The following is a 115,343-nucleotide window of genomic DNA, read 5'->3' as shown; positions in this document are numbered from 1 at the left end:
GTCGCGGGCAAATTCACCATGCGCGACGATCTGGGCCGACAGGTGGCAAGGATCAACCGGCTGCATAGTGACTTCTTGCTTGAAGTCGATCCCTTGCTGATTGATGCCAATTTTAACGTGACATCGGCAATTGATCGCAGCTTTGCGACACCGGGACAGGAAATTCAGGCCGATGCAGTCATCAACGAAGTTCGTTTCACCGAGGCACTTGGTCGTTTGCACGCAGCGTGTAATCTGATTGTCGGTTTGATGTTGCGCGCGGTTGGCGAAGATGACTTCGGGGCGATTGAACAACTTCGGCTCCGGCTTCTGGAAAGCATTACAGAGGCCAACGAAAATCTTCCAGCTTTGCAGCAAAACAGCAGTTCCATCACCCTGCTTCAGATTTGGCGTGAAATTGCATCTTATGGGGATAGTCCGCGTGATCTGCTTGAATTGAAGCTGCGTGAAACGGCGTTGCGCCGTCAAAATACCCAGCTTCAGAATGAAAGTGCCATCTTGCTTGAGGCATTGGGCGGGCTTGTTGCCGATACGGTGCGCGAAAGCGGTCAGCGGACAGAAAGTGTATCGCTTCAGATCAAACAGGAAGTGCGAAACGGGCAGTTGTTCGGTGTCCTTGCCGGTGTTGCCACTGTGGTATTGTTGATCCTGTTTTCGGTGTTCTTTATCCGTGGGCAGTTGTTGCAGCGATTGATGCGTGTCTTGTCTTCCATGCAGATCATAGCCGACGGTAATTTTGCGCACCGGGTTCTGGTTGATGGCAAGGATGAGATCGGACAGCTTGCTGATGCGGTGCGATTGTTCCGTCACAAGTCCCAGGAACTTGAAACCCATGCCGAGGTGCTTCAGGAAACCAACAGTGAATTGCGCCACGAAATTGCCTTGCGCCATCAGGCCGAGCAGGATTTGCGCGAAACCCAGGCTGAGCTTTTGCAGGCAGCCAAACTTGCTGCGTTGGGGCAGTTATCTGCAAGTATCGCCCATGAATTCAATCAGCCACTCGCCGCCCTCAGTTCCTATAACCACAATGCCGAACTGTATCTGGAGCGTGGCGAAATCGAAAAATGCCGCGAAAAACTGGAAGATATCGACAGGCTGGTCAAACGTCTTTCAAAGACATCAAACCATCTGAAAAGCTTTGCCCGTCGACCGCAAGAAGCCGTCACACGCCATAGCGCGGTCGAGGTTTTGGAAAACGCATTGTCGTTGTTTGACGAGCGGGTGACACGGGGCAATATCAAACTTGTTCGTGATTATCCCGAAGGCCCGGTTCATGTGCTGACCGATCCGGCAAAGCTTGAACAGGTCTTGGTCAATCTGATCAGTAACGCGATTGATGCGGTGGAAAATCAGGAAACGCCGACCTTGCATCTGGTGATCAGTGAAACCGACCGTCGGGCGATCATTTCGGTGGTGGATAATGGCACCGGATTTGCACAGGAAGTCAGTGATAAACTGTTTGAACCCTTCTTTACGACCAAGCCACCGGGCAAGGGGCTGGGGCTTGGATTGTCGATTTCATTCAACATCATTCGTGACCTCGGTGGCCGCTTGCAGGTCTTGCCGGGGACCGGTGATCAGGGTGGGACGACCGCAACTGTGGAGCTGTTTAAAACGTGACCGATAACAGTGTAAAACCACCTGTCCTGCTGATTGACGACGAAGCTGAAATTCGCCGTGCCTGGGAAGAAACCCTGCATTTGAATGACTTCACTCCGCATTCGTTCGAAGACGGGGCGGCGGCAATTGCGACCCTGGATGCAGGTTGGCCGGGTGTGGTCCTGACAGATCTGCGAATGCCGGGTATGGACGGGTTTGGCGTGCTGGATGCGGTTAAACGCATTGATCCGAAAATCCCGGTTATTATCGTGACCGGGCATGGCGATATTCCAATGGCAACCAAGGCGGTCAAAGCCGGGGCCTATGATTTCATCGAAAAGCCCGCTGACCCTGACACTTTGCTTGCGGTTATGGCGCGTGCAGCCGAACTCCGCCGGCTGGTTCTGGAGAACCGCCGTCTGAGCAATAGCAGTCCGGACGGTTACAAGATCGAAAACCACATCATGGGCAACCACCCGAAAATCGAGCGTCTGCGCGCGCAAATTGCGGTCGTTGCCGGGGCGGATGTCAACACGGTGATCTATGGAGAAACCGGTACCGGTAAGGAGCTGGTTGCCCGCGCATTACATGAATTGGGACCGCGCAAGGATGGGCCGTTCATCGCGATCAATTGTGGTGCCCTGAACGAAAACCTGATTGCCAGCGAGTTGTTTGGTCATGAAACCGGGGCGTTTACCGGTGCTGATCGTCGCCGTATCGGCAAGCTCGAACAGGCCAGCGGCGGAACACTTTTCCTTGATGAAATTGAAAGCATGCCGCTTGGCCAGCAAACCCAGCTTTTGCGTGCCTTGCAAGGGCAGGTGATTGAACGGCTTGGCGGCAAATCCCAGATCAAGATTGATGTACGTGTGGTTGCTGCCGCCAAGGAAGACCTCGAACTGGCATCCGAGGAAACACGGTTCCGTGCTGATCTTTACTATCGGTTGGCGGTTGCATCCCTGACCATTCCGTCCTTGCGAGAACGTGGGGATGATATCGCACTTTTGTTTGTGCACTACGTGACCAAGGCCTGTCGCAAGCACGGTTTGACAATCCCGGAAATCAGCGAGATCAATCTTGACGAGCTACGTGGAAAGTCATGGCCAGGGAATGTGCGTGAACTGGTAAATGCAGCCGAACGCTATGCCTTGCAGCTCGAAAATGCCGGGATGGTATCCGATCCGCTAGATAGCGGGGTCATGTCATTGCCGGATCAGATTGATGCCTTTGAGAAAAAGGTCATTGTATCTGCCTTGCGGCGTTGTGGCGGACGGGTTCAGGAAACCGCTGATTATCTGTCGATCCCGCGCAAGAAACTGTACCTTCGGATGCAGTACCACACGATCGACAAACGCACATTTTCCAGCACCGAATAACGGGTCGTTTGTGACACGTGACTTTTTGAAAATGTGTCAATATTGACCCAAATAGTATTTTGGTATGCTGGGGGTTATTAAAATTTCCCATATTTTTCAGATATTTATAGCAACATGCGGAAAGTGCGTGTTCTGGCATAGGCGTTGCTCTTGTTTGGTTACCGACATTGTCGGTCAATGAACAACCAAATAGGGAGGAACCAGTGTCTAAAATGGTTCACAAGACTCTGCGCCACCTGGGGACAGGTGTTGCGATCGCGGCAATGCTTGCCACAGCGACGGCCCATGCCGCCGACGACAAGCTTGTCATTGTTACGTCGTTTCCGTCTGACCTGACCGACGTTTTCAAAAATGCCTTCATGAAGGAAAACCCGTCGATTTCCGTCGAGGTCGTCAATAAAAGCACCTCGTCAGGCGTGAAGTATCTGATTGAAACGGCACAGAACAACCAGTCCGATATCTTCTGGGCGTCGGCACCGGATGCTTTTGAGGTGCTGAAAGAAAACAGCCTTCTGGCGAAGTATGAATCATCTGTCGGCGGCGTTGCCAGCGAACTGAACGGTTACCCGATCAACGATCCGGATGGCTACTATTCCGGCTTTGCCCTGTCGGGTTATGGCTTCATGTGGAACGAACGTTACATGGACGCCTACAAACTTCCGGAGCCGACCGAATGGGAAGATCTGGCAAAACCGGTCTATAACGGTCATGTCGGTATTTCTGCGCCGTCGCGTTCCGGTACCACGCACCTGACGATTGAAACCATTCTTCAGGGCGAAGGGTGGGAAAAAGGATGGCAGACCATCCGCGATATTTCCGGTAATGCCAAAACCATCACCGAGCGCAGCTTTGGCGTGCCGGACGGCGTGAACAGCGGTTCATTCGGCATCGGTATCGTTATCGACTTCTTCGGTTTCTCGTCGATGGCATCGGGCTTCCCGGTTGATTTCCGTTATCCGAGCGTCACCGCACTTGTTCCGGCCAACATTGGTGTGATCAACAACGCCCCGAATAGCGAACCGGCCAAGAAATTCATCGACTTCCTGATGTCTGAAACCGGTCAGGGCCTGTTGTTCGATCCGAAAATCATGCGTCTTCCGGTCAATAAAAGCGTTTATGCAAACGCACCGAAGGGCCTGCCGAACCCGTTTGACGGCTCGATCAAGTCCGAAGTCAAATTTGACACCGCAGTTTCGCAGGGTCGCTATAACGTTGTGAACTCGCTGTTCGACGTGATGGTGACCTATCGTCTGGAAGACCTGCGTGCAGCAGTTGTTGCCATCCAGGAAGCCGAAGTTGCCCTGGCTGAAAACGGTTCTGCCAATGCCGAGGCAACCAAGCTGATCGCCGAAGCCAAGGCACTTCTTCATACGCTTCCGGTTGACGAAGCAAAGGCAAATGATCCTGAATTTGCTGCGATCTTCAAAACCAAGCGTAAGAAGCAGACAGACAAGGTCGAAGGCCGTCAGGCTGAGATCGAGCAGGAATGGGACAACCAGATTGTTCAGAACTATCAGAAAGCAGCCGAGCTCGCGAATACGGCTCGCTTCATGTTCTAGGCTGTACTGACCTCCCTGGTGTCATGTAGCGCCACCACGCAGCCGCTGGGGGTATGCGCGGGGCCTGCATGATGCTCACCCTCCCTGCCAGAGAATTTCATCACATTGACCTCTCTGGCAGGGGCCTAATTTCCCGACATTGGAGAATACTCATGTCCTCCGCCGCTATTGCGCGACCGGTGCGTTTTTCTTCGCTTGGTCCATACATGGTCGCTGGGATTGTGGTCCTGTTCCTTGGGGCATTCCTTCTGGTGCCGGTCCTGAAAGTTATTCAGGTGGCATTCCAGGACCCGTCCAGCGGTTCGTTCACGATGGTGAACTTCCAGGACTTCTTTAACAGTTCGCTTTTCCGCCAGTCCTTCTTCAACTCGGTCTATGTGTCGGGCATGTCTGTCGTGTTTGCGTCGGCATTTGCGTTGCCACTGGCCTATTTCACGACCCGGTTCAATTTTTCCGGTTCGGTCATTATCCAGACGCTGGCCTTTGTGCCACTCATCATGCCCCCCTTTATTGGTGCTGTGGCCATGCAGTTGCTGTTTGGATCGAATGGCAGTGTAAACCTTTTGATGCGCGACTGGTTCGGGTTCGACATTCCCTTCATGGAAGGTCTGAATGGGGTCATCTTTGTTCAGTCGATCCACTATTTCCCGTTCATCCTGATCAATCTGAGTGCCAGCCTTCAGAACATTGACCGTTCGATGGAAGAAGCAGGCCAGATGCTGGGTTCAAGCGGCTTCCGTCTGTTCCGCCGAATTGTCTTCCCGCTGGCCATGCCAGGCTATATCGCCGGTGCGTCGCTGGTGTTCGTCAAGGTTTTTGACGATCTGGGGACGCCGCTTTTGCTGAACGTCAACACCATGCTGGCCCCGCAGGCTTATCTGCGTATTTCGTCGATCGGTATCTCTGACCCGATGGGATATGTGATTTCCTGTATCCTGATCGTCTTCTCGGTCTTTGCGATGTGGGTGGCGTTCCTTGGCATGCGCGGCAAGGATTATTCGACCACGCAAAAAGGCGGTGGTGGCCTTTCCAAGCGCGATCTGCGCTCACATGAAGCCATCCTTTGCTATGTTGTGATTTTCTCGATCCTGGGGATCGTTCTGGCCCCGCATCTGGGCTTGTTGCTGCTGTCATTCGGCTCTGTCTGGTCCTTTAGTGTCCTGCCCGACAGCTTCACCACCAGCCACTATGGCACGGCATTTACCTCTGCCTGGACCTTTATCAAGAACACACTGATCTATGCCGGTCTTGCCGGGGTTATTGATATCGTTCTTGGAACGGCGATTGCCTATGTGGTGATGCGCACCAATGTGATTGGTCGTAAATGGCTTGATTACCTTGCGGTTTCGGCCCTTGCGGTTCCGGGCGTCGTGCTTGGTATCGGTTATCTGCGTGTGTTCTATGGCGTGAATATGCCATTCACCGATCAGCCAATGGCAACCTGGTGGGGGATTATTGTTATTGCCCTTGCTGTGCGCCGTTTGCCTTATGCGCTTCGTTCTTGCACCGCTGCCTTGCAGCAGGTTTCCCCGTCGCTTGAAGAAGCATCGGAAAACCTTGGTGCATCCAAGTTCCGTACAGTTCGACGCATTGTTGTACCGCTGATGGCAAGCGGCCTTGTCGCCGGTTTTGTCACCAGCTTCTCGACCGCAGCGGTGGAACTTTCCGCAACCATCATGCTTGTTTCGACTGAAAATGACGCACCGCTTGCCTATGGACTTTATCTGTTCATGCAGTCGGCTGCCGGGCGTGGTCCGGGTGCGGCACTGGGTGTCATGGCTGTGATCATTGTTGGTCTGGCGACCTATCTGTCACACCGCATGGTTGACCGTGCGCGTCAACAGCGCAGCAGCATGGAACAAGCCACAGGGGACGTCGCATGACCGTCACAAGCAATCCTTCCAATAATCGTCGCGCGGAGGCCGACACCATGACCACGATGCAAACCTCACCGGTTCAGATCGACATTGAAAATCTTTCCCTGTCATTCGGTAATACCGAAGTTCTCAAAGGGGTCAATCTTGCCATTCGTCCAGGCGAATTCTTTGCTTTTCTCGGGCCGTCGGGTTCGGGTAAATCCACGCTGTTGCGTGCCATTGCCGGATTTGGTCCGACCCCTAAAGGTCAGATCAAACTGGATGGTCAGGATATTGTCGGTTCCGTTCCCTGGCAGCGTAATGTCGGCATGGTGTTCCAAAGCTATGCACTTTGGCCGCATATGACGGTTGCCAAAAACGTTGCCTTTGGCCTTGAAGAACGCAAGGTCCCGGCATCCGAGATTGGCCCGAAAGTCCGTGCTGCGCTGGAACTGGTTGGCATGGGTGATTATGCCGAACGTTTCCCGTCACAGCTTTCGGGCGGGCAGCAGCAGCGCGTTGCACTTGCACGTACCATCGTGGTTGAGCCGCGCGTTCTGCTTCTTGACGAACCACTTTCAAATCTTGATGCCAACCTGCGTGTGCAGATGCGTCAGGATTTGCTCAAACTGCAACGTCGTCTTGGCATTACCACCATCTTCGTGACCCATGATCAGGAAGAAGCCAACACCATCTGTGACCGTATTGCGGTAATGGCAGATGGCGTGGTTCAGCAAATCGGTCGCCCCGATGAAGTTTATGACAATCCGGCCAACAGCTTTGTTGCAAAGTTCCTTGGCACGGCAAACATCCTCGAAGGCGAGGTCGTCCCGTCTGCGGATGGCAGGAGCTTCGATTGCGGTGCCGGCCTTCGCATTCCCGTCAGTGCAGACGAAGCAACCGGCAAGGCACGGTTGGTGGTGCGTCCCGAAAGTATCGAGTTTGGCAGCGACAGTACGAAAGACCCCCTGTCGGGCTCGGTTGTATCGGCCGAGTTCCTCGGCGGAATGGTACGTTATGCCGTTGATGTCAATGGACAGGAACTGTTGGTCGATGAACGCCACACGCGTGGCCAGAAGCGGATGGAAAAGGGGAAACAGGTTATCTTGAAGCTTGATCCTGCTCAGGCGGTTCTGATCCGCGACTGATTTCGAAAAGCCGGGGCACTGAACGTCATGATCGTTCAGTGCCCATTTTTCATGACCCGCTTCACGAAGATTAGAAAATGTCTGAAACCAAACTCCCGACCATTCTGCTTATCCGCCACGGTGAAACCCAGTGGAACATCGAAGGACGCTTGCAAGGTGGGCAGGATACCCCCTTGACCCTGAACGGTTTTCGCCAGATTTGCGCCGTTGCAGAGAACACGCGTGACATTTGGACAAAGTTGTCTGCAACCGGCACCGTCAGTTATATCTCCAGTCCGCTTGGTCGCGCCCGCCAGACAGCCTCGATCCTCGCTGATTCCTGGGGAATCCGGTATTCGGAATTCCAAAGTCATGATGCGATTGCGGAACGTAATTATGGTGCATGGGAAGGCATGACTTTGTCGGAAGTTTCCCGGACCCGTCCAGCAGAGTTTGGCGCCCACCAGCGCGATCTATGGGACTATGAGGTCCCCGGAGGAGAGAGCAAAAGTCAGCTTTGCGCAAGAATTGAGCGCTGGCTTGCCCGGCTCTCTACCGATCAACCACATGTGGTTGTTACCCACAGCGGGTGTTTTCGTTTGATTCGCGGGCTTTATGTTAGGGCTTCGAAGATGGAAATGGATGCATACCGTGAACCGCAAACAACGTCGTATTTGCTCAGTGACTCTAATGCTCGTGAATGCGTGATGCCGATAGAGTTGACCAAAAGATTCGACCTGAATTCCATAGCCCTGACCGTCCAGATTTAAAATCAGTATCTTTTCGGGTGGTTTTCGGATGCCAGAGGTTCGGCGTCTTGAACACCGTATATTCACATCATCGTTTGGGCCAAATAGCATGATTGATCGGTGCAGCAGGGAATATTGAGATGATCAAGTACTTCCAGCACCGACCTTTCCCGCGACCATTCTTTCAATCAGGCTGGTTTGTCTTTGCAGGCATTTGTGCAATTCGAACCGGTTTGTGATTGTCTTGCGCGCATTTTCGCGCAAATACGCAAGCTGTTCCTGATTCTCAAGGCAATCCGCCATTTTTTCGGCAAGGCTGTCGCTGTCCCAGAAATCGGTCAGAAGGCCGTTTTGCTGATCGCTGATAATGTCGTGACAGGGGCCGGTATCCGATGCGATGAGCAATGCCCCGCACGCCATGGCTTCAAGTGCGGACCATGACAGCACAAACGGATATGTCAGATAGATATGTGCGGCGCTGATCTGATAGACCCGTACAAGCTGGTCATGGCTGATCTGGCCCAGAAAATGGATGCGTGACGGATCAAGGCCGGTTTCTGCCATCATGACATCGCGCCATTTCTGCCCGTCGCGGCGCACCTGTCCGTAACTGACGCCATCGCCCCCGGCGACGACGAACTGTACCGACGGATCGCGTTTTGCAAGTCTGGCTGCGGCACGCATAAAGGTCGGGAACCCGCGATAGGGTTCAAGATCGCGCGCGACATAGGTAATCACCCTGTCCTTGGGCGTAAGAACCCGGCCATCTGGCAATGTGAAGCTGGCCTGTGCATTCGGACGGCATCGATGGATATCGATCCCGTCATGGCACACGCCGATCTTGTGGTGATAGGCAGTTGGAAAGGCCGATTTTTGCCAGTGTGTCGGGCTGATCGCCGCATCAAGGTGATCAAGAGAGGCAAGCTGGGCCAGGTTGCGCAGGCGTAATTGCGTGCGCTTTTGCAGGGGAACCTGATCATTCGGGTCAAACCCGACATCCCGGCCCTTGGCATGATAGTAATGTTCGCAATAACCGATCAGCGGTGTCGCCGGCAGCACATCGCGGGCAAACATCATGCTGCCCCATCCGATATGCCCGTAAACGATATCGGGCGGTCCTTCTTCGCGAACAAGCGCATCAAGGGTGGTCGCTGCCCTGAGACCGACTTCCTGATGATATTGTCCAAATGGTGTTGCCGGTGCCGGTGGCGTGACGCGTTGCCGGAGGATGCGGATGCCAGGCAGTCGAACATTCATTGCTTCGCACAGGAAGGAAACCTGCCATCCGGTATTGGCCAGATGGCAGGCAAGATGAACAAACTGTCCCGGTCCATGACGATGGACGAAGACTATTTTCATCGACGGTTTCGAACCTCGTTTACTTCAATCATGCCATTGATGGGCACACCGCCATATCGAAGTGTCTGGGTCCAGAACTCCTCAAGGCGTCGCAAGGTTCGCAGGGCTGTTTCCATTTCCTGCTGGTCTTCAAGATTGTTGGCCAGCGCGTCGTGATATTCTTCGTGAAATTCATGAAGGGCACGGCACAATTCACGACCCTTGGGGGCAAGCCTGATCCGTGCAGAACGTCTGTCACGTGCCATTACCTGCCGTTCAACATAGCCCGACTCAGCAAGCTGTTTGAGGTTATAGGAAGCGTTCGAACCCATGTAATGGCCGCGATCAAGAAGATCGCGAACAGAGAGTTCATCATCGCCAATTGTGAATAACAGCGCCACTTGTGCGGGGCTGATGTCATCTTTACCGAGTCGAATCAGATCAACCCGAAGCAAGTCTGCAAATCGTCGATAAATGCGCTCGACAGTATTTGCCAGTTCAAGATGAGTGACGGTCATGGTGTTCGATCCGTTATCTGGTCCCAAGCGAGATTTGATGCCAAAGCAATATGCCAAGGCACAATTTTCGTTTTGGGGAAGACAACAGGACGTTGTTCTTGAACGATTTTCCGCACGCCCTTACTTCCCACAGTTATGCTCGTATTAAAGAAGTAATTCTAAAGTGTTTTTATTTTTGAATTACTTCTGAGTTATTAGTTTTTACATTGTCCAACCATCAACATGAGATCGACATATTTAAATTTATTGTAGATCATCATGTCATCGCAACTATGTGATTAGATTGCGGAAAAACTATGACTTTTGAGTAATTGGATGAAATTCGATGCATTTTGGTCGGAAAAAGCTGGCAAAACCTTTGGAAAACAAGGATGCCAGACCAGCACTCGACGTGCAGTCGGTAATCCGCGAAGCCCGATATACCTTTGTACGGGGGTTGGGCTGGGCCGGGGTCATGAGCGGCTTTATCAATGTGCTGCAATTGACCGTGCCGCTTTTCATGCTTCAGGTGCATGATCGCGTTATCAACAGTCAAAGTACCGATACCCTGATCCTGCTTCTGGTGATCGCGATTGCCGCAATCATCCTGTTCGGGATTCTCGACTTCTTGCGCGCGCTGGTTTTTCAGGAAATGGCAAAATCCCTGCTGCGCCGTGTCAATCTGCCCGCCATTTCTGCGGCAATGCGCGTCGCCCTTGAAAAGGGATCGCTGCATGGCACGCAGGTTTTGCGGGATTTGTCCGATCTTCGAAACTTCATCAATGGTTCGACAATCGGCGCACCGCTGGAAGCCCTGTGGTCGCCGATCTTCCTGTTGGTGATGTTTGCGCTGCATCCCTATTACGGCATCGCCGGGCTGGTCGCGGTTCTGATCCTGATCGGGTTCAGCTTGCTCGGTGATTTGCTGGTCCGGCAGGTCACCAAGGAGGGAACCGATGCCAATCTGCGCAATATTGGCGATATCGGGGCCACTGTTTCCAATGCCGAGGCGATCGAGGCCATGGGCATGATGCCGGCGCTGGCCATGCGCTGGCGGCGTGAACAGATACATGCAAGCGAGCTTCTTGATGTCGGCAATATGCGCAGCAAGGGCATGTATTCCATGACCCGAACGGTGCGATTCGGCATGCAGATCGTCATTCTGGCGATGGGGGCTTATCTGGTGATTATCGGTGAAACCACGCCCGGCGCCATGATCGGGGGGACGGTGATCATGGGGCGGTTGCTTTTGCCCTTTGACAATGTGACGCGCGACTGGCGGGCATGGGTGGGGGCAATTTCGGCCTGGAAACGCATTCGCTCGATGCTCGAAGAAACCCAGTCAGAACGTGAAATCAAACCAACCCCGCGTTCCGAAGGTCCGCTTCTGGTGGATAATCTGGTCTATGCCGTGCCGGGATCAAATGTGCCGGTGTTGCGCGGGGTCAGTTTTGAACTTTTCCCCGGTGAAATCCTTGGCGTGGTTGGCCCGTCTGCGGCGGGTAAATCAACCCTGTCGCGGTTGCTTGTCGGGGCGGCCAAACCGACATCGGGCGGGGTGTATCTGAATGGGCATAATGCCTATTTGTGGGAACGCGGATCGTTTGGCGACATGGTGGGCTATTTGCCGCAATCGGTGTCGCTTTTGAACGGGACAATTCGCGACAATATCAGCCGGATGCGCGATTCAAATCCGCGCAAGGTGATCAATGCCGCACGCGCCGCCGGTGTGCATGAAATGATCGGGCGTCTGCCGCTGGGCTATGACACACCGATTGGGGCGGGTCGCCATACGCTTTCAGGGGGGCAGCAACAGCGCATTGCACTCGCACGTGCCCTTTATGGCTGGCCGCGTCTGCTTGTCCTTGATGAACCCAACGCAAATCTTGATGCCGAGGGCGAGGCATCCCTGATCCGGGCCGTGCGGCAGGCCGCCGATTCCGGGGCGATGGTGGTGCTGATCGCCCATCGTCAGAGCATCATGCAGTACGCCCATAAATTGCTGGTGATGCAGGACGGTCGGGTCAAACAGTTTGGCGAACGGACAGACATCATCCGCAACATGTCCAATGAGGGCGACGGGATCAAAAACATTCCCGTCATCGCCCACAAGCAGGAAAGCGGAGGTGCAGCATGAGCCGTGTCATTGATGTTGATAATGAAGGCGCGCTGATCCCGGTCGATGATCCGCAGGTGCCATGGCACCAGATCCTGACCGAAGAACGCGAAGCATCCCGCCAGAGTCTGCGCAAACCGATCCTTGCCGGGATTGCGGTCATTGTTCTGGGCTTTGGCGGTTTTCTGACCTGGGGATTTACAGCCGAGCTTGACAGTGCGGCGGTGGCCAACGGATCGGTGATCGTTGATTCCCGCAAAAAGACCGTCAACCACTATGAAGGCGGTATCCTCAAACAGCTTGTGGTCGAGGAGGGGGATCGGGTCACGGTCGGGCAGACCCTTGCGCTGCTTGATGGTACGCGCAGTGAATCAGAACTCGGTCAGTTGCGCGGCGAACGCTACGGTCTTCTGGCAAAGCTGACCCGGCTGCGCGCCGAGCAGCGGGGCGACAGGGAAGTCATTTTCCCGACCGAACTTACGCAGAATGCCGAAAGCTATGTCGCCGATATTCTCCGCGATGAAAAACGCCTGTTTGCCAAGCGTCAGGAAGTCTATGCCGCCAAGCTTGATGCCCAGGCCAAACAGATCGAACAGTTCGAAGCCGAAGCCCAGGCACTTGCTTCCCAGATCAAGGCGCGCACCCGGCAGGAAAAGCTTGTCGCAGAACAGCTTCAGGGCATCCGCCAGCTTGCCGAAAAGGGCTTTGCCACCCGCACCCAGCTGGTTGAAATTGAAAATAACTGGTCGGATCTGGTCGGGGATATGGGCGAATTCAAAGCCCAGAAAGCCGCAGCCCAGCAACAAAAGGCCGAAGCCGAGATCAATCTGGCTTCAATCGAGATGGAATGGCAAAGCGATATCGCAACCGAAATTCAGGAAGCCCAGCTGGCGCTGAATGACGTGACCCAGCGTATCCGTGCCAGCCGCGATGTTCTGGACCGTCTGGAAGTCAAGGCACCGCAATCGGGAACCGTTGCCAATATCCAGATCAGGACACCGGGCGGGGTCATCAGCCCGGCCGAGCCGATCATGGATATCATCCCCGAAGACGAACCATTGGTGATCGAGGCGCGCATCAATCGACAGGATATCGACTCGGTCCATGTCGGCTCAAAGGCGCAAATTCGACTGACCGCCTATAGTCAGCGCAAACTGGCCCCGCTGGCCGGTGAAGTTCGCTATGTCGCGGCCGACCAAACCGTTGATGAGCAACGTGATAGCTCATATTACATCGTGCGTGCGGCCATCAATCCAGATGAGTTGGCAAAGCATGAAGACATCAAATTGCGCCCGGGCATGCCGGCCAGCATTCTTGTGCTGAAGTCACCGCGCAAGGCGATTGATTATCTCATCGACCCGATTGCCCAGAGCATGGAAAAGGCATTCCGCGAGGAATAAGGCAGCCGAAATCAAGCCCTTTGCCATCAAGGCCGTTCCTGAAACTCAACGGGGACGGCCTTTTTACTTAAAGTATTGATCGAAATTTGAAGTAAATAAAAAATAAAATAGAACAAATAATAATCAAATAAGCGAGTTACTTTTGAAGTAAGTCACAATATTGACAAAATAAAAACACGACAATACCCTCCACATACTAAATAAAAAAATATAGGGTTTCTGAGTGGTCGTTCAGGGCGACTTTCAGTTTGCCCTGAGGGAACGGCCATCCTCTCGCGAGGGAAACATCCCCGCGATGTCAATAATGTTGGGACACGAAGGAGGATTACATGGCAACTCTCGAAGGCGGCGCCTTTGATGATGCGCTTCTCGGATCTCGTTTCAGTGACGTCATTTTTGGACGTGGCGGTGACGATACAATCTTCGGTCAAGGCAATGACGACGTTCTGTTTGGCGAAGAAGGCGATGATGCCTTGTTCGGCGGCTCGGGCGATGACATTGCCATTGGCGGCGAAGGAAACGACTTCCTGTTTGGTGGATCGGGAGACGATGCATTGATCGGGGATGCCGGCAGCGACCTTTTGATGGGTGGCTCTGGTGAAGATGTTCTGTCCGGGGGGGCTGATTCCGATGCCCTGCTTGGCGGTTCAGGCAACGACGTGCTCGATGGCGGATCCGGTAGTGATCTGCTGATCGGTGGCGCTGGTGAAGACATCGTACTCGGTGGCGAAGGCGATGATGTCATGCTGGGCGGTTCTGGAGACGATGTTCTTCAGGGCGGTGCCGGTGATGACGTCATTCTTGGTGGTTCGGGTGATGATGTCATCGATGGCGGTGCCGGTGACGACATTCTTTCCGGCGGTTCTGGCGGCGACACATTCGTGTTCTCCGGCGGTGGCGGCAACGATGTTGTTCTCGACTTCCACGCTGGCGACGACATGCTTTCCATTAGCAGCAATATCAACGACACCGGCATTGAAACCGCCGATGACGTTGCTGCCCGTGCAACGCAGGTTGGCGCGAACACTGTCATTGACCTTGGTAACGGGGATTCCATCACCCTTAACAATGTCGATGCGGAAGACGTACAGGACGATCCGGACAGCTTCTTTAGCGTCCAGTAATCCGACGAGTTGCGTCCGCAGCCATTGCTGCGGGCGCTTCGTCCCCGACTTCAAGTAAAGCGAAAGATAGTCATGCTTGAATTTGCCTCGTCCGATGCTGTGCGGACGACCGGCGAAGCGCCGGACGTTTGCCTTTTGAACCCTGATACGCTGCTTTTGATCTGGGATACACCGACCCGATTGTGGGAGGTGCCCAAGCTCGAAACCACCGATCACAAAGCAATTTCGCCCCAGGCGACCTTGCGTCTGCCGCTCAATGGTGGCGGGACCCGGTTGCTGCGCGTTATCCGCCGTCCCAAGGATGAACCGGTGTCGTTTCTGGCTGAATCGGGAACGCTCGGGCGAAAGGACGAAGTCACAATCGAGCCCGATGGCGATTTCGATTTTGTAAATGCCCAGTCCCTGATTGATGACGTCACCCCGTCCGGGCGTCTGTCGCTGGTTGCCGCCCTGTTTGGCATGTGGGCCAGCATGTTCCGGCTGCGCCTGAGCAAAAGCTACAACAGTTTTCTCAACCATCTGGTCGCGGAAATCGTTGAACGTCCGCAGCGCGCCAATGCGCTTGCCAAGCTGACCGATGACAAGATGCTGCTTGCCGCCGGATTGCCCGAAGCCTTTAGCGATCTTGAAGCCGTCTATATCGTGTCCCCGACCGGCTTCCGGCGTCTGGCCCAGACACCCCATGTCAGTGATCGCGGCCAGAACGGCCAGAACCTTGTCTACATGATTGCGGATCGTGCGGGCACCGAAGACGGGGCCTTTGTGGTTGCGACCGGTGTGCGCACCCTTGCCATCCGGAAATTGTCCGGCACCGCAAAGATGCCGTCACTTGCCCGCTGGTGGCAGGCACGCGGCAAGTCCGATGCCGATTTGCGTGAATATATCATCGGGGCACTGGCGCGCTCCGGCCCGACCGCAAGCAAGGCGGCAATTGAATTTCAGATCCGTTGTCCCCTTGCAAGTCAGCGCGTTGCCGGTGGCGGGTCGCTGCCAAGTGGCGAGGTCGACCTTGCCGTTACGACGGCGCGTGGCACGCTGATCGGGGGCTGGTATCGTGATCCGGTCGATATGATTGCCGGCATTGATCTTCTTGATAGCAACGGCATCGCCCATCCGTTCGGCGATGGTTTCTATCGCTATACCGGCAATGTCCAGGACGAGGATCGCACGGTTCCGGCCACCGGATTTGTCGGCTTTTATCAGGATATCCAAAGCCCGGTTCCGATCCTTCAGCCCCGAAGCGTAATGCGCCTGACATCGGGCAATCGCCATCTGATGGTGCCGCCCGCACAGCCGATTGACCCGGCCGAGGCGCGTGCCCGCATCTTGCGCGCTGTTCCGCCGCAACATCTGACCAATGAAATTATCGAAAACTGTCTGGCGCCGGTCATTGGCGATTTGCAGCAAAAGCTTATGAATCTCGCCAAAACTGACCGCGTGATCGAGCTTGGCGCTCAGCATCCAGACCCGCATGCCTCGATCATTGTGCCGCTTTATCGTGTGCTTGGTTTCCTGCGGGCCCAGATCGGGGCTTTTGCCTGTGATCCATGGCTGGTTGCCAATTGCGAGCTGATCTTTGTCCTTGATTCCCCCGAACAGGCCGAAGAATGCGAACATCTGCTGCGCGGGCTTCATATCCTTTACGGCATCCCGATGCGGCTTGTGATCATGTCACGCAATGGCGGTTATGCACGGGCCTGCAATGCCGGTGCGCAGCATGCGCGTGCCCATTTGCTGGCAATGCTGAATTCCGATGTGATCCCGCATATGCCCGGCTGGGTAGAGGGACTGGCATCGAAAATGGGCGGGCCACAGGAAGTCGCCGCCGTCGGGCCAAAGCTTCTGTTTGAAGATGGCTCGATCCAGCATGCCGGGATGTATTTCGCCCCCAATGAAAGCGGCAAGTGGTTGAACTACCACTATCACAAGGGCATGCCCGATCAGTTCCGTGACGCCAATATTGAACGCTCCGTTCCCGGTGTCACCGGTGCCTGCCTGATGATCCATCGGGATGCTTTTGAAGAAGTCGGCGGCTTTACCGAGGATTACGTGATCGGGGATTTCGAGGACAGCGATCTGTGTCTGAAAATCCGCAAGGCCGATTTTGACATCAAATATATCCCCGATGTCAGTCTCTATCACTTCGAACGCAAATCGATCTCGACCCATGTCGATTACATGCGCGGGGTGGCTGCCGAATATAACGGCTGGCTGCATGCGTCACGCTGGCGCGAGATGCTCGAAGACATCCACGCCAATGGCGTTTCGCAAAACAAATCCCCCACCAAAACCAGCCCCGAAACCAGACAAGGAGCCGCGGCATGAGCCAGGTTCTCGCCCTGTCCGAACATCAATATCCGCCCAAAATGCCGGTCGATGAAACCCGTCTGGAATGGCTGTGTCAGCAGGTGATTGCCAATCGGTTCCTGCCGGTCCCGCCCGAGGAAGAAGTCTTTGTCGGCGATGGCGATTACCGCACAATCGGTGCCGAATTCCTTGGTCATTTTGTGCGTCGTGCCGGTTTGTCACCGACCGATGATGTTCTTGATATCGGTTGTGGCATTGGCCGTATTGCCGTGCCCCTGACACAGTTTCTTGATCCCGCGCAGGCGATTTATCGCGGTCTTGATCCGGTGCGTAGCGGCATTGAATGGTGCAAACGCTCCATCACACCGGCTTATCCCAATTTCCGCTTCGAAGCGCTTGATATCCATAACGATCTTTATAACCCCGAAGGGGCGATCAGCGGACGCAGCATGCGGCTGCCTTTTCAGGACGGAACATTCGATTTCACTGCAATGATCTCGGTGGCAACCCATCTGCCGCCACAAGAAATCGAAACCTATTGTTCCGAGGTCTTCCGCGTGCTGCGTCCCGGTGGTCGTCTTTTCATGACGGCCTTCATCATTCGCGATACCGACGATCCGGCAAAACCGGGATGCGATGCCCGCCTGACCAGCTTTGAAAAGGCCGAAGGTCAGCCATCCTGGCATCTGCGCGGGGAAAATCCGATGGCCGCCGTCGGCTTCGACGAGGCCTTTATCGAAGACGTCCTGAACCACACCGGCCTTGAGCTGGCGACCAGAAGTTTCGGCGCATGGCGCGGGGATGGCGGTGATCACTATCAGGACATTCTTGTTGCCCAAAAACCGCGGAGGTCCGCATGAACCCGCGCGTCATGGTGCTTGCGCACAATCACCCCGATCTTCACCCCGGCGGCACAGAGATTTTTGCCCATGATCTGTTCCACGCCTACAAGCGCGCCGAATGCGACGCCCTGTTTGTGGCGGCGACCAACGATGTCCATCGCGAACGTCGGCCGGGCACCAGTTTTCAGGCAATCAATGATGCGGGCGATGAGATGCTGTTCTGGGCGGGTCACTTTGACCGGTTCAACATGTCGCAAACCGATCTTTATGCGGTTGCCCCCGATTTTGCCCGCCTGCTCAAAAGCTGGGATCCCGACATTGTTCACATCCACCATCTGGTGTTGTGGGGGATCGAATTGCCGATGCTGATCCGGCGGGTTTTGCCCCATTGCCGGATCGTCATGACCTTGCATGACTATTATCAGATTTGCCCCAATGACGGGCTGATGGTCCATCGTGACACGCGCAAACGCTATACCAAACCCGATGCCATCGGTCGTCTGTGCGGACTGGACGGATTTACATCCGATCAGCATGTCATGCGCGCGGTCAATATCCGCAATCATCTGCGTGTTGTTGATCAGTTCGTCTCGCCCAGCGCGTTCCTTAAGGATCGCTATGTTGACTGGGGCATTGATCCCGACAGGATTGTTGTGATCAACAACGGTCGGCCACCGGTTGCACCTGCACCAAGACGCAATATCGGAACCGGCATGCCAAATGTGTTTGGCTATTTCGGCAATCTCAATCCCTGGAAAGGGGCCGATGTCCTGCTTGAAGCCAGCCGGAAGCTGGTTGAGGCGGAAACCGATTTCGCGTTGCGCATTCACGGTGATGTGCTGTTTCAGACCGTCGCCTTTACCGAAAAGATGCACGACCTGTTTGCGAAAAGCAGCCATCACGTTCAGCACATGGGTGCCTATGAACGCGATGAAATCGCCGATCTGATGGCGCGTGTTGACTGGGTCATTGTCCCGTCAATCTGGTGGGAAAATGCCCCGCTGGTCATTCAGGAAGCCTTCCAGCATGGCCGCCCGGTGATTACCAGCGGCATCGGTGGCATGGCCGAAATGGTGCGTGATGGTCACGATGGCATTCATGTCCGCCCCGATGACCCGGCCGAACTTGCGCGCGTCATGAAGGACTGCGCAACCAATCCCAAACTCTGGAAAAAACTTTCGGGGCAGGTCCGCGCGCCCGCCCTGATCGACGACGTCGCGCAGGAACATCTCAAGATGTTCCGCAAGATGGTTCGTCCCGATTTCGTCGCGGCCTGATATCCACCAAGGAGATGATTATGGCACTCGCCGAGAAACAGCCAGCCAAGACAAACGCCCCGAAACCGGGCGCCGGTCACGATGCGTCTGCCAATGACGCACAAGATGCGCTGACGCTCGAAGGGCGGGTCGATGCAATTGATCAAAGCCGTCTGTTCGGATGGGTGTGGTGCCCGCAACAACCCGATGCCCGCATCGAAGTCATTATCCGCCTGAACGGTCATTCCCTGTTGCGGGTGACGGCGGAAAATGAACGGGTCGATCTGCGCCGTAACGGGATTGGCGATGGCAAACATGCGTTTGAAATCGAATTGCCCGACGCCGCTCTGGCCAGTCCGGATACCATCAGTGTCTGTGCATTGATGCCCGGCTCACGTGATGAAGTTGATCTGCGCATTCCCTCGCAAAGCGAACAGCAAGCCCACACCGCCCTGAATGCGCCGCTTGGTAAAATTCTTGATCGGCTCGACCGTCTTCTGGCCGCCCAGCACATCTTGCAAAACGGTCAGCGCGAAGCTGCCAAACGGCTGATTGGTGCGACCGAACGCATGGATGAACTGGCCTCTGCCGATGACGGCATCGAAGCCGGGGTGAAACTTGTCCGCACCGGACAGGAAGAACTTTCAAGCCGCGTTGACGAGCTTGAAGTCTTTCTTGTCCGTTTCGACAAATCGCTGGGCGGTTTTGATGAACGTCTGTCGGCTCTGACTGCGCGGCACACCAATGATCTCAAAACACCGCTTCTGATCCTGTCATGCCTGATCGGTGTGACGACCGGATTGGCAATCGGCGCGATTGTCTGGTGATCCCATGAAAATGACAGGTAGCACTTTGTTTTCAAAATATGTTTTCAGAATTCATGAGGCCCGCAAATGACGGAAAATCAAGGCATGCCTCTTGATGGCAGAACGGTTGTCGCCGCCCTGATTGACGAAAGCCTTGCCCTTCTGGTCGGGGTGGGGAATGCGCTTCCGGCAACAATTGCCATTTATCTCAACAGTCAGTCTGACGCCAAGGTACAGGCATCCGTCATCAGCTGGCGACGCAATGAAACCGATCCTGAAAATGCCTATGGTTTCGTGGCCCTTGTCCCGATGAAGGATGTGGCACCGCGCCGGTTGAAAACAGCCCTGTTTCAGGGGGCGGGAAAGCCACGCGAATACCGGATCGAAAACCGTCAACAACGGGTCGAGGCCATCCTGTCATCAATTGCCGATCAGTCAGGACCGGCATTTGCAACCGTGATTGATGGCGTGATCGAAGCATTGCTTGCCGGCGATCCCGACAAGAAGCGCCTGAAAAAGGTCGCCGCCCTTGTGCAGACCGCAGCGCGCAGCAACGGCTTTATCGAGGTGCTTGGCGGCCTTGAAGAAGGCGACATCTATATTCAGGGCTGGTCAAGCGACTTCCCGGTCGGGCGAACCCGTGTGATTGCAATTGAAGACGTTCCGGTTCTGGCTGAACTGACCAGTGCCGATTTTCAGCGCGATGATCTGGGCGACGAGGCATCGGGCGTTACCGGCCTGATGCTGGGCGACAAGCCGATCAATCCCGGCAAACTCAAACGTGTCTATTTCCGGGGCCGCGAAGGCTGGTACGGGATCGAGGTCTATCAACAGCGCGTTCTGGTCGCGCCCTCGGATGTCCCGGCCCATATCCGTTCGGTTCTTGACCGGGTTCGTGCACCGGAAAATATCCTGACCCATCTTCAGATGGCTGCCCATCGTTTTGATGGCCGCGATACGGTTTCCGAACTGGATCGTCCCGTCCGGATCGGCATTGATTTCTCGTTGCTGATCGAAGGCAGCGGTGTGCTGATTTCGGGCTGGATGCTTGATCCTGACCGGGCTGTGGAAAACGTTTTCTTGCGCGTGAATGGCGAGGTGGTCCGCATTGATGATCGCTGGACCAGACAATCGCGCGCCGATGTTACCAGCGCCTTTGCCAATGATCCGATGTTTTCGGGGCTCAATCCGGCGCGCAACAATCACGGTTTTCTGGTGTTCTGTCCGCTTGACGACACGCCGCCCTCCGACCAGCCGGTTTATCTCGAACTGCGGATCAGCGATGCCTTTCCGGCATATTGTCCCCTGAACCCGACCCGTTCATCGGCCCGTCAGGCCCTGTCGCGTGTCTTGCCGTCACTTGATCCGCGTTCGGTGACCGCATCAAACAGTATTGAACGTCAGTTCGGCCCGATGCTTCAGGGCATGACATCGCAAAACCCCTATGCGGTGGATATCCATGATATCGGCGATTTTGACGAAAATGCTCCGGTAACGCTGGTCGTCGGTGTCGATGATACGATCAATGATATTGGTGTCACCATCGCGCTGCTGGGGCTTGATCAGGCAACCCGCAATCTGCCGATTGTCATTGCAGGCCCGGTCGAAAGTTTCGATCAGGTCGGCAGCGACATGTTGCGTCTGGCCGCCTTCTACAAACTCAATACCCGTATCGTCTTTGCCGAAGGCGTCGAGGATTTCTGTGACGCGCTTGAAGTCGGGATTGCCGCAACCAATTCCGAAACGGTTGGGCTGGTATCTGCCCATATCCTGCCGCGCTATAACGGATGGTTCGATCAGCTTTATGCCGCCTATCGCAAGCGCGGTGGCAAGGCGCTGGTGTCGCCCACCATCCTGTTTGAAGACGATTCCGTGCGCTGGGCCGGAACCTGGATCGAAGCCGATGCCAAGGGTGATCAGTATTTGTCGGATCGCTATGTCGGTTATCCCTGTGCTGTTCTGGACGGGGCCGAACCCAGCGAAGTCACCGCAGGCACGATTGAATGCTGCATTCTGCCGCGCAAGGCCATCGTCGATATTGGCGGTTTCACGCGCGGCTATATCGGCCCGGCCGAGAAAAATCTCGATCTGGCGCTCAAGCTGCGCATGGCCGGAACCCCGTCATTCTGGATTCCCGAAATCGAAGTCCTGGGCAGCGAGCAATCCATAAGCAACGCGCCCGCCTGGGAAGAACTGTCCCATCGTCTCGACCGCTGGGCATTTGATCGCCGCTGGTCGCTGGTCGTCTCAAACTTGCGGAGTCATAACAATGCCGTCGAATGATTTGCGTGTTCTGGTTATTTCGCATGGTCACCCCAGCATGTCTTTGGGCGGGGCAGAAGTCGCCTCCTACAACCTGCATAAGGGGCTCAATGCCATTGACGGGGTCGAAAGTTTCTATCTGGCCCGGGTTGGCAATCCCGTTCCGCGCCATGGCGCCTCGGCATTGATGAGCCTGCGTCAAAAGGACAATGAAATCCTTTATCACGCCGAAAACTATGACCACTTCCTGCTGTCAAATGGCAGCACCGATGAAATTGATCGCGATTTCCTGCGCTTCGTAAAGGATTACGAGCCCGATGTGGTGCATTTCCATCACTATCTGGGCCTTGGTCTTGAGACGATCTATGCCATCCGTGAAGCTCTTCCGGAAACAGCGATCTTCTTTACGTTCCACGAATTCCTGACCATCTGCCACAACCATGGCCAGATGCTCAAAAGCGGCGGGACCAAGCTGTGCAACCGGGCAAGCCCGATTGAATGCAATGGCTGTTTCCCCAACATCTCCCCGGCATCCTTCCTGCGTCGTGAACGCTTCATCAAGGCGATGCTTGAACTGGCTGACCACTATGTGTCGCCCAGCGAATTTCTGGCCAATCGTTTTATCGACTGGGGCATGAAGGCCGAAAAAATGTCGGTGATCGAGAACGGTCTTGATATCGACGAACGGGCAAAAGACCGCCCGCTTTCCAAAACCCAGCCACGGCGGTCGCGCTTTGCCTTCTTCGGACAGCTGACGATGTTCAAGGGGGCCGATATCCTGCTCGATGCGGTCGGGCGTGTGCCCGATGACATCTGGGGCGATGATGCCCGTCTGATGATCTTTGGCGGCAATCTGGACCGCCAGCCACAGGACTATCAGGACAAGGTCCATGACCTGATCGAAAAGGCCGGTGACCGCGTGCGCTTCTATGGCGCCTATCAGAATACGGAAATGCCCAAACTGATGGAACTCGCCGACTGGACAATCATTCCGTCCATCTGGTGGGAAAACTCGCCCGTCGTCATTCAGGAGGCATTCTTCCACGGTCGACCGATGATTTGCTCGAATATTGGTGGAATGGCCGAAAAAATTACGGACGGCGTCAATGGTCTGCATTTCCGTGTCGGCAGTGCCGAAGACCTGGCCGACCGGCTGATCGAAGTTCTAAGCGACAACAAACTCTGGGATCGGATGCGCGAAGGGATTCCGCGTGTCACGACCTATCAGGAATGCGCAGAGCAACATCTTGCGCAGTATCGGGAGGTTCTGAAAACGCGCCTGCTGTCTGCAAAGGCCGCCTCTGAACAGAGCGTGGCAAGCACGGCCTGAATTCGGAACAAAAACGTGATCAACCAAGGAGACACAATATGGCGCGCGTTCTCGTAATGATCCCGTCGGGCGAAGTCTACGACCACGACTGCGTCCGGTGGTACAACTATCAGGATGTTCAGCGGAGCATCAACCATTACCACAATATCGGTGATGCCTTCGTTTTCGATTCATCGTTGAAACTGATGAACTATGACAAGCTCGGTGTCCTGCCGATTGCCGAACCAAAGATGGAAGATATCGACCGTCTTCGCGAGGAATATGACTATGTGTTCCTGCGCGGGTCGAATTACATCCATTCGGAAATGGATTGGCGCAATACCATTGATGTTCTCAAACGCTTGAAATTGCCGGTTCTGGGCTTTGGCATTGGTGCGCAGGCACCGGTCAAAGGCAAGCTCGAGCTTTCCGAACAGACCAAAACCGTTCTGCGCATGATGGCGGACTCAACGACCTCTATCGGGGTGCGCGGGGCTTATACCGCACAGGTCCTTTGGGATCTGGGGATTACCAATGTCCGTATCGTTGGCTGTCCGACCGCCTTCCGCCAAAACAATCCCGACATGCGCATCAAACTGCCGTCGCTTGATAGTGTGCGCAATGTCGGCATCACCCTGCGCCGCGAAGTGTCACCGGCCTATGCGCAGGACATCAAGCGTTACCTGACCTTCCATCGTGATCTGGTCAAGGAGCTTGCTGGCAGGTTCGATGACATCACCCTGATGGCTCAGGGTGAACCCGAAGAGAAAAAACTGGTCTTTGGCAGCAACATGCAGCGCGAAGAAGCGATGCAGGCGCTGAAAAACAATGACTGGGTCAGGAACTGGTATCTCGACGACACGATGGAACGTCTCTATCGCGAAAAGCTGTTCTATTCCGACGTGGTTGCCGATTATGAAAACCTTGTCCGTCAAAAGGACTGCGTGCTGGGCTATCGTCTGCACGGCAATCTGATGGCGTTGTCGAACGGTGTTCCGTCGATCTATTTCACCTATGACAGCCGGACGGTCGAATTCGCTGAAACCTATCAGATCCCGTCCTATGACGTGTTCTCGACCAAGGAATTCGTGCTTGAGGATTACTGGAATCAGGATCTTTTCGACAAGTTCAACCGCGCCTGGTTCCAGACCTATCGCGAGATGGCGACGTTCCTGAGCGAAAACAACATCGATCACAAGATGCTCAATGTCATGAGCAGGGACGCGCAGCCCGAACGAAAGGTTGCGTGACGACACCGGGTATTGCCGCCATGGCGACCCCGGCGCGGGAAGGTCATGGCGGCCGTGCTTGTCCAGTATGTCCAGATCAGAATGGGCAACATCAACAAGGAGACACGGCAATGACTGTACTTGTAACAGGTGGCGCTGGTTATATCGGTAGCCACGCGGCACTCGCACTGCTTGATGGCGGACGCAATGTCGTCGTGCTTGACAATCTCTCTCAGGGGCATCGCTGGGCGGTGCCTGCCGGGGCGGCTTTTGTCGAAGGTGACTGTGGTGACTATGATCTGGTGCGTCGGGTGATCGCCGAACATGAGGTCACGGCAATCATGCATTTTGCCGGTTCGATTATTGTGCCGGATTCCGTGATCTATCCGCTGGAATATTACTATAACAACACGGTCAATTCCCGTGCGCTTGCCCAGGCCGCTGTCGATAGCGGGATCAGGCATTTCATCTTTTCCTCGACCGCGGGTGTGTACGGTGAACCCGAAACCACCCCGATCCTCGAAGACTTTGCGCTCAAGCCGATCTCGCCCTATGGCACATCCAAGATGATGACCGAAAAGATGCTGGCTGATGCTGCGATCGCCCATGATCTGCGCTATGTCGCGTTGCGTTACTTCAATGTTGCCGGTGCTGATCCGGCGGGCCGGTCGGGGCAGACTTCGCGCAAGGCGACCCATCTGATCAAGATCGCCAGTCAGGCCGCAACCGGTGTCCGGCCGAAAATGGCCATCTATGGCGAGGATTATGAAACCCCCGATGGCACCTGTATCCGTGACTATATTCACGTCACCGATCTGGCCAATGCCCATGTGCTTGCGCTTGAATATCTTGAAAAGGGCGGCGAAAGCGATGTGATGAATTGCGGGTATGGGCGCGGTTTCTCGGTGCGCGAGGTCATTGATGCCGTCAAACAGGTCTCGGGCGTTGATTTCACCGTCGATCTGGCCGAACGCCGTGCCGGTGATCCGGCGGCCCTGATTGCCGGGGCCGACCGCATTCGTCAGAAACTTGGCTGGAAGCCGGTTCATGATGATCTCACGGCGATTGTCCGGCACGCCCTTGACTGGGAAGAAAGCCTCAAGGGTCGCGAAGTCAGTGCGGCCTGACAAGCCGCATCCTGCATTCGATACATGCGCAAGCGGTTCGCACAAATGCTGGCAAGTGGCCCGGCGCGATCTGACCCGGTGCGGTATGTTCCGGCCCCAACTGGTGCTCACCGACCCGGCAGGAGATGCCAAAATGACCCGATCCTTCCTGACCGGGACAAGGTCATGCCGTGATGCGCGAAATGTGTCCTGCAAGGAACACAGCATGGCACGCTGTCTGGGCTTCCTCCCGGCCCCGAAAGTCGCAGAGGCGGCGTGACATTGCTGACGTGACGCGTGGCACTGCCCCAGAAGTGCTACGCGTCGCCCTTTTCCTTGTTGTTTTATCACCCTGTCCTTTTATGGCCTGTCAAAGGGGTAAGCTGTGCCCGGATTTCAATATTCCAGATCATCTGTCGCACTCTCGGCCTTTGTCGCGGGGCTGCTGATTGGCGGTCTTGCCGGCTGGACGCCAGCCGCAGCCGATACCGAAATCACGGTCTCGGGCCCGGAAACCGTGATGTTTGACAGTGATGTCGATGGTTGTGATAACCATCATCTTCCTGACTCACCGGCCCGCGCCTTTCGCAATGATCAGGGCAAAATGGTGCTGTTTGCCCCGAATTTTCAAAACCGGGCCTTTGTCGGTTACGGCTTTGACAGCCTGAAACCCGATTGCGACAGCCGCTTCATGGCCGCAGGCAAGGCCGACCCGGCATTGCTTGATGATCGCACCTGGCTTCAGGCGATCTATACCAGCAACGGGCGCGATGTTTATGCGCTTGGCAGTGCAAGCTTCATCCCCTATCGCCATGACATGCCGTGTGAAGGCCGCACCCAGCGCACCGATTGCTGGATCAACGGTCTGGTGACCCTGAAATCAACCGATGGCGGCAAGAAGTTCAGCTATTTTGGTGATCCGCCCCGTCATGCGCCCTTTCCGCCGCCCCGGCCCTATCGCGATGATCGCAAACGCGCGCCAAGCTATGTGACCGTGACCAATATCGTTCAGTGGCAGAACTACCTTTATGCCATTGTCTGGCGACGTGCCGATAGCTGGGAAAACTCGCGAAACTGTCTGGTGCGCGCCCCGGCCAATGATCCGGGCCGATGGGATATCTGGACCGGATCGGGGTTTGAGCAGGCCGCCACCCTGACCGATCAGGGCTGGTCGGTGCGCCAAACCGACTGCGCGCGCGTCGGGCCGAACGGGGTATCATCCATTCGCGGTCTGGTCCGCGATGAAAACTCCAACCGCTTCATCGCGATCTATCAGCACCGCATTCGCCAGAGCAGTAAGAACAATACCGGCAAGGACGATATCGCAGGATTTTTCTATTCGACCTCGACAGATCTGACCCGCTGGTCCGATCCGAAATTGCTCTATCAGCAGCCCCTGCAACCCGATGCCGGACCGGGTGAAAGCTTTTCGGCCTATCCGTCGATCATTGATGATGACAGCACAGACCGCCTGTTTGGCACGGTCGATGATCAGGCCAGCCTGATCTTTGTCCGTCTGGTGCCCAAACCCTTCAAGGACCGCTGGCGCGTGCCGCGTCAACTGATCCGTGTTCCGATCTCGATCAGGGAGTAACGATCAATGCCTGTGGAATTTGATGAATTTGATATCGACGGACCGGTTCTGTTTGTGCCCAACCGCCACCGGGACAAGCGCGGCGTGTTCGCCGAAACCTTTCGCAATGATGATTTCCGCGACGTGATCGGCGAGATCGATCTGGTTCAGGAAAACCAGATCATCAGCACCCCGATCAATACGCTTTGTGGCCTGCATTTTCAGACCAGCCCCTATGCCCAGGGCCGTCTTGTGCGGGTGACACAGGGCGCAATCCTGTATGTTGCCGTCGATATCCGCCCGCGATCAGAAACGTTTGGACGGCATCTGAAGATCGAGCTGAGTGCAGAAAACTGGTATCAGCTCTGGATCCCCGAAGGCTTTGCCCAGGGCTTCAAGACCCTGCGCCCCGAAACCCATGTCACAACCAAGGCTTCGAACTATTACAGCCCCGAACATGATTTCGGCATTGCCTGGAATGATCCCGATCTTGGCATTGACTGGGAATTGTTCGGACAACAGGTCGTCCTTTCGGATCGCGACCGTCATTTGCCGCGTCTGGCCGATCTGGCCCCCGATATGCTCGGCGCCATGCCCCCGATCAGGGGCTTTGCCGATGCGCAACGCTTTGGCGCGAGCGCGCGCTAGCCAGGCCCGAAAACCTCCCCTGGTCATTGATCACAGCATCACCGTTCAAAGCGGGGTAGTTTCGGCTGCCCCGCCATTTGTATTCGGGCCTGTCCGCTTTGACGAATATTCGCTGTGAAACCGGCGGTTAAAGTATTTTCTTAACGGCTTGGCGTTTTACTGGTGGGGAACAATATAAAACACGGGCAATGAACGGAATTTCGGCGTGGCAGAAGACGACGACGAACAACAAAGCGGCGGACAATCAGCAGCACAAACAGCGATGAAGCGGATTGCCGAGCGCGAGCTGCGCACCATTCGGCGGCGTATCCGGCGGCGCAGAACGTTTCTGATTGCCTTTTTCCTGTCGGTCACCGGCTTTGCCATTCTGGGGATTGGATATTCGATCCAGTCCAGCCTTGATCTGAGCCGCAACATGATCCGAAGCCCCGAAATCCGTATTCTGGGCTATGACGGTGCGCTGCTTGAAACCATCAAGGGCCATTACAGTCAGGATGTCTCGCTGACCACCTTGCCCGAACGGGTGCAAAATGTGTTTGTTGCGGCGGCTGATCCGAATTTCTATGACCATTTCGGGGTGTCAGGATCTGATTTCGCCCGCATTTTCAGTGGTGCGGAAGGCTCCGGCTCGACCATCACCATGAAGGTCGCGCGCAGCTTCTTCAAAACCAAGGCCAACAGTGCGGGTCGCCATTTTCAGGAACTGCTCGTCGCACTCTGGCTGGAATGGAGCTTTAGCAAAAAGACCATCCTGCGCAGCTACCTTGAACGCAGCTATGTCGGGCGCGGCATTTTCGGTATCACGGCGGCATCGCGCATCTGGTATGGCAGCCCGTCCGAACGCATGAGCCTCCATCAGGCAGCCGTTCTGGCCGCGGCGATCAGCGATCCGAAAAAATTCAATCCGCTGTTCAATCCGCATGAAACCGCTGCCGAGGCCAATGAAATTCTGGCCAAGCTCGCCCAATACAAATTCATCGAGGGCAACCGCGTTTCGGCCCTGACCCTTGTCTTGCCCAAGCTCGATGTCCAGATCGAGGAAAATGTCCTGTCGGGCTATGTGGTCGATATGGTGCTCGAAGAAGTCGCCGATCTTGTCGGCTATACCAGCCGCGATATCGATGTCGTCACCAGCATTGATCTCAAGGTGCAAAACCTTGCGCGCGATGTGGTCCGGGAAGTCTCGGAGCTGCGTCTTAAACCGCGCGGGGCCAATCAGGTCGGCCTGCTGTCCATAAGCCCCGAGGGCCGCATTCGTGCGCTGATCGGTGGTTCGGACTATTCCCCGTTTCAGCGCAACCGCGTGACCGAAGTCCGTCATCCGGCCGGACGCATGATCAAGATCGCCACATATTACTACGCGCTCAATGAAAACAGCGACCCGGCGCAATGGGTGCGCGATAACCGCATGGCGGTAGGGGGCTGGCGGCCGATCAACCCCGATCACGAATATCAGGGACAAATTTCACTGCGCGAAGCCTTTGTCCGCGATGTGAATACGGTGCCGACCAATCTGGCCGACCATTACGGGCTGCTCAATGTCCGTCAATATGCCCATAATATCGGGATCAAAAGTCCGCTTTCGACCGATATCCGCACCGTGGTCGGTCTTGATCCGGTCACGCTCAGCGACATTACCGCCATTCATGCCTTGCCGCAGAATGCGGGAAAACCGCCGATGATCACCCTGATCAACACGGTTTCCTACACCGATGATCCCAAGGCACAACCGATCTATCAGCGTGTTGATCCCGAACAGGAAAAACGCCTGACCGACGAGGCCATTCAGGGATCCTATGTGCTCTATGCCAGTGTGACCGACCCGCAGGTCCGCCTTGACCGGCCCTTTGCCGGTTATGGCACGGTGGCCGGTGGCGGTACCGATGCATGGTATGTCGGTTTCTCGTCTGATCTGATTACCACGGTCTGGGCGGGCAATGATGAACGTGAACGCATGGATGTCCGCGGTGAGGTAGAACTTGCGTCTTTGTGGCGGTTATTTATGCTTGATGCACATGAAGGATTACCCATCCGCTCGATGATCCGTGCGTCGTCGCAACGTCGCCGTGACAGTGATGGTGTAACCGACCTGTGGAAACAGGGTTTGAACGGCAAAAAATAAAACAACAGTCGCAAAGCGGGGAGACGGGGGACTCCCTCCTCGGTTGGGACATATAACAATACCGGCCTGTCTGATTTCGGACTGCCGGTAGAAATAAGAAACGCCGGAATGTCCGGCGCACCCGCAGGGCTGGCAAAGTGGATCACCACTTTCGCGTCAGCGGGTTCGCATGGCATGACCGGTCCAGACCGATAGGTGCATTTGTGGCCCAAAGAGAATTCAAACGACGAACCAGCGTTCGCAAGGGATCGACCGGTTCGAAGCCAAAGAAAAAGCGCGTCAGCAGCGCAGGCAAACGCAAGGGAAGTCTTTTTGCGCGTCTGGGGGATATGATCCCCGGGCCAGAGGCGATTGCAAAATTCATCGTTCTGGGCAGCATCTGGGTCATGGTGCTGGGCGGGGGTGTTGTCGCCTATTACGGCTATGGCCTTCCCGACAAGGTCAGCTTTGATGTTGCCAGCGAACGCAAACCATCGATCCGCGTGATCAGCATTGATGGCGCAACCCTTGCCACCTATGGCAACCGTTATGGCACCCCGGTCGAGGTCCGCAATCTTCCCGATTATGTCGGTCAGGCCTTTGTCTCGATCGAGGACCGCCGGTTCTATGACCATTTCGGTGTTGATATTGTCGGCATCCTGCGCGCGACCTGGGCAAACCTGTCCTCGGGACGTCTGGCCGAAGGTGGCAGCACCATCACCCAGCAGCTGGCAAAGAACCTGTTCCTGTCGCCGGAGAAAAGCTTTGGCCGCAAGATCGAGGAAGTCCTTCTGGCGATCTGGCTGGAATTCAAATTCGACAAACAGCAAATCCTGTCGCTCTATCTTAACCGCATCTATTTCGGTTCGGGCCTTTACGGGATTGATGCCGCATCACGCTATTATTTCGGGACTGATCCGCGTCGTCTGAACCTTTATGACGCGGCTGTGCTTGCCGGCCTGCCAAAGGCACCAAGTCGCTATAACCCGATGGTCGATCCGGTCAAATCGGCCGAACGGGCCAATATCGTGCTTGATGCAATGGCCTCGACCGGCGCCCTGACCAATACACGTGCTGAACGCGCCAAACAGACCCGTGTGCGCACCGCGCGCAAGGCCGATGCCGGGCCGGGTGTACGCTATTTCTCGGACTGGGTGCTTGATCGGGTGCGCGATTATGTCGGCTATGTCGATCAGGATCTTCTGGTCCATACCACCCTTGATTCCCGTCTTCAGGAAATCGCCGAATTCAATCTTGAACGTGCGCTTGAAAGCAACGGGGCCCGGGCCAAAAATGTGACACAGGGTGCCCTTCTGGCAATGACGCCCGATGGGGCGGTGCGCGCCATGGTCGGCGGACGCGACTATTTCGAAAGCCAGTATAACCGTGTGACACAGGCCCGCCGTCAACCGGGTTCGGTCTTCAAGCTGTTTGTCTATCTTGCCGGGCTCGACAAAAGTCTCGGTTCGAACGACTGGATGCGCGATGTGCCGATCACCATCAATGGCTGGGAACCGCGCAACTTTGATCGCCAGCATCACGGCACCATGTCGATCCGCGATGCGGTGGCAACGTCAAACAACTCGATTGCCGTCCAGATGGCGATGGAAGTCGGTCTGGGCACCGTGGTCCAGAAGGCGCGTGACATGGGGGTTTCATCCCCGCTTACCGCTGAACCCAGTCTGGCGCTGGGCACCAGCGAAGTCTCGATGCTTGAGCTGACCGGGGCCTATGCCATTGTTGCCAATGGCGGTTTTGCTGTCTTCCCGCATGCCGTCAGCAAGATTATCGGCAAGGGCGGCGAAGTTCTTTATCAGCGCAGCGATGAATTCCCGGGCCGTCTGATGAACCCGCTCCATGCCGGTGAAATGAACAACATGCTCTCGGCCGTGATTGCCAAGGGCACCGGGCGCAATGCCATCATTGACCGTCCGGCTGCGGGCAAAACCGGCACCACGTCGGATTACCGCGATGCATGGTTCATCGGCTATACCTCCGATCTGGTGGCGGGCGTCTGGGTTGGGAATGACAATGGCAGTCCGATGGACGAAGTCACCGGCGGCGGGTTGCCCGCAACGCTCTGGCATGACTTCATGCTCCATGCCCATCAAAACATCCCGGTTCGATCGCTTGGCAAGGCCGCCCTGGCGCGCTCGAAAAAGGTCGGCGAAGATGAAAGCTGGCGTGACTTCACCAAGGGCTTCAGTGCGAGTAGCAAGAAAGAATAGCGCACCGGTTATGGTGTTCTGACAAAGGCGGGCCATCATCAGATGGCCCGCCTTTTCTTTGTGCGTCGTGGAAGAATAAAAAAAGACCGGCATCGATGAACGAGCCGGTCTTCAAGTTTGGTTTGCTATTGGTCGGGATCTGTCAAATCCGGGGGGCCGGATCTGGGGGGAGAAGCCCGACCATAAACTGCATCCCTTGGGGAGAGATGCAGTCAGGGAGTTCTCACCTGTCGGTGCGCGACGCTAAGCTGGAGTGGACAGCTTGCTTGCAGCGGCCGAGTGGCGCTGAGGGTGACGCAGCGCCGCGGTGAGGGTATCAGGCCGCGACGGCCTGATCTGTGAGCGCCTCAAGGAAGGAAAGACATTCCTCAAGCTGCGAAATCTCGATAAATTCGTTGGGCGTATGGGCCTGTTTGATGCTGCCCGGACCGCAAATGATTGACGGGATATTGCCCTGTTTTTCAAACACCCCGCCTTCGGAGCCATAGGACACCTTGCCCGAAATTTCGGGGATGATGTTGCGCACAAGCTCGAATGCCGGGGCATCGGTGCAATCACCCATCCCCGGATAGGAAAAGATCTTTTCCCATGTAAAGCCGGTCTCAGGGGCTTTGGCCTTCATTTCCGCATCCAGAGTCGCCATCACGGTATCGCGAATTTCGGCAATCACCGCTTCGGCGTCATGTTCGGGCAGATGGCGGATTTCAAAGGTGAATTCACAATAATCCGGGGTGACGTTGGTCGCCGTGCCGCCGCCAATCGTGGTGGTCAGCATGGTGCTGTGCGGCACGGTGAAATCGTGGTCAAACGGGCCGTTTTCTTCGAATTCGCGGGCCTTTTCGGCAATCAGGTTGATCGCACGGGTCGCATATTCGATGGCATTGACATGGTTGGGCGCAAACGAACTGTGCCCGGCGGTGCCGGTAACGCCCACCCGCATCGAATATTTGCCTTTCTGGCCATTGATGACTTTCATGTCGGTTGGTTCGCCAATCACGGCGAGACGCGGCGGGGTATCCATTGCGGCGAGATGATCGACCATCGAACCAACACCGATGCAGCCGACTTCCTCGTCATAGGACAGGCAAAGATGGAACGGGATTGCCAGATCGCGTTTGACCAGATCGGGGATCAGGGCCAGTACACAGGCCGAAAAGCCCTTCATGTCCGCCGCCCCGCGACCAAACAGCTTGCCGTCACGCTCGGTCAGCTCGAATGCCGGGCTGATCCAGGTGGTCTCAAGGGCAGGCACAACATCGGTATGACCCGAAAGCGCGATGCCCGGAACCCCTTTGGGACCAATGGTCGCAAGCAGGTTGGCTTTCTCGCCGGTTTCATCATGGAACAGGGTCGATTCAATGCCATATTCCGCAAGATAGTCGCGGACAAAATGGATCAGACCGAGATTCGAGTTTTTGCTCGTGGTGTCGAACGCGACCAGCTTGCCAAGCATATCGATGGCACTGTGGAGGCGGGACATATTGGTTTTGGACATTTTAAAATTTCTCGTTTCTCGGATCAGGAAGCGGACGTGGCGTTATTGGCAACGTCACGCTTTTCGCGCCATTTTTTCCATTCGCGGCGAATGGTCAAAACAACGAACAGAACGGTCAGGACAAAGAAGCCCCAGGAAATCCATGACTGGAAGAAGACGCCAAGATCACCGCGCGAAATCGCAAGCGAACGACGCATATTGTCTTCAAACATCGGGCCAAGGATGAAAGCGATCAGGAACGGTGCTGCCGGGATATTGAGCAGCATCATCAAAAAGCCGACCACACCCATCACCAGAAGAACCGTGACATCAAACGGGCTCGCCCCGATGGAATAGATGCCATAGACGCACAGGATCAGGATGCAGGGCAAAAGCAGGGTCTGCGGAATGCGCGAGATCTTGGTAAAGGCATTTGCCGTGACCTTGCCTGCAATGAACAGGAAGACCGAACTGAACAGGATGCCGATAAACAGCGCATAAACCTCGCCGATATTGTTCTGGAACAGAAGCGGGCCGGGGGTCAGGCCATGGATCATGAAGGCGCCCAGCATCACACCGGTAATCACATCACCCGGTACACCCAGCGCCATCAGCGGGATCATGGTCGCACCGCACGCACCGTTATTGGCCGATTCCGATGCTGCAACACCTTCAAGCTCACCTTCGCCGAACTTGTCGCCATTCTTTGAAGTCCGGCGGGCCTCGCTATAAGAGAAGAACGCAGCCGTTGACGGACCAATACCGGGAATGGCGCCCAGAACAACACCGATCAGCGACCCGCGGCAGATCGATTTGATCGATCCGCGGAATTCCGAAAGGGTCAGGCGGTTATCACCAAGCTTAAGCGCCGCATTGTTTTCTTCCGGGCGGAAGACAACCATCTTGATCAGTTCGGGCAGGGCAAACAGACCGATCAGAACCGGTACCATGCCAAGACCCGATTTCATGTCTTCAGACAGCGCAAACCGGTAGGATCCGTAAATATCCTCGCCCACGGTTGCCAGCAAAAGACCAAGGCAGGCGGAAATAATCCCGAGAACAAGCGAACGACCGGAAATACTCGCAACAATCGTCAGCGAAAATGCCATCAGCATGAAGAATTCCGGCGGACCAATGCGCAGCGCAAACGCCGCCAGCGGAATGGCCAGGAAGAACAGCGAAATGTTGGAAATGAAATCGCCAATGCAGCTTGAAATCAGCGCCATGTTCAGCGCCTTGCCACCCTTGCCCGCGCGGGCCAAAGGATAGCCGTCAAGAACCGTACAGGCCGCGGACGCGGTGCCCGGTGTCTTGATCAGGATGGCGGAAATCGACCCGCCATAGGTCGACCCTTTATAGAGCGCAACCAGAAGAAGAATACTGGTGACGGGCGGCAGATAGAACGTAAAGGGCAGTGCAAGGGTCACGGCCATCGTACCGGTCATGCCCGGAATGGCACCAATGATCACGCCAGCCCAGATTCCGGCAAACATCGCCAGAAAGTTCGGAAGGGTCGCGACCGCGTCGAAGGCATAAAGCAATTCATTCCACATAACGATGGGGCTTTCGATCAGATCAGGGTTACGAGGTCAGAAAGGCTGCCGGAAAGACGGCCGGAAAACAGCATGCCTTCGGGGAAGGGCGTATGGGTGACTTCGGTAAACAGCAGATAAAGCAAAACCGGGAAAACAAGGGCCAGCCCGATCATCCAGAATTTGCGGTCAAAATTGCCGGTCATGACAAACAGCACGCCCAGCATCAGAATGGTTGCCGGGACAAACCCGACCATCGGCATGCCAAAGACAAAGGCGGCAAACACGATCAGGACCGCAACGAAACGCGCAATCAGCGTCTTGTGACTGATGATCCGGCTGCCAAGGCCGGTGACCTGCTGGCGGCTGGCTTCGCGCATTTTCGGAAAGGTCAGAACAACCGCCAGAATGCCCATGACAAGGCCGATAATGGCCACCACGCGCGGCCACATGTCAGGCGGCGGGGCAAAGCCCGGAATGAAAGACGGAACCTTCACATAGATCGGGATCAGAACGAACAGGACGATGGCAAAGAATGCCGTGGCAAGCAGCCCTGCATAGAAATCGCGATTTTGGTTCATGGTTCCGTCTCGCATTAAAGTCTTGGATCAAAGGACGTTCGAAAACGCCTTACTGGATGTAGCCGAACTTCTTGGCCATGCCGTTGTAAAGCTCGAACTGGCTTTTGACATAAGCAGACGGATCTTCATCGCCAATAACCGAGGTCGAACCGCGTTTCGCAGCAAGATCAAGCCACTGTGCGTCGGTCGCGACTTTGCCGAGGATTTCGGTCCATTTTGCAACGACGTCTGCAGGCAGGTCTTTCGGTGCGTACAGACCGCTCCAGCCGCCAACCTGGCCAGCCTGGGTGTAACCCAGTTCTTTGGCGGTCGGGACATCGGGAAGGGCTGCCATGCGTTTCGGCGAATAAACCATCAGCGGACGCATTTTACCGGCTTCGATATGGGGCATCAGGGAGCCGGCAGCAATTGCGAGGAAGTCAACATGACCGCCAAGAAGGGCAGCGGCCAAAGCAGAGCCGCCTTTGTATGGCACGAGGGTGGAAGCGGTCAGCGGGTCAAGACCAACGTCAGACAGAAGCGCCTGAACAGAGAAGCCGTCAATCGCGGTGGGGCCGGATGCGGCATAGGTGGTCGCGCCATTGCTGTCCTTGATTTTGGCAATCAGGTCATCAATGGTCTTGATGTCGGAATTGGCATTCACAGCCAGAATCATCGGGGTGGATTCAAGAATACCCAGGAAGGTGTATGCGTCCCAGCCAACCGGGCTGTCAGCATAAACGGCCGGATACAGGGCCATGCCAACGCGCGACAGCAAAAGGGTGTAACCGTCCGGCTTCTGTTCGGTGACAAATTTTGCACCGCTCATGCCGCCGTTGCCGGTTTTGTTAACAACAACAACCGGCTGGCCGTCGGTGTAATTGCGTGCGGTTTCTGCAAGCGCACGGCCGGCAAGATCCGATGCACCACCAGCACCATAAGGCACAACAAGGGTGATGGCTTTTTCAGGATAGGCATCAGCCTGGGCAGTCGAAATCATGGTGGTCGTCGCAAGGATGGCGGCGGCTAGGCCGGCGGCTTTTTTGAGCTGTCGAAACATTTTCATGTCTCCCTGGATAGTGGTGGCAGGATTGCCGGAGCTCTGTCTTTTGTTTTTGTATCCATTATCCATAGACAAACTATAACTGGTGACGCAAAAAATTAATTTCAGTATAACTAATTTACATACTGAACGCGTCCGGGCAGTTCGCCCCCTTTATGGACGGCGGCTGTATCGGGCGTTATCCGCCTCAAGCCGCCATTTGTGGCGGGCTTTTGCGGGGGCCGGAATGCTTCCGGGCTTGTCTCAATCGGGAAAAGTTCCGTGGTTTCCGACCCTTAACCGATGCCTGCGGCATTGTTTGTAGCGGCGTTGTGCTGCCAACCAGATGATCGGAGTTGCGATTATGAACCTGCGTGAACTTGAAAGCTTCAATGCTTTTATGACCTATGGTTCTGTCACCAAGGCAGCCCAGGCGATGAATATCAGTCAGCCGATGGTCAGCCGTTTGCTCAACAATTTTGAAAAATCCGTCGGATTTGTTCTGTTCAACCGCAAGCGCAACCAGTTGACCGCCACGACCGAGGCCCAGCAATTCCATGCGACCGTATTGCGCTCGCTTAATGCCTTTCGCGAAGTCGAAACCCAGGCCCGCGCCATTGCCAATGATCAGTTGGGCTCGATCCGGATTGCGGCCCAGCCGATCTATGTGGATACCTATCTGATCGATGTGGTGGCCAAATTCAAACAGGCCCACCCCAAAGTCTCGATCAGCATCACCGATACCGGTCTTGAAGGCATGCTCGATATGATCTCGACGCGCGAATGCGATCTGGGGATCGGCATCACCCTTGATCTGCAGGACCCCAATGTTCTGGTCACGCCGCTTGCGCAATCACGCGCGGTTTGTCTGATGCCGGTCGATCATCGTCTGGCCGGGTTTGAAACGATTGATATTGATCTTTTGCGTGGCGAAAACTTTGTCGAGCTTTCCATCGGTTCGCCGCTGCGCACCAAGATCGACTATATTTTCCAGATTGCCGGCTGGCCACGCAAGATCGCGGTCGAGGGCCGCACGATCCGCACCGTCTCGCGTCTGGTCGAACGCAATGTCGGCATTGCCGTCAGTGATCCCTTTGCCGCCCTTCTGGTCGATCACGGCAAGGTCGTTGCCCGCACACTCACCCCGGCCATTGAATGGGATGTTGCGCTTTTTACCTCTACCCGCGAACTCAGCGCAGTGGAAAAAAGCTTCCTTGGTTTCCTGCGCGCCGAACTGCCCCGCCTGCGCGAAAGCGGCTGTGTGGTCTAGCTGTAAACATTTGTTTACAGCTGTTGGGCGACCTTCAACAACGTTGTCAGGAGACTGTCAGGGGACGGGCCGGGTTATTATTAGTTTCAAACTAATAATGGATCGAATTATTCACTATTTCCTGTCAAAGGCCAGCTTGGCGGCAAGGCCGAGAAACACGCAGCCGGTAAAAATCTGGAAGCCGCGTGCGATCCGGGCAGAGCGTGAAAAAACCTGTCCAAGCTGCCCGGCAAAACTGCCAACCAGACAATTAATGATCGTCCCGCCAATATTAAGGATCAGGCCGAAAATCACGAACTGCACCAATACCGATCCGCGTGACGCATCAACAAATTGCGGAATGAAGGCCAGCACAAACACAATGATTTTCGGGTTCAGCAAATTCACCACAATCCCGTCACGCCATGCCGCAAAGGCGCTGGAACGTTTGGTTTCTGCCGGATCAAGCTGTTGATCCCTTGACCGGAAGGCCCCGATTGCCAGCCACACCAGATAGGCTATCCCCGCCCAGCGCAAAACCTCGAGTGCGACCGGATAGGCCGCGACAAGGGCGGCCAGACCCAACCCGGCCAGAAGGGTATGGATCATTGCCCCGGTGGCAATCCCGAAACTCGCAGCATTCCCGGCCTTTGGTCCTGATTTGATGCCCTGACCCAGACAAAACAGCATGTCATTGCCCGGCGTCATGTTCAGCGCCAGCGCGGTCGGAATGAAAATCGCCAGTGTTTCAATCGGGATCAGCATGGGTGGGGCTCCATAAACTGTGTTGTTGCAGGCCTTTGCGGCGTTTCGGGGTGTTTCAGGCGTCGTAACTTGGTGTCTATTGCAGGTAACAGGTGCGGCCTTGTGCGACGGTCATCTGCGATGGCGATCGGTGATCCGTTTGGCGGCCGGGATGTTGTGTGCCGTGTTCGCAGTGTTCGTCGGGGTTTTTCGTGTTCAGCGGGGGGCACCATGTTTGCCGGTAACACCATTGTCCCACGCCACACTCTAGCTGCCCGCGCCATAGCGATGCAGGCCGGAACCGTTGCGTTTCAGCCAGTGCTGCTGTTTCTTGGACGGGCCATACAGGTCTTCGACCACGGCCCAGAACCGTGCCGAATGGTTCAGTTCCTGAAGATGGGCGACCTCGTGGGCAACCACGTAATCAAGCACATCTTCCGGTGCGAGTACGAGTCGCCAGCTAAAGGACAGCGTACCGTTCGACGAACAGCTGCCCCAGCGGGTGCGGGTGTCCTTAAGCGATATGCGGGTGATTTTCTTGCCGATTTTCTCGGCATAGGCATGGGCACGTGGCGCGATTTCAAGTTTCGCCTGCTTCTTGAGCCAGTCGGTCACGCGCCGGTTGGTATGTTCGGGCAAACCCGATACCCAGATCACTCCGGCCTCGGCCCAGACTCCGCGTTTGGCGTCGGGAACGGTGCGGATGGCATGATCATGACCGAGGAAGGGAATCCACGCACCGGGCGCAAATTGCACCCGTTCGGGCAGGCGCTGAATATGGGCGGTCACCCAGTCGCCATGCTGATGAAGCATGGAAATCGCGGTTTTGCGCGATACGCCATTTGGGACAACGATCTCGACCCCGTCAAAGGCCGGATCAATGCGCAGCTTGAGTCGCGATGCGCGCGCACTCGGGCGCAACCGGACCGGAAGCGGGCCGATTTTGGGCAGGTCGATTTCTGTTTCTTCGGTAGCTTTGAGCATTCGGAGCGGTTTTTTCCAAAAGCGGGGCGAAAATTTACGGGTTTTTGTGCCTTTTTGACATCAACCCCATCTTGGGTCTTGCCCCCTAGTAGTGTTTTCCTATACTCCGCGCTCAAGGTCTAGAGCATAATACTTTAGATCTGATCCACTTTGCCGGAGGCATGGTTTTGTCGAGCAAGGAAAGGTTCGCCGAGCGTAGCGGGGCTACGGGCAAGAACCTTGACGCTGCTGGACAAAACCATGTCCCGGCCCGGAGGGTTTGATTTTGGCGGCCTTTGGCGACGTTACATCGCTCGAACGATGCGCCGCATCGTCCTGCACGCTGTGCCTTGCCAAACGACGCGCCAAAATCAAACAAAGTGCATCAGATCTAAAGCATTATGCTCTCGGGCTCTTTATGCAAGATGTACGACATTTTGCATAAAGAGCCGTCGGAGCGCCCAACAGGCGATTCGGGGCCCGACGCAATCAGTGGATTGCGTCTATGACAGGAAGCGTCGCGAAAATGCGTCCCTTCCTGAACTGTATCGATAAACGAAAGGCGTCACTCCAATGAGCGATCAGGTCAAAAAGGTGGTGCTTGCCTATTCAGGCGGGCTTGATACCTCGATCATCCTGAAATGGCTTCGCGAGCAGTATAACTGCGAAGTCGTGACCTTCACCGCCGATCTCGGCCAGGGCGAAGAGCTGGAACCGGCCCGTAAAAAGGCTGAGATGTTCGGCGTAAAACAGATCTTCATCGAAGATCTGCGCGAAGAATTTGTCCGCGATTACGTCTTCCCGATGTTCCGCGCCAACGCTCTTTATGAAGGCGTTTACCTGCTCGGCACCTCGATCGCGCGTCCGCTGATTGCCAAGCGCCAGATCGAAATCGCCGAGGAAGTCGGTGCTGACGCCGTTTCCCACGGCGCAACCGGCAAAGGCAACGACCAGGTTCGTTTCGAACTTGGCTATTATGCCCTTAAGCCGAATGTAAAGGTCATCGCGCCCTGGCGTGAATGGAACCTGAATTCGCGTACGGCTCTTCTGAACTTTGCCCGCGAACACCAGATTCCGATTTCGGCCGACAAGCTTGGTGGTGACGAGCCGCCCTATTCAACCGATGCCAACCTTCTGCACATTTCCTATGAAGGCAAGGCGCTGGAAGATCCGTGGGTCAAGCCGAACGAAGGCATGTTCGAGCGCACCGTTTCCCCGCAGAACGCCCCCGATGCGATCACCACGATCGAAATCGAGTTCGAACAGGGTAACCCGGTTGCGGTCAATGGCGAACGCATGAGCCCGGCAACCCTTCTGACCAAACTGAACGAAGTTGCTGGCAAGAACGGCATCGGTCGTCTGGATCTGGTCGAAAACCGTTATGTCGGCATGAAGTCGCGCGGCGTTTACGAAACCCCGGGCGGCACCATCCTGTCGGTTGCGCACCGTGCCATGGAAAGCATCACCCTTGATCGTAACGCCGGTCACCTCAAGGACGAGCTGATGCCGCGTTATGCCGAGATGATCTATAACGGTTACTGGTGGTCGCCGGAACGTCAGGCCCTGCAGCGCCTGATCGACGAAACCCAGCGTACCGTGAACGGCGTTGTTCGCCTTGATCTTTACAAGGGCAACGTCACCGTCACGGGTCGTAAGTCGCCGAACTCGATCTACTCCGAAGAGCATGTCACGTTCGAAGCTGACACCGTCTATAACCAGCGCGATGCAGAAGGCTTCATCAAACTGAACGCCCTTCGTCTGCGCCTTGGTTTTGACCGCGACGGCGTGAAGTAAGTTTTCCGCAAGAGATTGCGGATAGGGAAGCGAGGGGCATTTTTGCCCCTCGTTTTCGTTTCCAAGCCCAGCTATAAAGCAGCCCATGCAGCGCTATAAATGTACCGTCGAATATGATGGCCGCCCTTATCACGGTTGGCAATACCAGGACGAAGTGATTTCGGTTCAGCGGGTTTTCGAGGCCGCAATCGAAAAATTCGCCGGTACGTTCGTGCGCGTTTATGTTTCGGGCCGTACCGATGCCGGGGTGCATGCGCTGGGTCAGGTCGTGCATTTTGACCTGCCAAAATACTATCCGGCTGAAGCGGTGATGAATGCGATCAACCATCACCTCAAACCTGATCCGGTTGCGATCAAGGAATGCGAGGAAGTCACAGAAGACTTCCATGCGCGGTTTTCATCCAAGAAACGTTACTACATGTATCGCATCATCAATCGCCGTGCGCCGCTGACCTTCGAGGCGGGGCTGGCATGGGGGATTTACAAACCTCTTGATATTGATGCGATGAATGAAGCGGCCCGGCATTTGATCGGTACGTTTGATTTCACCACATTCCGGGCCACCGAATGTCAGGCCAAAAGCCCGATCAAGACGCTTGAGAAACTTGAAATCAAACGCAGTGAAGAAAATCCGCTTGAAATCCGGGTCTATACCGAAAGCCGGTCCTTCCTGCATCATCAGGTCCGCAATATGGTCGGGACCCTTGTGCTGGTTGGCAAGGGTGCCTGGAAGCCGATTGACGTCAAAACCGCCCTTGAGGCCTGTGACCGCCGGGCAGGCGGCCCGACCGCACCGGCCGATGGCCTGTATTTTGTCAAGGTCGATTACTGACGGCGGACATCTCCGCGACCATTCCCGTACATCTTAAAACGCGTGGCCCGGGGGCTGCGACGTTTGTCACGCCTTGCTTGCGTCAAGCTGTCTGCGAGCGGTTTGGGCTGATGGCTGATTGTGGTAAACTATTCAAACGTATAATTATTTATACGTAAAGATTAATTGTGTTATTTTAATTTTTATAAGGATTCAAATCCCGGCGCCAAGACCTTCGAGAAATGTGAACAATAAACCATTCACTGGCATGCCTCATTTTACCGGTGATGGTGAAAAGTGAGAAAGCATGTCCAAAAGTCTTATCCTGAAAGTTGCGCTTGCCGCTGTTCTCATCCTTATGGGCGGGATCATTTTGCTCGGTGTTCTGATCATGCAAAGGGTCGATCAGAAGGTGTCGGCAGACAGTGTGTCATCACAGAAGCTTAATCTGCGGATTGCCGCGATGTTGCTTCAGGATGCAAATCCTGATTTCAGGATGACGATCAGCAAGGATGGTGAAACATCCAATCTGGTGATGAGCGAAATTCCCGATCTGTCATCCCATGAACTGATTGATCGTATCGGGACGGCAACCGGCGAAACCGCAACGGTCTTTGCCTATGTCCCGGCCGAACAGGATTTTGTTCGTGTTTCCACCAATATCATCAAACCCGACGGCAACCGTGCAGTTGGTACCATGCTTGGCAAGGGCAGTGCTGCATATCAGCCGATCATGTCGGGTAAAACATTTCGCGGTGAGGCCCTTATTCTGGGCACTGAATATATCACGCAATACAGCCCGATCATGACTCCGGCGGGCGATGTTCTGGGTATCCTCTATGTCGGCATCAAGAAGGCAGACGTTGCCGCAGTATCAGATGAGATCGTCTTTCGTATCGCTGTGGTCGGACTGATTGTTGCCGTTGCGTCGGCTGGGCTGCTGTTCCTGTTGCTACGCTGGCAGCTTGGACCGCTTCGGGTGCTGAGCCAGACGATTTCGCGTTTTGTCGACCGTGATTTCAAACAGGAAGTTTCCTTTACCGATCGCAAGGACGAGATTGGCTCGATTGCCAATGGTCTGGTGCGCTGGCGCGAAACAGCAGCCAGAATCGACGAGGCCGAGGAAGCCCGTGCGGTGGCAGAACAACGTGCCGAACAGGAACGTCTTGAACAGCGCAACCGTCTTGCGGTTGAACTTGAACAATCGATTGGCCAGATCGTGAGCTCGGTGCGTGAAGCCACGGGCGGCATGTTGAAATCGACCGCAAGAATGCGGGACTCTGCCAATCATTCGGTCAGTCAGAGCCAGAAGGTTTCCGATGCCGCCAATGATTCGGCGCGCAATGTGCAAACTGTTGCTGCTGCCACCGAAGAACTGTCTGCGTCGATCAGTGCGATTGGCGGGCAGGTCAGTGAGTCAACATCAATTGCCGAAACGGCGGTGGGTGAAGCATCACGGGCCAATGAAATGGTCGGTGGTCTGGCCGAGGCCGCAGAACGCATCGGCGAGGTGGTCAGTCTGATCAACGATATCGCAGCCCAGACCAATCTTCTGGCATTGAACGCAACGATTGAGGCCGCCCGTGCCGGTGAGGCTGGCAAAGGCTTTGCCGTGGTTGCACAAGAGGTCAAAAACCTTGCCAACCAGACGGCCAAGGCGACTGATGAAATTGCCCAGCAGATCGGGGCGATTCAGGACGAGACCAAGGTGACAGTCGAAGCGATCGAGAAAGTGACCCAGACGATCTCGTCGATCAGCGAAATCGCCAATGGCATTTCATCGGCCGTGAACGAGCAAAACTCGGCCGTAAACGAAATTGCCAACAGTGCGACCAGTGCGTCGTCGGGATCGACCGAAGTCGTCGCCAATATCGATGAAATCCACGAAGCAGCCACCGAAAGCGGCGCTGCTGCAGGGGAACTTGATACAACGGTCGCGGCCCTTGCCAAACAGATCGATACCCTGCAAGGCACGGTATCGGATTTCCTGTCGCAACTGCGCGCGGGCTGACCCTGTTCCGGGTGGGGGGAACCTCACCCGGATCTTTTTCTATCCAAACATCCAGTGCCACAGGAACGGGATGGTCAGGGCGGTGGCCATGGTGTTCAGCCCCATGGCAAGGCCGGAAAATGCGCCTGCGGTTTCATTGACCTGAAAGGCGCGTGCGGTTCCGATTCCGTGTGCCGCAACACCCATGGCAAAGCCGCGCGCGCGCCAGTCCTTGAGCCGGGCAAGGTTCATCACCGTCGGGCCAAGGGTTGCGCCAACGATGCCGGTTGCAATCACGCAAACGGCGGTCAGGGCAGGTACGCCGCCAATTTCCTCGGCAATGCCCATGGCAACCGGGGTTGTCACCGATTTCGGGGCCAGCGACGCCAGTGTTTCGGGGCTTGCGCCCAGTGCCCATGCGAGAATGACGGTACTTGCACTGGCGACCAGTGATCCGAACAGCACACCGAACGCGATTACCGGCAGGGCACGTTTAAGCGTTGCGGTCTGGCGAAACAGCGGGACGGCCAGTGCTACGGTCGCCGGACCCAGCAGGAAGTGCACGAATTGTGCGCCTTCGAAATAGGCAGCATAGGGCGTGCCGGTCAGATGAAGCACAAGCGCAATCAGGGCAATGGCAATCACCACCGGGTTACATAGCGGGTTACGGTTGCTTTTCTGATAGAGCCAGAAGCCGATGGCATAGGCGACAAGCGTAATGGTCAGGCCAGTCAGCGGCTTGGTCGACAAATAAACCCAAAGCTGGGTGATATCGGTCTCGTTCATTGCACGTCCTCCGCCTTTTCAACCGTTTCCTGTTTGGGGAGCAATTTCGACATCAAAAGTGCGGTCAAAACCATTGCCAGCAAGGTCGAGATGATCAGGGCCGCAGCAATCGGCAACCAGTCGCCTTTCAGACGATCAATCTGGGTGACAACGCCAACACCGGCCGGGACAAACAGCAACGAAAAATGGATCAGAAGGTTGTCGGCGGCATCTGTCAGAATCTTTGGCGGTTTTCGTTTGATCAGAAGGCCAAAGAATAACAGAACCAGCCCGATGACCGGGCCGGGAACCGGCAGGTCAAAAAGCTCAGAGACCACCTCGCCAAAAAGCTGGCAGACAAGGATCAGGGCAAATGCAGCAATCATGAACGACCTCCCCACAGGTGTTTTGATTTGATGTTATCTGCAACACATAATGCCTGTGAGGGTGTTCGACTTTTATTAATTACGAAAAACGCCCGTGCCGGACCGGCACAGGCGTTTGAAATCACATTGTTTTGGCGAAGTGCCTCTAAAGGATCGCCAGTACATTTTCCGGCGGACGGCCCAGAACCGCCTTGTCGCCATTGATGACAATCGGGCGTTCAATGGCGCGCGGATGGGCGCAAAGGGCTTCGATCAGGGCGGTGCCGGTCAGATCGGCAATGCCTTCTTCGCGAGCTTCTTTCTGGCGCAGGATGTCTTCGGGTTGCAGGCCAAGTTTGGCGAGGATATCGGAAAGTTCCTTTGGGCTTGGCGGGGTATCAAGATAGGTGATGATTTCGGGCGTGATACCCTTTTCCTCGATCAGGGCCAGGGTCTGGCGCGATTTCGAGCAGCGCGGATTGTGATAAATGCGGACCATCTTGGGGGCTCTCCGGATCAAAAACTGAATGTCCCTTGATAGCGGGCATTTGCCGATCAGGCAATTCCGGCGCCGTCAAACCGGGTGCGATCAAATCCCGTCGATCATTGAAAGCAGATCATTAAGCTCATCAAGGTCACTATTGATGATACGGGTTGCGGTGTCATAGCCAAATCCCTGCCGGGCAAGGGCAGCCATGTCCTTTTCCCGCTTTTCCTCGCGGATATCGGGTCTGCGCCATGGGCCAAGACGACGGCGTCTGGCATAGGCAGCGGCGGCGGCAATATTGGGATCGGTGCCGCGGGCTTCTTCGTAGGCGGCCTGTTCGGCCTCGGCCCGAAGATCGCGGATGGCGTCATCGATCTGATCGGATGCGATACCGCGTGCGGACAAATCCGCGGCAATGACGCGCATCGCCTTGCCCTTGCGCAAAAGCGATCTGGCACGGCCGCGTGCATAGGCGTCATCATTGATGAAACCGGCCTTCTCGCAGGCTGACAGAACGGAATTCATCCACCCGATGGCCTCATCGGGATCGGTGCCATATTCGGCAACAGACAGGCGGATTTTACCGCGCATCAGTTTTTCAAGCCGGGCACGGGACGCGGCAAAGCGTTCAAGATACCAGGTGGCATAATTCATCAGATAGTCACGGGTGACTTTGCGCGGACGTTTGGGGTCGCGCTTTTTGTCTTTGCTATTTTTACCGCCAAAACTGGTAAAACGGGCATTTCCCGCAGGCTTTGTGTCGGTGCCTGGCGCCAGTGTTTCCGGGCTTTGATGCTGTTTATCGACCATATCAGCCAAAATGAATGAATACGCACCCTTGCAAGGAGACCCCCACTCTCCCTATTTTACGCGCAATTGTCTGCATTTTTCCGAAGGAAGTTCTATGAAAGAGTTAGCCCCACGTCAGATGGGCGCGGTCAACTGGCTTGGTCTTTGGACACTCTATGCCAAAGAAGTCCGTCGGTTCCTCAATGTACATCTGCAAACCGTCGGTGCACCGGTTATCACCAGTTTGCTGTTTCTGGCTGTCTTCCTGCTGGCCCTTGGCCGGGCGGTTGAAACCGTAAACGGCATTCCGTTTGCCACCTTCCTTGCGCCGGGTCTGATCATGATGACCATGGCACAGAACGCCTTTGCCAATACATCGAGCTCGATCATGATCTCGAAGGTACAGGGCAATATCGTCGATGTTCTGATGCCGCCGCTTTCAGCCGGTGAAATGGTGGCTGGCTTTGCCTTTGGTGCGGTGACCCGTGGCATTGTGGTCGGTCTTGCAACTGCGATTGGCATGGCGCTGTTTGTCGATGTCAGCATCCATAATATCTGGGCGATCCTGTATTTTGGGATTTCGGCATCGCTGATGCTGGCTCTTCTGGGGATTGCCGGGGGTGTCTGGGCCGAGAAATTTGACCATATCGCCGTTGTCACCAACTTTGTCGTCACCCCGCTTTCGTTCCTGTCCGGTACTTTTTACAGTGCCGAGAATTTGCCAGAAGCGGGCAAGATTCTGGTTCATTTCAACCCGTTCTTCTACATGATTGACGGGTTCCGTTATGGCTTTACCGGGATTTCGGATGGCACGGTCATGACCGGTGTCATCGTGCTTGCGGTGGTCAATGCGGTGCTTTGGGTGCTGTGCTATCGCATGATCAAAAGCGGCTACAAACTCAAGGCATAATCGCCTGCCAAAGCCGCCATTGGCGCAAAATCACATCAGAAGGACAGCATTCAAAAGTGGATGCTGTCCTTTTTCATTTCCGCTATCATTCTGTTATCGCCGGTCTAAGGGGTTTTTGGGACGTTGACAGGGTCAAGGAATCTCTTGATACTCCCCGGCTTCCCGGTATTCTGCCGGTGTTGACCAACTGGTCAACAAACCAATTTTTACCCTAATCAAGGAATTAAAGAAGTGATTACTCCCGTCATGCCGACCTATGCGCGGGCCGATTTGGCCTTTGAGAAAGGTGAAGGACCTTATCTCTATGCGCAGGGCGGCCGACGATTCCTTGATTTCGGGTCGGGTGTTGCCGTCAATACCCTTGGCCATTCGCATCCGCATCTGGTTGCCATGCTGACCGAACAGGTTGGCAAGCTTTGGCATACCTCGAACCTGTACCGTATTCCCGGTCAGGAAAAGCTGGCCGAGCGTCTGGTTGCCAATACCTTTGCCGATACGGTGTTTTTCTGTAACTCCGGTGCCGAGGCCAACGAGGCGGGCATCAAGATGCTGCGCCGGTATCAGCATGTATCGGGTAATCCGGAAAAGAACCGCATTCTGGTCGCGACCAATGCGTTCCATGGCCGGACCCTTGGCACGCTGACCGCAGGTTACAGCGACAAGTACCGCGAAGGTTTCGGACCAATGCCCGAGGGCTTTGATCGCGTCGCCTATGGCAATCTCAATGAATTGCGCAATGCGATTACGCCCAATACCGGTGGTATCCTTCTGGAGCCGATCCAGGGCGAAGGCGGCATTTGCCGTCCGCCGGAAGGCTATCTTGAAGGGGTGCGCAAGGCCGCTGACGAGTTCGGCATGCTGGTGATGTTTGACGAAGTCCAGACCGGCGTTGGCCGTACCGGCAAGCTTTATGCCTATGAGTGGTCGGACATGACCCCGGATATCATTTCCTCGGCCAAGGGCCTTGGCGGTGGTTTCCCGGTCGGGGCACTTCTGGCGACGGAAAAGGCCGCTGCGGCCCTTCCGGCGGGCATGCATGGTTCGACCTTTGGTGGCAATCCGCTTGCCATGGCAGCCGCCAATGCGGTGTTGGACGAAGTTTTGAAACCCGGCTTCATGGACCATGTTCTGGACATGAGCCAATTGATCCGCGATGGGCTTGACGCCATTGCCCGGAAACATCCGGGCTTCATCGAGGAAATCCGTGGCATGGGTCTGTTGTTGGGCATGAAGACTGTCCCGACCAATGTCGATGTTGTCGCCAAACTGCGCGAGCTGAACCTTTTGACAGTTCCGGCCGGCGATAATGTGGTGCGTATTCTGCCGCCACTCAACATCACCAAATCCCATGTTGACGAAGCGCTTGCTGCCATTGAAGCAGCAGCCGCAGCCCTGGCGAAATAAGGGCGCAGGAAGGAAGACTTAGCTATGACTGATATCCGCCATTTTCTTGATCTCGACAAACTGCCGTCGGGAACATTGAAAGATATTCTCGCCCTTGGCGATTCCGAGAAGGCCGGTAATGCCCCGTTCGGTGCAAAGCCGCTTGCGGGCAAGACGCTTGCGCTGATTTTTGAAAAACCGTCGACCCGTACACGCGTTTCGTTTGAAGTCGGGATGCGCCAGCTTGGTGGCGATGTGGTTATTCTTGATGCGGAAAGCAGCCAGCTTGGCCGCGGTGAGACCATTGCCGATACGGCACGCGTTCTGTCGCGTTTTGTCGATGCGATCATGATCCGTACGACGGATGAATCGAAGCTTTTCGAAATGGCGAAATATGCGACGGTTCCGGTGATCAACGGCCTGACCGATCAGAGCCACCCGTGCCAGATCATGGCCGATCTGATGACCATCAAGGAACATAAGGGCAAGCTCGAAGGCCTGAAGTTCGCCTGGATCGGCGATGGTAACAATGTGTCGGCATCCTTTATTCATGCGTCGCCGAAATTCGGCTTCTCGCTTGATCTGGCCTGCCCGGCGGGTTATCGCCCCAATCAGGGCCTGATTGAAAGTGCCAATGCCGAAGGTGGCAAGGTGCGCATGACCGATATGGATAGCGCCCTTGAGGGTGCTGACGTGGTTGTGACCGATTGCTGGGTTTCGATGGGTGACGAGGATTATGACGCCCGTATGGAGGCCTTGGCACCTTATCAGATCAATGCAAAAACCATGGCACAGGCCAAGGATGATGCGATCTTCATGCATTGCCTTCCTGCACACCGGAATGAGGAAGTCACCGACGAGGTGATTGATGGTCCGCAATCGGTCGTCTTTGACGAAGCTGAAAACCGTCTGCATGCGCAGAAAGGGGTTCTGCTATACTGCTTTAACGGCTTGCCTTCCTGAGTCTTGCGCCTAAATAAGACGCAACGAAATTGAAAAGGGCGGCTGTTGCCGCCCTTTATTATGGCAGTGGGCAGGGGGTAAAGCACCTCGACTCACGGGGTTGGTATTGTTATACGGCCCCAAACATGCAAAACACCGGAAGCCGAACATGCAGATCGCAGTCGATTTTTGCCAGCCTTTCACGCTGGATCATTCCAATATCCGTGGCCGCTTTGCGCGGCTTGGACCGACGGTGCAGACCATTATCGGCCAGCACAATTACCCGCCGCTTGCCAATCATCTTCTGGGCGAAATTATCGGGCTTGCGGTGCTGCTGTCATCGTCGCTGAAATATGAGGGGCTTTTTACCCTTCAGACGTCGTCAGACGGCCCGATCAGCATGATGGTGGTCGATGTTGACAGCGACGGGAATGTGCGTGCCTGCCTGCGCGTCGATGAGGCCCGCCTGAATGCCATGATTGCCGAGGAAGAAGGCGGCGAGGATGCACTGCGCGGCAAGGTCCTGAAACTGATGGGACGCGGCCATATCGCCTTCACGGTCGATCAGGGTGGTAGTCATGACCGCTATCAGGGCATTGTTTCACTGGAAGGCGAAACGCTTTCGGAATGTGCCGAAGCCTATTTCCGTCAGTCCGAACAGCTTGAAACATCGTTCAAGCTTGAAGTTCATTCTGGCGAAACCACGGCGGATTGGTGGGTTGGCGGCTTGTTCCTGCAGAAAATGCCGGTTAGCGCATCGGGCGATGCCGCAAACCCGGAACAGGCCGAAAAGATTGCCGAAGACTGGAACCGTTCGACCATTCTGATGGCCAGTGCGACCGAAAACGAACTTGTTGATATCTCGCTTTCGGCCCATGACCTGATCTGGCGTCTGTTCCATGATGAGGAGCCGCGTGTTTACGAACAGGCGAACCTTCAGTTCAAATGCCGTTGTTCGCGCGAGAAAATCGAAGGCGCGCTTGCGTCCTATCCGCTTGAGGAACTGCTTTCGATGCGCGAAGAGGATACCGGCGAAGTCGGCGTTTCCTGCCAGTTCTGCAATGCCCATTACGGCTTTAGTGAAGCAGACCTGCGCGCCCTTAAGGCAGAGAACACGCCGTCGGAGTAATCCAAAGGCCCTTGTTAAATTTCAGGCAGTTAGGCCGTCATAGCCTTGCCTTAATCATCTTGCAACGTCACCATGGCTATAAACGCCGTGGTGGCGTTTTGTTTTGGCACTTTATACGTTGTTTTCGGCATCTGAATAAAAGGCAGGGGAGTTTGAAGTCATGAAGCTTTTGTCCATCAATGGTCTGCGTACCGTGGTTGCGGGTGCGGCACTTGCCCTGATGGCAGCCTGCACCAGTGCACCGGTGGCAAATTACCCGGATGTGACATGGCGGCATCTGACGCCGATCGTCTTTGCCGCAGGCCCGATTGAAAAGGTCGCCGCCTGGAGCAATACCGAAGACGGATCGATTGCATCAGACCTGCCATTCAGCCTTGGCAATATGGCAATGAACTGGCCCGATGACCGCATCCAGACTGCGGGCACCAGCGATATGCTGCGCTATTCCGTGACCGAGGCATCCGTGATCTCCAGCGCCCTTAAAACCACCAAGGGCATCAAGGGGGTCTTTACGGATGACCAGTCCGACAAGATCGAGCTGAAAGTTGCTGCCAAGCTTGAACTTCTTGATGCCAATGGCGTTCAGAAGGGCGAAGTACAGGCAATGGCAGCACGGTCGCGCACGCTTTCGGAATCGATGTCGGTCTCGGAACGCGAGCAGGCGATCTATGACGCGACCGCTGCCCTTCTGATGGATCTGGATCGCGAACTTGAACGCCAGATCAACGCCAATCTTGGGCGTTTTATCCTGCATTGATCGGGATCAGAATAATTGTATGACAAAAGCCCGGCAGATGAACTGCCGGGCTTTTTATTTGTCTGATGATTGAAGTTCGCGCTGACCTAGCGGAACATCATCACCGGCACATGGCAGGACCGGACCATTTCGGTGGTGGTGCTGCCAATGATCAGGTTGCGGATCCGCGAATGGCCATAGGCCCCCATAACCAGAAGACCGATGTCATCGGCCTCGATCTTTGCCTTGATCACGTCTTCGGGCTCGCCCGATGCAAAGCCGGCATCAACGCTATAACCTGAATTGCGTAGAATGGCGGCAGCCTGATCAAGCTTTTCCTGCAGGATATCGGTGGCTTTGCCAACCGACAGAAGCGTGCAGGGCAGATCGGCAAACAGTTTGCCCGCTGCAATGTGGCGCACGGCCTTCATCACACTTTCGCCGCCATCAAAGGCAATCAGGAACTTGTTGATCGGCTTGAACGCGCGGGATGCGACCAGAACCGGTTTGGTGGCGGCACGCACCACACGTTCAAGGTTTGATCCCAGATGCAGCTTGGCGAAATCGGCGGCTTCACCGCGTTTGCCAACCACAATAAGGTCCGCATCGCCTTCAAATTCGGCAATGGCTTCGACTAGATCACCGTGGCGCAGCTTGGTGCCGACATTGGCAAGACCGGCTTCTGCAAGTCCGGTTTTGGCGTCTTCAAGCAGCAGGCGACCGCGTTTGAGTTCGAGCTTGTTTTTCTGCTCGTCAAGCTCGGCCAGTTCATTGAGCAGGGCGGTACGTGCGCCAAGCTTGAGATTGCCGCTCAGATCAGCGGGTTCCGAGCTGACTGAACGACGACCAAGCACATGCATCAATTCAACCGATGCATCGGTGCGTTCGGCCACCCAGCGCGTCAGGTCACAGACACTTTGCGAATAGCCCGAGCCGTCAATCAGTGCGATCAGATGTGTCATGGATCGTTTCCCTTTTTCCGGTCAGTGGCCTTAATGGCCCATCAGGCGTTCAAGCGCGCCGGGCTTGTCGTGGATGGCCAGTTTATCGACAATTGTCTCGCTGGCTTCATTGAGACCGATCAATTCGACCTCGGCCCCTTCACGGCGGAATTTGAGCACGACCATATCAAGGGCGGCAACACTTGAAATGTCCCAGATATGCGCGTGGCTGACATCAATCGTCACTTTATCAAGGGCTTCGCGGAAATCGAATGCCTTGGTGAAGTCTTCGACCGAGGCAAAGAAAATCTGGCCACGGACTTCATAGGTGCGATGGGTATTATCAGCTGAAAGCGTGCTGGTGATGCGGAAAATCTGCGCGATCTTCCAGGCAAAGAAAATGCCCGAAAGCAGGACACCGATCAGAACACCGATGGCAAGGTTGTGCGTGCCGACAACCGTGATCACGGTGGCCAGCATCACGATGGACGAGCTGCGCGGATGTTCGCGCAGGTTTTTGATCGACGACCAGCTGAATGTGCCGACCGATACCATGATCATGATGGCAACAAGGGCCGCCATCGGAATGATCGCGACCAGATCGCCAAGCACCACAATCAGGATCAGAAGGAAGATACCGGCAAGGAAGGTCGAAAGCCTGCAACGGCCACCGGATTTGACGTTGATTACCGACTGGCCGATCATCGCACAACCGGCCATGCCACCGATGAAACCGGTAAAGAAGTTGGCGATCCCCTGACCATAGCATTCACGCGTACGGTTCGACGTCGTGTCGGTCAGATCATCAACGATCTGGGCAGTCATCAGACTTTCAAGCAGACCAACCGCCGCGACCGCCGCCGAATAGGGCAGGATGATCAGGAAGGTATCAAGGTTCAGCGGCACGTCCGGCAGATAGATCGCCGGGAAGGCATCAGGCAGGGCGCCCATATCGCCAACAGTGCGCAGACCACCATCAATGAACAGCGAAATGATGGTCAGAACGATGATGCAAACCAGCGGCGACGGGATGATTTTGGTGATGCGCGGGAACAGGTAAATGATGCCAAGGCCGCCCGCGACCATCACATAGGTCATGTTTGACACACCGATCAGTTCGGGCAACTGGGCCATGAAGATCAGGATTGCCAGGGCGTTCACAAAGCCGGTCATCACCGATTTCGAAACAAAACGCATCAGATTGCCGAGCTTGAACGCCCCTGCCAGCATCTGGATCAGACCGGCAAGAATGGTCGCCGCCAACAGATAATCAAGCCCGTGCTCACGTACCAGCGAGCCCATCAGAACCGCGGTCGCCGCCGTTGCCGCCGAAATCATGCCCGGACGCCCACCAAAGATCGCGGTGATGACCGCAATCGAGAAGGAGGCATAAAGCCCGACCTTGGGGTCAACACCGGCGATGATCGAGAAGGCAATGGCTTCCGGGATCAGGGCAAGGGCGACCACAAGGCCCGAAAGCACGTCGCCGCGAATGTTGCCAAGCCACTCAGCCCGCAAACGCGGAAGCAAATCGGTATTCACAGACTCTCTCCAGTCACTATTTCGTTTTGTCACGCCATGCGGCGGACAAGCAATTCATTGGCATTTCAGAAAATTCTTTGGGCGGATAGCTGTTTCATCACTGCCGCGCAGACAACATGGGCACCGAAATTTTTCAGGCTGGTCGCAGGCAGGAATTTATTGAAACAGTTCTTACATCGGCCCGGTGTCCGTCACAGGAAGATCAATATTGCTGCGTCGCAGCGGGGGTTTTCTTATAGCAATTCCATAATTGACACAACCGGCAATTTCCCGGCGGCAGGTTTGCAAGAGGTCAGGAGGCAAAGCCGACATGGTCGGGGAATGGCATTTTATTTGCCCAATCGGTCAGATCCAGCGGCGCTGTTTTGTTTTCGCTGCGGTAGTTCCGCGGAGCGGTACCAATAACCTGTTTGAATGCGGTGCTGAAGGCGCTTTCCGAGGTGTAACCCAAAGACAGGGCAATCGTCGCGATTGTTTCATTGGTGTCGCGTAAAGCTTGTTCAGCGAGGCGCATGCGCCAATTACGCAGATAGCCAAGCGGCGTGACGCCAACCGTTTTGCGAAAACGTTCTGCAAATCCGGTGCGGGACATGCCGACTTTATGAGCGAGTTCTTCGAGTTGCCATTGGTAAGCCGGATCGTCGTGCATCAAGTGCAAGGCAGGTGCGATGTGTTTATCGGCCAAACCCCGCAGCCAGCCCACCGGGATCATGTCACATTGTTCGATATAGGCCCGCAAGGATTGTACGAAAACAAGCTGCGCCAGTTGCGTGCTGGCGATCTGGCTGCCGATCTTTTCGTTTGCCATTTCCCGTGCAAGATGCTGAAGCAACCAGGTGATCGTCCCCGCCGCACTGTTGCTCGCCGGGATGAGGAGTTGTTTTGGCAGGGCGTTGACGAGGATATCTCGCCCGATCTGATTAAAATCAATATGGCCACCGATTAAATAGAAATCGATGTCCTGGCCGATCGTCAAGATATTGTCAGCTTTTTCCCCTGATCGAAAAACGGAACTGATTTCAACAGGGGTCACATCAGGATCGCTGAAGATGGTGAATCCAGTCGCGCCATTTAACAGCAAGACATCACCGCATTCGAGCGTAATGAGACCCGGATCATCGAAGAACCGCAATTGAGCACAACCTTCGACAATGGCGATGAATTTCAATTTGGTTGGTGGTGGAAACGAGAACCCCCAGGTGCCACCAATCTTCAATCCGCCCGAAAGAATGGCAGTTGCATTGACAAGCTTCAGAGAGCTTGAGAGTGGATCACCTATCATTTGTACGATCTCGAAAGTTTAATGTACCAATTATTATTAATAGTACAATTGAGATGCATTACAAAGGGGCTTGTTCACAAAGGAGATCCCTAGATGACAGAACAGGCACCACTTCAGAGCAAATTTGGCGCAGCTTCGACGGCTGCTGAAATTATCCAAGGTCACAATCTTTACGGAAAAGTCGCGGTGGTGACGGGCGGTTATTCCGGCATCGGTTTAGAAGTTGCCAGACTTATGGCCCAGGCCGGTGCGAAGGTTATTTTGCCCGCCCGCAATCCTGAAAAGGCACAAACTGCAATCGAGCCTTATGTGGATCTGAACATGGAAATTGTTCCGATGAACCTGATGGATCCAGAGTCAATCACGGCATTCAGCCAGTGGTTTGCGCAGACGGGTCAGTCCTTGGATATTTTGATCAACAATGCGGCCATCATGGCTTGTCCGTTGATACGTGATGACCGGGGGTTTGAAGCACAGTTTTCAACCAATCATCTTGGACATTTTCAGCTGACTGTCGGTTTGTGGCCTGCGTTGCGAATGGCAGGTACGTCGCGCGTGGTGACGGTTTCTTCACGCGGCCATTTCCGTGGTCAGGTCGATTTTGATGACCCGAACTTCATGTCCCGGGCATATGACCAATGGGAAGCCTATGGGCAGTCAAAATCTGCGAATGCGTTGTTTGCGATGGCAGTTGATCGGCGTGGACAATCAGATGGTATCCGGGCGTTTTCGCTGCATCCGGGTGGAATTGTCAGTACCAATCTGGCCCAGTTCATGACGGATGACCAAATCAAGGCAACAGGGTTTGTCGACGATAACGGAATACCCATCATCGATCCGGAAAACGGTAAAAAGAATATATACCAGGGGGCGGCAACCACAATGTGGTGCGCTATCAGTCCTGAGCTTGAAGACAAAGGCGGGGTTTATTGCGAAGATTGCAACATTGCGCCGATAACAATTACGGATCAGGGCGTACGTAAAGGTGTGCGGCCCTGGGCATGTGACGCCGACATTGCCGAACGTCTTTGGAAGCTTAGTGAAGAATTGACCGGCTTTGGTCTTTCGTAACGCGCTTGTCGATGATGGAAAAAGCCCGATGGCAAGGGCCTGCCCTGTTCGGGGGCCTTTGTCGCATGCGGGACAAAGGCCTTGAATGGCGGGGCCCCTGTTGGGCTTGGTCAAACCGTCGGGACTGTGCCGCCATCAATAACATATTCTGTACCAGTGATCGCGCCCGCACGATCAGAGGTGACAAAGGCGATCAGGTTGGCGACTTCTTCGGGGCTGGCCGGACGGCCAAGCGGGATCCCGCCCAGCGAGTCCATGATGATCTTTTTGCCGCCTGCATAGTCAGTCCCGGCTTGGGCTGCCAGTCGCTCGGTCAGGCGCACGGCGGCTTCTGTTTCAATCCAGCCCGGTGAAACCCGCACGACCCGGACACCTTTGGGCGAGACTTCCTTTGAAAGCGCCTTGCTGTATGTCGACAAGGCGGCCTTTGCCGCCGCATAGGCAGTTGTCGATTCCGGTAGCGGCAGTTGTCGTTGAATGGAGGAGACGTGAACCACCACGCCATGCCCCTGTTTGATCATGTCGGGAACAAGCTGTCGGTCCAGACGCACCGCGGGAAACAGGTTCAAATCAAGTTCCTGATGCCAGTGCGTATCTGAAAGGGCGCCAAACCCGCCAGCAGGAGAAGATGACCCGCCGAGCATGTGGACAATAATATCAACCCCGCCAAGCCGTTGCCGTGCCGCTTCGGCGACTGATATGCATCCTTGATCCGTTGTTAGATCGGCGGCGATAAACGCTTCTTCGGGAAGGGTTTCGGGGCGGGAACGTGCGGCAGTGATCACGTTTGCGCCAAAGTCGCGGAACAGTTGGAAGGTTGCAGCGCCTGCACCTTTTGTGCCGCCGGTTATCAGGACGCGTTTTCCGGTAAGTTTCAGAAAATCTGTCATTATTCTACACCCATCTCGGTGATCTTGCCGTCTTTGACGTGGAAGAAATAATCGAGTGTGACCGGACTGTTGGGGAAGGTTCCACTGACCTTGGCGCGGACGGTGACCCTGTCGCCATTTGTGTTTGCCTCGATCGGTTCGGCAACATGGTTGTACTTTGCCTTGGCCGCCAGCCACCAGGTGCGTATTGCGCCCGTGCCGGTATGGTTTTCACCTTCGTCATGAACAATTGCGTCTGATGAGAAAATGTCGGTCAGAAGATCGGCGTTCTGGCCTTGATCAGCACGGAAATAGGTTTTCACGGCATTAGGCATATCCATCATCTGTCTCCGTATTAGTGATTGATTGTTCGACAGATAGTCCTGAAATATTGTATCAACAATAAGGATAATTCTTCATATAGTGATGAATGGATCGGGATAATGGATCGTGTCGTATTGAACGATCTGGATGCTGTAATGGCAATTTCCAGACGGGGAACGTTTCGGGCGGCGGCGGTTGACATGGGCGTGTCGACGACTGCGCTCAGTCATGCCATCGGGAAGCTTGAGGCGGGTCTTGGTGTTAGATTGTTCAATCGTACAACACGCAGTGTTTCGCTTTCGGATGCAGGCAAACTGTTCGTTGAACAGGTGGGCCCGGTTCTTCAGAACATGCATGATGCACTTGAAGTTGTGCGTTCCCAGCGCGAAACGCCATCTGGCACCATTCGGATCAATGCAGCCCCGTTCGCAGCCCGCGAAGTGATTTCGCCACTTGTGTTCGAGTATCTGCGGCGGTTTCCGGACATGCATGTTGATGTTGTGACGGAAGGGCGGCTGGTTGACATTGTTGCGGAAGGTTTTGACCTTGGCGTTCGCATCCGGGATCTCATTCCAAGTGACATGATTGCAGTACCGCTTGGCAATGCGCAAAAATACGCCATCGTTGCATCACCCGAATATTTCGCGCATCACGGCAAGCCAATGGTTCCGCCTGATCTTTTGAACCACAAATGTGTTCGTGTTCGCTTGCCGGACGGGTCGGTTTTTCGATGGCGGTTCGAAAAGAATGGGGAAGCCGTTCAGATTGATGTGAACGGACCCGTGACGCTCGATGAGGCAAGTCTGGCGCGGGCCGCAGTTCTGGAAGGTGTCGGGGTCGGATGCTTTATCGAGCGAGACGTATTGGCGGATATCGAATCAGGGAGACTTGTTCGCGTTCTGGAGGACTGGACATTCCCACTATCAGAGCTGTGTCTTTATTATCCCGGACGCCGCAACCTATCGGCAGGACACAAAGCTTTCATCGCGCTTGCGCGTGAACTTGGCCGTCGGGGTGCAGGGCAAAGAAACGGTGTGTCGCCAGTCGAACTGTAAGGGCAATCTTGTCCGTCGGGGATTTGTGCGGGTCCATTGAATAAGAAAAGCCCGCCGAAATTTCGGCGGGCTTTCTGTGTGGATCGATCTTGAGGGATCGGACCTTAGCGGTTCTGGCGGTTTTCGATCAGATCGTCGACCACGCCCGGATCGGCAAGGGTCGAGGTATCGCCAAGCTGATCATATTCGTTAGCGGCAATCTTGCGCAGGATACGGCGCATGATTTTGCCCGAACGGGTTTTCGGCAGACCCGGTGACCACTGAATGAAGTCCGGGCTTGCGATCGGGCCGATTTCCTTGCGGACCCATTTGACCAGCTCAAGACGGAGCTCCTCGGTCGGTTCTTCACCGGCATTAAGGGTGACATAGGCATAGATGCCCTGACCCTTGATGTCGTGCGGAACGCCAACCACGGCGGCCTCGGCAACCTTGGAATGGGCGACAAGCGCGCTTTCGACTTCGGCCGTGCCCATACGGTGACCAGATACGTTGATCACGTCATCGACGCGACCGGTGATCCAGTAGTAACCGTCATCGTCACGACGGGCACCGTCGCCGGTGGTGTAGACATTGGCGAATGTGCTGAAATAGGTCTGGATGAAGCGTTCATGGTCGCCATAGACCGTACGCATCTGACCCGGCCAGCTGTCCTTGATCACAAGGTTGCCATCGGTCGCACCGGTCAGTTCCTTGCCCTCGTTATCAAGAAGGGCAGGCTGAACGCCAAAGAACGGAAGCGTTGCCGAACCCGGTTTAAGGTCGGTTGCGCCCGGAAGCGGGGTAATCAGGATGCCACCGGTTTCGGTCTGCCACCAGGTATCGACAATCGGGCAATTCCGTTTGCCGACATGCTCGTGATACCATTCCCATGCTTCGGGGTTGATCGGTTCACCAACCGAACCAAGGATGCGCAAGCTGGACAGATCGGCCTTGTTTACCCACTGTTCGCCTTCGCGCATCAGGGCACGAATGGCGGTTGGTGCGGTATAGAAGATGTTGACCTTGTGCTTTTCGCAGACCTGCCAGAAGCGCGATGCGTCCGGATAGCTTGGCACACCTTCGAACATCAGGGTTGTGGCACCATTGGCCAGCGGGCCGTAAACGATATAGCTGTGACCGGTCACCCAGCCCACATCGGCCGTACACCAGTAAACATCGCCTTCATGGTAATCAAAGACATACTGATGGGTCATGGACGCATAAACAAGGTAGCCACCCGAGGTGTGCAGAACACCTTTCGGCTTGCCGGTCGAGCCCGAGGTATAAAGAACAAACAGCGGGTCCTCGGCATTGACTTCGGTCGGCGGGCAGTCGGCGGATGCCGCTGCGCAGACTTCGTGATACCAGACATCGCGGGTGTCGTTCCAGGCAACGTCCTTGCCGGTGCGTTTGACGACGACCATTTTCTCGACCGATTTCACGCCCGGATGAGAAAGCGCCTCGTCCGCATTGCGCTTGAGCGGAACCGCACGACCGCCACGCAGGCCTTCGTCAGAGGTGATGACAACCTTCGCACCGCAATCCTCGACGCGACCGGCAAGGGCTTCGGGCGAGAAGCCGCCAAAGACGATGGAATGGATCGCACCGATACGCGCGCACGCCAGCATGGAAACAGCGGCCTCGGGGATCATCGGCAGATAAATGACAACGCGGTCACCCTTGCCAACACCCATCGATTTCAGCGCATTGGCGAAACGGCAGGTGCGCTCGTACAGATCGCGATAGGTGATATGTTCGGAAACGTTGGGATCATCGCCTTCGAAAATGATGGCGGTCTGATCGCCGCGCTTTTCCAGATGGCGGTCAAGGCAGTTGGCGGCAACGTTCAGCGTGCCGTCTTCATACCACTTGATATAGAGATCCTTGGCGTCATAACTGACATTTTTGACTTTGCTGTATGGCTTGATCCAGTCAATGCGCTTGCCATGTTCGCCCCAGAAGCCATCCGGGTCCTCGACCGACTGTTTGTACATGGCGTCGTATTTTGTTTTGTCGATCAGGGCATTCTTTGCGATGTCGCCGGGGACGGGATAAACGTTCGCAGACATATGTGGCCTCTTGTTCGTTTCCTGTGGTCTCGTAATGCGCCGGGTGGGGGTTCCTGTTTCCGGTGTGTCGGAAAGGAGTCTGTCCCGATGCGGTATTTCGGTGCGGTTCAGGGATCGGTTTTGCCGCGGTGCCTGTTTCGTTACGGAATACAGGGCGGACAAAATGATCCTGTCGCTTGCGCCCTATGCTAGTGCGCAGAAGATATTCAGGGAATACAACTTTAGGACTGCTCAATATGGCGGATTGCCTGCCGAAATTCGGGCGCAAATGACCCGCGTATCGGCGTAGATGAATGAGATCAAGACGTACAGGTTTGGTTGGTGGCGTCGATTGTTCCTGAATATCCCGTTGATATATAGTTGAAATTTCCATTCATGCCAGCAACGGTTTACAGAAATTCGGATCTGTTTTGATCGCATTCATTTTTGTTCGGTTCTGGATTTGATGGAACAAAACAGATACAAAGAGTCCAGACGATAAACAGATGGTGGGACAATGGATCCGATTTCTTTGGCCGCAGGCGCGGTTGGCGCGGCTGTTCTGGCGCTGGTTTTCTGCATCTTGATGATCAAACGCAGCAAGGATGCCGCCAATGCCGAAACAGAGTCGCGCACCGCATTGCTGGCATCCCAGCTTGAACAGACCGAAGCAACCCGGCGTGATCTGGCAGCAGAACTGGCCGTGACGCGCGACAAGCTCGCGGAAAGTTCGGAAAAGCGGGCCATTGCCGAAACCACAGCCAACCGGGTGCCGATCCTTGAAGCCGAGATGAAGGAACTGCGTGTTGCCCTTGATCACTGGCGCGAAAAGGGATCGGAGCTTGAAACCGCACTTGAGAAAGAGCGCGAGGCGGCGGCTGAAAAACTGGCGATGCTTGAAGATGCCAAGACCAAGCTTCTTGATAGTTTCAAGGCGCTGTCATCCGATGCGCTCAAGGTCAATAATGACGAGTTCCTGAAACTTGCACGTGAAAACTTTTCGCGTTTGCAGGAAGGGGCGAAGGGTGATCTGGAAAAACGTCAGCAGGCAATTGATGGCCTTGTGAAACCCATCAAGGAACGTCTTGAGGCCTTTGATACCAAGGTTAACGAACTTGAAAAAAACCGCAAGGAAGCCTATGGCGAGCTGCGCGAGCAGGTTGGAACCCTGGTGCAATCGCAGAACCGGCTTTCGAAGGAAACCCAGACGCTGAGCTCGGCCTTGCGGTCAAGCTCGTCGGTATCGGGCAAGTGGGGCGAATTGCAGCTTAAGCGCATTGTCGAGCTGGCCGGGATGCTCAAGCATTGTGATTTTGACGAGCAGGTCCATTTCAACACCGACGAGGGCATCCAGAAACCCGATATGGTCATTCACCTGCCGGGTGGGAAAAACATTGTGGTTGATGCCAAGGCCCCGACATCGGCCTATCTTGAGGCGATTGACGAGAAATATGACGATGAACGCCGCGAAGCATTGATGGCGACCTATGTCACCAATGTGCGCAAGGTGATCACGGACCTTTCGAAGAAATCCTATTGGAAGTCGGTCGACAGCCCGGAATTCGTGGTGCTGTTCCTGCCCGGGGAAAGCTTTTTCTCGGCGGCCCTTGAACGCGATCCGCGTTTGATCGAGGACAGTTTCCGCGATGGCGTGATCCTTGCGACCCCGACCACGCTTCTTGGGTTGCTCAAGGCGGTGGCATATGGCTGGCGTCAGGAAGCATTGGCCGAAAATGCGCGCGATATCAGCGAGATTGGCCAGCAGCTGTTTGATCGTCTTGGCACGCTTGCCAAGAATTTCAGCACCATGGGCAAGTCGCTTGAAAGCACGGTCAAGAATTACAACAAGACGCTTGGTTCGCTTGAAGGATCGGTTCTGGTGTCGGCCAGGAAGCTTAAGGAAAAGCATATCGTTGCCGATGACCGCATGATCGAGGAACCCGCCCCGTCCGAAACCCATGTACGTGACATTACCAAGATGGAACTTCTGGCCGGGCCGGACGACAATCCCGCCGAGGAATAAGGGTGGATCGGGTATCAACCGGGTGTGACATGGCTGATACCCGCCATCAATTGGCCCAGCTTTCTTGACTTGGACGTCGGGAAACCTTATCTCGAAGCGCGAAATTCGCTATAATACAGACCAGAATTCAGTTCGAAATCGGATCAGAGACCCATGGCCCTGCGTGAAATCCTTATCGTTCCAGACCCGCGCCTGAAAAAGGAATGCGAACCGGTCACGGACGTGAATGATGAGATCAGAACCCTGCTTGATGACATGCTTGAAACCATGTACGCGGCACCGGGCATTGGTCTTGCGGCACCGCAGATCGGTGTGATGAAGCGCGTTGTCGTCATGGATGTATCCGATGACAAGGACAAGCCCGAGCCGATGAAACTGATCAACCCGGAGATCATCTGGGAGTCCGAAGACACGTCGGTCTATCAGGAAGGCTGTCTGTCGATCCCGGAACAATATGCCGATGTTGAACGCCCGGCCGAGGTCGGCGTGCGTTACCTTGATGAAAATGGCAAGGAACATGAGATCGAGGCAGAAGGCCTGCTTGCGACCTGCATCCAGCATGAGATTGATCATCTCGACGGTGTTTTGTTCACCGATTATCTGAGCGCGCTCAAGCGCAACATGATCCTGAAAAAGGTCCAGAAGCTTCAGAAGACTAAAAAGTCTGCCTGATGACGCTGATTACACTGTGATCTGATGCAAAGGGGCCGGTTATCCGGCCCTTTTTATTTGTCCGGATTTATTTACCCGGGCGTTTGAGTGTGCCGGGATCAAGACCGGCAATCCATCCTTCGCGCTTACGGATGCAGGGATCATCGGGCAGAAATTCGGGACGCTTGCCATCGGCGATCCGGATCAGTCCCATAACACCAACCAGCGCATCAAACGCATCATCCTTCCCCTGTTCCGGGCCAAATCCCGATTGGATGTCGGCGAGGACGGCAGGGCTTATTTCAATCCCGTTCTCGGGGGCATAGACGCAAAGATGTTCGACAGCATCTGCACGGCTTTTCTGATTTGATTTAGTTAACTCACTTATTCCCAGCCAGTCATAGATCTCACCGGGATATGTTTCAATCAGCGTGACACCGGGTTGGGCAGAGCAGGTTGCAAGATCACCATCAAACGGCCAGATATGAAAGCCGTTGCGATATCCGGGTATGACCAGATGTTCAAGACCATGGAGCATGCCCTTGCCGACCTGATTGGCCCCCAATGTCCAGAAGGACGGGCAGGCGGCATTGCGCTTGTCGGTCGGGAATTCACATTGGCGATGCAGATCCGTGAAATCAGACAGCCCAAGCGCCGAAACAAGATGTTCGCGCTTTACACTGCCCTTGATGCCCGATGATTTAGGGTAGAAGGGACGCCGGTGGGAAATCTGGTCACGGGTTTCACAGACGTCGGAGAATTCGCGCCAATCCTTGGTAAATAGCAGATCCGTGAGTGTCTTGAAGTCGGCTATATTTGCGCCATCATACCAGTAGCGGGCAAAGCCGATGGGCATATCAAGTCCCAGCCAGATGCGCTGGTCCCGACCATGCTCGGACATGGAATGGCGAAACTGGTTCAGCATCCCGACCGGTTCGATCGCATGTATTTGCCAGCCGCTTGTTGTCCGGCGGGCTTTGGCCACCCAGCGGGCCTTGACCGATATGCTCCAGTCGGCGTGCCAGATATGATCAACCGGGTATTTGCGCGGTTTGAATAAGGCTTGGCTTGTCATTTCGACAAGATAGCGCCAAATTGCCGCCCTGGAATAGCAAAGACCGCCGGTCTTGCCCCGATCTTGTGATGAATGCCCAATCTTGTGATGAATGGACGTGACGATATGACCAAGCTGCGTATTGCCTTTATGGGAACTCCGGACTTTGCCCTTGTGGCACTTAAGGATCTGGTTGCAGCCGGGCACGATGTTGTGTGCGTCTATTCCCAGCCGCCGCGTCCGGCCGGCCGTGGTCAAAAGGAAACGCCAAGTCCGGTTCATGGATGGGCCGCCGAGCAGGGTATAGAAGTTCGCCATCCCGTATCGCTTAAGTCCGACGAGGAAAAACAGGCCTTTGCCGATCTTGATCTCGATGTTGCGGTGGTGGCGGCCTATGGGCTTATTCTGCCCAAGGCGATCCTTGATGCGCCGAAATATGGCTGTCTGAACATTCACGCATCACTGTTGCCCCGCTGGCGCGGGGCGGCCCCGATCCAGCGGGCCATTCTGGCAGGCGACGCGGCGACGGGGGTTACCATCATGCAGATGGATGTCGGGCTTGATACCGGCGATATGCTTCTGATCCGAGACATTCCGATTACCGCTGAAACCTATGCCAATGCGCTCCATGATGATCTGGCAGCACTGGGCGGGGAGATGATTGTTGAAGCGCTGGATAAGCTTCCAAAGGGAGAGCTTGTGGCAACCAGACAGCCCGAAGAGGGCGTGACCTATGCCGCCAAGCTTGAGCGTGCCGAGGCCAAGCTTGATTTTGCCGATGATGCGGCCAGTCTGGAACGGAAAATCCGTGCCTTTACGCCATGGCCGGGAGCCTATTTCGAACTGGGCAAGGAACGGATCAAGGTGCAAGCCGCCGAAGTGATCGACCAGTCCGGTCCGGTCGGCGAGATTCTTGACGATGCCCTGACAATTGGTTGTGGCAGCGGGGCGCTTCGCCCGACCCGCATTCAGCGCCCGGGCAAGGCCGCGATGGATACCGATGCGGTACTGCGCGGTTATGACAAACTGGCAAAGGGCGTGGTTCTGGGCTGATGGCGGGGGATATTGTACGCCCGGACCGCGCAAATCCGGCTGATCTTGTCATTCGTCCGGCCTTTAACAGCGATGGTGACGCGATTGCGGTCCTGATCGCGGGGGTTTTTGCCGAATATCCCGGCTGCGTCTTTGATCGCGGGCTCGAATTCCCCGAACTTGATGCGATTGCCGATGATTTCAAACAGGCCGACGGGCGGATCTGGGTTGTGGTTGATCCGGCGGCGCGGGTTCTGGGGTGTTTTGGTGTTAAATATGACGCGGCGACCAGGGAAGCAGAACTTCACAAGGTCTATCTGCATCGCGATACCCGTGGGCGGGGCATGGCCCAGAAACTGATGGCCAAGGCGCTGGCATGGTTGGTGGAGAATCATCCGGATTGCGCAACCGTGATGCTCTGGACCGATACGCGGTTTGAAGCGGGGCATCGCTTCTATGAAAAATGCGGCTTTGCGCGCACAGGCGAAAGCCGCATTCTTGATGATCTTAGTGCCTCGTCGGAATATCAGTTCCGCTTTGACTTTGCGGCTTATCAGAAAGCCCTGTCGTTCTAGGTCCTTATTGATCCGCCGGTTCGGTCGGTCCGCCATCGGCGGGCGCGGCATCAGCGGGGCGACGCACAGAACGGGCATCGCGGAAGCCAAGCTCCCATGGCGGGACCGGGGTGAATTTTTCGGCCAAAAAGTCGACAAAGGCGCGGACCTTGGGCGACAGGTGGCGCTTATGCGGATACACCGCCGAAATCCATGCCTGATCATGGACATATTCGGTCAGAACCGGGGTGAGACGTCCGGTACGGATATCTTCATGAACCAGATATTCAGCCAGACGCGCCATGCCAAGACCGGCCAAAACTGCTTCGTGAAGCACGTCACCGTCATTGGCAGAGAACGACCCCTGTGCGCGGAAGGCCACGTGACCGTCCGGGGTTTCAAAGTGCCAGTCGTTAAAGCTTTCGCGCGATGACAGATGCAGACAGTTATGGTTTTCCAGATCCTGCGGCTTGCGCGGGATGCCGTTCTTTTCGAGATATTCCGGCGAGGCAACAATCATACGGCGGTTGACCGCATATTTGCGCGCGATCAGTGACGAATCCTCAAGAGCGGACAGTCGAATGGCCAGATCATAACCATCGTTGACCAGATCGGTGAATTTATCATCAAGCGTCAATTCGATCCGGACATCGGGATAGCGGGCCAGAAATTCCGGGATCAGGGGGACTACCTGCATCTTGGTGAAGGCAACCGATGCATTGATGCGCAATGTACCGCGCGGAGCGGCATAAAGCTGGGTGACGACTTCTTCGGCTTCCTCGATCTCGTTTAAGATCGTGCGTGCGCGTTCATAAAAGGCACGGCCTTCCTCGGTCAGGCTGAGCTGACGGGTGGTGCGCATCAACAGGCGCGCGCCCAGCCGGTCTTCCAGTCGGGAAATGTATTTCGACACGGCTGACGGGGACAGACGCATAGTCCTTGCAGCGGCTGAGAAGCTTCCTTCTTCAACGGCATGGACAAAGATTTCCATTTCCGCGGCACGATCCATATTTCGGCATTCCTATTTATGACGTTCTTTCACAAGTAATGTGCATATTGAGCTAATTCTCTTTCCCGGTAAAGAAAATTAGATTGAGTTCATCGAGAGCGACACGGCGTCGCAACGAACGAAATTTTTAGGAGGTCACCATGGCCACTTACGAAGAAATCACCACCCGTTACATCTCCGCCACCGAAATTGAAGCAGGTGTACGTAAAGGTCAGCAGCTGCGCGCTGAGTTCGTAGGTTCCTTCTTCCGCAACCTGTTCAAAGGTTCGGACAAGGCATCCGACATCAAGCATCCGGCCGGTACCGTTGGCGGTGCTGCCTGATCAGACGATTGCGCGCGGTTGAGCACCGATTGAGTTTCCTCCCCAAGAGGTGCTCCCGCACGCTGGACTACCGATTTCTATCTAGCGTCTTCCTCCCTATTTGACGCTGTTTTCCCGACTGGCCCGGTCACTTTTGTGATCCGGGCCATTTTTTTTCGGCAATTGGCAGCACCGGTCTTTGCAAAGGGCAGCGTAAAACAGGCCCGGCAGCATGTGGGGCGGTATCGTATCGACTGCTAAGGGTTCCCCCGGGATGTTGTTTGCCTGGCTGCCCCGATCCGCCTGTGTGTCGGGTGATCCTGCCTGTCTTGTGGTCTGCGGAGCGGCTGTTTGCCAGCCGCCCGGCTATTGCGAATCCTGTGGGCTGATGCCCGGCGGGACGTAGAAGCCTGGACGTTCGGACAGCCAGGACAGGATGCTGATCACGGCCATGACAATCAGGGTGGCCATCAGCATGACCTCAATGGAAATGTCGGCGGCAAACATCCAGCCATAAATCGCCGGTCCCATGGCGGAGGCCAGCACCATCACAGCGGTCAGGGTGCTACGCACCGCCCCGATTTCATCAAGCGGCACCAGTTCCGGGATGATGGCGGTACGCAGGGTGGTGGCAAAACCGACGGTAATACCGACCAGACCCATATAAATCAGAATGACAAAGGGTTGAGTGGTTGATGCAAGGACAACAATTCCCAGCATCATCGGGATCAGATGCCAGGGAAACAGTCGGCGCGCGGAATGTTTGTCAATCAGCGGACCGCTGCCAAAGGCCCCCATCACCGATGTCACGGCAAAAACGGTAAATCCCGCCGCAAACCAGCCAAGATCAATATCCTTATGACTTGAAATCGTCCCCTGATGGAAAAACAGGGCGGTCATGATCAGGGGCGGTGCAGCCAGCATCGGCATACAGAACCAGACATAAAGCGATCTGAACAGGCGGGGATGTTCCGGATCGGATGGCGAGGCCTGATCATTGCTGTTATCGGCGTTAAGGGCGGCTTGCGACTCGCCATTGGTTGCGGATGTGGTTTTGGGGGTAGTTTTGTCCTTGCGAGCCGGCGCGGCACGGAATTTCTGATCACCGCGGATCAGCAGAATGGCAACCGGTATCAACACCCCCACGATAAAGGCCGCCGACCCGGCATAGGTATAGCGCCAGCCGACGGTGGCAATCAGTGCGAGAAGTGTCGCCGGAAGGATCGCCTCGGCCAGTGGAAAGCCGAAACTTGCGATCGCAAGGGCGCGCCCGCGATGCTTGCTGAAATAGCGTGCGATGCCGGTCATGCTGACATGGCTCATCAATCCCTGCCCGGCGAGGCGGAGGACAAACAGGGCGGCAATCAGCATCCAGACATTGCTGGCAACCGAAATCATCACACAACCAAGGGCAAGAAGCCCCAAGGTGGCAAGGCTGTAGGACAGGATATCGACCTTGTCGATCCAGCGCCCGACGACCGGCAGACACAGTGCGCTGCCAATCGTGATTCCGGCATAGATATTGGCAAACTCGGTCGCGTTCAGACCGAGGCTTGCGGAAATGAACGGAACAAAAAGCGCAACCAGAAAGGTCTGACCAAAGGAAGAGCCGAAACTGTGTAATACGCCAAAGGCAAGCTGCCTTGGGGCCTGACGCAGCAGAAGAATAAACTGCATGGAAGATGATGTTTCCGGAGTTAAAAGGGGCGCGTTCAGAAGCAGGATTTATTTGTATGAGTAATACTGTATCGATTCAATTCCGGTCGGTCTACTGCCCGGTCGGGTAGGGTGAATGAATGTTGACCTGAAGGGAACCGCCCCAAAGAAAAAGCCCGCAGGGGTGAGGCTGCGGGCTTTGTTCAAAGGTCTGTCAGGTGGCGCCTAGCTGGTGACAGCGCTTGGCGTTGCGCCGTTCTTTTTGCTTTTCCACCAGTTAAAGCCAAGAACCACAAGCAGGACGACGGTGCCGGCAATTTCAGCTTTGACGTCGGGGTAGAACACGCCAATCGTTGCCGGAACGATCACGATGCGCGAAATCACATCCATATGATCAAACAGATAGCCTTCAAGGGCAGCAGCAAAGGCGACCAGACACAGGATGGCGGTAAAGCCGGTCCACAGAACGATCTCGATTGCGCCACCTTCGATGATTTCCGGATTGAAGACCATGAAGGCCGGGATCAGATACAGGCCCTTGGCGAATTTCCAGGCCTGAATACTGGTCTCCATGGGGCTTGCATTGGCGATTGCCGCCCCCGCGAATCCCGCCAGCGCAATGGGTGGTGTCACGTTACTGTCCTGCGAGTACCAGAAGACCACGAGATGGGCGATCAGAAGCGGGATACCGAACTCGTTCGACAGTGCCGGACCGACCAGAACGATCAGAACGATATAGGATGCCGTCACCGGCAGACCCATGCCGAGGATCAGGCTGGCCAGCAGAACCAGTACAAGGGCGAGAACGATGTTGCCGCCAGAAAACGCGATCATCATCGACGAGAATTTCAGGCCAAGGCCGGTCAGACCGACAACGCCAACGATGATCCCGGCAACCGCACAAGCCATCGAAACGGCAACGGCGTTTTTCGCACCAAGTTCAAGAGCGGCGATGGTAATCGCGATGCCCTTTTTGATGGCCTGTTTCAGCCCGTCATGGGTCGGCTTTTCACCATTTTGCGGAGCGACCACGAAATACCAAAGGGCATAACGCAGGGCTGCAACCGCCATAACCGAAATGATGGCCCAGAAGCCGACGCGCATCGGCGAGATATTGAGCACCAGCAGATAAATCAGAATGCCAAGCGGCAGGATGAACTGCCAGCCTTCCTTGAGAACTTCGCGCCAGTCAGGCAGTTCTTCGACCGGCATGCCGCGCATGCCGTTCTTGAGTGCGACGATGTGGACGAACAGATAAACCGTTCCGAGATACAGGATCGCCGGGAAGATCGAGATCATGACGATGTCGAGATAGGGCACCTGGGTATATTCGGAAATCAGGAAGGCACCAGCACCCATCAGGGGCGGGGTGATCTGGCCGCCCGTGGATGCCGCAGCTTCAATACCACCGGCCTGTGCCGGGCGGTAACCGAGTTTCTTCATCAGCGGAATGGTGAAGGCACCGGTTGTCACAACGTTGGCAATTGCCGATCCACTGATAGATCCCATCCCGGCCGATGCCAGAACCGCAGCCTTGGCCGGGCCGCCGGCCTTTTTACCCGTGGCGGCATAGGCCATGTCGATAAAGAATTTGCCCGCCCCGGTGACTTCAAGGAAGGCACCAAACAGCACGAACATGAAGATATAGGTCGCAGCAACCCCCATCGGCAGGCCATAGATGCCTTCCTGACCAAGGTAGAGCTGACCGACAAGGCGATCAATATCGGCACCGCGATGGGCCAGAATGCCCGGAAGCCATTCGCCAAGCCATGGAAGTGCGCCACGCGGACCCGAAAGGGCATAGATGATGGCGACAACGCCGATCACGGTCATGCCAAGGCCGACTGCACGGCGGCTTGCTTCGAGCACGGTCACGGTTGCAATCACACCGATGATCAGGTCGGTGTTGCTCCAGAAACCGGCGCGATTGATGATCGCATCCAGATAGAAGGATAGATAGAAGCCTGTCGTAAAGGCACCGGCGAGGAAGGCGATATCAATCATCCATCCGAGTGCGCCGCGCTTCTTGTTGCTGCCAAATACCGGGAACATCAGGAAGGCAAGGAACATGACGAAGGCAAGATGGATGCTGCGCTGATAAAACAGACCAAGCGGCTCGATCCCGGCGCCATACATCTGGAACAGGGAGAGTGCGACAGCAACAATCGAAATTGCCAACACAACCATCTTGGGTTGTGGCAGTTTGTCCGTCATGGACGGAAACGGTGCCGGTTCAGACATTAAACTTATTCCCCGGTATCAAGGCGGATGGTGACACGTGTGTGTTCAGCCATCTTTGAAAGATATATTTCGTCACCATCGGCTGTGACGATACGGTGATTAACTGCAAGAGACCCGACGCGCAGCACATAGGCGTTGCCCGCTACAGGTTCATCAATATCTTCGATCCAGTATCCACCGCCTTCGGCGCTGGTCAGTATCCCACGACCGGGGAAATGTCCCAGTCCTGCCGCGAAGTCGGGTTGATAGGCGCGATGAAGAACCATCTTGCCGAGATCGTCTATGTAACAGTCGATCACGCCATCACCGGTAACAGAATGATTCCAGTAAAGGCACCAGCCGGTCTGTCGTGGAATGTCGGTCCTTGCGAGAACCGAACCATCCGGGCCGATAACTTCAAGATGATCGACGGTGGTGCCGGGTTTGACTTCCTGTTGGCTGGCAGGGCCAGCACAGGCTGTGATCGAGAGAAGAAGGGCGGCCAAAAGAGGCCGCCCAACCTTTTGCGAAATCATGGACGCAGTTTTTCCGGGATCGGGAAACCGGTTTCTTCATAGTAACGAAGGGCGCCCGGATGCATCGGGATCGGGGTCGAACCCAGTGCGAAGTCAATGGTGGTATCGTTGGCTGCCGGATGGATGGCGATCAGTTCGTCGACCTTTTCAAACAGGGTCTTGGTAATCTGATAAGCCAGTTCCTCGTCCATTTCGTCGCTTACGAACAGAACGTTCGGGGTCGAAATGGTGTTAACCGGTGCGGTTACGCCTTCGTAGATGCCTTTGCGCAGGGCATAGGGTGCGAAGGTCGGTTCTGCATCAAGTGCTGCGAGGATTTCATCATCGGTCAGCGCGATCAGCTTGATGTTACGCGTGGTTGCAAGGTTCAGGATCGAGCTTGTGGGCGGGCCGACGCTCCAGAAACCGGCATCGATGTCGCCATCGCGGATTGCATCAGCGGTTTCGTTGAAGTTCAGGCGCTGCTCTTCGATGTCATCATAGGTGATGCCATTGGCTTCGAGCAGGGTTTTGGCCGAAACTTCGGTCCCCGAACCCGGTGCGCCAACAGAAACGCGCTTGCCCTTAAGGTCGGCAAGGCTGTTGATGCCGCTATCGGCAAGGGTAACGAGCTGAACAGCGTTCGGATAGATCGAAGCCAGTGCGCGCACGTTATCAAGGGTGCGGCCTTCGAATTTGCCGGTTCCGGTGTAACCTGCATAAACGGTATCGGCCAGACCGATTGCGATGTCACTGTCGCCACGGGAAACAAGACCCATGTTTTCAACAGATGCACCGGTAACTTCGGCAACGGCACTTGAACCATCAATATATTTCGTGATCAGTTCCGCAAGGCCACCGCCATACGGATAATAAACGCCGCCGGTCCCGCCGGTTGCGATCGAAAGCTGCTGTGCTGAAGCAGAAGTAGCGGTCAGCATCATGGCTGCGGCTGCTGCGGAAAGCAGAGTACGTAGCTTCATGGTAGTCCTCCCTAGGGTTAACACTTCTAATGTCCAATTAATCAAAGATCGCTACAGAATACGGTTCTTCACGTTCTTTACCGGCCAATTGTCATGGCCTGTTATTCTTGGATTTCACGGATGTCCGGTGTGGCTGTCATGATGACATGAAGCCTGGTCGCTTCCGGTTCCGTTCGACGCCAGCTGCGCACAAAGCAATTCTGGCAGGTCGATGAAATCATGTCAGAGAGTTGATATACAAAACAGCCATCTGGAAAACCCGGATCGGGCTGGCTGTCTGAATCTCCTCCCTGTGTTTTTGTCATTTTATCATTTTGGTACTCGAATGTGCAATGAGTATGCCAAAACAGGAATAAAAAATATTATTTAAAATCAAATACTTATTTTGGGCTTAATTGAGAAATCGGCATAATATTGCCGATCTGAGGATTTTGATCGGCGGAATGTTGCCGATATGCCGATCTGATCAGAGTGGCTTGTCGCGCCGGATGTTCAGCTTTTTCATCTTTTCATTCAGGGTCCGGCGCGGGATGTCGAGTTCTTCCATCACCGATTTGACATTGCCGTCATGGCGATCAAGTGCATCACGAATGACGCGTTCCTCGAAGTCACGGACCTGATCGGCAAGCGCAAGGGTCGTTGATGGTTTGCCTGCCGGATCAAACCCGCCCTTGAACAGGCGTTTGAAACGTTCTTCGGCGCTTCCGACCAGCAAGACATACCGTTCCGCCATGTTTTTAAGTTCGCGGACATTGCCGGGCCATTCATGGGCCTTGAGTTGCGCGATCAGTGCCGGTGTCAGTCGTTCATAGGGGCGCTCGAACCGTTCGGCCGCACGTTCGGCAAAGATATCAAACAGAAGGGCAATATCATCCTTGCGATCCCGCAAGGATGATATTGCCAGTTCAAAGGTATTGATGCGAAACAGAAGGTCTTCACGGAAATTGCGCGCGCTGACCGCATCAACCAGATCTTCGTTGGTCGCACAGATCAGCCGGAAGTCAACTTTGACCGGTGCGTTTGAGCCAACACGCACGACTTCGCGCTGTTCGATCACGCGCAGCAATTTGGCCTGAAGGGCCAGCGGCATGCTTGAGATTTCGTCAAGAAACAGCGTACCGCCAATGGCGTGTTCGATCCAGCCAATCCGTTGGCTGACCGCCCCGGTGAAAGAGCCTTTTTCATGACCGAACAGTTCGCTTTCAGCCGTACTTTCGGGAATGGCAGCACAGTTTACAGCGACGAATTTTTCATCATGCCGGTCACTGAGATCGTGGATGGCGCGTGCGACCAGTTCCTTGCCGGTACCGGTTTCACCCGAAATCAGAACCGGGACTTCGGTCGGGGCAATATTGGCGATTTCGTCCTTAAGCGCACGCATCGGCAAAGAATTGCCGATCAGGCGGCTGTCCAAACTGCTGCGGTGGATGATCTGTTGACGAAGCTGGCGGTTTTCGAGAACCAGACGACGCTTTTCAATGGCGCGTTCGAGACTTTCGACAATGTCTTTGGGCTCGAACGGTTTTTCGACGAAATCATATGCGCCGCTTTTCATTGCCTCGACCGCCATCGGGACATCGCCATGGCCGGTCATCAGGATGACGGGAATGTCGGAATCCGCCGAAAGGACGGATTTGGTAAATGTGATGCCATCAAGTTTGGGCATTTTCACATCCGTCAGGATGACACCAGCAAAATCGGGACGGATATCGCGCAGCGCCTCGCGTGCGTCCTCATAGACCGTGACATCGAAATCCGAAAGTTCCAGCCATTGCGACAGCGCCATGCGCATCGCGGCATCGTCATCAACAATGATGATGTGCGGTTTGGTGATCGGATCTTGCATCTGGCTGATTGACGTCACTGTTTACTGTTCCTGAGCAGCGGCAAACGAACTTCGAAGCAGGCACCGCCCATTGTGGTGTTATAGGCTTTGATGGTGCCGCCAAAGTCCCGCACAATGCCATAAGTTACTGAAAGTCCCAATCCCACACCTTGTCCCGGATCCTTGGTGGTAAAGAACGGGTCAAACAGAAGTGCCAGCGTTTCGTCATTCATGCCCGGTCCGGTATCGGTGATGTGCATGGTAACATCATCGGCATCGGTGGCCAGATCTATGCGGATGCGTTTAACCCCGCTATCTTCCATTGCATCAAGCGCATTGCGGATGATGTTGACGCAAATCTGTTCGATCCGGACCAGATCGGCCCGGATGATCAGGGGGTAATCCGGTTCGTTGCGTTCCAGACTGCAATTTTCGGACTCAAGCTGCGGACGCAGAAGTTGCAAGGCGTTCCCGAGAGCAACTTTCAAATCAACCGGTTCAAGCACACCGGTCGATTTGCGTGAAAATGTCTTGAGCTGTCCGGTAATCGCGCCCATGCGTTCGGTCAGGGATGAAATCTGGCTGATATTCTGGTCAAGCTGGTCGGTTTTGCCGCGGTCAAGCATCAGTTTGGCACTGGCACAGAAAGTCCGGATCGCGGTGATCGGCTGATTGATTTCATGGGCGATGGCTGCCGACATCTGACCGAGGGCGGCCAGTTTTCCGGCCTGGACCAGTTCATTCTGGGTGCCGCGCAGCTCGTCTTCGGTCTTGCGGCGTTCGGCAATTTCTTCTTCGAGCCGGGTATTAAGCGCCTGGATGCGTTCAAGTTCGCGGGCTTCACGCTGGGATGCGAGTTTAAGCTCGCGCTCGCGCAAGAACAGGATCAGCAAAACGATCATGCCCCCGCCAATGATGGCGATCAGCATGACAGCGGCCTGACGGTCGGTAACCTGATCCATCGAGGTCAGATAGAAGATGCGCCAGTCACTGCCCCGGATCGGTTTGCTGTCAAACAGGTAACGGTGGGAACTGATGGTGACGATGCCCGAACCTTTTGCCAGTTGTTGCCCGACATTCAACGATGTCAGTTCGCGGCCGGGATATTGGCGGTTCAGGTTGATACGGGTGCGATCAGTATCGGAAAGCGGGGACAGGGTCCGGTATTTCCAGTCGCCGCGACTGGTCAGGGTGATCACACCGTCGGCATCGGCAACGAAAACGGTTTCGCCGCCTTCCTGCCAGTTCATTTCAACTTCATCGAGTTCGAGTTTGACGACGACGACACCGATGATCTCGCCATTCTGGAAAATCGGATTGGAGATGAAAACACCAGCGCGTCCGGTGGTGACGCCGATCCCGAAAAAGAATCCCTCGTTCCCGGCAAGGGCCAGACTGTAATAGGGGCGGAACGAATAGTCTTCGCCAACAAAACTGTCCGGTGTGTTCCAGTTGCTGGATGCGACGGTGACACCGGTTCTATCAAGAACATAAAGGGCTGCTGCACCGGACCGGTTGTTGACCCGTTCCAGATAAAGATTGGCGATCTGGGCTGTTTGCGGATCAGAGATGGCCTGGATCACCTGATGATGGCGGGCAACCACATAGGGAAGGTAGCGATACCGGTCAATCGCCGCACGCAGGGAGCTGTCATAAAGGGCCAGACGGGCCTGACCGGTTGATTGCAGTTCGCGGATGGTCAGATTGCCGGTCGAACTGACGGCAAGCCAGACCACCAAAGCCGATATCAGCGTGCCGGCAAAGGTCAGGCTTGCGCGACTGAAATTGCGTAACCAGTAAAAAATTGCGGCCTCCGATCCCGTTTGGGACCCTTTTTGTGTTTTGCGCGTTTGTACCGGGTCCGCGCTTTTATCCTGATGGGGTGATTGTTATTGGGCAGAATGGCGCAAAGTCAACAAATACAGGCAAGACGTGCCAGGGATGATGCGTGTATTCGATGAGCCTTAATTATGCCGCAAGTGGTTATTTTTTCGCCACATTGGAATGTAAATTGTATAGTCACAAAACTAACGAACGAATTGTATCTGTCCAGATGACGAGGTCCAGGTGAGTAAGATCGCACTTGTTGATGACGACCGTAATATCCTGACGTCTGTTTCCATGGCTTTGGAAGAAGAGGGTTATGAGGTCCTGACATATTCCGATGGTTCGGAGGCATTGCATGCCCTGACCAAGGAAGAGCCGGATCTTGCCGTGCTTGATATCAAGATGCCGCGCATGGATGGACTGGAACTTCTGACCCATCTGCGCAAGAAAACCGAAATGCCGGTGATCTTCCTGACGTCCAAGGATGACGAGGTTGATGAACTGACCGGTCTGCGTCTTGGCGCGGATGACTACATCAAAAAGCCGTTCTCGCAGCGTTTGCTGATTGAACGTATCCGCACATTGTTGCGCCGTTCGGAAATCATGCGGGCCGGTGGTATTCGCCCGAACGGGTCCGATGATGTGTTGCAGCGCGGGGATCTGGTTCTTGATCCGTCACGCCACATGTGCAGCTGGAAAGGGCAGCATGTGAACCTGACCGTGACCGAGTTTCTGCTGATTCAGGCACTGGCAAAACATCCGGGTCATGTGAAGAACCGTGACCAGCTGATTGATGCGGCCTATGGCGAACATATCTATGTCGATGACCGCACCATCGACAGCCACATCAAGCGCCTGCGCAAGAAATTCCGCGAGACCGACAAGGAATTCAAGGAAATCGAAACCCTGTATGGCGTTGGCTACCGCTATCGCGACTCTGCCACGGTGGCAGGATAATCAGATGAATTCTGGTGCCGGAGCATGTCTGTTCCGGCACCTATCGTTTTGCAGGCCCGATCCAAGCGGGCCAGTTACGCAGGTTTGAATGAGCGATCAAAGCGCTGGCGATCATGACCAGACGACAGGCCAGTCCGAAACACGGGCGGCACGCATAGAGGAACGCCACGGGCTGTTTTCCCCTTTGACCTGGCGCATTCTTGCCGTGAATGCGCTGGCTTTGTTTGTGCTGGTTGCAGGTATTCTGTATCTGGGCCGCTACAAGCAGGAACTTATTCATTCCGAACTTGAAGCCATGGCCGTGCAGGCGGAAATGTATGCCGCCGCCCTTTCGACATCTGCGGTCAGTGCCGAAGATGATGCGACCAACCGGGTGAAGCTTGAAGTCGCGCGCGAGATGGTGCGTCGGCTTGTCGGTATTACCGGCGCACGCACACGGCTTTTTGCCACCAATGGCAAGCTGATGGCTGACAGCCGTAATATCCAGTCCTTTGGCGCAGGCACCATTCAGGCCGAAGAACTTCCGGCACCGGGCGAAGAAGATGCCTTTGCCGATATCATGCGCAAACTGACTGACGGGCTTCTGACCCTGTTTGAAGGCGAGCAGCCCTTGCCGCTTTATGTCGATCCGCCCGTGGCAAGTGCAGCCGATTACCCCGAAGTTCGTGCGGCATTGGCGGGGTATTCGCGCGGTGTTGTGCGTGTGGATAGCCAGGGGCGCCGGGTCTTGTCGGTGTCGGTTCCCGTGGCGCGTTTCAAGCAGGTTCTGGCGTCGGTGATGCTGACCAAAAGTGGCGACACAATTGAAAGCGCGCTGCATGCGGTGCGGCTTGATATCCTTAAAATCTTTGTTTTTGCCTTTGGCATCACGGTGTTGCTGTCGATCTATCTGGCTGGCGTGATTACCCGGCCGTTAAACCGGCTGGCGCGTGCAGCCGAACGGGTCCGGCGGAGCAAGAACCGCCAGTTCACCATTCCCGATCTGTCGGATCGCCGCGACGAGATCGGTGATCTGTCGACCACGCTGCGCGATATGACCGAGACCCTTTGGGACCGCATGGATGCGATTGAACGGTTTGCCGCCGATGTGGCGCATGAAATCAAAAACCCGCTGACATCGCTGCGCAGTGCGGTGGAAACGGCAACGCGTCTCAAGGACCCGGAACGCCAGCGTCGCCTGATGGAAATCATTGCCGAGGATGTGCAGCGTCTGGACCGTCTGATCAGTGATATTTCCGACTATTCGCGGATGGATGCCGAATTGTCGCGCGCCGAATCCGAAGAAGTTGATCTTCGGGTTCTGCTGCAAACACTGGGCGAACTTTATAATGCCGATCCGTCCGGGCCGCGTATCCGGGTGTCTGTCCCCGAAAACCTGAATGTTCCGGCCCTTGAAAGCCGGTTGACCCAGGTGTTCAGAAACCTGATTTCAAACGCGATTACCTTTAGCCCCGAGGGCGGCGAAGTCCGGGTTCGGGCATGGCGTGACAAGGAACGTGCGATCATCACGATCGAGGATGACGGTCCGGGTATCCCGCCGGGCAAGGAAGAGGCGATCTTTAACCGCTTCTATACCGAGCGCCCCGCGACCGAGAAATTCGGCCAGCATTCGGGACTTGGTCTTTCGATCTCCAAGCGGATCATTTCGGCCCATAATGGCGAACTGAGCGCACAGAATCGCGTGGTCGGGGACGAGGTAAAGGGCGCTATCTTTACCATTCGTCTGCCGCTCGAATAGGGAATCGGCACCAAAAAACCGCGAAACGCTTATGCGGAAGGTCAGGTTTACGCGTTTGGTGTTTGACAACAAACGCGCCGCCCCGCATCGTTTTGCCATTATGTCCCAGCTTCATGCCAATTGTGTCCAGATCGGTGACTATGCGCTTTTGCTGCGCGGTCCGTCCGGTTCCGGGAAATCCAGTATATCTCTGCGTTTGATCGATGCGGGGGGCTTTCTGATCGCAGATGACCGGACAGACCTTGTTGCACGCGACGGGCGCCTGATTGCAACATCGCCCGCAACGATTGCCGGATTGTGTGAAGTGCGCGGGCTTGGCATTGTGCGCGGATTGCCACAACGTCCTGAAGGCGATGTCAGGGTGGTGATTGATCTGGTCGATGATCCTGATCTTGTGGAACGAATGCCTCATGGCACATCAGAAGAGATTTGTGGCATATCTGTTGCGCGTTGGACATTATGTGCAACCGATCTGGCACTTGAGGCCAAGATCAGGGTAGCTTTGGCGCTTGCGACCGGTGAATTGCGCTTAGAGTCTTAAGGAAGCTGTTTTGCAGAAAACTCCCGTCAAACCCCGTGATGACCAGAATGCCGCACCTGACAGCTTTGATGGCAGAAGCGGTCTTGTCCTTGTGACCGGTGTTTCGGGGGCAGGACGGACAACTACCCTTAAAATCCTTGAAGATTTCGGCTTTGATGCGGTTGACAACTTGCCGCTTCGGTTGCTTTCGGCCCTGGTGCCAAGCGATTGCCGCCCGGATCGTCCGATTGCCATCGGGCTTGATATCCGCACACGTGATTTTGGCGTTGACCAGTTTGTCGAGATTGTTGGACGCCTGCGCAAGCAGACCGGCATGGAACCCCTGATGATCTATGTCGATGCCGACACAACGGTGCTACAGCGTCGCTTTACCGAAACGCGCCGTCCCCATCCACTCAGCCATGACCGGCCACTGGTTGACGCGATCGAGCATGAAAAACGTCTGATGGCGCCGATTGCGGCGACGGCGGACATGCGGATCGATACATCGCGGATGAAATCAACCGAGCTTCGCAAGATTCTTCAGGACCAGTTTGATATTGGCGAAAATGAAGGCCTTGCGATCTTTGTCAAAAGCTTTTCATTCCGTCAGGGTGTGCCAGCAGAAGCCGATCTGGTTTTTGACGTTCGCTTTCTGCGCAACCCGCATTATGATCCCGAGCTTCGCCTGCTGACAGGCATGAATGATCGGGTAGGCCAATATATTGAAGAAGACCCGGACTTCTCCGGGTTTGTGACCCGTCTGAAAGCAATGCTGGAGCCGATCCTGCCGCGTTATGCGCAAGAAGGGAAAAGCTATCTGACCATTGCGATCGGGTGTACGGGCGGACAACATCGTTCGGTTTATATCGCACGGATACTCAATGACTGGATTGCCGATCTGGGATATGACACACATCTCGGACATCGAGACAAGCCAGATGAACCGGCATCGGGGGAGTGAATAAAATGGAGAAAACTGCATGATCGGGATGGTGCTGGTCACCCATGGCGATCTCGCGAAAGAGTTCGTATCTGCCTTGCAGCACGTTGTTGGCGAGCAGGAAAATGTCGAATCGGTCTGTATTGGACCCGATGACGACATGGAACAACGCCGCGCGGATATCCTTGCAAGCGTCGAGAAAGTCGACAGCGGCAAGGGTGTTGTCCTGTTGACGGACATGTTTGGCGGGACGCCGTCCAATCTGGCGATTTCCATCATGGAACAGGCAAATGTCGAAGTCATCGCAGGGGTTAATTTACCTTTGTTGATCAAACTGGCATCTGTTCGCATTGACGGGACGCTGGCCGAGACGGTCAATGCGGCTCAGGATGCCGGGCGTAAATATATCAACGTTGCGTCGCGTCTGCTGAGTGGCGAAGAATAAGACGGCAACAAAAATAAGAAGGCCGGATGTATCGCAATCGGACATCCGGCTGGCGGGGACATAGATGGCGCAGAAGGAAAAACGTATCCTTACGATTAGCAACCAGCGTGGTTTGCACGCGCGGGCGGCGGCGAAATTTGTTAAACTGGCTGGTGAATTTGAATCCAGCATCATGGTCCGCAATCGCGGCACCGAAGTTTCGGGTGTATCAATCATGGGGCTTATGATGCTTGCCGCATCCATTGGCACCGAGATCGAGGTTGAAGCAACCGGACCCGATGCGGTCAAGGCGATTGAGGCTCTTAACGAACTTGTCGATGCAAAGTTCGACGAAGAATAAAACGCATAACGACCAAAAGACTTCTGACTTTCGGGAAAACAACAAAAACAGGTTCTGACCCCAGGTTTGCAAGTTCCGCCAAAAGATCAAACCCCATCAGACGACCATGCCACCGGTGCCCGCCGGGTCATTACCGGATTGGGCGCATCAGGCGGGATCGTGATTGGCCGGGCTTTTGTTGTGGACCGGCAATATATCCAGGTCAGCCGCAAACCGATTGCCGATGATGCTGTTCAGGCCGAATGCAAACGCCTGCATGACGGTGTTGCGGAAAGCATCGATCAGCTCAAACGTCTGAAATCCCAATCTTCATCAGCCGACAGTGCGGCATCCGAGGAACTTGGCTTCCTGCTTGATGCCTATATCCACATGCTGACCCAGTCGCGGCTGGTGCGCGGTGCGGAAGAGCTGATTGTTTCGCGCAAGCTGAATGCCGTCCATGCGGTCAGCGAAGTGATTGACGTGATCGCCACCCAGTTTTCGGGCATGGATGATCGCTATATCGCGGCGCGTGCAAGCGATATCCGTGAAGTCGGCTTGCGCCTGATGCGGTGTCTGATGGGCGAAACCGACCGTGCCGTTGAAAAGGCCCCCAAGGGGGCGATCCTGATTGCCGAAGATGTCAGCCCGGCCGATATGGCCCGGTTTGAGCCGGGGCAGCTGACTGCCTTTGTCACCGCCCTTGGCGGGGCCGAGGGCCATACGGCGATTATGGCAAGATCACTCGGTATTCCGGCCGTTCTGGGGGCGACCGACATCATCCGGGGTGTATCGGGTGGTGATCAGATCATTGTCGATGGCGGGCGCGGCGAGGTTATCCTGTCGCCCTCTGATGCCGATATCGAACATTACAGCCAGCGCCGGGCAGACTGGCTGGCCGCACGTGACAAGCTTGCGACATTGCGCGACGTACCATCGGCAACGCGCGACGGGGTCGATATTGATCTTCATGCCAATATCGAATTGCCAATCGAACTTTCCGCAGCCCTTGAAAACGGGGCGACGGGCATCGGACTTTTGCGCAGTGAATTCATGTTCATGAACAAGGATTACCTGCCAGATGAAGACGAACAATATGCAGAACTTTCTGACATCGTAAAACGGATGGGCGGCAAGCCGGTCACGATTCGCACCCTTGATATCGGTGGTGAAAAGCTCGCGGTGGCGCTTCAGGCCGATATGGGGTCGGGACCAAATCCGGCTTTGGGATTGCGCGGTGTTCGCTTGTCGCTGCGCAAACCCGAACTGCTTGAAGCCCAGTTTGCCGCCATTTTGCGCGCGTCCCTGCATGGGCCGGTCCGGGTGCTGATCCCGATGGTGGTCGGGGTGCATGAAATGACACGTGCGCGCCAGATATACGAGGCAGTTGCCAAGCGCCTGCGCAAGGAAGGGCACGCGATCCCCGAAATATTGCCGCCATTGGGCGCAATGATCGAAATTCCGGCCGCGGCAATTGCCATCGATACATTGTCGCGCGAATGCGATTTCTTTGCCATCGGCACCAATGACCTGACGCAATATACGCTGGCGATTGACCGGACCGATGATCAGGTGGCGGGGCTTTATGATCCGCTTCATCCGGCGGTCTTGCGCCTGATCCGTGATGTGATCAGAGTTGCTGGTGAACGGGGCATCCCGGTCAGTGTTTGCGGCGAAATGGCCGGTGATCCGCGTTATGTGCCGCTGTTTATCGGGTTTGGTTTACGCAATCTGTCGATGTCGCCGGTTAACCTGTTGCTGGTCAAACAGCGCCTGCGCCGGCTTGATACCCGTAATTCCGAACATCAGGCCAACCGGGTCATGGAACAGTGGGATTCGGCACGCATCGCCATGATGCTTGATGATTTCAACGATCTTGCCTGATTGATCGGGCCTTGGCGCAATCTTGGCCGGATCAGTCATCGGCCTTGTCCATTGCAACCATCATCACGACATAGGGAACAGCCCGAAATTTTCCGCCGAAATCAGCAGGATTTCGGGGTGAGAATGGTCGTGGATTGATCCGTCTTTTGCGATTGGGCAAAAAAAGACTTGAAAACGATATAAAGAAATCTTTATATGTGTTCCATCGCGGTCAGGGAAATGACCGCAACAGAATTTCTCGGCGTATCGGCAGGACAGAAGTCCGTGGCGGATGCGCCATTCCTGTTTGATTGGAGACGACATGTCGAACTTTACCGATTACAAGGTCGCAGACATCTCGCTGGCCGCTTGGGGCCGCAAGGAAATCGCGATTGCCGAAACCGAAATGCCGGGCCTGATGGCGCTGCGCGAAGAATATGGCGCAGCACAGCCGCTGGCTGGCGCACGTATCGTCGGTTGCCTGCACATGACCATCCAGACCGCAGTTCTGATCGAAACGCTGACGGCACTTGGTGCGGAAGTTCGCTGGTCTTCGTGCAACATCTTCTCGACCCAGGATCAGGCTGCGGCGGCGATTGCTGTTGCTGAAATCCCGGTATTTGCCTGGAAAGGCGAGACCGAGGAAGAATTCTGGTGGTGCATCGAGCAGACCATTTCCGGCCCGAACGGCTGGAAACCGAACCTGATCCTTGACGATGGCGGCGACGTTACCCAGTTGATCCACGACAAGTATCCGGAACTTCTTGAAGACATCAAAGGTCTGTCGGAAGAAACCACCACCGGTGTTCACCGCCTGTATGAAATGGCGAAAAAAGGCACCCTTAAGGTTCCGGCGATCAACGTCAATGACTCGGTCACCAAGTCGAAATTCGACAACCTGTATGGCTGCCGTGAAAGCCTGGTCGATGGCATCAAACGCGCAACCGACGTAATGGTTGCCGGTAAAGTTGCCGTTGTTGCCGGCTTTGGTGACGTGGGTAAAGGTTCTGCTGCTTCGATGCGCAGCCAGGGTGCCCGCGTTCTTGTGACCGAAATCGATCCGATCTGTGCGCTTCAGGCCGCGATGGAAGGTTACGAAGTCACCACCATGGAAGATGCTGCACCGGTTGGCGATATCTTTGTCACCACCACGGGTAACATCGACATCATCACGCTTGACCATATGCGTGCGATGAAAGACCGTGCAATTGTTTGCAACATCGGTCACTTCGATTCCGAAATCCAGATCGGTTCGCTGCGTAACTACAAGTGGGACAACGTCAAGCCGCAGGTCGACGAAGTCGAATTCCCGGATGGCAAACGTCTGATCGTTCTGGCCGAAGGCCGTCTGGTCAACCTTGGTTGCGCAACCGGCCACCCGAGCTTTGTCATGTCGGCCTCCTTCACCAACCAGGTGCTGGCCCAGATCGAGCTGTGGAAGAACTTTGCCAACTACGAGAACAAGGTTTATGTCCTGCCCAAACACCTTGATGAGAAAGTTGCAGCCCTGCATCTTGACCGTCTGGGCGTAAAACTGACCAAGCTTTCGAGCGAACAGGCCGAATATATCGGTGTTCCGCAGGCTGGTCCGTTCAAGCCGGATCATTACCGTTACTAATCGGTCTTTGCCGATTTGCATCAAAGCCGGTCTGTTCAGTCAGACCGGCTTTTTTGTGTTCAGGGCGGGACTTGCTTGATAAAAGCAATCAGCCCCACCAAAGAGTTTGGAAACATGCCCCAGCTTGAAATTGAATATTCCGCAAAGCTTCCGATTGCCGACGAATTGCCGAAACTGGCTGTTGATCTGCATTATGTGATTGCCCGCGAAGCCGATGCGGATCTTGATTCCTTCAAGACGCGGATTTCAGCGCTGCAGAATGTCGTGATTGCCGATGGTGATGACAGTCATGCGATGGTCCATCTTGATATTCGCCTGCTGTCGGGGCGGACCGATCAGATGAAGTTCGCCACGGGCGAGGCAGCCCTTGCGGTGCTGCGTGATCGGCTGGAATGGCTGGTGGGGGATTATGCGGTGCAATTTACGGTCGAGGTCCATGACCTTGATCGGGCGCATTACCACAAGCATGTGACCCTTGCGCCGTAAGGCGGTTTCGATCCTACATCAAAAGCGCTTCGTGGATCGGATGGTCAGGACCATAGCGATCATTAAGCAGTTTGATCAGCTCGCGCGAGAAGTCCTTGCCGGCGTCAAGAAGCGACCGCAATTGCACATTATTGCGATCATGCGGTCCGACCCCGTCAAGACGGGCGCGCACATCGGGATCGGATAGTTCGCGCAGGAAGCGGTCATAAAGATCAAGTGCAGGCAGGCTTTTCTCGCCAAACACGGTTTGCAGTCGTGTGATTGGCGGGAGCTGTAAAAGTTCCGACAGTTTTTCGCGTTTCCCCGCATAATCACGTCCTGCTGTTTCCGCAGCCGCAATAATGCCGCCAAAATAAAGCATCTTTCGGGAAAATACGAGTTTGAGGCGGCGGGGTGCCCATGCCTTGCTGGCGTCGCCTTCGCGGGTCTTGATTTCGAAATCTACGCTGATGGTCCGGTAGTAGCGGATCACATCATTGACCAGAAAGCGGGCGATGGAGTCCCGCGTGACCGATGTGGTGACGTAGTTGGCAATCAGATCGTCAAAGAATTTGCGTTTTCCTGCCTCGTTATAAAGCCATTCACATTCGAGCAGGAACAAAAGCCGTCTTGTGGTGATCGAGTTGGTATCACCATCCAGACCGATGCGATTTACGAGTTCCTCGGCCGTGACATAGGATGAAAACGGGCCGTTTACCGCCGGTTTCTTGGTGACCATCTTGCCAAGGATGTCGGCAACTTCCTGATGCGGGGCCTGATCACGTTCGGCTTCGCGGCCGATAATAAAGTAATCAAGATCGGACTGGTCGGATGCCTCGTGGCGTCCATAAGACCCTGTTACGACAACGCAAAATGTATCGCCCTGCAGGCGTGTTGCCAATGCAGCACGCATTTCCGCCAGACGCCGGGCGGAATAGTCCTGATTGGTTGCGATGGTTGCGGGTAACAAGATCGGGACAGCCTCTTGGTGCGACTCGTTGATTACCAACTATCTGCCTAAAGGTTAAAGATTAATACCGCGTTTATCTGATATGGGGTTTGCCAGATTAAGATTGCGAAGGTGATTGACGGTTTGTCCGCAAAAACCATAGTTAACCGGCGATCTCCGACGACGGAGGATACGCGTCCCACACCTGTCGCCCCACATCTGTTGCGAAAGAACGCCCCTTCATGAATATCACTGATCTGCCCTTTGGCACGACCGACTGGTCTTCTATCGAGCCGACCGAACATCGCGGTGAAACCGGCATGGCGACATGGCGAACACGGCAATTTGGCCCGATCCGGGTCCGCATGGTGCAATATTCACCGGGCTATCTGGCCGATCACTGGTGTTCGAAGGGGCATATTCTGCTGTGTCTGGAAGGCGAACTTGCGACCGAGCTTGAAGATGGCCGGACCTTTGTTCTGAAACCGGGGATGAGCTATCAGGTGGCCGATAACGCAGAGGCACATCGTTCTTCGACCGAGACAGGCGCGACCCTTTTTGTGGTCGATTGATATTATATCAGTTCGTGCCGCCTGGTGTTGGGGAGGCATCAGGCGAGCCAACGTAACAGAGCCGGACTGCTTTTCCGCGTCGTCGTATTTGACGGACCGGTAAAGCAGTCCGGGTTTCCGACATCCTTGATGATGTAATGTCGTGCGGGCTGAATGTCTGGGACCTGTGATGCCTACATCACAGCCCCGATTTGCCAGGGGACAAACTCGGCGCTGCCAAAACCAAGGGCCTCGCTTTTGCTTTTGGTGCCCGATGCAATTTCAAGGAACAGGTCGAATATTTCGCGGCCTTTATCTTCAATTGTGATTGCACCATCGACAATTGTTCCGCAATTGACGTCCATATCTTCGGACATGTTTTCATACATCGTGCTGTTTGTGGCGAGCTTGATGCAGGGGCTTGGCACATAGCCCGAAACCGATCCGCGACCGGTGGTAAAGGCAATCAGGGTTGCCCCGCTTGCGATTTGACCGGTGACAGAGCATGGGTCGTAGCCGGGGCTGTCCATGAAGACAAAGCCCTTGTTGGTGATGATCTGACCAAATTCATAGACATCGGTCAGCGGGGCTGTGCCGCCCTTGGCGACAGCACCAAGGGACTTTTCCAGAATGGTGGTCAAGCCGCCCCGTTTGTTGCCCGGCGACGGATTGTTGTTCATTTCGCCGCCGCGCACCGATGTGTAGTTTTCCCACCATAAAATCCGGTCGACCAGTTTCTGGCCGATTTCATCATTGATGGCGCGCCGGGTCAGGAGATGTTCCGCACCATAGATTTCAGGCGTCTCCGAGAGAATTGTGGTGCCGCCGTGACGAACCAGCAAATCGGATGCATATCCCAAGGCCGGATTGGCGGTAATTCCGGAATATCCGTCTGATCCGCCACATTGCAGACCAACAACCAGTTCGGATGCCGGGACACGCACCCGCTTTGCCTGATTGGCCCGCAATGCAAGATCACGCACAATATCAACACCGCGTTCAACGGTTTGACGTGTTCCACCGCTATTCTGAATGGTCATATAGTGGAAGTTGCCGTCATGACGCAATTTTTCCGCCCCGACGAGATCTTCGACCTGCATGGCTTCACATCCAAGACCGACAAGCAGAATGCCGCCAAAATTCGGGTGTTTGGCATAACCTGCGAGAGTCCTGAACAGGGTGTCATATCCCTCGTCGTGGCGGCCCATGCCGCATCCACTTCCGTGAACAATCGGCACGATGCCATCGACATTTTCAAGATCGGCAAACCAGCCGGTTTTTTCCGCCTGTTCGGCAATGAAGCGGGCCACACTTCCCGAGCAATTTACCGATGTCAGAACACCGATATAGTTGCGCGTACCGAACCGCCCGTCACTGCGTGGATAGCCCATAAAGAACCGGGCGTCCGAAATGGGCGGCAAAGGTTTGGCATCTTTGCTGAAATCATAGTTCTGGCGATGGTCGCTCATACCCAGATTGTGGGTGTGAACGTGATCGCCCGGTGCGATGTCTGCAGTGGCGACACCTATGATCTGGCCGTAGCGCAGAACAGGTTCACCCGCGGCAATCGAACGTATCGCGATTTTATGGCCACGCGCGACCGGTGCATTCAGGGTGACAGGGCTTTGTGAAAGTTCCGTCCCTGTTTTCAGGTCAGCCAGCGCAATTTCAACATTGTCGCCGGGATGCAACAGGATGCTGATGGGAGAAGATTGGGTCATTTGCATTTATCTTCGTGCTTTATTGCCGATAGAGAAGTTCGGGCAAGAACAGGGTGATCGAAGGCACATAGGTCAACAGTAGCAGCACAGCGATCAGTGGAACGAGGAACGGCATGGTGGCCTTGGCGCAGCGTTCAAATGGAATTGCCGACACCTTGGACAGCACATAAAGCACCATCCCGATGGGGGGTGTTAAAAGACCGATCATCAGATTGAGGATGACGATGATGCCCAGATGGATCGGATCAATACCAAGCTGCAATGAAACGGGCAGCAAGACAGGGACCAGAATGGAAATTGCCGCGATGGTTTCCATGAACAGGCCGATCACAAGCACGATCAGGGTAATGATCAGAAGGATCAGGGCCTTGTTCTGTGTCAGGCCAAGCAGTGTTTCAGAGAACACAACAGCTGCCTGATTGGCGGCAAGGATCCAGGCAAAGACGCTTGCGGTTCCGACAATCAGCAAAATCGATGCGGTGGTTTCGATGGTTTCAATCGAGACCCGGATCAGTTTTTTCCAGCTTAGGGTTCGATAAATCACCATGCCAAGAAGGATGGCATAGCTTGCCGCGCAAACGGCGGCTTCGGTCGGGGTGAACATGCCCGATGCGATGCCGCCAACAATTATGACCGGGGTCAGAAGTGGCAGAAACGCGGTTTTGAAGGTTGATCCGACAAGCTTCGGGCTGAAAGCGACATCACGCGGATAGTTGCGTTTGCGCGCCATCCACCAGACCATCACCATCAGGGATGCGGCCATAAGAAGACCCGGGATGATGCCCGCAACAAACAGTTCCCCGATTGAGACCGAGGCCATGACGCCAAAAATAACAAGCGGCAGCGAAGGCGGAATGATCGGGCCGATGGTCGAAGATGCGGCCGTGATGCCGACCGAAAAATCATCATCATATCCCGCGTCACGCATCGCCTTGATTTCAATCGATCCAAGACCACCGGCATCGGCGACGGCGGCACCCGACATACCGGCGAAAACGATGCTGGCACCGATATTCACATGCCCCAGACCCCCGTGGGCCCAGCCGACAAGTGCACGCGCAAAGGCAAAAATCCGGCTGGTGATCCCGGCCGAATTCATCAATCCACCGGCAAGAATGAAAAACGGGATGGCCAGAAGTGGAAAACTGTTCATGCCATTGATCATATTGTGCAGCAGAACGACAGGCGGCATGCCTTCGAGCAGGATATAAAGAAGAGAGGAAAATCCAAGAGCAACTGCAATCGGCAAGCGCAGGGCGATCAGGACGACCAGCGATACCAGAAGAAGAATAAAGCTCATCAGCGCGTTCTCCGCAGCAATAGATAAATCTGGTAAAGATGGACCGCCAAAAGGATGCCAAGAGCAATCAGGACCAATCCATAGAAGTAGTATTTGGGAAGCGGCAGAGAGACCATCTTCTGGTACGAGGTCTTCGTCATGAGTTCATTGAGGGAATAGATGGCAAAGCCGAAGAAGCCCGATGACAGTACGAGCGCGACGAGTTTGAGCTTGGTCAGTCCCCGCCCGGCAAGTTTGTCGATAAATTCAAGGCGGATATGACTATCGACAAGCTGGCATTTTATCGCACCGACAAAGGCCAGAAGAATAAGCAGGTAACGCGCGACTTCCTCGGTCCAGGCCAGCGAGTCATTCAGGACGTAGCGGGTGAAGAATTGCAGGAACACCGTGACGAACAAGGCACAGAAAACCAGCAAAGCCGGAAAGTCGGCCCAGGTGATGTTCAGTCGGAAGTTCGTTTCGGCTTCTTGTCGTTCCTGTTCCTTGAAAAGATCCCCGTTGATGTCAGACATTTTGTCTCTTCCTTGGGCACGGAACATGACGTAACCGGGGGAAATGGCTTCCCCCGGCCGGATTTGGGATGGAAAGGTTAGACGGGATTAACCCTTGATCGCTTGCAGGCGTTCATAAATTTCCGGGTCCCAAGGCATGTCGTCGCTTTTCAGGCGCGGGGCAATGACATCAATGAACGGACCACGATCAACCTTGTTGACCGTAACGCCCTGTGTGGTGAACCATTCAGACAGCTCATTTTCACTTTTCACGATTTCATCGGATGCATGAATGCCGGCTTCCTGAAGGGTGTCGAGCAGCAATTTCCCATCTTCTTCACCCAGTTTCGACATGGTCGATGGCGACACCAGCATGATCAGGGAGTTGATGATATGGCCCGTCAGATTGATGTTTGACTGTACTTCATAGAACTTCTTGAATTTGATGGTCGGAAGCGGGTTTTCCTGTGCATCAACCACACCTTGTTGCAAGGCAAGATACACTTCTGAGAAAGCCATCGGTGTCGGATTGGCCCCTGTTTCCTTGGGGAACATCTGATAGGCAGGGGCATTGGGCGTGCGAATTTTCAAGCCCTTCATATCCGCCGGTGTCAGGATCGGTTTGTTGGACGTTACATGGCGTGCGCCATAGTAAACGAGACCGGCGATCTGGTTACCGGTGACATCTGTATATTCCTTGGACAATTCGGCAAACAAATCCGATTTGACGTAGTTTGACCAATGATCATAGCCGCGAAGGGCAAAGGGATAGTCCGAGATTGAGATCGGCGGATAAGTCTGCCCAAGGTAGGCGACGCCGGTATAGATGATATCAATCGAACCGAGGGTCAGGGCTTCGTTGATGGCGGCTTCCTTGCCAAGCTGGGATGCCGGATAGACCTTGATTTCATAACGCCCGTTTGTGCGTTCCGAGAACAGCGAAGCGGCTTCAAGTGCGGCGCGGTGATACGGGGTGTCTACTTCGTAGACATGGCCGAATTTCAAAACTTCTTGCGCATTGGAAGCCTGTGAGATTCCAGCAAGGGTTGCAAAGGCCGTCAATCCCATCAGAAGCGTACGGGACAATTTCCGAGTGAACATTATTTCCTCCGTGAATGTGCATTATTTTAGTTTTTGTTTTTCTCTGTGATCTTAGGGAAGAGTTGCTATTCACCTCAACTGTCTTTAATGCTTAAAAAACATCCAAAAAGACAGGAGCTTTGGTGGCTCGTTCGGATCAGAAATTCAAGACCAGCTTCAATACCTGGCTTGATAGTGTTGCAGTTGGAAATTGCCCGGAAACCATTTCGGGACTGGCAAGGTTGCTGGGAGTTAGCAGGACGCTGGCGCGCAGCATCCTGCAACGTGCGCGCGAAATCGGTCTGATTTCAGAAGACAGTTTTCCGATCACGTTTTTGCGCAGCACCAGAAAATCCGACTATTTTCCAAACTCGGACATCAGAAGTCTTGAAGAACAGCTTGAAACTGATTTCATGATGTGGCTGAGAACGATGCAGCCCCCACCGGGTAGTCGTCTTCGTGAAGCGGTTCTGGCCCGCCAGTTCGGGGTTTCAAACACAACTGTTCGAGAATTTCTGATCGGGCTAAGCCGGTTTGGCTTCATCCGCAAAGAACCACAACGAAGCTGGATTCTGGAAGGCTTTACCGAGAAATATGCCCTTGAACTTCATGAAGTGCGCCAGATGTTTGAAACGCGCGCAATCAGGGCAGTTTTCACGATTCCCAAGGAAGACCCGTTCTGGGGGAAAATGCTGCGTATTCGTCAAGAGCATATTCAGCTGCGCAGGGAAATTGAAACACGATTTATCGAGTTCTCTGAACTTGATAGTCGCTTTCACAGAATGCTGAATGCGGCCACCGGGAACCGGTTCATGGATGGCTTTCAGGATTCAATATCGTTGATCTTCCATTTTCATTATCGCTGGTCCAACAAGAATCAGGTCGAACGCATCGTGCTTGCCATACAAGAACATCTTGAAATTATTGATGCGATTCTTGAACGGGATCAGGACGCGGCCGTGAAAGCCCTTGAGCGCCATCTTGCAACCGCGAACCAGACGTTCCTTGCCTCGATTAACCGTGACTAGGATGTCCTTGGTCTCAAGTCACCATCACAAGCCACCTGCAAGAACCGTCAAGTTCCCTAATCAAACAGGCTTGCGGCGGCGGCCTGTTGGGCCGGGTCGGTCAGGCTGCCGACGCGGCGCAGGAACGAGTTCTTTTCCTCGTAATAGCGTTTTGACAGATCGGCAAAGCATCTGACTTCGACATCCTTGTTGATGTGGAATTCACGACGCGGCACCTTGGCCTCGTTAAGGTCAAGGGTGCTGGCTGATGCGCTGATCTGATGGTCAACCGCATCGGCAACGCCATCAAGCTCGATCCGGTTTTTCAGGCTGTGCAGGAACTTCTTGAAGGCCGGATGGCTGTTTAAAAACGCCTTTTCGGTCAAAAGGAAATCATCGGCTGCAAAGTCGGGTGCGTTTTTGACAACAAATTCACGGCACAGATGGTCTGTGGCAAAGCACATCGGACCAAAGATGAAGTTGCGATAGATGTCTTCCTTGAGCTGCCAGAACTTGTCCAGACGCTTGAGCGAGTCCGCATCAAGTTTGACGGCGGCCTCAAGCAGCAGGCGCGGATGGCAATGCACATGGTTGGGATGCACATAGGTCTTCGTGCGGCTGATACCTTCGAGTGTGTCGATATTGACCGGGCCGGAAAACAGGCTGGCATGGGGGTGATCCGACTTCTTTGACAGAAGTGCGATGACTTCGTTCGGATCAACATTGTGTTTGACCAGCAGATGATTGACCGACAGATCAAGCTGCACTTCGCCGGTGATGATCTGATTGGTCAGTTGATGATGGTTGCGGTTAAACCGCCGGGCAAATTCCGGTTCCAGCGTATGGGAAAACGGCCCATGCCCGATATCGTGCAAAAGGGCCGCAGCACCGAGCAAATCACAATCGGCATCCGAAAGACCCATCAGGCGGCAATAACGCTGTGACAGCAGGGCAACGCCGATGGTGTGGTCATAGCGCGAATGACGGATATTTGCCGGTTTGCCATTGGGATGGAACAGATAGTCGATGGCACCCAGAAACGAAATTTCACGCAACCGTTCAAAGGCATGTGATGCAATCAGCTTTTTATGAAGCGGACGGTCAAAGGCCGATGCGATCTGGGCACGCTTGAAATGGTAGTTATATTGCGGAACATCGCGAAACAGCAGTTCCCATTCGGCGATGTCGGCAGCATTGAAATTGGTATCAAACAGATCACCGATTTCCGGTCCCGGATCCTTGGTCACCTTGAGCGCGGCAGATTCCTTTTGGGACGCGGCCGGTTTGGCCGCCGCGCGCGGTGCAAAAAGATCTAGCTGCGGTTTGGGACTCATCTTTGGAATGACGGGTACGTTGTGTCTGTTGTTAAAGCCAATACCGCAGACATAAACGGATTCATTGCCCATGTCATCGCGGTTTTTCCACAGGCGAACCCCGTGAAACACGGCCTCAGACAAGGCTGTTGCCGAGATGATGCGAAACGGTGGTAAAAGCACACCGTTTTCACCATAATAATAGCTCATAAACACAAACGGTTAACAACACGTGACACGGAACGCATCCGAGCAAGCTTCCAAACGGATTGGGGGAACGAATAAGCCAAGGGCATTTTTGCGCAAATTGCCCACATGTCGGCTTTCTGCCCTTGTTTGGGGCAGTGCGACGGCATTGAGCACGCTTATTCTTGGCGCCGGTCTGCATGCCCAGGAGAAGTTTCGACTTAATCAGGCCTCGGAAACACCGGCACCCGAGGGAATCGGGGCGACGATTTTTGGCAACCTTGCGGGGCTCAGTGATCGTGACTGGCTGGTGGTCGGGCTGGCAGCTGTAGGCGGAGCGGCGATTGCCGGCTGGATCGGGTGGCGGATGTCGCTTCGGATGCGCCGTCATATTGAAGAAGTCGAAGATCACGAACATGAGCTTGCCGGTGAGAGCGAGCTTTTCACCCATCTTCTGTTTGCCGGTCCGGACCCGGTCTATTACTGGAGCCAGCAGGGCTTTGCCGAAGGGGCAAGCCCGTCTTTGCGCAGGGCCTTTCAGTTGGGCAATGATGGCCGGTTTCCCGATTTGCTCGAACTTTTGCGTGATGAGGATGCCAAGGCACTCAAGGAACGCGTGCGGAACCTTAAATCCGGACATGACCGGTTCGAGCTTTGGATTACCACCCTTGATGAACGCAAATTCCACGTCACCGGCATGGCGGCGCGCAAGGACCGGTCGGCAACGGTTTTGGCCCACGGATTATGGTTCCGCGATGAAACCCGTCATACCCGCGAACGCGAAAACCAGTTCGGTGATTTTCAGGCCCTGAAACATGAAGTATCGGGGCTTCGGGCGTTGCTTGATAGCCTGCCCTTCCCGGTCTGGCGGCGCGATAGCGAGCTGCGTCTGATTGATTGCAATGCGGCCTATGCCGATGCGGTCGAACAACCGAGTATCGAAGATGCATTGGCCAATCAGTCTGAAATCGGCGCGGGGATCATTCCCGATCATGGGCGGTCGCTTGCGGCATCGGTGCAGCGCAATGGCGAAAGCCTGACGCGCGATTATCATGTGGTGATTCGCGGCGACCGCAAATTGCTGCGCATTACCGAATCCCCGTCACAGGATACCAGCGAATCAGACGGGCTGGTCGGGTTTGCGATTGATTGCACCCCGGTCGAGGAATTGCAGTCCGATCTGTCGCGCCATATTCGCGCCCATGCCGAGGTGCTTGAAAATCTTGGTACGGCGATTGCGGTTTATGGCGGGGACAAGGGGCTTATTTTCTTTAATACCGCCTTTACCAAGCTTTGGGACCTTGATGACGAATGGCTGTGGTCGGAACCAACACATGATGATGTTCTCAGACGGTTGCGCGATGAACGCAAACTGCCCGAAGTCACCGACTTTACCCAGTTCCGCAACACCGAGAATCAGCGTTTTACCGATCTTCTCAAACCCGAAGAAGATCTGATGCATCTGCCCAATGGCATGACGCTGAGGCGGTTTATCTCGCCCCATCCGTTTGGCGGGCTGATGTTTGTCTATGAGGATGTCACTGACAAGCTGGTGCTTGAAAGTTCCTATAACACCCTGATTGCAGTTCAGCGCGAGACGCTTGAAAGCCTGCATGAAGCGGTCGGGGTGATCAGTGGTGACGGGCGCTTGCGGCTTTATAACCATGGTTTTGCCGATGTCTGGGGTCTTGATCCGGCCTTCCTTGATGCCGCCCCGCATCTGGCCGAGGTCGTGGAAAAGTCCAAGGATTTCTGGCGCGAACGTGAAGACTGGGACAAGTTCAAAAGCCGGATGGTTGCGCGCATCACCAATCACGAGCCAATGAATGGCCGCCTTGAGCGGTCCGATAACACGATCATTGATTTTGCCATTGTGCCGCTGCCTGACGGGGCGGTGATGATGTCCTATATCGATGTGACCGATACCATCCGGGTCGAGCGTGCCCTTCGGGAACGCAACGAGGCTTTGCGCACCGCCGATCAGATGAAGTCGGACTTCATTTCGACCGTATCGCGTGAACTGACCAAGCCGCTTGATCATATCAATGGCGAATCTGATCGTTTGATCCCGCATCTGACCGGCAACGTTGCGCGCTCGGTCGAAACGATCCGGGCCGAGGCCCAAAGCATGCTGGCCCTTGTCGACGATATGCGCGACCTGGCGACGCTTGGTTCGGGGCAGGTAGCACTTGAACTGGATACGGTTGATCCAAGGCGGTTGTTACGCTCTCTTGAGGCCCTGACACGGGCCCGTCTGGCCGAGCTGAATGTATCGCTGCGCCTGTATTGTTCGCGCAATATCGGCTGGATGGTGGCAGATGAACGGCGTTTGAAACAGGCATTGTTCATTCTGGTGACCAATGTGCTGCGCACCGCCCCCGAGGGCAGCGAGGTTTCCGTGGTCGCACGGCGTCGCGGCGAGGATATCGAAATTTCAATCTCGCTTTCGGACGAGGCACCGCAACCGATGCTGTTTGAAGGGCTGCGCGATGGTGAATCCCCGTCGGCCCGCCGTGCCCTTGGCATGGCGATGGTGCGCGCGGTAGTCGAAATTCATGGTGGTCGGGTCAAGATCAGCCGCGATGGCCGCGAGATTGCCTGCATCCTGCCTGCAGGCGAGGAAAGCGACCTTGGCTAAGTCGGTATCGGCATCAAGTTACAGAAACGAAAAAGGCGCTGGTGACAGCGCCTTTTGTTTGTTCGGCTTCTAGCAGTCGGCGTCACACCGAATAGGGAACCTCTTTGCCAGCAATAAAGGCATCGATGTTATCAAGCGCGCGGAAACCCATGGCATTGCGGGTTTCAACCGTGGCTGATCCCAGATGCGGCAAAAGGAATGTGTTTTTAAGATCGCGATAGGCCGGTTCGATGTTTGGTTCGCCTGCAAAAACATCAAGGCCAGCCGCGGTCAGTTTGCCCGATTTCAGGGCGGCGATCAGATCGCCGTCATTGACGACATCGCCACGCGCCGTATTCACAATGATCGCCCCATCCGGCAGCTTGGAAATGAAACCGGCATTGACCATGCCACGGGTTTCCGGGGTCGACGGGCAATGCAGCGACAGGAAATCACAATGGGGCAAAAGGCCTTCGATGCTGTCGTGATAGGTCGCACCCATTTCCTGATCGGCGGGCAATTGGCGGCGGTTGTAGTAATGGATATCCATATCAAAACCGCGTGCACGTTTGGCAACCGCCTGACCAATACGGCCCATGCCGACAATGCCAAGACGCTTGCCGGTAACCTGGGTGCCCATGAGATGGGTCGGACGCCAGCTTGACCAGGTGGCGTTGCGAACTTCGGCCTCGCCCTCGCTCGCGCGGCGCGCCGCACCAAGGATCAGAAGCCAGGCGATATCGGCCGTCGCATCGGTCAGAACGCCCGGTGTGTTTCCGATAATAACGCCTTTTTTCCTGGCCGCCGCCAGATCGATATGGTCGGTCCCGACCGAGAAGGTGGCAACGATTTTGACGCTGTCTGGCAATTCTTCAAAGAAGGTCGCATCAATCGGATCGCCAACCGACACAAGGGCGGCATCCGCCCCATGGCACAGGGCAAGAATTTCGTTGCGTGACAGCGGATCGTCACCTTCCTGCGTGCGGATGTCATAACTTTGTGCAGCACGTTTCGCGACGGCATCTGGCAGTCGGCGGGTCACGGCAAGGACGGGTTTCATTTTGTGTTTCTCCCTGATGACGGATAATTTTTTAAAGCGTTATAAAATCAGAATAACTGCCCGACGGCCAAACGGATACCGATTGATTGAATGATGATCGATAACAGGAAATCGGCAATGACAATGGCGCTTGCCGTCAGCACCGGGATGGCAAGGGTCAGGTGCGTGATATAGACGCTGTATACCAGTGTCGCGACAATCGCGATCATCACAAAGCCGCCCACACCGAGCATCGGGAACAGTGCGGCCAGGGCAAGGGCAACCAGATAAACACCCATCTGAATGACACAGGCCCAGTTATAGACGGTGATAAATCCGATATAGCGTTCTGCCCGGTCCAGCATCGGGGCAATGTGAAACATCACCAGTGGAAAGGCGACCCACCGGATGACAAATGAAATCACCTCGGTCGTCATATAGCGCATCACCGGGAAATCGTCGGGTGCCGCCATAAGGTCATGGCCGCGCAACAGCACAAATGCCGGGAAAATGATCACAGCGGCAAGGAAGGATCGCCAGAATCCCTGAAGCGAATAATTGAAAAACGCCAGTCCACCCGCATCGCCGCGGGCGATCCGCCAGGTGCCATACAAGGCGCGCAGGGTTTCAGTTTGTAAGCTCATTTGGGGCTGAATTCCAGGCAGTGGGGCAAGCAAAAGCACAAACACTTTATCCGACCCTAGCAGGCTGCCCAAGACAGTGAAACAGCTTATCGCGGATTTGGGGCCCACCCCTGACATCTTTCACAAGATACCGGTCATGAACGTCTTTTGCCGGGGGCAATCACATCGAATGCACCCTGTATGGATAACGAGGTGGCGGGATCAGGATGGCGGACAAATCGGACGAATATGCGTTGCGTTTGTCCTATCTTGAACAGGCAGATGCCAATTCACTGGCGGTTGCGCGCCTTTATCTCGAAATGGCAAGTGGCGAGCATTACAGCAACCGGGATTACGCACTAAGCCTGTTTGACAAGGCCGATGCGATTTTTGCCCTGCATCTTCCCACGTCACGTGATGCGGCGATTGCCGGTCTTGCGCTTAGTCTTAATAACCGTGCCGCCCTTGAGCTTGAGGCAGAAGAATGGGACTGGGCGGTGGATGCTGCCAGTCAGGCCGTATCGCTCAGGCGGGACCGGTTGCGCAATTGCATCGGGCGCAAGGATGATACCGAACGGCTTGATCTTGGCTATTCACTCGCCGCCTTGGTTCTTGCCCTGCGCGGGGCCGGGCGCAATGACCTTGCATGTGATGCCGCGCGTGATGCGATCCGGGTTCTGGGCAAGTTTGCCGGGCTTGATAATCAGGAAGCCTTTGTGCTGTTGACCAAGCTGATCTGCATTTACGCCGATCTGTGCAGAATGACCGATCAGTTACCCGATGCGGGCCTGCTGATGCCGCTGGCAAAATCATTCTACACGACGCGAAAGGGCCGCGTGAAATAGGCTGGGTCAAATAGATTGGGCATATGAAAACTGCTGCAAAACACCCTGTCTTGCAGCAGCTCAATGTTGGGTCGGATTTGGTTCCTAGCGGCTGCTTTCAACCGACCAGCTCAGCTTGATATCCGAGTTGGCGGGAACCTTTATCTCCCACGTGATCAGGCCCGGTTCCGGGCGGTGATGTTTGTGGCTTTCAGACGTGACTTTCCAGTCAGACGGGACATTTTCGCGGATGGTGATGACTTCATCTCGTGTGCTGGTATTGCGAACGGTCCAGTTCAGGTCGGCATGGACCTCGTCGGGCAGGTTCGGGCGTGCCTTGCGTGAAAATGACGTGACTTCGCGGGTGCCGGACAGTTCGCTGGCCTGACCAACCGGAATGATGGCATCGCGCCCGACCGGGGTCAGGGAAACATAGTTTTCACCAAGGAAGCCGGTATCACCGGACGGGGTTTTGGCGAAAATACGCATGATGCCAGCTGGCCATGGGCTTTTTTCATCAGCCCCGCCGTCATTGGTGATCTTGAGTTCAAGTTCCGGACGGATGAAATCGGTCTGGCTGCTTTGTCCCATGCCATAGGGATTGCTCGATGACTGGAAAATCGAACGGCGTTCGACCGGCAGAACCTGTACATTGATCAAGGGCAGGATGACAGTGTCGCCGTCTTTCATCGAAAGATCGTTGAACGGGCCATAGACATGCAGGTTTTCAAAAGTCTCGCGATCCGGTGCACTGGCCGCTGGTGCACTATCGGCCATGGCAGACATCATCATTTCGGTACGCGCGCCCTTGGCCATCGGGGCTGAGCCGACCTGATTAAGGTCGCCCGCCACCAGACGAAGCTGCGCGTCCTTGATGCCGGTGCCGGAATTGTTGGTCACACGGGCAATCGCCGAGAGTTTGAGCTGATTGGTTTGGCTGTCATAGGCCGCGATATAGGATGTGTTCCAGCCAATGCCGCCCAGCAGATAGGCCATCGACACATGATCAAGCGGGGCGGTGGTTGCGATATCGGCCTCAATCGCCGGGTCAAGCGTAAAGCCTTCTGGCAGGTCGGATAGGATGATCTGATCAACCGGGACCTGCTCGATCCCGGCATCGGTCTGCACCAGTGCAAGATGGGTCAGCGCGACAAGCTTGCCCTCGATCAGGTCATCGTCGCCACGGCGGATGGTAACCGTCTTGCCGATATGATCGCGAAGCAGGCTGTCAAAGGCGTTATAACCGTTGCCGTGATTGCGCAGGGACGTCCAGACAAGATCACTGTCCTTGGCTGTCCCCAGCAGGAAGGAATCATCAATCAATGTTGATGGCAGGCCGCTGATATGCAGGCTGCTTTGGCCTTCGGGGATGGTGGCCTTGCGTTGTTCTGCAACCAGCGACAGGTTGCCCGGATAAACGGTCAGCTGCAATTTGGTGCGGGCATCGGTCGAAAGCGGGATCGCCGGTCCAAGATTGTCGCGTTCCTCGACCGTGTCTTGCGCTTTGGCCGCTTCGAGGTCCTGTCCGAAAAATACCGCTGTGCCCAGCATCGCCGCCAATGCAAAACGGTTACGCAATGTTCCTGCCATTTCCGGTCCCTTGATTGATTTTAAATGAGTTAGCGATGCTACCATTGCGTGAAAAGATGGCAGGATCAAGGAAAGTCCGGGACAATTTCGGGTGTTTTATCCCGTGGCGGATTTCACCCCGACAGGCACGAATTCGCACATAAAAGAAACCGGACAAGACGGCAGATGCGTCTTGTCCGGCATGAAACAGATCGGCGTTTGGCCCGTGGCCTGAAAACGTCAATTCAGAACATGATGGAATGAATAGCCACCGGCTTCGGGCAGGTGATGCTGATAGGCTGCCTGACGTGAGGTATCGATAATGATCGGTGCACGCAGATTAAGTGACATGACGACGTCACCGTCTTCGGGCTTGTGCAGGGTCACGATCAAAAGAACCGCACCGTCATTTTTCTTGATGCCATGAATGTTGAAGGCCTGTTCAAGATGTTCGGGACGGATCGTGCCGCTTTCAAGATTGTAAGGCGCTACGATAAAGGCCAGTTCCGGTTCGGTCAGGCATTGCATCAGGATAAAGGGTGTTGCGCCGTCGCCCGGGAAGCTTGCCAGTGCAAACACGTTATGGTCGGGAAAACCTTTGAGACCGGCCGGGAAATAGATCGCCTTGTCCCAGGCAAATTCACGTTCCCCAAACAGGGTTGTCAGCTTTACGGCGGCCGGAACTGTATCCGTAGCCGGTGTGTTCGCGTCAGACGTCGTTACCATCGCTTCCTCCTGCGGGGATCATATGTCCTGTTGGGCGATCTTTATGCAAAGCACTTTGGGCGCGGATGCCCGTATTTCAAGGGGTTGGCAGACAAGTCACGGTTTTGCGATCAGCTTTGGTCTGACGGACGGTACAGAACAGCGACCGGCTCGCTAAGACCTTTGACGTGAATGCTATCCATCTGGCTATATTGCGCCATAAGTACCGGCGCGCAAACAGGAATTTCCTGATGCAGCTTTTGGGCGAAGTCGATGCTGATCACCATATCGCTGCCAAGCTCGCGGGTTGCCTGTTCAAGACGGGCGGCAAGGTTGACGCTGGCACCAATAACGGCCGGTGTCATGGCTTCGCGTTGTCCGATATCGCCGACAACAGCCGCGCCGAAATTAAGTCCGACCCCGATTTTAAGGGGCGCGTCCCCATCGGCGGGATCGCGGGCCTGCCATTCGGCGACCTGACTGAGGATGGCCTGGGCAGCACAAAGCGCGTTGGCCGCCGGACGCTCAAGATTGTCAAAGGCGGCGAAACTCGCCATTACCGCATCGCCGATATATTTTTCGACAATCCCGCCATAGGCTCCGATCTGGCTGGTGGTAATCTGGTGGAACTGATTGAGGAACCGCATGACTTCCTGCGGGTCACGTTTTTCGGCAAACCTTGAAAAGCCCATAATGTCGGCAAACAGAATGACGCATTCGCGGCGTTCGCCAACCCGGACAGGTTCATCACGATCTGCAAGCTGGTCGGCAAGGGCCGTGGGGAAATAGCGCGCGAGATTGCCATGCGCCCGTTCGGCTGCGGCAAACTGGTTGATCAGAACCCGCAATCGCGAAACCATCACCGCACAGGCCAGTGTGAAGACAATGACGATAATCACCTGTTCGGCCAGTGACGAGATATCGACAAATTCCGGCAGGTTATAGGTATCAATCAGTTCCTGCTGGGTCGGGTTCCATTCATCGCCGAAATGCTGGGACACAATGACGCCCGGTCGTGTTGCCAGCCACCATATCGCTCCACACCAGGATATAAACAGCCAGAAGCCGAACCACAGGATCAGACGCGGCGAGAATGTCATGATGACCAGCGCCATCATGATCATCGAAAAGACGACGCCACGGTCACGGACAATAAACCCGTATAGCCAGGCCGGATGATCAATCAGGGGATTGAGCGGGTCGGGAACGATCGAGACATAAACGATCAGAACGGCATCAACGACCGCGAGCAGATAAATCATCCAGTATGTTTTGCCACCGCGAAAGGCGACAAACAGCTGGATCAGAACGCCAGGGATGAACCAGCCCAGAACTTCAAGCAGGGTATAAAGTTTGCCGGTTGGCGAATCCGGTTTGCTAAACAGCAACAGGATGAAGGCCAGCATGCAGATGCGCAGAAACGCAACAAGGATCAGTCCGCGCTTTTCCTCGCGTGCGACAAGGCGGTCAAATAATGAATCCGAGGGTTCAGTTTTTGATGGCATCAGCAAGAAGTTGTTTAAGACCGTCGCTGTCCTTGATGATCAGGCGACCATCGCGCCGGGTAATCATCCCCTGCTTTTCGAGTTCGCGCAGCTTCTTGTTCACGGCTTCACGGGTCACGCCAAGCATCAGACCAAGTTCCTGCTGTGACAGGGGAAGTGCGATACGAATGCCTTCGGGGTCCGGGCCGCCATGACGTTCGGCAAGCCACAGAATGCGTTTGATCAGGCGTGCGGTAAGATCAAGGAAATTGGCATCTTCAAGAAGATCACTGACCCAGCGCAACCGACGGCACAGAAGAGCCGTGATGTGTCGGCGCAGCGGGGCTTCGCGGTCAAAGATTTCAAAGAAGTCATCGCGTGAGATGAACAGGGTCCGGGTCGGGCCGACGGCACGCGCACTGGCCGTGCGGGGTTCACCATCAAGCAGGGCGATTTCGCCGAATACGGCGCCGGGTGCCAACACGTTCAGAACGATTTCCTTGCCGGTTTCCGAGACCGAGGAAATACGAACCTTACCTGCCTCGACGGCATAAAGACCATCGGCAGGCGAGCCTTTTTCAAACAGCAGCTGACCATCTTCGAACCGGCGGACGGTCGCCTGGCTGGAGAGTTGTTCAAGCAGTTCGGGATCAAGATCCTCGAACAAAAAGCTTCCCGCCAGAATACGCGAAGCGATCTTTGCAAGCTGCGGTGATGTTGGGCCGTTGACACTGTTCACGGGATTCACTTTGGAAATAGCGTTACTTCAAGGGGCGAATCGTCAAATTTCTCAGCCAAAGTAGCACAAATAACCGGATTTGCAGCAAGCTGTTTTCGAATCAGCCATTGTTGGCCTCAAAGGCAAATGATCCTTTATGAAACAGCAAGATGCAGTGTTAAGCCAGCCTGGAATGCCTTGGCAATTTTGTTCTGAGGGCCAATGTGGAGGCAAGCGACACTGGTGGAGACACCTTTGTCTGGTCCCGGGAAAATGGCTTGATGTGACAATCAAAAGCCGGAAAGGCAGGGAAACAGCCGATTTTTTAAAAATATAGAATGTTTGACAAAATCTCCTATATTTTTTAAATTATCCTAATTCCGAAACCGGACTGCGCAAGAACAAGATTGTTACAAGCAACCACAGTCTGCGGGATGTCGTTCAATAGGGAGGATGTAATGAAGATGATTTCCAAAGGTGCCCTGTTTGGTGCCGTTTCCATGGTTGCTGCGTCATTTGGCTATTCCGCGCAAGCAGCTGACGTGACCTTGAACTTTGCCCATGTTGACCCGGCAGAGTGGACCACCTCAAAAAAAGGTGCAGCATCCCAGGTCTTTAAAAATATTGTCGAAGCAGAGTCGGGTGGCCGTATTGAGGTCGCACTGTTCCCGGCCGGTGCGCTGGGTGGTGAAACCGATCTTCTGCAGAACACCCAGGACGGCACGCTTGCCATGTCGATGGTATCGGGTCCGTTCTCCAAGGTTTGCCCCGAGGCAGCCGTTCTTGATATTCCGTATGTATTCCCGAATGCAAACGTTGCCTGGAACGTTCTGGACGGCGGTTTCGGTGACGAACTTGCTGCACATTGCCTTGAAAAAACCGGTCTTCGTACCCTGGCCTATGGTGAAACCGGTTTCCGCAACTTCACCAACTCAAAGCGTACAGTTGCCGAACCAAAAGACATGGATGGCTTGAAAATTCGCGTCATGACCGTTCCGCTGTTCGTTGAGATGGTCAAGGCTCTTGGTGGTGAACCGACCCCGATTCCTTGGCCGGAAGTTCCGACTGCACTGACAACCGGTACGGTTGATGGTCAGGAAAATCCGATCAGCGTGATCTATGCCAACAAGTTCTATGAAATGCAGAAATACCTGACGCTTGATCGTCACGTATATGGCACCGATTTCATCGTGATCAACGAAGCTGTCTATCAGGGTCTTTCCGAGGCCGATCAGGCGCTTCTGCGTCGCGCCGCCGGTGTTGCATCGAATGTTGGCCGTGCCATTCAGCAGTTCAACTCTGCCGAAGGTGTTGCGAAACTTGCCGCAGAAGGCATGGAAGTCACCACGCCGACCGCCGAGCAGCTCAAGGCGTTCCGTGATGCCGCCCAGCCGGCAGTGATCAGCTGGCTTTCGGGTCAGATCGATGCCGAGTGGATCGAAAAGCTCCAGAAAGCGGTTTCCGAAGCAGAAGCTTCCATGTAACCGGTTTTGGCAGACCGGGGGCTCCTCCTTTGCGCCTGGTCTGCCCTTTTTCCTGCCGCCGTGCCCCAGAGGCACAAGAATTTTCCGCGATGATCCGGGGGAACCCATGCAACGCGTAGAGAAAGCGTTCAAGCATTTGCTCGCCGGACTTTCGGGGTTCAGTATCCTCGTCGTCTTTGGTGTTGTCTTTGCTGGCAGTGTCAGCCGCTATTTATTTTCTTCCCCGCTGCAATGGAGCGAAGAAGTCGCGAAATACGCGATGATCTATGGCTGCATGTTTGGTGTGGCATTCGCCTATCTGCAGGGTTCCCAGATCACGTTCAGCATCGTGATTGATACGATGCCTGCGGCCTTGCGCCGCAAGCTTGCGATTGTGGTCGATGCCGCGACCCTGATCCTTGGCGGTGTGCTTGCCTACGCAGGCTGGATTTTTGCTGCCAAGCGCGGGGGTATTGTTGCCTCGGGCATCGGCATTCAGATGTACTGGGCGCAAATAGCCATCACCATTGGCGGTATCTGCCTTGTGATTGCTGCGATCTTGCGTCTGGCATCGGCTATCAACAAGAATTCGACCGGGGGTGAGGCATGATTACCGGCGTTACCCTGTTTGCGCTGCTTGCGATTGGCGCGCCGGTTGCCTTTGCAATCGCGCTTGGCCTTGTGGCCTATATCAGCACCGGCACCTTTGGCATTGATTTGCTGCCCCAGCGCATTTTTGCGGGCATGGACAGCTTTACCATTCTGGCGATCCCGCTTTTTGTTCTGGCGGGCGAACTGATGAATGCCAGTGGCATTACCTCACGTGTGATTAATCTGGCCAATGCCCTTGTCGGGCATGCCAAGGCCGGTCTCGCACAGGTCAATATATGGTCATCTGTGATCTTTGCCGGACTTTCGGGATCGGCGGTGGCAGATACATCGGCCATCGGGCGAATCTTTATTCCGTCGATGGAAAAGGAAGGCTATCCGCGTGACTTTGCCGCCGCACTGACCGCAGCGTCATCTGTGATCGGGCCGATCATTCCACCAAGCATTCCGGTCATTATTTATGCCCTGATCACCACAAATGTGTCGGTACCGGCATTGTTCCTTGCCGGGATTGTCCCGGGTGTTTTGCTGGCGATTGCGCTTTCGATTTATGTGCGGTTCTTCGTAAAGAATTACGCGAAACCGCGTGAGCGCATGAAGATGGGCGAGCAGCTCAAGGCAGTGTGGAATGGTCTGATTCCGCTTTTCATGCCGATATTTGTGATCGGTTCGATCCTGGCGGGGATTGTGACACCGACCGAGGCCGCAAGTTTTGCTGTGTTCTATGCGCTGGTGGTCGGATTATTTGTCTTCCGCGAGCTTAAACCGGGGGATCTTCCGGGCATCTTTGCCGGTGCAATGCGCGATTCTTCAAGCATTCTGATCATTATGGCAACGGTTGCCGCAGCGAACTGGTTCATGACCTTTGCCGGTATTCCGCAATCGATCAGCAAATTTGTCCTGGGTTATGTCGACAGCCCGGTGACCTTCCTGATCCTGATCAACCTGATGCTTTTGGCGGTTGGTCTTGTGCTTGAAGGCATTGCCGCGATGCTTGTTCTTGTGCCGATCCTGCATCCGATTGCGATCAGTCTTGGCATCGATCCGACGCATTTCGGCATCATCGTCATCTTTAACCTGATGATCGGTCTGATCACGCCGCCAATGGGTCTGTGTTTGTTTGTCGCCGATGCCGTTGCCGGGGTCGGGATGGCACGCATGATCCGGGCGATCATGCCGTTCTTTGTGGTCGAGCTTTTGGTGCTGATCATCATCACCTTTGTCCCCGACATCGTTACCTTCTTGCCTAACCTGTTTGGATTTTAGGATACCCTTCCATGTTGAAGCTTGGTCTTATCGGTAAAGGCATTTCACGGAGCCAGTCAGCGCGACTGCACGTTTTGCTGGGCCGTATGTGCGGGATGGATGTTACATACGATTATCTCGACAGCGATCAGATTGCTGATTTCGATCTGATCAGACAGCTGACCATATGTGCGGAAACCGGCTATGCCGGGGTCAATGTGACGCACCCTTACAAAACCAGTGCGCGCAAGCTTATTACGCCGCGTAAACGCCTGCCCGAGGCGCTTGGTGCGGTTAATACAGTTGTCTTCCGTGAAGATGGCTGGCGCGGGGATAACACCGACTTTGTCGGTTTCATGCGCGGCTATCGCCAGCAATTTGGCGATGTGAAGCCGGGCACGGTCTTGCAACTCGGCGCGGGGGGCGTCGGGCTTGCAACCGCATTCGGACTACGCGGGCTGGGTGCGGATAAAATCCTGATCCATGACAAGGAAGCAGCACGTGGCGAAGAACTGGTGGCAACCATGCGCGCTGCCAGTGCCAATGCCGTCTTTATCGGTCAAGATGATCTTGCCGACGCGGTGCGATCGGCTGACGGCCTGATCAACTGCACCCCGATTGGCATGAACCAGTATCCCGGCTGTCCGTTTGATACCAACCTGTTTGGCGGGCAGAGATGGGCCTTTGATGCTGTTTATACCCCGGTTGAAACCGCGTTCCTGCGATCAGCGGCGAAATCGGGGATTGAGGTTATGACCGGCTTTGAACTCTTCTTCTTTCAGGGTATTGAAGCATTCGAGGTTTTCAGCGGGGCAGAAATTGATGCCGATGCTGCAAGAACAGAATATTTCAATGCCTATCCCGAGGCATTGACAGGGTAGGGGAAAACGATGAGCAGCAGCAGTAGTACCGTTGCCGAGACGGTCTATAACGAAATTCGCGACGACATCCTGTATGGCGAATTGCAGCCGGGCGTGAAGCTTAAGCTTGAAGCGCTCCGCGAACGTTATAGCGTTGGCGTTAATACACTGCGCGAGGTGCTCAATCGTCTGGTGGCGTCCGGATTTGTCTTTGTCGAAGGCCAGAAGGGTTTTCGGGTTGTTGAAACATCGCCGTCCAATTTCAAGGAATTGACGGCGATGCGGCTTTTGCTTGAACGCGACGGCCTCACAGCTTCGATGAAGAACGGCGATGTCGAATGGGAAGCGCGTGTTGCCGCAGCACATCACAAGCTGTCGGCCATCGAGAAAAAGATGATGGTCGAAGACAGCCGCGAAATGACCGTTCGCTGGAGCCAGTATGACCGCGAATTCCATCAGGCCCTGATTTCGGCCTGCGGGTCGGACCTTCATCTTCGTCTTCACCGCGAGATATTCGATCAGTTCCGGCGTTATGTCGTGATCGAACTGAAAACCCACGGTTTCCGTGGGCAGGAAATTATCGATGAACATCGCGCACTTTGCGAACTGGCCCTTGCACGTGAAGCAGAGGCCGCGATTGCAAGGCTGACCGATCATATTGAAACCTACCGGCATCGTTCACAGGACTGACCTGCTGCATGGGGGCACCACATTGCGGTTTCCCCGAACAAATGACCAGATTCTGGTTATGAACAGCACATGTCCTGACGGGGCCGGAACACTATTTGCGTAGCCCGGAGGGATAAAATGCTGACCTCGATTGCCACAGTTTCACTGTCTGGCGACCTTCAGGAAAAACTCGATGCCATCGCCGCTGCCGGCTTTGACGGGGTCGAGATTTTTGAAAATGATCTTCTGTCCTTTGACGGGTCGCCCGCCGATGTTGGCAAGACCATTCGTGATCTTGGCCTTAAGCTTGTGACTTTTCAGCCGTTCCGCGATTTCGAAGGCATGCCCGAACCCCAGCGCACCCGTGCGTTCGAGCGGGCCGAACGCAAATTCGACCTGATGGAAGAACTTGGCACCGATCTTTTGATGGTCTGTTCGAACGTATCGCCCCATTCACTCGGCGGGCTTGATCGGGCGGCCAAGGATTTGGCGGAGCTTGGTGATCGTGCGGCCAAGCGCGGTCTTCGCATCGCGTTTGAGGCCCTGTCATGGGGCAAGCATATCAGCGATTATCGCGACAGCTGGGAAGTGGTGCGCCGTGCCAATCACCCGAATGTCGGTCTGGTGCTCGATACCTTCCACATCATGGCGCGCAAGGTGCCGCTTGATGCGATTTCATCAATTCCGGGCGACAAGATTTTTCTGGTACAGGTGGCCGATGCCCCGATCCTTGAAATGGATGCCCTGTCCTGGAGCCGCCATTTCCGCTGCTTCCCCGGACAGGGGGATTTCCCGTTGGCCGAGTTCATGCGCAATCTGGCGATGACCGGCTATGACGGGCCGCTGTCGCTTGAGATTTTCAATGATCAGTTTCGCTCAAGCTCGACCAAAAACGTTGCCAAGGATGGCTTGCGATCCCTGATCTATCTTGGTGACGGGATCGAAGGCGTCAAGGTCGGTGAAAAGGCCAAAACCCTGCCCCCCAAGGCCCATGCACAGGAAGTCGCATTTGTCGAATTTGCGGTCGAGGAAGAAACCGCCGACAAACTGGCAAAACTGTTTGCCGGGCTTGGCTTTGAAAAGCGCGGCAGTCATAAAACCAAGGCCGTGACATGGTGGAAACAGGGTGACATCAACCTTGTGATCAATTGCGACAAGGATGGCTTTGCGCATTCCTATAACATCGTTCACGGCCCGTCGGTTTGTGCAGTCGGCCTTAAGGTTGATGATGCCAAGGCGACCCTTGATCGTGCGCAATCATTGCTTGCCGCACCGTTCAGTCAGGCGGTGGGCGAAGGCGAGATCGAAATGCCTGCGATCCGCGGTGTCGGCGGCAGTCTGGTTTATTTCCTGGATGATCACAGCGAATTGTCGCGCATCTGGGACGTCGAATTTGAACCGGCCAGGACTGAACAAAGCGCAAAGGCAAAGCTGCGTGCTGTCGATCACGTTTCATACTCGATGCAGTATGAGGAAATGCTGACCTGGCTTCTGTATTTCACCTCGATCTTTGATCTTGGCAAGATGCCGACCCTTGATATCCCTGATCCGGGCGGGCTTGTGCAAAGTCAGGTGGTGCAAAGTGATGCGGTGCGCTTGATCCTTAATGGTTCACAAAGCCCCCATACCCAGCATTCCCAGTTCCTCAACGAGTTTTTCGGAAGCGGTGTGCAGCATCTGGCCTTTTCAAGCGAGGATATCTTTGCCTCGGTCGACTATTGTGCGGAAAACGGGGTCGAGATTTTACCGATCCCGGAAAACTATTATGATGATATCGAAGCGCGCTTTGGTCTGGAACCGGAACTGCTTGATCGTTTGCGTGCGCGTAATATTCTCTATGATCGTGATGACGAAGGCGAATATTATCAGGCTTATACGCGGACCTTTGCCAATCGTTTCTTCTTTGAACTGGTGGAGCGTCGGGCGTATCGTGGGTTCGGGGCGGCCAATGCGCCAATCCGTTTGGCATCACAAACACGCATGAACCGGCGCAGCGACGCGGCGAAATAAACAGGGCCCCCAAAGATCACAGGATTGGGGGCTGTGACAGGGCATAAAGGTGGGAATAGAGAAATGAGCGTGCAGGAAATTCTTGTCATCAATGGACCGAACCTGAACCTGCTTGGGCAGCGTCAGCCGGAAATCTATGGCTATGACACCTTGCAGACGATCGAGGAAAAATGCGTTGAACTGGCAAGGGAGTTGAATGTTTCTGTGCGTTTCGGCCAGTCCAACCACGAAGGCGCGATCATTGATCTGATCCATGAGGCGCGTCTGAAATCAGCTGCGATCATCATCAATGCCGGTGCCTATACCCATACATCTGCCGCCATTCATGATGCGCTAAAAACCTTTGATGGCTATATCATCGAACTGCATATTTCCAATCCGCACGCCCGCGAGGAATTCCGCCATAAAAGCTGGATCAGTCCGGTGGCCGATGCGGTGATGGCCGGTGCAGGGGCTTATGGCTATGAACTGGCGACGCGCTTGGCCGCCGAGAAAATCAAGGCCAAGTAAACAGCGCCTGAATAAGTCAGTCATATATTCAATTTTTACTGAGATATCTGATATATTTGATTTGAAAAATCACGACACATGTCAGGATCAAGGGCAGCGAAAGCTGCCCTTTTCTTTTGCGATACAGAAACCGGGATAAGGTCAGGCTTCGTCAGACCGCACTGCGCGAGCGCAGGGCAGCGGCAAGGGTGCCGTCATCAAGATAATCAAGCTCGCCGCCGACCGGCACACCATGGGCAAGGCGCGTGACCTTGACCCCGGTTTCAATCAGCCGTTCGGTGATGTAATGGGCGGTGGTCTGGCCATCGACCGTGGCGTTGGTGGCAAGGATCACTTCATTGACCCCGCCATTGCGCACCCGATTGACCAGCTGATCGATTTTAAGATCATCCGGGCCGACCCCATCAAGCGGCGAAAGTGTGCCGCCAAGAACATGATATTGCCCCTTAAACGCCGCACCGCGTTCAAGCGCCCACAGGTCCTGGACTTCCTCGACCACGCAAATCATATCGGTTCCACGATTGTGATCGGCACAGATATGGCAAGGATCGGTGACATCTATATTGCCGCAATTGGCACAGGTGGTCATGGCCGCTGCTGTTTCGTGCAGGGCATCGGCCAGCGGGATCATCAGGGTTTCGGGTTTCTTGAGCATCTGCAACACCGCGCGCCGTGCCGATCGCGGGCCAAGGCCCGGCAAACGCGACAGAAGCTTGATCAGATTTTCGATTTCCCGTCCGGTCATGGTGATCCCGTATGTGGTGTTAGGTTTCTGATCTTGTATCAAAAACAAAGGGCGGCGCAATGCCACCCTTTGTCGCGCACTTCAAAAGTGCCTATCAATCCGGCCCTGTCGGTCGATCAGAATGGCAGTTTGAAGCCTTCCGGCAGGTTCATGCCGCCGGTGACGTCTTTCATCTTTTCCTGAACGGCCGCCTCGACCTTGACCTTGGCGTCGTTATAGGCCGCCACGATCAGGTCTTCGAGAACTTCGGTGTCGTTGGGGTCAACGATGCCTTTATCAAGCGAAAGGCCGCGCATTTCGCCTTTGCCATTAAGCATGACCTTGACCATGCCCGCACCGGACTGGCCTTCGACCTGGAGTTCAACCAGACTTTCCTGCATTTCCTGCATTTTCGTCTGCATTTGCTGGGCCTGTTTCAGCATCCCTGCAAGGTTCTTCATAGCTCGTCGTCTCCTTCGAGATAAAATGCGTCGTCATATACTGAACCGCTTTCGTCTTCTTCACCTTCGGACAATTCCTGTCCGGGTGGCAGATGGACGGCAACGATTTTTGCGTTTGGCAAACCGTCAAGCACGGCTTTGACCACCGGATCCTGCGAGGCATCAGCCTTGCGCTGTTCAAGCGCCTCGAGTTCCTGTTCCTTTAACGTCGGTGCCCCTTCCTCGCGTTCGGAAACACTGACCAGCCAGCGATGCCCGGTAAGGGCATTCATCGCCTTGATCAATTGGGTCGAAAGGTCTGAGCGCGCACCCCGTGCCGGGCGGAATTCGATCCGGCCCGGTTCATATTTCACAAGATGCATATAGTTTTTAACCTGCATGGCAATGCCGGTTGTTTCACGGTCCTTGGCAAGAAGTTCCGCAACCTCGGCAAAGCTTTCAGGCATTTTGGCATAGACGACCTGCTCGACCTGTTCGGGTTCGCCAAGCGGATCGGGACGGCGCTGTGCAACGGCGGTGGCACCACCACCATTGACCACCTGCATGCGCGGGCCCGGACCACCAGAACCGCCGCCATTACCACCACCCTGCGGGGCGTTACCGGCACCGCCATTTGCCATATCCTGACGCAGTTTTTTGATCAGATCACCGGGCGATGGCATTTCTGCGGCATAGGCCAGACGGATCAGGATCATTTCGGCGGCCTGAATGGGCGAAGGCGCGATGCGCGTTTCTTCAAGCCCCTTAAGCAGCATCTGCCATGCACGGGTAAGCTGTGGCATTGCCAATTTGGCGGCAATTTCCTTGCCGCGTTCGCGTTCGATCTGCGACACGCCGGGATCATTGGCCGCCTCAGGCGAAAGTTTCACACGGGTCAACCAATGGGTCAGGTCGAGCATATCCTGCAACATTACGGCCGGATCGCCACCCAGTGCATATTGTGCGCTCAAAAGCTCAAGCGCCTCGTTGATTTCGCCCTTCATGGTGAAATCAAACAGATCGAAAATGCGTGACCGATCCGAAAGCCCCAGCATGTCGCGGACTTGCTGGGTGGTGACCTTGCCTGCGCCATGGGAAATGGCCTGATCAAGCAAGCTCATACCGTCACGCACAGACCCATCGGCGGCACGCGCGATCAGGGCGACGGCTTCTTCCTCGATCTCGGCCTTTTCGAGCCCGGCAATGCGGGTATAGTGGGCCGCGAGTTCGTCGGTCTGAACACGGCGCAGGTCAAAACGCTGACAGCGCGACAGAACCGTGATCGGAATTTTGCGAATTTCGGTGGTCGCAAAGATGAATTTCACATGCTCTGGCGGTTCTTCAAGCGTTTTAAGAAGCGCGTTGAACGCGCTTTTCGAGAGCATGTGCACTTCGTCGATGATGTAAATCTTGTAGCGGGCCGATGTCGGGCGATAGCGCACACCTTCGATCAGTTCGCGAATGTCATCAACGCCGGTCCGCGACGCGGCATCCATTTCCAGAACATCGACATGGCGGTCTTCGGCAATCGCACGGCAATGTTCGCACACACCACATGGCTCGATGGTCGCCGAACCCTTGCCATCGGCACCGATACAGTTCAGCGCACGCGCAATGATACGGGCCGTGGTGGTTTTACCAATCCCGCGCACCCCGGTCAGAACGAATGCATGGGCCAGACGCCCGCTTTCAAGGGCATTTGACAGGGTTTTGACCATCGGACCATGCCCGATCAGCTCGTCAAAGGTTTTCGGGCGGTATTTTCGCGCAAGAACCTGATACTCGCTTTTGGGCGCGGCGTCGGTGGCGTCACATTTTACCGGCGCAGATGTATCTGCGGCTGCAGATGCGTCTGGCGCGGGGGCGTCACTTTCGGGCATGTCCTGATTGGCGGTATCGATCTGATCGCTCATTCATCCGGTCCGGATTGTTGTAATCTTGTTCGGTTTTAGCAGCTTCGCGACCGTATGGGAAAGACCAAGTGGGAAATTTCCCATACAAAAAATCACATGCCCGAAGATGTAAGGCACATGACAAAAAACAAGGGGATGTCGGGGGGATTGAAAAGGGTGAGAGACTGAACAGCGACCCGGAAAAACTCGTTACGGCTGCTACCTTCCGGTCCTGACCGGGTTGGCGAGCGGTCCGTCCACTGCCAGCCTCTCGCCCCCTATATCGCGCAAGGTGTTCCAAAACGCAAGAGAAGATGCCCGAAAATTTCAGATCGCTATTGATCAATCAGCAATAACAACGCCTTGTCTTGGCGTTGTGCTTGCAACAACATTCTCCGGATTGCGGTAACTGCCGATTTTTCAAGACCTTCCACCGGAAGATCGAGAATCCTTAGCAATCGGAAGATATCATTCTCCGACAGATATCCGGCTTGGGCTGGAATTTGACCAGCACTTGCGATCAACGGGGCTTTGAGTTTCTTGAATATCGACTTGTCCAGAGGGCGCCCCCGCGCCGGATTGGGGAGGGGATTGGTCGTTAAACTGTCCGTTGGTACAAAATCAAGACATTGCCCAAGCTGTCTTCCAGATAGGGCTCCAAGATCGGACGTCGCAGAGAAACAGTGAATTGCTGATAAAAAAGCGCCATAGATCGTACCGCTATCCTCAATCACGGTTTTGGTATCGACCCGCAGGGCGCGGATAATCGGCGGGTGTATTGGGTCGGTGCATATGGCAAGCAGATCAGAACGTTGCCTCCCGGATGGCAGGCCAAGGAATGTCGCCATCTCGCGGTGCAAAATGTCTGGTGAAAAGCAATATGCGAGATGGCGTATGGTCATGGGTCTATGACTTCACTTACCGACAATTGTCCTGCGTACCATTTACGACGTTTTGTCTGTTCTGCTGTGCGAAGGCTGATACGGCGGCCTTGGCGTCATCTGCACTGACGCCTTCTGGCTGGATGATACCCCAATGCCC

General features: G+C 55.0%; 101 protein-coding genes and 1 other RNA gene (2 of these 102 cut by a window edge). 58 read left to right on the top strand and 44 right to left on the bottom strand.

All coding sequences use genetic code 11. From position 1 onward, the window contains the following. From ACTU44_RS00790 to ACTU44_RS00765, 6 genes are all read left to right on the top strand, one after another. Positions 1-1,620, top strand: the 3' portion of a protein-coding gene (locus tag ACTU44_RS00790; protein ID WP_114096207.1) for an ATP-binding protein. It extends 390 nt beyond the left edge of the window; 1,620 of the gene's 2,010 nt are visible here — the last part of the coding sequence; its start codon lies off the left edge, out of view; its stop codon occupies positions 1,618-1,620. After that, positions 1,617-2,975, top strand: coding sequence for a sigma-54-dependent transcriptional regulator (locus ACTU44_RS00785; RefSeq protein ID WP_462096412.1), 1,359 nt, complete (start codon positions 1,617-1,619; stop codon positions 2,973-2,975). The genes ACTU44_RS00790 and ACTU44_RS00785 overlap by 4 nt, the downstream gene beginning before the upstream one ends. 212 nt (positions 2,976-3,187) lie before the next feature. Next, a complete protein-coding gene (locus ACTU44_RS00780) occupies positions 3,188-4,534 on the top strand; it encodes an extracellular solute-binding protein (RefSeq protein WP_114096205.1) in 1,347 nt (448 codons plus the stop codon). A 152-nt stretch (positions 4,535-4,686) separates the two neighbouring features. Further along, on the top strand, positions 4,687-6,417 hold the full coding sequence (locus tag ACTU44_RS00775) for an ABC transporter permease (RefSeq protein ID WP_114096204.1): 1,731 nt from the start codon (positions 4,687-4,689) through the stop codon (positions 6,415-6,417). After that, entirely contained in the window at positions 6,414-7,538 is a 1,125-nt protein-coding gene (locus ACTU44_RS00770; RefSeq protein ID WP_220150259.1) for an ABC transporter ATP-binding protein, read from the top strand. The genes ACTU44_RS00775 and ACTU44_RS00770 overlap by 4 nt, the downstream gene beginning before the upstream one ends. A 77-nt stretch (positions 7,539-7,615) precedes the next feature. Then, positions 7,616-8,287, top strand: a complete 672-nt coding sequence (locus ACTU44_RS00765; RefSeq protein ID WP_462096411.1) for a histidine phosphatase family protein — start codon at positions 7,616-7,618, stop codon at positions 8,285-8,287. Between the two features lie 123 nt (positions 8,288-8,410). Here ACTU44_RS00765 and ACTU44_RS00760 read toward each other — a convergent pair whose 3' ends face one another. Together ACTU44_RS00760 and ACTU44_RS00755 are read right to left on the bottom strand one after the other, a co-directional pair. Further along, positions 8,411-9,625, bottom strand: a complete 1,215-nt coding sequence (locus tag ACTU44_RS00760) for a glycosyltransferase (RefSeq protein WP_462096410.1) — start codon at positions 9,623-9,625, stop codon at positions 8,411-8,413. After that, positions 9,622-10,122, bottom strand: coding sequence for a MarR family winged helix-turn-helix transcriptional regulator (locus tag ACTU44_RS00755; protein ID WP_114096201.1), 501 nt, complete (start codon positions 10,120-10,122; stop codon positions 9,622-9,624). The genes ACTU44_RS00760 and ACTU44_RS00755 overlap by 4 nt, the downstream gene beginning before the upstream one ends. A 325-nt stretch (positions 10,123-10,447) precedes the next feature. Here ACTU44_RS00755 and ACTU44_RS00750 point away from each other — a divergent pair, with 325 nt between their 5' ends. The 16 genes from ACTU44_RS00750 (at position 10,448) to ACTU44_RS00675 (ending at position 32,408) form a co-directional block, all read left to right on the top strand. Beyond that, positions 10,448-12,238 (top strand): type I secretion system permease/ATPase, encoded by a 1,791-nt coding sequence (locus ACTU44_RS00750; RefSeq protein ID WP_114096200.1) that lies wholly within the window; start codon positions 10,448-10,450, stop codon positions 12,236-12,238. Continuing rightward, positions 12,235-13,617: an HlyD family type I secretion periplasmic adaptor subunit gene (locus ACTU44_RS00745; protein ID WP_462096409.1), complete on the top strand. Its 1,383-nt coding sequence runs from the start codon at positions 12,235-12,237 to the stop codon at positions 13,615-13,617. The genes ACTU44_RS00750 and ACTU44_RS00745 overlap by 4 nt, the downstream gene beginning before the upstream one ends. Before the next feature lie 329 nt (positions 13,618-13,946). Further along, positions 13,947-14,741 carry a calcium-binding protein gene (locus ACTU44_RS00740; RefSeq protein ID WP_114096198.1) on the top strand — a complete coding sequence of 265 codons (795 nt, stop codon included), beginning with the start codon at positions 13,947-13,949 and terminating at the stop codon, positions 14,739-14,741. A 72-nt stretch (positions 14,742-14,813) separates the two neighbouring features. After that, a complete protein-coding gene (locus ACTU44_RS00735; protein ID WP_462096408.1) occupies positions 14,814-17,066 on the top strand; it encodes a glycosyltransferase in 2,253 nt (750 codons plus the stop codon). Beyond that, a complete protein-coding gene (locus tag ACTU44_RS00730) occupies positions 17,063-17,908 on the top strand; it encodes a class I SAM-dependent methyltransferase (RefSeq protein ID WP_114096196.1) in 846 nt (281 codons plus the stop codon). The genes ACTU44_RS00735 and ACTU44_RS00730 overlap by 4 nt, the downstream gene beginning before the upstream one ends. Beyond that, positions 17,905-19,167: a glycosyltransferase family 4 protein gene (locus ACTU44_RS00725; protein WP_114096195.1), complete on the top strand. Its 1,263-nt coding sequence runs from the start codon at positions 17,905-17,907 to the stop codon at positions 19,165-19,167. Before ACTU44_RS00730 ends, ACTU44_RS00725 begins: the two co-directional genes overlap by 4 nt. A 20-nt stretch (positions 19,168-19,187) precedes the next feature. Then, the gene (locus ACTU44_RS00720; RefSeq protein ID WP_462096407.1) at positions 19,188-19,973 is read left to right on the top strand and encodes a hypothetical protein; all 786 of its coding nucleotides are present in this window, start codon (positions 19,188-19,190) and stop codon (positions 19,971-19,973) included. 66 nt (positions 19,974-20,039) lie between these two features. Then, positions 20,040-22,235, top strand: coding sequence for a hypothetical protein (locus ACTU44_RS00715; RefSeq protein ID WP_462096406.1), 2,196 nt, complete (start codon positions 20,040-20,042; stop codon positions 22,233-22,235). After that, on the top strand, positions 22,222-23,544 hold the full coding sequence (locus ACTU44_RS00710; RefSeq protein ID WP_336079507.1) for a glycosyltransferase family 4 protein: 1,323 nt from the start codon (positions 22,222-22,224) through the stop codon (positions 23,542-23,544). The genes ACTU44_RS00715 and ACTU44_RS00710 overlap by 14 nt, the downstream gene beginning before the upstream one ends. A gap of 38 nt (positions 23,545-23,582) precedes the next feature. Next, the gene (locus ACTU44_RS00705) at positions 23,583-24,773 is read left to right on the top strand and encodes a polysaccharide pyruvyl transferase family protein (RefSeq protein ID WP_114096192.1); all 1,191 of its coding nucleotides are present in this window, start codon (positions 23,583-23,585) and stop codon (positions 24,771-24,773) included. A 110-nt stretch (positions 24,774-24,883) separates the two neighbouring features. Next, on the top strand, positions 24,884-25,879 hold the full coding sequence (gene galE / locus ACTU44_RS00700) for a UDP-glucose 4-epimerase GalE (RefSeq protein WP_114096191.1): 996 nt from the start codon (positions 24,884-24,886) through the stop codon (positions 25,877-25,879). A 133-nt stretch (positions 25,880-26,012) separates the two neighbouring features. Further along, complete coding sequence (locus ACTU44_RS00695; protein ID WP_336079505.1) at positions 26,013-26,138, top strand: hypothetical protein; 126 nt, start codon at positions 26,013-26,015, stop codon at positions 26,136-26,138. A gap of 105 nt (positions 26,139-26,243) precedes the next feature. After that, complete coding sequence (locus ACTU44_RS00690; RefSeq protein WP_462096405.1) at positions 26,244-27,452, top strand: hypothetical protein; 1,209 nt, start codon at positions 26,244-26,246, stop codon at positions 27,450-27,452. 6 nt (positions 27,453-27,458) lie between these two features. After that, positions 27,459-28,079 carry a dTDP-4-dehydrorhamnose 3,5-epimerase gene (rfbC, locus tag ACTU44_RS00685; RefSeq protein WP_462096404.1) on the top strand — a complete coding sequence of 207 codons (621 nt, stop codon included), beginning with the start codon at positions 27,459-27,461 and terminating at the stop codon, positions 28,077-28,079. A 205-nt stretch (positions 28,080-28,284) separates the two neighbouring features. Next, positions 28,285-30,201: a transglycosylase domain-containing protein gene (locus tag ACTU44_RS00680; protein ID WP_114096188.1), complete on the top strand. Its 1,917-nt coding sequence runs from the start codon at positions 28,285-28,287 to the stop codon at positions 30,199-30,201. Positions 30,202-30,404: 203 nt separating this feature from the next. Next, on the top strand, positions 30,405-32,408 hold the full coding sequence (locus ACTU44_RS00675; protein WP_462096403.1) for a transglycosylase domain-containing protein: 2,004 nt from the start codon (positions 30,405-30,407) through the stop codon (positions 32,406-32,408). A gap of 316 nt (positions 32,409-32,724) precedes the next feature. Here ACTU44_RS00675 and argE read toward each other — a convergent pair whose 3' ends face one another. Genes argE through ACTU44_RS00655 form a run of 4 tightly spaced genes read right to left on the bottom strand, consistent with a single transcriptional unit; the run spans position 32,725 to position 37,034 of the window. Beyond that, a complete protein-coding gene (argE, locus tag ACTU44_RS00670) occupies positions 32,725-33,903 on the bottom strand; it encodes an acetylornithine deacetylase (RefSeq protein ID WP_114096185.1) in 1,179 nt (392 codons plus the stop codon). Positions 33,904-33,926: 23 nt separating this feature from the next. Next, complete coding sequence (locus ACTU44_RS00665) at positions 33,927-35,435, bottom strand: tripartite tricarboxylate transporter permease (RefSeq protein WP_114096184.1); 1,509 nt, start codon at positions 35,433-35,435, stop codon at positions 33,927-33,929. 17 nt (positions 35,436-35,452) lie between these two features. Further along, positions 35,453-35,995 (bottom strand): tripartite tricarboxylate transporter TctB family protein, encoded by a 543-nt coding sequence (locus ACTU44_RS00660; RefSeq protein ID WP_114096183.1) that lies wholly within the window; start codon positions 35,993-35,995, stop codon positions 35,453-35,455. 49 nt (positions 35,996-36,044) lie between these two features. Continuing rightward, entirely contained in the window at positions 36,045-37,034 is a 990-nt protein-coding gene (locus tag ACTU44_RS00655; protein ID WP_114096827.1) for a Bug family tripartite tricarboxylate transporter substrate binding protein, read from the bottom strand. A gap of 346 nt (positions 37,035-37,380) precedes the next feature. Between ACTU44_RS00655 and ACTU44_RS00650 the strand changes: the two genes are divergently transcribed. Further along, positions 37,381-38,286 carry a LysR family transcriptional regulator gene (locus tag ACTU44_RS00650; protein WP_462096402.1) on the top strand — a complete coding sequence of 302 codons (906 nt, stop codon included), beginning with the start codon at positions 37,381-37,383 and terminating at the stop codon, positions 38,284-38,286. Between the two features lie 114 nt (positions 38,287-38,400). On the opposite strand, the gene ACTU44_RS00645 is transcribed toward ACTU44_RS00650, so the two are convergent. Both ACTU44_RS00645 and ACTU44_RS00640 read right to left on the bottom strand, forming a co-directional pair. Further along, positions 38,401-39,030, bottom strand: coding sequence for a LysE family translocator (locus ACTU44_RS00645; protein WP_462096401.1), 630 nt, complete (start codon positions 39,028-39,030; stop codon positions 38,401-38,403). A gap of 246 nt (positions 39,031-39,276) precedes the next feature. Next, complete coding sequence (locus ACTU44_RS00640; RefSeq protein ID WP_114096181.1) at positions 39,277-39,993, bottom strand: M48 family metallopeptidase; 717 nt, start codon at positions 39,991-39,993, stop codon at positions 39,277-39,279. Between the two features lie 552 nt (positions 39,994-40,545). Between ACTU44_RS00640 and ACTU44_RS00635 the strand changes: the two genes are divergently transcribed. The 3 genes from ACTU44_RS00635 (at position 40,546) to ACTU44_RS00625 (ending at position 44,588) form a co-directional block, all read left to right on the top strand. Continuing rightward, positions 40,546-41,766: an argininosuccinate synthase gene (locus ACTU44_RS00635; RefSeq protein ID WP_114096180.1), complete on the top strand. Its 1,221-nt coding sequence runs from the start codon at positions 40,546-40,548 to the stop codon at positions 41,764-41,766. Between the two features lie 85 nt (positions 41,767-41,851). Continuing rightward, the gene (gene truA / locus ACTU44_RS00630) at positions 41,852-42,598 is read left to right on the top strand and encodes a tRNA pseudouridine(38-40) synthase TruA (RefSeq protein ID WP_114096179.1); all 747 of its coding nucleotides are present in this window, start codon (positions 41,852-41,854) and stop codon (positions 42,596-42,598) included. Between the two features lie 286 nt (positions 42,599-42,884). Then, positions 42,885-44,588, top strand: a complete 1,704-nt coding sequence (locus ACTU44_RS00625; protein ID WP_114096178.1) for a methyl-accepting chemotaxis protein — start codon at positions 42,885-42,887, stop codon at positions 44,586-44,588. A gap of 39 nt (positions 44,589-44,627) precedes the next feature. Here ACTU44_RS00625 and ACTU44_RS00620 read toward each other — a convergent pair whose 3' ends face one another. From ACTU44_RS00620 to ACTU44_RS00605, 4 genes are all read right to left on the bottom strand, one after another. Continuing rightward, entirely contained in the window at positions 44,628-45,353 is a 726-nt protein-coding gene (locus ACTU44_RS00620) for an LrgB family protein (RefSeq protein ID WP_114096176.1), read from the bottom strand. Beyond that, positions 45,350-45,718: a CidA/LrgA family protein gene (locus tag ACTU44_RS00615; RefSeq protein WP_336079481.1), complete on the bottom strand. Its 369-nt coding sequence runs from the start codon at positions 45,716-45,718 to the stop codon at positions 45,350-45,352. The genes ACTU44_RS00620 and ACTU44_RS00615 overlap by 4 nt, the downstream gene beginning before the upstream one ends. Positions 45,719-45,863: 145 nt before the next feature. Then, positions 45,864-46,196: an arsenate reductase (glutaredoxin) gene (gene arsC / locus ACTU44_RS00610; protein ID WP_462096400.1), complete on the bottom strand. Its 333-nt coding sequence runs from the start codon at positions 46,194-46,196 to the stop codon at positions 45,864-45,866. Between the two features lie 90 nt (positions 46,197-46,286). After that, positions 46,287-46,994 carry a regulatory protein RecX gene (locus ACTU44_RS00605; protein ID WP_462096399.1) on the bottom strand — a complete coding sequence of 236 codons (708 nt, stop codon included), beginning with the start codon at positions 46,992-46,994 and terminating at the stop codon, positions 46,287-46,289. A gap of 94 nt (positions 46,995-47,088) precedes the next feature. Here ACTU44_RS00605 and ACTU44_RS00600 point away from each other — a divergent pair, with 94 nt between their 5' ends. The 5 genes from ACTU44_RS00600 (at position 47,089) to ACTU44_RS00580 (ending at position 52,094) form a co-directional block, all read left to right on the top strand. Further along, entirely contained in the window at positions 47,089-47,883 is a 795-nt protein-coding gene (locus ACTU44_RS00600) for an ABC transporter permease (RefSeq protein WP_114096172.1), read from the top strand. Between the two features lie 246 nt (positions 47,884-48,129). Beyond that, a complete protein-coding gene (locus tag ACTU44_RS00595) occupies positions 48,130-49,287 on the top strand; it encodes an acetylornithine transaminase (RefSeq protein ID WP_462097424.1) in 1,158 nt (385 codons plus the stop codon). Positions 49,288-49,311: 24 nt separating this feature from the next. Continuing rightward, positions 49,312-50,229: an ornithine carbamoyltransferase gene (gene argF, locus ACTU44_RS00590; RefSeq protein ID WP_114096170.1), complete on the top strand. Its 918-nt coding sequence runs from the start codon at positions 49,312-49,314 to the stop codon at positions 50,227-50,229. 148 nt (positions 50,230-50,377) lie between these two features. Beyond that, positions 50,378-51,337 (top strand): Hsp33 family molecular chaperone HslO, encoded by a 960-nt coding sequence (gene hslO / locus ACTU44_RS00585; RefSeq protein WP_114096169.1) that lies wholly within the window; start codon positions 50,378-50,380, stop codon positions 51,335-51,337. Positions 51,338-51,497: 160 nt separating this feature from the next. Then, on the top strand, positions 51,498-52,094 hold the full coding sequence (locus ACTU44_RS00580) for a hypothetical protein (RefSeq protein ID WP_336079475.1): 597 nt from the start codon (positions 51,498-51,500) through the stop codon (positions 52,092-52,094). Between the two features lie 86 nt (positions 52,095-52,180). Here ACTU44_RS00580 and ACTU44_RS00575 read toward each other — a convergent pair whose 3' ends face one another. The 3 genes from ACTU44_RS00575 to ACTU44_RS00565 form a co-directional block, all read right to left on the bottom strand. After that, positions 52,181-53,035 carry a universal stress protein gene (locus ACTU44_RS00575; RefSeq protein WP_114096167.1) on the bottom strand — a complete coding sequence of 285 codons (855 nt, stop codon included), beginning with the start codon at positions 53,033-53,035 and terminating at the stop codon, positions 52,181-52,183. Positions 53,036-53,065: 30 nt separating this feature from the next. Further along, complete coding sequence (locus ACTU44_RS00570; protein ID WP_336079471.1) at positions 53,066-54,556, bottom strand: SulP family inorganic anion transporter; 1,491 nt, start codon at positions 54,554-54,556, stop codon at positions 53,066-53,068. 292 nt (positions 54,557-54,848) lie between these two features. After that, entirely contained in the window at positions 54,849-55,838 is a 990-nt protein-coding gene (locus tag ACTU44_RS00565) for an AraC family transcriptional regulator (RefSeq protein WP_462096398.1), read from the bottom strand. Positions 55,839-55,931: 93 nt separating this feature from the next. On the opposite strand from ACTU44_RS00565, the gene ACTU44_RS00560 reads away from it, so the two are divergent. Further along, on the top strand, positions 55,932-56,909 hold the full coding sequence (locus ACTU44_RS00560; RefSeq protein WP_462096397.1) for an SDR family NAD(P)-dependent oxidoreductase: 978 nt from the start codon (positions 55,932-55,934) through the stop codon (positions 56,907-56,909). A gap of 110 nt (positions 56,910-57,019) precedes the next feature. Here ACTU44_RS00560 and ACTU44_RS00555 read toward each other — a convergent pair whose 3' ends face one another. Together ACTU44_RS00555 and ACTU44_RS00550 are read right to left on the bottom strand one after the other, a co-directional pair. Then, positions 57,020-57,799 (bottom strand): SDR family oxidoreductase, encoded by a 780-nt coding sequence (locus ACTU44_RS00555; RefSeq protein WP_462096396.1) that lies wholly within the window; start codon positions 57,797-57,799, stop codon positions 57,020-57,022. Further along, a complete protein-coding gene (locus ACTU44_RS00550) occupies positions 57,799-58,122 on the bottom strand; it encodes a nuclear transport factor 2 family protein (protein ID WP_462096395.1) in 324 nt (107 codons plus the stop codon). Before ACTU44_RS00550 ends, ACTU44_RS00555 begins: the two co-directional genes overlap by 1 nt. A gap of 99 nt (positions 58,123-58,221) precedes the next feature. Here ACTU44_RS00550 and ACTU44_RS00545 point away from each other — a divergent pair, with 99 nt between their 5' ends. Further along, a complete protein-coding gene (locus tag ACTU44_RS00545) occupies positions 58,222-59,157 on the top strand; it encodes a LysR family transcriptional regulator (RefSeq protein WP_114096161.1) in 936 nt (311 codons plus the stop codon). Positions 59,158-59,261: 104 nt separating this feature from the next. Here ACTU44_RS00545 and acs read toward each other — a convergent pair whose 3' ends face one another. Further along, positions 59,262-61,205, bottom strand: coding sequence for an acetate--CoA ligase (acs, locus tag ACTU44_RS00540; protein ID WP_336079463.1), 1,944 nt, complete (start codon positions 61,203-61,205; stop codon positions 59,262-59,264). Positions 61,206-61,701: 496 nt separating this feature from the next. On the opposite strand from acs, the gene ACTU44_RS00535 reads away from it, so the two are divergent. Then, positions 61,702-63,207: a DNA recombination protein RmuC gene (locus ACTU44_RS00535; RefSeq protein WP_114096159.1), complete on the top strand. Its 1,506-nt coding sequence runs from the start codon at positions 61,702-61,704 to the stop codon at positions 63,205-63,207. 153 nt (positions 63,208-63,360) lie between these two features. After that, positions 63,361-63,879 (top strand): peptide deformylase, encoded by a 519-nt coding sequence (gene def / locus ACTU44_RS00530; RefSeq protein WP_114096158.1) that lies wholly within the window; start codon positions 63,361-63,363, stop codon positions 63,877-63,879. Positions 63,880-63,946: 67 nt separating this feature from the next. Here the strand turns inward: def and ACTU44_RS00525 are convergent, their stop codons facing one another. Continuing rightward, positions 63,947-64,933: a methyltransferase type 12 gene (locus tag ACTU44_RS00525; protein WP_462096394.1), complete on the bottom strand. Its 987-nt coding sequence runs from the start codon at positions 64,931-64,933 to the stop codon at positions 63,947-63,949. Between the two features lie 105 nt (positions 64,934-65,038). Between ACTU44_RS00525 and fmt the strand changes: the two genes are divergently transcribed. Together fmt and ACTU44_RS00515 are read left to right on the top strand one after the other, a co-directional pair. Next, positions 65,039-65,965, top strand: coding sequence for a methionyl-tRNA formyltransferase (gene fmt / locus ACTU44_RS00520; protein ID WP_462097423.1), 927 nt, complete (start codon positions 65,039-65,041; stop codon positions 65,963-65,965). Next, positions 65,965-66,519 carry a GNAT family N-acetyltransferase gene (locus ACTU44_RS00515; protein WP_462096393.1) on the top strand — a complete coding sequence of 185 codons (555 nt, stop codon included), beginning with the start codon at positions 65,965-65,967 and terminating at the stop codon, positions 66,517-66,519. Before fmt ends, ACTU44_RS00515 begins: the two co-directional genes overlap by 1 nt. 4 nt (positions 66,520-66,523) lie before the next feature. On the opposite strand, the gene ACTU44_RS00510 is transcribed toward ACTU44_RS00515, so the two are convergent. Beyond that, positions 66,524-67,507: a LysR family transcriptional regulator gene (locus ACTU44_RS00510; RefSeq protein WP_336079455.1), complete on the bottom strand. Its 984-nt coding sequence runs from the start codon at positions 67,505-67,507 to the stop codon at positions 66,524-66,526. Between the two features lie 140 nt (positions 67,508-67,647). Between ACTU44_RS00510 and ACTU44_RS00505 the strand changes: the two genes are divergently transcribed. Next, positions 67,648-67,830: a hypothetical protein gene (locus tag ACTU44_RS00505; RefSeq protein WP_114096153.1), complete on the top strand. Its 183-nt coding sequence runs from the start codon at positions 67,648-67,650 to the stop codon at positions 67,828-67,830. A 345-nt stretch (positions 67,831-68,175) separates the two neighbouring features. Here ACTU44_RS00505 and ACTU44_RS00500 read toward each other — a convergent pair whose 3' ends face one another. The 6 genes from ACTU44_RS00500 to ACTU44_RS00475 all read right to left on the bottom strand — a co-directional run bounded on the left by ACTU44_RS00500 (position 68,176) and on the right by ACTU44_RS00475 (position 76,744). Continuing rightward, the gene (locus ACTU44_RS00500) at positions 68,176-69,486 is read right to left on the bottom strand and encodes an MFS transporter (RefSeq protein WP_462096392.1); all 1,311 of its coding nucleotides are present in this window, start codon (positions 69,484-69,486) and stop codon (positions 68,176-68,178) included. A gap of 204 nt (positions 69,487-69,690) precedes the next feature. Beyond that, positions 69,691-71,706: a TRAP transporter permease gene (locus ACTU44_RS00495; protein WP_462096391.1), complete on the bottom strand. Its 2,016-nt coding sequence runs from the start codon at positions 71,704-71,706 to the stop codon at positions 69,691-69,693. A 5-nt stretch (positions 71,707-71,711) separates the two neighbouring features. After that, the gene (locus ACTU44_RS00490; protein WP_462096390.1) at positions 71,712-72,221 is read right to left on the bottom strand and encodes a DUF1850 domain-containing protein; all 510 of its coding nucleotides are present in this window, start codon (positions 72,219-72,221) and stop codon (positions 71,712-71,714) included. Continuing rightward, the gene (locus ACTU44_RS00485; RefSeq protein ID WP_114096149.1) at positions 72,218-73,183 is read right to left on the bottom strand and encodes a TAXI family TRAP transporter solute-binding subunit; all 966 of its coding nucleotides are present in this window, start codon (positions 73,181-73,183) and stop codon (positions 72,218-72,220) included. Before ACTU44_RS00485 ends, ACTU44_RS00490 begins: the two co-directional genes overlap by 4 nt. Positions 73,184-73,649: 466 nt before the next feature. Beyond that, positions 73,650-75,047: a sigma-54-dependent transcriptional regulator gene (locus tag ACTU44_RS00480; RefSeq protein WP_462096389.1), complete on the bottom strand. Its 1,398-nt coding sequence runs from the start codon at positions 75,045-75,047 to the stop codon at positions 73,650-73,652. Then, complete coding sequence (locus ACTU44_RS00475) at positions 75,044-76,744, bottom strand: sensor histidine kinase (RefSeq protein ID WP_258548565.1); 1,701 nt, start codon at positions 76,742-76,744, stop codon at positions 75,044-75,046. The genes ACTU44_RS00480 and ACTU44_RS00475 overlap by 4 nt, the downstream gene beginning before the upstream one ends. A 331-nt stretch (positions 76,745-77,075) precedes the next feature. Here ACTU44_RS00475 and ACTU44_RS00470 point away from each other — a divergent pair, with 331 nt between their 5' ends. The 9 genes from ACTU44_RS00470 (at position 77,076) to ACTU44_RS00430 (ending at position 85,724) form a co-directional block, all read left to right on the top strand. Beyond that, positions 77,076-77,792: a response regulator transcription factor gene (locus tag ACTU44_RS00470; protein WP_114096147.1), complete on the top strand. Its 717-nt coding sequence runs from the start codon at positions 77,076-77,078 to the stop codon at positions 77,790-77,792. Between the two features lie 88 nt (positions 77,793-77,880). Continuing rightward, complete coding sequence (locus ACTU44_RS00465; RefSeq protein WP_258548564.1) at positions 77,881-79,530, top strand: sensor histidine kinase; 1,650 nt, start codon at positions 77,881-77,883, stop codon at positions 79,528-79,530. A 58-nt stretch (positions 79,531-79,588) separates the two neighbouring features. Continuing rightward, positions 79,589-80,071 carry an HPr kinase/phosphorylase gene (locus ACTU44_RS00460; RefSeq protein ID WP_258548563.1) on the top strand — a complete coding sequence of 161 codons (483 nt, stop codon included), beginning with the start codon at positions 79,589-79,591 and terminating at the stop codon, positions 80,069-80,071. A gap of 10 nt (positions 80,072-80,081) precedes the next feature. Beyond that, on the top strand, positions 80,082-81,014 hold the full coding sequence (gene rapZ, locus ACTU44_RS00455) for an RNase adapter RapZ (RefSeq protein ID WP_114096146.1): 933 nt from the start codon (positions 80,082-80,084) through the stop codon (positions 81,012-81,014). Between the two features lie 19 nt (positions 81,015-81,033). Beyond that, positions 81,034-81,438: a PTS sugar transporter subunit IIA gene (locus tag ACTU44_RS00450; RefSeq protein ID WP_114096145.1), complete on the top strand. Its 405-nt coding sequence runs from the start codon at positions 81,034-81,036 to the stop codon at positions 81,436-81,438. A gap of 64 nt (positions 81,439-81,502) precedes the next feature. Continuing rightward, the gene (locus ACTU44_RS00445; RefSeq protein ID WP_114096144.1) at positions 81,503-81,778 is read left to right on the top strand and encodes an HPr family phosphocarrier protein; all 276 of its coding nucleotides are present in this window, start codon (positions 81,503-81,505) and stop codon (positions 81,776-81,778) included. A 66-nt stretch (positions 81,779-81,844) separates the two neighbouring features. Next, entirely contained in the window at positions 81,845-83,641 is a 1,797-nt protein-coding gene (gene ptsP, locus ACTU44_RS00440; protein ID WP_258548562.1) for a phosphoenolpyruvate--protein phosphotransferase, read from the top strand. A gap of 301 nt (positions 83,642-83,942) precedes the next feature. After that, positions 83,943-85,238, top strand: coding sequence for an adenosylhomocysteinase (ahcY, locus tag ACTU44_RS00435; protein ID WP_462096388.1), 1,296 nt, complete (start codon positions 83,943-83,945; stop codon positions 85,236-85,238). 114 nt (positions 85,239-85,352) lie between these two features. Next, complete coding sequence (locus tag ACTU44_RS00430) at positions 85,353-85,724, top strand: 5-carboxymethyl-2-hydroxymuconate Delta-isomerase (protein WP_462096387.1); 372 nt, start codon at positions 85,353-85,355, stop codon at positions 85,722-85,724. Positions 85,725-85,737: 13 nt separating this feature from the next. Here the strand turns inward: ACTU44_RS00430 and ACTU44_RS00425 are convergent, their stop codons facing one another. Next, the gene (locus ACTU44_RS00425) at positions 85,738-86,673 is read right to left on the bottom strand and encodes a DUF294 nucleotidyltransferase-like domain-containing protein (protein ID WP_114096818.1); all 936 of its coding nucleotides are present in this window, start codon (positions 86,671-86,673) and stop codon (positions 85,738-85,740) included. 221 nt (positions 86,674-86,894) lie between these two features. Between ACTU44_RS00425 and ACTU44_RS00420 the strand changes: the two genes are divergently transcribed. Continuing rightward, entirely contained in the window at positions 86,895-87,224 is a 330-nt protein-coding gene (locus ACTU44_RS00420; protein WP_336079433.1) for a DHCW motif cupin fold protein, read from the top strand. Between the two features lie 173 nt (positions 87,225-87,397). On the opposite strand, the gene ACTU44_RS00415 is transcribed toward ACTU44_RS00420, so the two are convergent. The 4 genes from ACTU44_RS00415 to ACTU44_RS00400 all read right to left on the bottom strand — a co-directional run bounded on the left by ACTU44_RS00415 (position 87,398) and on the right by ACTU44_RS00400 (position 91,816). Continuing rightward, on the bottom strand, positions 87,398-88,924 hold the full coding sequence (locus ACTU44_RS00415) for a UxaA family hydrolase (RefSeq protein WP_462096386.1): 1,527 nt from the start codon (positions 88,922-88,924) through the stop codon (positions 87,398-87,400). A gap of 19 nt (positions 88,925-88,943) precedes the next feature. Further along, entirely contained in the window at positions 88,944-90,224 is a 1,281-nt protein-coding gene (locus ACTU44_RS00410; RefSeq protein WP_462096385.1) for a TRAP transporter large permease, read from the bottom strand. Beyond that, on the bottom strand, positions 90,224-90,736 hold the full coding sequence (locus tag ACTU44_RS00405; protein WP_181850124.1) for a TRAP transporter small permease: 513 nt from the start codon (positions 90,734-90,736) through the stop codon (positions 90,224-90,226). The genes ACTU44_RS00410 and ACTU44_RS00405 overlap by 1 nt, the downstream gene beginning before the upstream one ends. An 87-nt stretch (positions 90,737-90,823) precedes the next feature. Beyond that, positions 90,824-91,816 carry a sialic acid TRAP transporter substrate-binding protein SiaP gene (locus ACTU44_RS00400; protein WP_114096139.1) on the bottom strand — a complete coding sequence of 331 codons (993 nt, stop codon included), beginning with the start codon at positions 91,814-91,816 and terminating at the stop codon, positions 90,824-90,826. Positions 91,817-91,938: 122 nt separating this feature from the next. Between ACTU44_RS00400 and ACTU44_RS00395 the strand changes: the two genes are divergently transcribed. After that, positions 91,939-92,823, top strand: a complete 885-nt coding sequence (locus tag ACTU44_RS00395; RefSeq protein ID WP_114096138.1) for a GntR family transcriptional regulator — start codon at positions 91,939-91,941, stop codon at positions 92,821-92,823. A gap of 56 nt (positions 92,824-92,879) precedes the next feature. Here ACTU44_RS00395 and ACTU44_RS00390 read toward each other — a convergent pair whose 3' ends face one another. After that, entirely contained in the window at positions 92,880-94,325 is a 1,446-nt protein-coding gene (locus ACTU44_RS00390; protein ID WP_336079424.1) for an HD domain-containing protein, read from the bottom strand. A 145-nt stretch (positions 94,326-94,470) separates the two neighbouring features. Between ACTU44_RS00390 and ACTU44_RS00385 the strand changes: the two genes are divergently transcribed. Next, positions 94,471-96,939, top strand: a complete 2,469-nt coding sequence (locus tag ACTU44_RS00385; RefSeq protein ID WP_462096384.1) for a sensor histidine kinase — start codon at positions 94,471-94,473, stop codon at positions 96,937-96,939. Between the two features lie 82 nt (positions 96,940-97,021). Here ACTU44_RS00385 and ACTU44_RS00380 read toward each other — a convergent pair whose 3' ends face one another. Further along, on the bottom strand, positions 97,022-97,978 hold the full coding sequence (locus ACTU44_RS00380; protein WP_462096383.1) for a 2-hydroxyacid dehydrogenase: 957 nt from the start codon (positions 97,976-97,978) through the stop codon (positions 97,022-97,024). A gap of 47 nt (positions 97,979-98,025) precedes the next feature. Further along, positions 98,026-98,601 carry a hypothetical protein gene (locus tag ACTU44_RS00375; protein ID WP_462096382.1) on the bottom strand — a complete coding sequence of 192 codons (576 nt, stop codon included), beginning with the start codon at positions 98,599-98,601 and terminating at the stop codon, positions 98,026-98,028. Positions 98,602-98,807: 206 nt separating this feature from the next. On the opposite strand from ACTU44_RS00375, the gene ACTU44_RS00370 reads away from it, so the two are divergent. After that, a complete protein-coding gene (locus ACTU44_RS00370) occupies positions 98,808-99,425 on the top strand; it encodes a hypothetical protein (protein ID WP_114096135.1) in 618 nt (205 codons plus the stop codon). 84 nt (positions 99,426-99,509) lie between these two features. Here ACTU44_RS00370 and ACTU44_RS00365 read toward each other — a convergent pair whose 3' ends face one another. The 4 genes from ACTU44_RS00365 to ACTU44_RS00350 all read right to left on the bottom strand — a co-directional run bounded on the left by ACTU44_RS00365 (position 99,510) and on the right by ACTU44_RS00350 (position 103,901). Further along, the gene (locus tag ACTU44_RS00365; RefSeq protein ID WP_462096381.1) at positions 99,510-100,994 is read right to left on the bottom strand and encodes a DUF4139 domain-containing protein; all 1,485 of its coding nucleotides are present in this window, start codon (positions 100,992-100,994) and stop codon (positions 99,510-99,512) included. Positions 100,995-101,213: 219 nt separating this feature from the next. Next, entirely contained in the window at positions 101,214-101,699 is a 486-nt protein-coding gene (fliW, locus tag ACTU44_RS00360) for a flagellar assembly protein FliW (protein ID WP_462096380.1), read from the bottom strand. A 110-nt stretch (positions 101,700-101,809) separates the two neighbouring features. Then, entirely contained in the window at positions 101,810-103,183 is a 1,374-nt protein-coding gene (locus ACTU44_RS00355) for an adenylate/guanylate cyclase domain-containing protein (RefSeq protein ID WP_462096379.1), read from the bottom strand. After that, positions 103,167-103,901 carry a Crp/Fnr family transcriptional regulator gene (locus tag ACTU44_RS00350; protein WP_114096131.1) on the bottom strand — a complete coding sequence of 245 codons (735 nt, stop codon included), beginning with the start codon at positions 103,899-103,901 and terminating at the stop codon, positions 103,167-103,169. The genes ACTU44_RS00355 and ACTU44_RS00350 overlap by 17 nt, the downstream gene beginning before the upstream one ends. A gap of 437 nt (positions 103,902-104,338) precedes the next feature. Between ACTU44_RS00350 and ACTU44_RS00345 the strand changes: the two genes are divergently transcribed. From ACTU44_RS00345 to aroQ, 7 genes are all read left to right on the top strand, one after another. Further along, on the top strand, positions 104,339-105,364 hold the full coding sequence (locus tag ACTU44_RS00345) for a DctP family TRAP transporter solute-binding subunit (RefSeq protein ID WP_114096130.1): 1,026 nt from the start codon (positions 104,339-104,341) through the stop codon (positions 105,362-105,364). Positions 105,365-105,470: 106 nt separating this feature from the next. Continuing rightward, the gene (locus tag ACTU44_RS00340) at positions 105,471-105,953 is read left to right on the top strand and encodes a TRAP transporter small permease (RefSeq protein WP_336079407.1); all 483 of its coding nucleotides are present in this window, start codon (positions 105,471-105,473) and stop codon (positions 105,951-105,953) included. Continuing rightward, entirely contained in the window at positions 105,950-107,218 is a 1,269-nt protein-coding gene (locus tag ACTU44_RS00335) for a TRAP transporter large permease (RefSeq protein WP_114096128.1), read from the top strand. Before ACTU44_RS00340 ends, ACTU44_RS00335 begins: the two co-directional genes overlap by 4 nt. An 11-nt stretch (positions 107,219-107,229) precedes the next feature. After that, the gene (locus ACTU44_RS00330; RefSeq protein ID WP_462096378.1) at positions 107,230-108,078 is read left to right on the top strand and encodes a shikimate dehydrogenase family protein; all 849 of its coding nucleotides are present in this window, start codon (positions 107,230-107,232) and stop codon (positions 108,076-108,078) included. Positions 108,079-108,087: 9 nt separating this feature from the next. Then, positions 108,088-108,747, top strand: a complete 660-nt coding sequence (locus ACTU44_RS00325; protein ID WP_336079403.1) for a GntR family transcriptional regulator — start codon at positions 108,088-108,090, stop codon at positions 108,745-108,747. Between the two features lie 117 nt (positions 108,748-108,864). Beyond that, positions 108,865-110,736: a bifunctional sugar phosphate isomerase/epimerase/4-hydroxyphenylpyruvate dioxygenase family protein gene (locus ACTU44_RS00320; RefSeq protein ID WP_114096125.1), complete on the top strand. Its 1,872-nt coding sequence runs from the start codon at positions 108,865-108,867 to the stop codon at positions 110,734-110,736. A 63-nt stretch (positions 110,737-110,799) separates the two neighbouring features. Further along, the gene (aroQ, locus tag ACTU44_RS00315; protein ID WP_114096124.1) at positions 110,800-111,246 is read left to right on the top strand and encodes a type II 3-dehydroquinate dehydratase; all 447 of its coding nucleotides are present in this window, start codon (positions 110,800-110,802) and stop codon (positions 111,244-111,246) included. A 151-nt stretch (positions 111,247-111,397) separates the two neighbouring features. On the opposite strand, the gene recR is transcribed toward aroQ, so the two are convergent. The 6 genes from recR to ACTU44_RS00285 all read right to left on the bottom strand — a co-directional run. Beyond that, entirely contained in the window at positions 111,398-111,991 is a 594-nt protein-coding gene (recR, locus tag ACTU44_RS00310) for a recombination mediator RecR (RefSeq protein WP_462096377.1), read from the bottom strand. Between the two features lie 116 nt (positions 111,992-112,107). Continuing rightward, a complete protein-coding gene (locus ACTU44_RS00305; RefSeq protein WP_114096122.1) occupies positions 112,108-112,431 on the bottom strand; it encodes a YbaB/EbfC family nucleoid-associated protein in 324 nt (107 codons plus the stop codon). Then, complete coding sequence (locus tag ACTU44_RS00300) at positions 112,428-114,323, bottom strand: DNA polymerase III subunit gamma/tau (protein ID WP_462096376.1); 1,896 nt, start codon at positions 114,321-114,323, stop codon at positions 112,428-112,430. Before ACTU44_RS00300 ends, ACTU44_RS00305 begins: the two co-directional genes overlap by 4 nt. A gap of 156 nt (positions 114,324-114,479) precedes the next feature. After that, an RNA gene (gene ffs / locus ACTU44_RS00295) (signal recognition particle sRNA small type) lies at positions 114,480-114,574 on the bottom strand. 63 nt (positions 114,575-114,637) lie between these two features. Beyond that, positions 114,638-115,204: a hypothetical protein gene (locus ACTU44_RS00290; protein WP_462096375.1), complete on the bottom strand. Its 567-nt coding sequence runs from the start codon at positions 115,202-115,204 to the stop codon at positions 114,638-114,640. Between the two features lie 16 nt (positions 115,205-115,220). Next, positions 115,221-115,343: the 3' portion of a hypothetical protein gene (locus tag ACTU44_RS00285; RefSeq protein WP_336079395.1), read on the bottom strand. It continues 321 nt past the right edge of the window; 123 of the gene's 444 nt are visible here — the last part of the coding sequence; the start codon falls outside the window, past its right edge; the stop codon is at positions 115,221-115,223.

It is taken from the genome of Thalassospira sp. SM2505, from assembly GCF_054901115.1.
The sequence above is the reverse complement of the archived record's forward strand: the minus strand, read 5'-3'. Positions and strand labels throughout refer to the sequence as shown.

Excerpts from the sequence above, each read along its gene's own strand:
- ACTU44_RS00735 (WP_462096408.1), top strand. The coding sequence starts at position 14,814 with ATGCTTGAATTTGCCTCGTCCGATGCTGTGCGGACGACCGGCGAAGCG.
- ACTU44_RS00330 (WP_462096378.1), top strand. The coding sequence starts at position 107,230 with ATGTTGAAGCTTGGTCTTATCGGTAAAGGCATTTCACGGAGCCAGTCA.
- recR (WP_462096377.1), bottom strand. The coding sequence starts at position 111,991 with ATGACCGGACGGGAAATCGAAAATCTGATCAAGCTTCTGTCGCGTTTG.
- ACTU44_RS00450 (WP_114096145.1), top strand. The coding sequence starts at position 81,034 with ATGATCGGGATGGTGCTGGTCACCCATGGCGATCTCGCGAAAGAGTTC.
- fliW (WP_462096380.1), bottom strand. The coding sequence starts at position 101,699 with ATGGTAACGACGTCTGACGCGAACACACCGGCTACGGATACAGTTCCG.
- ACTU44_RS00760 (WP_462096410.1), bottom strand. The coding sequence starts at position 9,625 with ATGAAAATAGTCTTCGTCCATCGTCATGGACCGGGACAGTTTGTTCAT.
- ACTU44_RS00660 (WP_114096183.1), bottom strand. The coding sequence starts at position 35,995 with ATGAACCAAAATCGCGATTTCTATGCAGGGCTGCTTGCCACGGCATTC.
- ACTU44_RS00465 (WP_258548564.1), top strand. The coding sequence starts at position 77,881 with ATGAGCGATCAAAGCGCTGGCGATCATGACCAGACGACAGGCCAGTCC.
- hslO (WP_114096169.1), top strand. The coding sequence starts at position 50,378 with ATGCAGATCGCAGTCGATTTTTGCCAGCCTTTCACGCTGGATCATTCC.
- ACTU44_RS00765 (WP_462096411.1), top strand. The coding sequence starts at position 7,616 with ATGTCTGAAACCAAACTCCCGACCATTCTGCTTATCCGCCACGGTGAA.
- ACTU44_RS00340 (WP_336079407.1), top strand. The coding sequence starts at position 105,471 with ATGCAACGCGTAGAGAAAGCGTTCAAGCATTTGCTCGCCGGACTTTCG.
- rfbC (WP_462096404.1), top strand. The coding sequence starts at position 27,459 with ATGCCTGTGGAATTTGATGAATTTGATATCGACGGACCGGTTCTGTTT.
- fmt (WP_462097423.1), top strand. The coding sequence starts at position 65,039 with ATGACCAAGCTGCGTATTGCCTTTATGGGAACTCCGGACTTTGCCCTT.
- ACTU44_RS00500 (WP_462096392.1), bottom strand. The coding sequence starts at position 69,486 with ATGCAGTTTATTCTTCTGCTGCGTCAGGCCCCAAGGCAGCTTGCCTTT.
- ACTU44_RS00635 (WP_114096180.1), top strand. The coding sequence starts at position 40,546 with ATGAGCGATCAGGTCAAAAAGGTGGTGCTTGCCTATTCAGGCGGGCTT.
- ahcY (WP_462096388.1), top strand. The coding sequence starts at position 83,943 with ATGTCGAACTTTACCGATTACAAGGTCGCAGACATCTCGCTGGCCGCT.
- ACTU44_RS00745 (WP_462096409.1), top strand. The coding sequence starts at position 12,235 with ATGAGCCGTGTCATTGATGTTGATAATGAAGGCGCGCTGATCCCGGTC.
- ACTU44_RS00645 (WP_462096401.1), bottom strand. The coding sequence starts at position 39,030 with ATGCTGATCCCGATTGAAACACTGGCGATTTTCATTCCGACCGCGCTG.
- ACTU44_RS00355 (WP_462096379.1), bottom strand. The coding sequence starts at position 103,183 with ATGCCATCAAAAACTGAACCCTCGGATTCATTATTTGACCGCCTTGTC.
- arsC (WP_462096400.1), bottom strand. The coding sequence starts at position 46,196 with ATGGTCCGCATTTATCACAATCCGCGCTGCTCGAAATCGCGCCAGACC.
- ACTU44_RS00605 (WP_462096399.1), bottom strand. The coding sequence starts at position 46,994 with ATGGTCGATAAACAGCATCAAAGCCCGGAAACACTGGCGCCAGGCACC.
- ACTU44_RS00485 (WP_114096149.1), bottom strand. The coding sequence starts at position 73,183 with ATGAAGCTACGTACTCTGCTTTCCGCAGCAGCCGCAGCCATGATGCTG.
- ACTU44_RS00725 (WP_114096195.1), top strand. The coding sequence starts at position 17,905 with ATGAACCCGCGCGTCATGGTGCTTGCGCACAATCACCCCGATCTTCAC.
- ACTU44_RS00490 (WP_462096390.1), bottom strand. The coding sequence starts at position 72,221 with ATGATTTCGCAAAAGGTTGGGCGGCCTCTTTTGGCCGCCCTTCTTCTC.
- ACTU44_RS00365 (WP_462096381.1), bottom strand. The coding sequence starts at position 100,994 with ATGGCAGGAACATTGCGTAACCGTTTTGCATTGGCGGCGATGCTGGGC.
- ACTU44_RS00405 (WP_181850124.1), bottom strand. The coding sequence starts at position 90,736 with ATGTCTGACATCAACGGGGATCTTTTCAAGGAACAGGAACGACAAGAA.
- ACTU44_RS00580 (WP_336079475.1), top strand. The coding sequence starts at position 51,498 with ATGAAGCTTTTGTCCATCAATGGTCTGCGTACCGTGGTTGCGGGTGCG.
- ACTU44_RS00780 (WP_114096205.1), top strand. The coding sequence starts at position 3,188 with ATGGTTCACAAGACTCTGCGCCACCTGGGGACAGGTGTTGCGATCGCG.
- ACTU44_RS00415 (WP_462096386.1), bottom strand. The coding sequence starts at position 88,924 with ATGACCCAATCTTCTCCCATCAGCATCCTGTTGCATCCCGGCGACAAT.
- ACTU44_RS00430 (WP_462096387.1), top strand. The coding sequence starts at position 85,353 with ATGCCCCAGCTTGAAATTGAATATTCCGCAAAGCTTCCGATTGCCGAC.
- ACTU44_RS00750 (WP_114096200.1), top strand. The coding sequence starts at position 10,448 with ATGCATTTTGGTCGGAAAAAGCTGGCAAAACCTTTGGAAAACAAGGAT.
- ACTU44_RS00775 (WP_114096204.1), top strand. The coding sequence starts at position 4,687 with ATGTCCTCCGCCGCTATTGCGCGACCGGTGCGTTTTTCTTCGCTTGGT.
- ACTU44_RS00740 (WP_114096198.1), top strand. The coding sequence starts at position 13,947 with ATGGCAACTCTCGAAGGCGGCGCCTTTGATGATGCGCTTCTCGGATCT.
- ACTU44_RS00420 (WP_336079433.1), top strand. The coding sequence starts at position 86,895 with ATGAATATCACTGATCTGCCCTTTGGCACGACCGACTGGTCTTCTATC.
- ACTU44_RS00730 (WP_114096196.1), top strand. The coding sequence starts at position 17,063 with ATGAGCCAGGTTCTCGCCCTGTCCGAACATCAATATCCGCCCAAAATG.
- ACTU44_RS00550 (WP_462096395.1), bottom strand. The coding sequence starts at position 58,122 with ATGATGGATATGCCTAATGCCGTGAAAACCTATTTCCGTGCTGATCAA.
- ACTU44_RS00770 (WP_220150259.1), top strand. The coding sequence starts at position 6,414 with ATGACCGTCACAAGCAATCCTTCCAATAATCGTCGCGCGGAGGCCGAC.
- ACTU44_RS00320 (WP_114096125.1), top strand. The coding sequence starts at position 108,865 with ATGCTGACCTCGATTGCCACAGTTTCACTGTCTGGCGACCTTCAGGAA.
- ACTU44_RS00515 (WP_462096393.1), top strand. The coding sequence starts at position 65,965 with ATGGCGGGGGATATTGTACGCCCGGACCGCGCAAATCCGGCTGATCTT.
- ACTU44_RS00575 (WP_114096167.1), bottom strand. The coding sequence starts at position 53,035 with ATGACACATCTGATCGCACTGATTGACGGCTCGGGCTATTCGCAAAGT.
- ACTU44_RS00695 (WP_336079505.1), top strand. The coding sequence starts at position 26,013 with ATGACCCGATCCTTCCTGACCGGGACAAGGTCATGCCGTGATGCGCGA.
- ACTU44_RS00565 (WP_462096398.1), bottom strand. The coding sequence starts at position 55,838 with ATGATAGGTGATCCACTCTCAAGCTCTCTGAAGCTTGTCAATGCAACT.
- ACTU44_RS00710 (WP_336079507.1), top strand. The coding sequence starts at position 22,222 with ATGCCGTCGAATGATTTGCGTGTTCTGGTTATTTCGCATGGTCACCCC.
- ACTU44_RS00600 (WP_114096172.1), top strand. The coding sequence starts at position 47,089 with ATGAAAGAGTTAGCCCCACGTCAGATGGGCGCGGTCAACTGGCTTGGT.
- argF (WP_114096170.1), top strand. The coding sequence starts at position 49,312 with ATGACTGATATCCGCCATTTTCTTGATCTCGACAAACTGCCGTCGGGA.
- ACTU44_RS00400 (WP_114096139.1), bottom strand. The coding sequence starts at position 91,816 with ATGTTCACTCGGAAATTGTCCCGTACGCTTCTGATGGGATTGACGGCC.
- ACTU44_RS00720 (WP_462096407.1), top strand. The coding sequence starts at position 19,188 with ATGGCACTCGCCGAGAAACAGCCAGCCAAGACAAACGCCCCGAAACCG.
- ACTU44_RS00595 (WP_462097424.1), top strand. The coding sequence starts at position 48,130 with ATGCCGACCTATGCGCGGGCCGATTTGGCCTTTGAGAAAGGTGAAGGA.
- acs (WP_336079463.1), bottom strand. The coding sequence starts at position 61,205 with ATGTCTGCGAACGTTTATCCCGTCCCCGGCGACATCGCAAAGAATGCC.
- ACTU44_RS00510 (WP_336079455.1), bottom strand. The coding sequence starts at position 67,507 with ATGGATCGTGCCGCGGAAATGGAAATCTTTGTCCATGCCGTTGAAGAA.
- ACTU44_RS00625 (WP_114096178.1), top strand. The coding sequence starts at position 42,885 with ATGTCCAAAAGTCTTATCCTGAAAGTTGCGCTTGCCGCTGTTCTCATC.
- ACTU44_RS00650 (WP_462096402.1), top strand. The coding sequence starts at position 37,381 with ATGAACCTGCGTGAACTTGAAAGCTTCAATGCTTTTATGACCTATGGT.
- ACTU44_RS00535 (WP_114096159.1), top strand. The coding sequence starts at position 61,702 with ATGGATCCGATTTCTTTGGCCGCAGGCGCGGTTGGCGCGGCTGTTCTG.
- ACTU44_RS00615 (WP_336079481.1), bottom strand. The coding sequence starts at position 45,718 with ATGATTGCTGCATTTGCCCTGATCCTTGTCTGCCAGCTTTTTGGCGAG.
- aroQ (WP_114096124.1), top strand. The coding sequence starts at position 110,800 with ATGAGCGTGCAGGAAATTCTTGTCATCAATGGACCGAACCTGAACCTG.
- def (WP_114096158.1), top strand. The coding sequence starts at position 63,361 with ATGGCCCTGCGTGAAATCCTTATCGTTCCAGACCCGCGCCTGAAAAAG.
- ACTU44_RS00325 (WP_336079403.1), top strand. The coding sequence starts at position 108,088 with ATGAGCAGCAGCAGTAGTACCGTTGCCGAGACGGTCTATAACGAAATT.
- ACTU44_RS00335 (WP_114096128.1), top strand. The coding sequence starts at position 105,950 with ATGATTACCGGCGTTACCCTGTTTGCGCTGCTTGCGATTGGCGCGCCG.
- ACTU44_RS00705 (WP_114096192.1), top strand. The coding sequence starts at position 23,583 with ATGGCGCGCGTTCTCGTAATGATCCCGTCGGGCGAAGTCTACGACCAC.
- ACTU44_RS00640 (WP_114096181.1), bottom strand. The coding sequence starts at position 39,993 with ATGCTCAAAGCTACCGAAGAAACAGAAATCGACCTGCCCAAAATCGGC.
- ACTU44_RS00345 (WP_114096130.1), top strand. The coding sequence starts at position 104,339 with ATGAAGATGATTTCCAAAGGTGCCCTGTTTGGTGCCGTTTCCATGGTT.
- ACTU44_RS00555 (WP_462096396.1), bottom strand. The coding sequence starts at position 57,799 with ATGACAGATTTTCTGAAACTTACCGGAAAACGCGTCCTGATAACCGGC.
- ACTU44_RS00505 (WP_114096153.1), top strand. The coding sequence starts at position 67,648 with ATGGCCACTTACGAAGAAATCACCACCCGTTACATCTCCGCCACCGAA.
- ACTU44_RS00620 (WP_114096176.1), bottom strand. The coding sequence starts at position 45,353 with ATGAACGAGACCGATATCACCCAGCTTTGGGTTTATTTGTCGACCAAG.
- ACTU44_RS00305 (WP_114096122.1), bottom strand. The coding sequence starts at position 112,431 with ATGAAGAACCTTGCAGGGATGCTGAAACAGGCCCAGCAAATGCAGACG.
- ACTU44_RS00375 (WP_462096382.1), bottom strand. The coding sequence starts at position 98,601 with ATGAGCTTACAAACTGAAACCCTGCGCGCCTTGTATGGCACCTGGCGG.
- ACTU44_RS00300 (WP_462096376.1), bottom strand. The coding sequence starts at position 114,323 with ATGAGCGATCAGATCGATACCGCCAATCAGGACATGCCCGAAAGTGAC.
- ACTU44_RS00290 (WP_462096375.1), bottom strand. The coding sequence starts at position 115,204 with ATGACCATACGCCATCTCGCATATTGCTTTTCACCAGACATTTTGCAC.
- truA (WP_114096179.1), top strand. The coding sequence starts at position 41,852 with ATGCAGCGCTATAAATGTACCGTCGAATATGATGGCCGCCCTTATCAC.
- ACTU44_RS00755 (WP_114096201.1), bottom strand. The coding sequence starts at position 10,122 with ATGACCGTCACTCATCTTGAACTGGCAAATACTGTCGAGCGCATTTAT.
- argE (WP_114096185.1), bottom strand. The coding sequence starts at position 33,903 with ATGTCCAAAACCAATATGTCCCGCCTCCACAGTGCCATCGATATGCTT.
- ACTU44_RS00545 (WP_114096161.1), top strand. The coding sequence starts at position 58,222 with ATGGATCGTGTCGTATTGAACGATCTGGATGCTGTAATGGCAATTTCC.
- ACTU44_RS00665 (WP_114096184.1), bottom strand. The coding sequence starts at position 35,435 with ATGTGGAATGAATTGCTTTATGCCTTCGACGCGGTCGCGACCCTTCCG.
- ACTU44_RS00495 (WP_462096391.1), bottom strand. The coding sequence starts at position 71,706 with ATGTCTGAACCGGCACCGTTTCCGTCCATGACGGACAAACTGCCACAA.
- galE (WP_114096191.1), top strand. The coding sequence starts at position 24,884 with ATGACTGTACTTGTAACAGGTGGCGCTGGTTATATCGGTAGCCACGCG.
- ACTU44_RS00655 (WP_114096827.1), bottom strand. The coding sequence starts at position 37,034 with ATGTTTCGACAGCTCAAAAAAGCCGCCGGCCTAGCCGCCGCCATCCTT.
- ACTU44_RS00525 (WP_462096394.1), bottom strand. The coding sequence starts at position 64,933 with ATGACAAGCCAAGCCTTATTCAAACCGCGCAAATACCCGGTTGATCAT.
- ACTU44_RS00715 (WP_462096406.1), top strand. The coding sequence starts at position 20,040 with ATGACGGAAAATCAAGGCATGCCTCTTGATGGCAGAACGGTTGTCGCC.
- ACTU44_RS00560 (WP_462096397.1), top strand. The coding sequence starts at position 55,932 with ATGACAGAACAGGCACCACTTCAGAGCAAATTTGGCGCAGCTTCGACG.
- ACTU44_RS00380 (WP_462096383.1), bottom strand. The coding sequence starts at position 97,978 with ATGAAACCCGTCCTTGCCGTGACCCGCCGACTGCCAGATGCCGTCGCG.
- ACTU44_RS00445 (WP_114096144.1), top strand. The coding sequence starts at position 81,503 with ATGGCGCAGAAGGAAAAACGTATCCTTACGATTAGCAACCAGCGTGGT.
- ACTU44_RS00370 (WP_114096135.1), top strand. The coding sequence starts at position 98,808 with ATGGCGGACAAATCGGACGAATATGCGTTGCGTTTGTCCTATCTTGAA.
- ACTU44_RS00410 (WP_462096385.1), bottom strand. The coding sequence starts at position 90,224 with ATGAGCTTTATTCTTCTTCTGGTATCGCTGGTCGTCCTGATCGCCCTG.
- ACTU44_RS00390 (WP_336079424.1), bottom strand. The coding sequence starts at position 94,325 with ATGAGCTATTATTATGGTGAAAACGGTGTGCTTTTACCACCGTTTCGC.